Origin of the sequence: Aureisphaera galaxeae, assembly GCF_028561275.1 — a bacterium.
Taxonomy (GTDB): Bacteria; Bacteroidota; Bacteroidia; order Flavobacteriales; family Flavobacteriaceae; genus Aureisphaera; species Aureisphaera galaxeae.
Genome location: NZ_JAQQTF010000006.1, coordinates 173,014 through 288,356, shown reverse-complemented (window position 1 = coordinate 288,356; position 115,343 = coordinate 173,014). Strand labels below are relative to the sequence as shown.

Genomic DNA, 115,343 nt, shown 5'->3' with positions numbered 1-115,343 from the left:
GTAAAGATTCATAAAGAGTTTGATGTTTCATTATCGATCAACGAGCTATTTACTTCGAGTCGTTTGGAAGATCAAGCACGTCTAATTTCAGGCGCTAACATTTCCGACTTTGAGAGCATTCCAAAAGTGGATTTGGCTAGTAATTATCCTCTGTCGTCTGCCCAATACCGCTTGTGGGTATTGAGTCAATTAGAAAAAGGCTCTATCGCCTATAATATTCCATTTTCTACCCGTTTGGAAATTACCGATATGGATAGTTTCGAAAGCGCCGTAATTCATGTCATCGAAAGACATGAAGTACTAAGAACCGTTTTCAAGAAAAACAAAGAAGGGGAAGTAAGACAATGGGTGTATAATATGGAAGACTTGGCTTTTTCCATCGACTATCAGGATTATCAAGGTTTGGAAAATGCCAATGAATTAGCCAAACAACACATTGCTGCAGATGTTCAGATTCCATTCGATTTGGAAACAGGTCCATTGCTTCGCATGGGATTGATACAACTGTCTGAAAACGAATATATATTCCATTACAATATGCATCACATTATTAGTGATGGAAAATCCAAAGAACTACTTTCTAGGGATGTCATGACGGCTTACGAGGCCTATCGAACAGGACAGGAACCGAAATTACCCGCTCTAAAGATTCAGTATAAGGACTATGCAGCTTGGCAGTTACAACAACTGGAAAGTGAATCTTTCAAGGAGCACCAGTCCTTCTGGAAACAACATTTGGCAGGAGAATTACCATTTCTAGATCTGCCAAGTAGTAAAGTGCGTCCCTTGGCGTTCGATTTTGGTGGACATTGTTTGGCCACTTCACTAACGCCAGATGCGACAACGAAACTTAAAGATTATTGCTCGGAGCGTGGAGGTACCCTGTTCATGGGAATACTATCGCTTTGGAAACTATTGTTCCACAAGTATACCCAGCAAACCGATATTATTATTGGTTCCCCAGTGGAAGGGCGGGATCATATCGATCTTAAGGATCAGATAGGATTTTATGTCAATACACTGATCCATAGAAATACAGTGAATCCTTCCGAAAGTTTTAATGACTTTTTTGAGAGACTTAAAGAAAATACCATTGCATCGTTCAATCACCAGATGTATCCTTACGATCGACTGGCAGAGGATTTGAACATTATAAGAGATGCCAGTAGAAGCGCCATTTTCGATGTGCTTATCGTTCTTCAAAATGATGTGGCTTCAGAAAATCGTCGCTTCACAAAAGGGGAGTCATATGGCACCATAGTAGATCGAGGCGTAGCCACGTCCAAATTCGACTTGGAGATAGAACTTCAGGAAGTAGGTGGATCGTTGAACTTCCAAATCGTTTACAACACGGCCATTTATGAGAAGGAGCGTATTATAGGACTATTGGATCACTTCCAACAATTGGTAAACGCAGTTCTTGAAGCACCCGAAGCGAAGATTGGTGAAATTGACTATTTATCGCAAGAAGAGACCAACCTTCTACTCACGGAGTTTAACGATACTCAAGTAGATTTTGGAGAAGACCAGATATTGGATTTATTCGAAACACAGGTACGCCGAAATCCCGATGCCATTGCATTGACATATAATGGAGAGGAAGTGAGCTACGGAACGTTGGATCGTAAATCGAATCAACTGGCACACTACCTTGCACAAGAAGGCTTGGAAGAAATGCTCATTCCGATTTGTATTGACAGATCCCCAGAGTTGATCGTAGCCATTCTAGGAATCCTAAAATCGGGGAACGCTTTTGTGCCCATTGCGGCTAACTTCCCACAGGATCGGGTAAATTATATATTGGATGATACCAAGGCCTCATTGGTCATTTGCAGTGAATCGAATGCAGCGAAGTTCGAATCGATAACCACGGTAGATCTGTCGCATTTCCCATTCGATCAATATCCTTGGGATGCACCAGAAGTACCTTATGTAAATGAGCAGCCCGCTTATTGTATTTATACGTCGGGGACAACAGGTAGGCCCAAAGGAGTGCTTATATCGCGTGACGCGCTTACTAACTATATTCAGTACGCCAGCGAAACCTACACTGACCGAGAATCCTTACGATTCATTTTGGTGACCTCTGTTTCTTTCGATTTAACGATAACCAGCATTTTTACGCCCTTGGTTACGGGTGGAAGCATAGAGATCATCCCGGAATTTAAAAGTGATGTGGAAGCGTTGGAGCTTGTGGCAAGAAAAGAATTCGATGTCATTAAGCTCACGCCATCTCACCTGGATGTACTCGTAGACTTCCGAACTAAAGAATCTGGAATGGACACCCAGAAGAAACGTGTATTCATTCTTGGAGGCGAGCAGTTATCCAAAAATTCCGTAGCTAAGTTGTTTACTTGTTTTGGAAACAACAGTGTGATTTGGAATGAATACGGACCGACAGAGTCTACTGTAGGTTGTATCGCCAAGCGAATTACTTCAGAAGATGAAGGTGAGATTTTAATTGGGAAACCCACAAGCAATACCCAGGCGTACATTATGAAAGAAGATGCCTTATTGCCTGTTGGCGTTACCGGTGAAATTTACATCGGCGGATCGCAATTGGCGATGGAATACCTGAATAACAAAGAGCTTACAGATTCCAAATTTGTACCCAGTCCTTTTGCAGCAGGAGAGAAACTCTATAGAACAGGAGATTTGGGAAGATGGTTGCCGTGTGGAAATATGGAGTATCTGGGTAGATTGGATGAACAAGTAAAGATTCGCGGATACCGTATAGAGTTGGCCGAAATAGAATTTTACCTAAAGAAAAGGCAAGAAATTAAATCGGCCGTGGTGACTACAGTGGAGAACAAGGAGAGTGAGTTGGAACTGGCTGTTTATTTCGTTGCCGATCAGGAATTGGATCTAGGAAAACTACGACTGTATTTATCGTATTACCTACCGGCCTATATGCTTCCCGATTACTTTATAGCAGTGGATGAAATTCCGCTAACCAGCAACGGTAAAGTAGATTATGCCGCACTTCCAGAGCCTTCAGATACGGAGGTCTCCAGTGGAGTTGAATATGTGGCTCCGGAAAATGAATTGGAAGAGAAGCTCGTAGAGATTGTAGCCAGTGTTTTGGATAGAAATGCCCATGTCATTGGAACGCACGACAATTTCTTCGATTTGGGAATGAACTCCATCAAGCTTCTTAAAGTACTGAACAGCATCAACAGCATATTCAATCTTACGCTAAATATTTCGATGTTATTCGATAGTCCGAATGTTCACTTCATAGCCAATGAGATTGATTTAATCCTAAAGGCGAGTCAACTTCAAAACCAAGAAAAGAGAGCCAAAACCCTCAAAATATAAGGTTTCGAGCAGATCGAAAATGCAGTGATACTGTGTTTCAGCATAAGCGGAACTACCAATTCTGCAATACCATCATGTTTATGTCTAACACATTCTTTTTCAGAAAGAATCAAAAAAATATTGAGATGAATCTAACACCAGAAACAAATATCGAATCCAACGTAAGTGGTTATTCAAAATCATTTCCCACAACCTTCAGAAAAGCAAAAAACGACATTCTTGTCGATAACAATGAGAAGGAGTATTTGGACTTTTTCAGTGGTGCGGGTGCCCTTAACTATGGGCATAACAACGATTATTTGAAGAAGGAAATAGTTGCCTTTTTAGGATCCGATGCACCCATACATTGCTTGGATATGGACAGTGAGATGAAATTGAACTTCCTCAACGCGTTCCAGGATACGGTGCTAAAACCACGCGGATTGGACTATAAATTACAATTTCCAAGCCCATCGGGAACGAATGCCGTAGAGGCAGCTATTAAGTTGGCGAGAAAGGTGACCAAAAGAAGTAAGATTCTTTCGTTTACCAATTCCTTCCACGGGATGACGGCCTCTTCTTTGGCTTTATCTGGGAGTCAGGAACATCGCCATAACGATATTCCTGCCCAAGACGTGCTGTTTTTCCCATTCGATGGATACTTTGGTGAAGATGTAGATACATTGGAGTATATAAAGCAAATGGTAGCCTCTCAGGGATCTGGGAATACGCTACCTGCAGCTATCATTTTAGAAACTATTCAAGCCGAAGGAGGTATAAAAGTTGCTTCAGTAGACTGGTTAGTGGGACTTCAGCAATTTGCCAATGAGAATGGGATTCTACTTATTGTAGATGACATTCAAGTAGGATGCGGGAGAACAGGTAATTTCTTCAGCTTTGAGAGAGCAGGAATTTATCCCGATATCGTATTGCTATCCAAGTCCATTAGTGGTTTCGGATTACCTCTTTCCTTGGTACTCATGAAGCCGGAATTGGATATTTGGACCCCAGGAGAACACAATGGAACCTTTAGGGCCAACAATTTGGCATTATGTGGTGCCACTACAGCTTTAGATTACTGGAAGGACCGAAATTTTCAAAATGAAATTGAGAAAAAAGCACAGGTCGTAGAAGAGAAACTGAATCAATTACGTACCGATTCGGAAGCTGTGAAAGCGGTACGCGGTATGGGATTGATCTGGGGCATTGAATTTGAATCTGGCGAATTTGCCAAGAAAGTATCCCAACAGCTTTTTGAAAAAGGCCTCATTATAGAAACCTGCGGAAACAAAGGACAGGTGGTGAAATTATTACCCCCACTTACCATTACCGAAAGGAATCTATCCAACGGTTTGGACTTGATCCAAGAAACCATCCACCAATTGCACGGACAACCGATACTCACGTACTAAGCAACGAAAACTGCTACTCATCACAATCAAAAAAATATAGTTATGATACTCCTATTAGAAGAATTGAAAGAGCAAGGCGTTACGGTTGCGCTTCAGGGAAATGATCTGGAATTGAGCTTCGATGAAGATATATCTGAAGGACTCATACACAAGATCAAGGAAAACAAGGAAGGGATTATCTCATTCCTTCAGAAGTATGGAGCCAATGGCCAAAATGGGGAACAAGGAATCCCGAATGTTGGGGAACAACGGGATTACGAACTCTCCAATGCCCAAATGCGATTGTGGATATTGAGTCAGGATCCCGAAAGCTCTAAAGCCTATAACCTCTACAATACCGTAGATCTTAAGGGGAATTATTCAAAAGACCATCTTGAGGAAGCCATTCAAAAAGTGATTGAAAGGCATGAAATCCTGAGAACGGTGTTCATCCAGAATCCACAAGGGGAGGTACGGCAACGCATTTTACCTGCAGATTCAGATTTGTTTGCAATGAACTATCTGGATTACAGAAATACCGAAGATGCTAAGAAAAAGGCACAGACCTTTGTGAAAAATGACCGAACGACTCCTTTTGATTTGGAAAATGGGCCTCTTGTAAAGACGACACTCATTCAATTGGCAGAAGATCATTTTGCCTTCTATTTTAATATGCATCACATCATCAGTGATGGATGGTCCATGGGCGTTATGGAGAAAGACTTGATGAACTATTACAAAGCCATAGCTTCTAGGACTGAAGTGTCCTTACCGAGTTTAAGGGTACAGTATAAGGACTATGCTGCTTGGCAAAAAGAGTTGCAAAATGATAATCGTTTAAGCGATTCAAAAACCTATTGGAACGAACGATTTAAGGATAACATCCCTTCTTTGGATGTACCCTCTTCCAAAACCCGACCCGCTCGTATGACGTATAATGGACAGGGCTTGTCCACCTATATAGATAAGGATACCACAACACAACTCAATGCCTTTGCCCAAGAGAAAAGAGGAAGTCTTTTTATGGGACTTTTGGCAGCTTGGAAGGTATTGTTGTACCGATATACGGGACAGACGGATATGGTCATCGGAACACCGGTTTCCGGTAGGGAACACAAAGAATTAGAAGACCAAATTGGTTTCTATGTGAATACATTGGCCGTTAGGAATACGTTAGATCCTTCTTGGAGCTTCGAGCGTTTCTTCGAAGCGGTGAAGACCAATGTCTTGAATGATTTCGGACATCAAAATTATCCTTATGATCAGCTTATAGAGGATCTACAATTACAAAAGGATCCTAGCAGGAACACCCTTTTCGATATCATGTTTGCCCTTCAAAATGCTTCGGCAACCGAGGGAGTAACCTCTAGTAAAAGTGACTACGGAATTTCGGATATGGGACAGACACAGGCCAAATTCGATCTTACGCTTTATTTCATTGAAATTGATGGCGGGATCAACTTCCAAATTATTTACAATCGTGATGTGTACGAAAAGGAGTTGATTGCCCAAATGATGACACACTTCAAGCAATTGCTGAAAGAGGTACTCGTAGCACCCCAACAAAAAATAGAAGCGGTTAATTATTTGTCCTATGCGGAGATTGCGGAGCTTACCGAAATCTTCAATGCTTCGGATACGGAGTACCCAAGGGATTCCAATATCGTTCGTGTTTTTCAGGAGCAAGTAGCGGCAACACCCAATAACAAAGCTTTGGTATCTGGAGATACCGCATTTACCTATAAAGAATTGGACGAAGTTTCGAATCAACTTTCGCGTTTCCTTACTCAGGAATATGCAATTTCTGAAGAAGACTTTGTAGGGATTAAACTGGAAAGAAACCCTTGGCATGTGGTAAGTATCCTTGCCATTTTAAAAGCAGGGAGTGCCTTTGTTCCTATCGACATTAATTACCCTCAGGAACGAATCGATTATATGGAGCGTGATAGTAATTGCAAGGTAACCATAGATACTACTGTCTTACAACGCTTTTTCGATGAAGGGGACGAACTGCCAAGCACGGCATTCGAAACTGAGGTTTCGCCAGAAGCACTGGCTTATGTCATGTATACTTCCGGATCAACGGGAACGCCCAAAGGCGCCATGATAGAGCAGCGCAGTGTGGTTCGCTTGGTAAAATCAACCAACTTTTACCAGTTCAATGATTCGGACGTACTGTTATCCAGTGGATCCTTTTCCTTCGATGCGACGACATTCGAGTTCTTTGGACCGCTTTTAAACGGAGGAACCCTAGTGGTAACTCCTATGGATTCCTTACTGGATGTGAAACAACTGGGAGAAGAAATTCGAAATAATAACGTAGACGTTATGTGGTTCACATCAGGTTGGCTGAATCAGATTGTAGATGCAGATATCACGGTTTTCCGAACCTTGAAGACTTTATTGGTAGGAGGCGACAAGCTTTCGCCTACGCATATTCAAAAACTAAAAACACAATATCCAGGGCTTGTTATTATTAATGGTTATGGACCTACGGAGAACACTACGTTTTCCCTCACTTATGAAGTGGATGAAGTGAATGGTGAGATTCCCATCGGCTTTCCCATAAGCAATAGTACAGCCTTTGTACTGGATACAAATATGAAATTGGTTCCCAAAGGAGTCATTGGGGAATTGTATTTGGGTGGCGACGGGCTTTCCCGTGGGTACCTGAACAATCCCGATTTAACCCAGGAGAGGTTCATTCTACATCCTTTTAAAGAAGGAGAACGATTGTACAGAACAGGAGATTTGGCCAAGTGGCTTTCGGATGGAAGTATCGCTTTCGAAGGTCGAGCAGATAATCAGGTAAAAGTAAGTGGGCACCGTATTGAATTGGGTGAAATAGAAAGAGCACTCGAAGAAATTCCGGAAGTCGCACAAGTTTGTGTCTTGGCCATAGCCGACGAAGACGGACAGAAGCAATTGGCTGCCTACATTGTTGCCGATCGTGAAATGAACAGTGGCGACATGCGGGACTATCTTTCTGGCGTCCTTCCCTCATACATGCTGCCCAGCTACTTTGTTCAATTGGATAAAATGCCATTGAATTCTAATGGGAAAACCGATAGAAAGGCATTGCCCAAGCCAGAAAATACGGATGTGCTCACAGGAGCCGCGTATGTAGCACCCAATACGGAGACCGAAGAACGTATGATCGATATTTGGGAAACCATTTTGAATAGAACACAAATAGGAATTAAAGACGATTACTTCGAATTGGGCGGAAATAGTCTAAATGCTTTGAAGATTATTTCCCGAATGAATGAAGAATTTGAAGTGAAATTGAGCATAAAGAACCTGTTTTCGCATACCAATGTGGAGAGCTTGAGTGCATTCATCGATTTCGTGATTCAACAAAACAAAATGAAGGCAGCAAAGGCCTCCATGGTTCAGATAGAAATTTAGCCAACACCCATCCAAAATCATTCATCATGTCCAAAAAAACACTTGGAATCATCTCTGGTATGGGGACAAAAGCGGGTTTGCTGTTTGTCAATAAGTTGGTAGATAGGATAGAGGCTCCAACGGATCAGGACTTTCCAGAGTTTGTGATTCATAACAATAGCAAGATTCCCGATAGAACACTCTCTATTGTTTATGGGGAAGAATCGCCGTATTTAGAGTTGTTTCGTTCCATCAAAATGTTGCAAGCCTGTAATGTATCCTTCATTGTTTCTACCTGCGTGACTTCGTATCACGAAATAAGTCGTCTGGAGAAGCAATTCGATGTAGAAATATTAAATCCGGTAGATCTGGTACTTAACCTTTTAAAGACAAAGTACAAGCACTACAGACGTATTGGTCTTTTGGCCACCTCGGGAACCCTAAAGTCGGGTTTGTTTCATAGAAAGTTTAAGCATTCTGGATTGGAACTCATCACTTTGAATGAAAGGGACCAAGAAGAGGAATTCATGAAAGCGGTTTATATGGAGGGGGGATTTAAGTCTTCCCATGTAGTGCCAGAGGCCTACGACCATTTCAAGGAAGCCGTTTCCTCCCTAAACGAAAAAGGAGTTGATGTCATTATTGGTGGCTGTACCGAAGTACAGATAGGATTCGATAAGCTACAGCCCAAAATTCCATACATCGATGTGATCGACGTCCTTATCGATGAGGTCATAAAAAGAATGAATTTAAAGCGCAAAGTAGAGCATATGGAAAGCCTTTACTTCTAGTTGGTAAACCACTTTTCAAAACTCCATTGGAACATAAAACACTAGCAAAACAAGTACCATGAGACTTAAAACATTATTTAAAAAAAGCAAAGCTTTTACCCATATAAAGAACTCTGAAGTGACCAAAAGGCAGATAGCCTTTACGGATTTCAACACTTTGGAAGTCGCTAATGACATAAATGTATTCGTAACCTTTTCTGAAAGTAAGCAGCAAATAGTCATTGAAGCCAATGAAAATCTACAGGAATTAATTCGGGTAGAAAATTTGGATAATAAATTGATCATTTATAAGAAAAAGAATTTGGTAGTAAAAGGAGATGAGACAACCAATGTATATGTTCATTGCAAGCCTTTCTCCAAGTTCTCAGCAGCCAATGATTGCACCCTTACATTAGAAACCGAGCTTCACTCCCAAAAGGCTAAAGTAAAGCTCTCTCAAGATTCCGCTTTCAAAGGGATCGTAAACGTACAGGAGTTCGAAATGCAATTTGCGGATGACTCAAAAGGAGAGATATCTGGGTATATAGAGTACCTCAACCTGAAGCTTGCGGACGATAGCAAGTTGAAGAACTACGAGTTGACGGTAGGAAGCTTGGATGCCCATTTATCTGAAGATAGTACAGCCCATCTTACGGTGAACAAAACCATTAACGTAAAAGCGAGCAGCGATAGCAAACTAAAATACAAAGGAAATGCAAAGTTGAATGCCAAATTCACTTCTGGAGATTCTTCGGTAAAGCAAGTAAAGTAAACCCCACATTCATTCAAGAAATTTAATAACCCCTAAGTGGATTGTCTGCGCATTCCAGCGGGACAATTCATGCCTTTCTTCACATAAGTCGAAACGCAAGTAGATATACTAACCCATTAGAAATTAAGGATATGGAAAATAACATTTTAATTCAGACAGGAGTAGCCGTCGACACGGAAATCGCAGTCGAGTACGGTATTACAAGAGAGAAATTCTATGAAGAATATGTGAGCAAGAATAGGCCCGTAATTCTGAAAGGATTAATGGACGATTGGCCTGCTAAACACATCTGGGGTAACCAGTATTTTAGCAATCTCGATCATGACCAGAAGATTCTAGCCAAGAAAGGAAACATTAAAAAAGGGGACATGCGAAGCATGAAACTCTCTGAGTATGTGGCCCTGATGCAGGAATATGAATATTCCGATAAAACGGAAGATCCTACACACTATCTGCATGATTTCCCAATGTTTCAAGTAATGCCAGATCTGGCAGATGATGTGGCTCCATTTCCATTGCAGCTATTCCCGAAATGGTATGCGGACAAATGGTGGAACTATTGCTGTTTCTTTATCGGAACCTCAAGAAATAAAACCCCAATGCATATCGATACTTTACTTACCAACAACCTGTTCTTTCAAGTAGCGGGGGTAAAAGAGTTTACCTTGATATTGGCCGAAGACATGGACAAATGCTATCGCTATGATTGGAAATGGTCACGTGTAAACCCAGACAAGCCGGACTATGTGAAATATCCTAAATTCAAGGATGCCAAGGTGTACCGATTCCAAGTAACGGGAGGGGACATTCTGTATATGCCAGCTGGAGCATTTCACCAGGTAAAGAGCATCACCAATTCGATTTCATTCAATATCGACTGGCATACCAAGAAGACGGTACTTAAAGGGCTGTGGGCATCCATTAAAGGAGGTGCATCTTTCCCGAACATCTATTACAACAGCATTTTAGCACTAGGATTGTGCCTAAACATTCCATCCAAATACCTATTCAAGTTCTATAAGAGCTATTTCGCCTTTATCGCCTAAGGAGACTTAGGACGAGCGCAGCCATCAAAAAATTAACGAATCCAAACATTTCATCGAATGCTTAGCTTAATTAACAAAATAGCAGAGAATAACATACTTCTGGAAGTAGACGAAGGCAACCTTAAACTGTTATCCGATTCTGCCGAGATCAGTGCGGATCTATTGGAAGAGATCAAGGTACACAAGCAAGAAATCATGTCCTACCTGTTACAGGCGGATCTAATTTCGAGCCGAGGGCAAAACAAGCTTACGCCTTGTACGCCTGCGGAAAATTACCCCCTGTCTTCATCACAGTATCGAGTATGGGTGCTTAGTCAATTCGAAGGAGGATCGGAAGCGTATAACATGCCGTTCTCTACTCCCATGGAAATTAGGGATATGGATAGTTTCGAAAAAGCCATTCATTCGGTAATCGATCGTCATGAGATTTTACGGACGGTCTTTAAAATGGATGGAAATGATGAAATAAGACAGTGGGTAAAGGCCCCAGAAGACTTTAATTTCAGCATTCAGCATGAAGATTTCCGTAACCTTCCAGAAGGCCGTAAAAAAGCCAAGGCACTTATAGCAGAGGATTCGTATAAGCCATTCGATTTGGAAAATGGCCCCTTGTTACGCATTTTCTTAATGCGCATTACCGATGTGTCTTATGTGCTGTATTACAATATGCATCACATCATAAGTGATGGTTGGTCTATGGATATTCTTACCAAGGATATTTTAAGCTATTACAGAGCGTATGCAGAAGGGGAGAAGCTGACCTTGTCTCCGTTAGAAGTACAGTACAAGGATTATGCCCATTGGCAGTTGGAAGAACTGCAAACGCCCACCTATAAAGCGCACGAAGAGTTTTGGATGAATCAATTATCTGGAGAATTGCCACTATTGGATCTTCCAAGTGACAAGGTACGGCCTAAGGTATTTTCGTATGAAGGCCACAAACTATCTACCTACATTGCTCCTGAAATCACAAAAAGGCTTCAGGATTTCTGTCAGGATAAAAAAGCCAGTCTTTTCATGGGGCTTTTGGCCGCATGGAACACCTTGCTATACAGATATACAGGGCAAAAAGATATTATTATTGGTTCCCCAGTGTCTGGTAGGGACCATGCCGATCTTAACGATCAGATAGGTTTTTATGTAAATACATTGGCGTTTCGTAATGAAATCGACGCCGACCAGAGTTTTAATGCATTCTTCGATGAGGTAAAGCAAAGAACGTTGGCCTCTTACGATCACCAGATGTACCCATTCGATCAATTGGTAGAATCACTGTCCTTGGATGGTGATACCAGTAGAAATGCGGTGTTCGATGTGTTGCTTTCCTTGCAGAATACGGGAGATGTTTCTTCTAGGTTCCTAGGTAAGAAAGAGGAATCGGGTGTCGTTCAGGATAAAGGAACCTGTGCTACGAATTTCGATTTGGATATCGATTTTGAGGAAGTAGGGGATCGATTGTACTTCCAATTGATTTATAACACCTCTATTTATGACCGTGAGATGATAGAACGTCTTATGGGACATTTTGAGGAATTACTTATTTCCATTGTTGAAAATCCTAACGAAAAACTGGGATACCTCAATTATCTCACTCACGGTGAGCGCGAAGAGCTTTTATTCGATTTTAACGATACTACCATCGATTTTGATGTAAACGAGAACTTTATTCAAGTTTTTCAAAAGCAAGTACAGGAAAATCCAAATACTAGAGCCGTTCGGTATAAGGAAAATGAACTTTCCTATTCGGAATTGGATCAAGTATCCAACCGTTTGGCAAATTATCTGACATCTGTATATGATGCGAAGAAGGGCGATTTAATTGTCATTAACCTTGACCGTACAGAGTGGTTATTGGCCAGTATCCTTGCCATTTTCAAAATGGGCTGCGCTTATGTACCTGTGGATCCTGTATATCCAGAAGACCGTAAAAAATACATCATAGACGATTGCGATACGCCTTATGTGATCGACAATGCATTTCTTGAAAAATTCAAACAAGAATTGCCTAATCAGTCAGACGAATTTAGTCCTATACAAGTAACAGGAGACGACCTAGCTTATATCATTTACACTTCCGGATCCACTGGAAAACCCAAAGGGGTAATGATTGAGCATCAGGGGATGATGAATCACCTGTATTCTATGATCGATGAATTGGAATTGGATGCTAAAAGTGTCATCGTTCAGAACGCACCCTATACCTTCGATATATCCGTATGGCAATTGTTAAACGGACTGTTGGTAGGAGGTGCCACGAGCATCGTAGATCAAGAAACCCTATTGGATATCGACCGATTCTTGCAACGTCTTGTCGAGGATAATGTAACGACCCTTCAAGTAGTGCCAAGTTATTTGAAAGCGCTTATGGAAGCTCAAGCGTATTCGGAAGCTTTGGAGCAGCTATCCTATATTTTGGTGACAGGAGAGGCTGTGAATAAAGAACTAATAGACACGTGGTTTTCATCTTATCCCAATGTATTGATGGTGAATGCCTACGGACCTGCTGAAGCTTCGGATGACGTTACCCTTCACATTATGAATGCCACTCCCCAAGGAGTAAATGTACCCATTGGAGCACCGATACAGAACATCCAAATGTTCGTTTTGGACGAAAATTTACAACTATGTGCCAAGGGAATTGTGGGAGAACTGTGTGTTTCTGGAATTGGTTTGGCCAAAGGCTACCTCAACAAACCCGAATTGACCGATGAGAAATTCATTCCGCATCCTTTTGTTCCCGGAGAACGCCTGTACAAAACGGGTGATTTAGGGAAATGGTTGCCCGATGGTACCATGGAATTTGTAGGTCGAAAAGACAATCAGGTAAAAATCCGTGGACATCGCATTGAACTGGGAGAGATTGAATACTACCTTCAGGAACGCGATGATTTGGAAGCAGTAGCCGTGGTGGCCGTTCGAGGAACGGGTGGCCAAAACGAATTGGCGGCGTACGTTACCTCCAATAATGAAGTATCGGCGAAATCCCTTCGAAGCTATCTTTTGGATCTTATTCCAGCCTTCATGGTACCCAGCTACTTCGTGCAGTTGGAAGAACTTCCACTTACCTCAAATGGTAAGGTGGACCGAAAAAAATTAAGCCAGAATACCGATTTTGAAACTTCTACGACCACAGAATTCCTTGCTCCTACCAATGAAACAGAAGAGAAGTTATTGGAGATATGGCAAGAGCTGTTAGGTATAGAACACATAGGAATACAAGACGATATTTTACTGATTGGTGGTAACAGTATCACGTTCATCAAATTAAAAATTAAAATCCACCAAACTTTCGATGTAGCCTTAAAGTTGGAGGAATTCTTCAGCCATAATACCATCGAGAAACAAGCGAAACTCATTGCTCAATCCACGAAAAGTGAATACAAAGAGATTGAGAACATTGCAACCGCACCTAACTATGCCTTATCCTCTGCACAGTATCGTGTGTGGGTATTGAGTCAGTTCGAAGGAGGGTCGGAGGCCTATAATATGCCAACGACCACGCCTATTGAGATCTCCGATATGGCGAGCTTTGAAAAAGCGATTCATGCCGTGATCGACCGTCATGAGATATTAAGAACGGTATTCAAGGAAGATGAAGAAGGTATAATAAAGCAGTGGGTACTGAATAGGGAAGACCTTGGCTTTGCCATAGATCACAAAGATTATCGCGAGGAGGAAGACAAGTTAGATCGTGCCAATGCGTACGTAAAAAGTGATTTGTACAAAACATTCGATTTAGCGGAAGGTCCCTTACTCAGAATGAGCTTGTTGCGATTTAGTGATACCCAGTATATTTTCTACTACAATATGCATCATATCATTAGCGATGGTTGGTCTATGGATATCCTAGCGAGGGATGTCATGACCTATTACAATGCATACTTGGAAGATCAAGCGGTAACCCTTCCTCAATTAAATATTCAGTATAAGGATTATGCGAATTGGCAGATAGAATCTTTGGAAAGTGAAGCTTATGAAAACCACAAAGAATTCTGGTTGGAGAGTCTATCAGGAGAGCTACCTTTATTGGATCTTCCCACCAACAAAACGCGTCCCAGTGTTTTCAGTCATGCAGGACGTTGTTTGGGGACTTTCATTAACCCTGAAATCACCCAAGGTCTTAAGCGCTATTGCCAAGATCGTCAGGGAAGCTTGTTCATGGGATTGCTTTCGGTACTTAACGTACTCTTTTATCGCTATACCAACCAAAAAGACATGATTATTGGAGCGCCCGTTTCCGGAAGGGATCATGGGGATCTAAAAGATCAGATAGGGTTTTATGTAAATACACTGGCCTTACGCAATGAAGTAAACCCAGGAGATTCTTTCGATGCATTTTTCGAAAATGTAAAGGAAAAAACCTTGGCTTCTTTGAGCCACCAGATGTATCCCTTCGACAAGCTGGTAGAATCCCTTTCCTTGGAAAGAGATACTAGTAGAAGTGCCGTTTTCGATATTCTATTAACCCTTCAGAATATTGGGGAACGTCCAGAAAATAACATCAAGGATGAAAACGCCTATCAACGCATAAAAGACAAGGGAACCTGTCTTTCTAAGTTCGATTTGGAGATCGATTTTGAAGAAGTAGGCGATAGCTTAGACTTTCAAATCATCTATAATACAGATATCTACGAACAAGAGACCATCGAAGGGTTTATGGCCCATTTCAAGGAATTGCTTACGGCAATTTTGGAAAATCCGGGAACTCGGGTAAATCAGTTAAATTATTTATCCGAAGCCGAAAAAACGGAACTCATTACGACCTTCAACGATACTACGGTCGAATATTCTAATGACAAGACCATTATCAATTTGTTCCAAGAACAAGTGCAATTGCATGGCGACCGCCCTGCATTGGTTTTCGAGGAAAATGAGTACACCTTTGCCGAATTGGATCGACTTTCCGATCAGTTTTCCTACTACCTGAACGAGGTATGTCTGGTGAAGAAGGGAGAAGTAGTGGGTATCAAAATTGAACGCAGTGAATGGATGTTGATTGCTGTTTTGGGAGTGCTAAAATCGGGTTGTGCTTATGTGCCGATCGATATGGCCTATCCGGAAGAGAAGATTTCATATTTGGAAAGCGATAGTCAGTGTAAGCTTGTTATTCAGAAAGAGCATATTAACCAATTCAATGACTATCTGCCCAATCTAGCGTGCGACGTTCCGTTACCATCAGTGGAGGCGGACGACGTAGCATATATTATTTATACTTCGGGATCCACTGGAAAGCCCAAGGGAGTTGTGGTGCCACACCGTTCATTGGTAAATATCACACAAGCTTGGTCCCGTTCGTATCCCATTCAGGATTTGGAGATTTCTTATCTGCAGATCGCCAGTTTTTCTTTCGATGTATTCTTCGGAGACTTCTGCCGAAGTATCCTCAACGGAGGGAAAATGGTGATTGTAAAAGACATAAAAGCCTTGGATTTCAATGAGCTCTACGAGGAATTCACCAAGCATAAAATCAATATGTTGGAGGGAACCCCAGGTTTATTGGTTCCCTTCCTAAAGTATGCAAAAGAAGAGGGGCTTTCTTTAGAGTACCTAAAATTGCTCATCCTAGGATCCGACATTCTAACATTGAACGACTTTAAATATCTCCTCAAGGAATATGAAGGTGTAGCTATAATTAATAGTTACGGACTTACCGAAGCGGCTATTGATAGTTGCTACTTCCAGTATACCAAAGGGTTCGACCTGAATTCATGTAAAAATACACCCATAGGAATTCCCTTCCCGAACATTCAAATTTTCATTTTGGATGAGGTCTTGCAGCCTGTAGGGAAAGGAATAGTTGGCGAATTGTATATAGGAGGACAAAGCCTAGCGAAAGGATACTTCAATCGTCCAGAAATGACTGCAGAGCGTTTTGTGCCCAGTCCATTTTCGGAAGGAGAAACACTATATAAGAGTGGCGATTTGGGAAAATGGCTTCCCGATGGAACCATCGAGCTTATCGGTCGGGCCGATTATCAAGTAAAAATCAGGGGACACCGTGTGGAATTGGGTGAAATCGAATCTTGTCTTCAAGAAAAGGAAGGAGTGCAAGAAGCGGTGGTATCTACGGTAGTGAATGATGAAGGGGATAGCGAATTAGTGGCTTATGTAGTGTGTAAATTGGAATACACCCCGGTAGATTTACAGAATTACCTTTCTGGTCGTTTATCGACGCACATGATCCCTAGGTATTTTGTGATGTTGGAAAGCATGCCACTTACCCCCAATGGGAAAGTAGATCGCAAAGCGCTTCCTCATCCGAAGTCACTGGGAATGGATTCGGGCGTAGCCTATGTCCCTGGATCTACCCAAAATGAAAAAGTATTATTGGAAGTCTGTGAGACCGTTCTCAATAAAGAGCGTGTGAGTCTTTTGGACAACTTCTTCAATCTTGGAGGAGACTCCATTAAATCTATACAAGTAGCTTCCCGATTGACCCAACAGGGCTTCAAGCTTCGGGTAGATGAAATTCTACGAGTACCACTTTTAAAGTCTTTGGCCAAACTCATCACCTTGAAAACAAGACAAATTGATCAAGGCCCAGTAGAAGGTCCAGTGGTACTAACGCCTATTCAGAGTTGGTTGTTCGAAGCGAATGAAATTAGAAATCCGAAGCACTACAATCAATCCATTGCCTTGAGAAGTACGACACCTATCGATAGTGACTTACTAGATCGTTGTATTTCGAAATTGGTAGAGCATCATGATGTCCTAAGGATGGTTTATACCGAAGGTACCAATGGATGGGAACAGTTCAATAAAGGATTGGGTGATAAGAATTATGCCATTCATTTTTACGACCTAAGTGCAGAAGAAGACGGAAAAGCGAAAATGAGTGCTTTGGGTACCGAATTACAGGCGAGTTTCGATCTGGAGGAAGGTCCTTTGTTCAAAGTTGGGCATTTCAGATTGGCCGATGGAGATTACCTAGCTTTGATCATTCATCATCTTGTGATCGACGGAATCTCATGGCGTATACTCTACGAAGATCTTTCGCAATTATATGGACAAGGTCAAAAAGGAGCATTACTACGATTGCCACAAAAGACGGATTCCTTCCAGAATTGGGCATCGCAATTAAAGGAATATGCGAACAGTTCTAAATTTCAGAAAGAACAATCGTACTGGGAAGAGGTATGTAAAACAGAAATTCCTTCCTTGCCAGTCGATCTCAATAACACTGAGGAACGCAGCTTAGATACAAAGGTTTCTTTCAAAATAGACAAGGAGACTACTCAAAAATTGCAGACGCAGGTGCATCAAGCCTATAATACAGAGATTAATGATATCTTGTTAACCGGACTCGGCTTGGCCATTAAGGAAGCTCTAGGAGTTGATAAGAGTGTATTGACCATGGAAGGTCACGGAAGGGAAGAAATCCTAGACGATATAGACATTACAAGAACCGTAGGTTGGTTTACTTCCGAGTTTCCTTTTGTACTGAATGCAGGGAAAGCGGACAATATCGAGAACTTAATCCAGGTCAAGGAATCACTTAGAAAGATACCGAATAAGGGAATTGGTTATGGATTGTTTAAATACTTTACCGATTCGTTCTCGTCCGATATTCATCCAACGGTAGAGTTCAACTATCTTGGGGATTTCGGGGATGGAGTAACTGCTGAAAAGGAACAAACCCTGTTGTTTGAATATACTTCTGAAGATATCGGTTTGGATTCCGATCCGAGCAATACCAGTGAAGTGTTGCTATACATTTCGGGGATGACCATAAACGGACAGTTAACCCTTACCGTTTCCTATTCTGAAAAGGATTTCCAGCCAGAAACCATGGAAAGGCTATCTGCATCTTACGAAGCGAAGCTTTGTGATTTGGCCGAAGCTCTTTCTAATACTGAAGAAAGACATCTAACACCGTCCGATCTTACCTATGATGAATTGGAAATTGCCGATCTATTCGAAATAAACAAGGATGGTACGGTACGGGACGTGTACCCGTTGTCACCTTTACAAAGCGGAATCTATTTCCACTGGTTATCGGACACATCGCATGCACTGTATTTAGAGCAGATGTCGTATAGTCTTAGCGGGTTGGAATTGAATATGAATCATGTGCGTAATGCCTATCAAGCCTTGGTAGATCGACACGGGATTTTAAGAACCAGTTTCACCAATGCTTATGGAGATACTACCTTGCAAGTTGTGCATAGTGATGTGAAGGCGAAGGTGAGTTATGTAGAGCTTTCTCAAGAACTGTCACAAGAAGAGAAGGCAGCACAGGTAGCACAAATAAAGGAATTGGATCGCACCGAAGGCTTCGATCTTTCGGAACCGTGCCAGATGCGCTTGAAAGTAGTGGACTTAGGCAACGGACAGGTGGAGTTCATTTGGAGCCATCACCATATCCTTATGGATGGTTGGTGTATGGGAATCATCATTAACGAGTTTTCCAAACTGTTTGCGGAACAGGCCTATGGTATACCTGCCAATTTACCAGAAGTAACGCCCTATGCGCGCTACATTAAGTGGTTGAATGGGGTAGATCAAACTGTTTCATTGGATTACTGGAAGACGTATCTAGAGAATTATTCGGAGGCCTCTCAGATTCCTTTTGAAAATCTAGGAAGCGACTTGAAGCCTTCTTACGATAAATCCATAGAATTACTAAAAGTAAGCGGGGACTTGTATGAAAAAATGGACACCGTTTGTAAAGACTCCGGTGTTACCAAGAACACCTTTGTACAAGCCGCTTGGGGATATTTACTATCCCGATATAACAATAAAAAGGACAATGTATTCGGAGCTATTGTTTCCGGTCGTCCTGCACACTTAGAGGGTATTGAAGAAATGGTGGGACTCTTCATCAACACCATCCCGGTACGGGTATGTTATGAAGATGGAGATACCCCATTGGAAATTTTGAAGGCCTTGCAAGCGACTACCTTAGACAGTGCGCCACATCATTACATAGAGCTATCTGAAGTTCAAGCACAATCCGATTTGGGCATGGATCTTCTCAATCATACGCTCACCTTCGAGAATTATCCATTGGAGGATGCGGTTAAAAATGGGGGCGAGGGACAAAATGAAGGAGGAAGCCTTCAGATTGATTCCATAGAAACCCATGACCAAATGAGTTATGATTTCGGAATTTTGATCCACTATTCGGAAGCGGCCTTGACCTTTACTTTCGAATATAATGCGAACCGATTCAATACCCGACTCATACAAAACATGAAGTCGCATTTTGAAAAGGTAATCGAGATCTTCTGTGAAGCGCCCGAAGTGGCCTTGCAGCAAAATCCTATCCTTGATAGTGCTGAAAAAGAGCAATTACTGCAAAGTTTTAATGAGACAGAGGTTGCTTTTCCAGAAGAGCAGACATTATTGGATGTTTTTTACGAAAGGATTGAAACCCATAGCGATGAAGCATTGTTGGTAAATGACGGAAAGGAATACACGTACGAAGCGATACACCAGTTGTCCAATGAGATGGCTAATTTCTTAGCGGAGACCTATCAGGTAACCCCAGGGGAATTGGTTGGGGTGCAATTTGAAAGAAATGAATACACCCTAATTTCCTTGTTGGCCATTCTAAAACTGGGAGCGGCTTACATTCCGATTGACCCGCAATACCCTGAAGAGCGTATTGCCTATATCCAGGAGAATAGCAATTGCAAGTTGATCATTAATGAAGAGGTGCTCGAGACCTTTAAAGCGGGCGATTTCAATTCGCAACGAGAGCGATATATTTCAAGTCCAAACGATCTGGCCTATGTGCTCTACACCTCAGGTTCAACAGGAAAACCGAAAGGAGTGCTTATTGAGCATGCCTCATTGACCAATTATTTAAACTGGTGTAAAGGCTATTACTTTACAGAGGGTGTTGATCGAGCGGATTTCGGACTTTTCACTTCCTTGTCTTTCGACCTTACCGTTACCAGTTTGTTCCTACCTATCATGGGAGGCGGTAAATTGAAGGTTTGGAATCCAGACATGGAGATCACCGAAATCCTGAAAGCGTATTTTGAAAGCGACCTGAATTGCATAAAACTAACGCCAGCTCACATCACACTTTTAGATAAAATTGAAGTGAGTACTACAGATATTCAATTAGCGATTGTGGGTGGAGATCAGCTAGAACAAAAGCAAATCGATACCCTGAAAAGGCTCAACCCTTCTATGAGAATATACAATGAATACGGTCCTACCGAAGCTACGGTGGGATGTATTACCTATGAAGTCTCTAACTGTGATGACGGGAATATTCTTATAGGAAAGCCAATTGCGAATACCAAGATTTACATATTAGACGATTCTTTGGAGATTCAGCCTATTGGAGTAAAAGGAGAAATATACATCGAAGGAAATGGCTTGGCACGCGGGTATCTAAACCGACCAGAACTAACGGAAGACCGTTTTATTCAGAATCCATATAACGAGCATAGTCGTTTGTACAAAACAGGCGATATCGGAAAATGGTTGGATGACGGAAACATTAAGTGCTATGGTCGTATCGATAACCAGGTAAAACTTCGAGGATATCGTATTGAATTGGGCGAAATAGAAAGTCGCCTAATGAGTCACGATAAAGTTAAGGACGCGGCAGTGGTGGTGATAAAGAATGATGAAGGGGACGGATCCCTAACCGCTTATCTCGTGGGCGATGAGAGCTTAAGCAGCGCAGACCTTCGGGAGTTCTTAACGGATAAAATACCGACCTATATGCTTCCCGATCATTATGTGAAGCTGGAACAACTGCCACTTACAGTGAACGGTAAAGTAGACCGCAAGCAATTGCTTGCCATGGATGGAGATACCTTAGGGGCCGGCACGGAAGTCGTTGGACCTAGAAATGAGGTAGACGAAAAACTTATCGCCATTTGGGCGGAAGTATTGAGCATAGAAACTTCAGAAATTGGAGTGCATTCCAACTTCATGGATTTGGGAGGACACAGTCTTAAAGTGATTCGTGTTATTGCCAAAATCCAAAAGGAATTTGGCGTGAAAATCAACCTTCAGAGCTTTTTCGATAATCCTATTTTAGAAGTGGTTTCAGACCATATTTCCAACATCGTTTGGAGTAATTCTGAAGAAGACCAAGAACTGGAGTCGTTCAAAATTTAGACAGATATTGTTATGACGATTACCGAACTATTAGCATTCTTAAAGCAGAAAGAGATACGGATTAAACTATCTGGTACTTCCGAGTTGGATATTAAAGCTCCCAAGGGGGTAGTTACTCGGGAAATCGTGGATTTAATTCGATCGCGTAAAGCCGAATTGATCGCTTACTTCCAAGATTTTCAATTACAAAATGTGGAAATAAAAAGGGTAGAGGAGTCAAGACAGTTTTATCCACTTTCCTACGCACAAAAGAAGCTTTGGATTTTGAGTCAAGTGCCTGAACGATCCATAGCATATACGGTAGCAGACCTATTAAGGATAGAGCAACCTATTAATTTGGAGCTATTGGAAGATGCCATAATAAGTACACTGTTGCGACATGAAATGTTACGTACCTTATTCACTACCAATGATAAGGGAGAACCACAACAGTATGTGATTCCAGCCGAGGAATTCGAATATAAGCTAGATATGAAAGATTTGAGCGATCATCCCGATCCTAATTCTGTGATACAAACCTATACGGAAAAGGATGTCGCTATTCCCTTCGATTTGTCTAAAGGACCCCTATTACGGACCTGTGCCTTTAAAATAAGTGAAGAACAATACGCATTGTATTATGCCAAACATCACATCATTACCGATGGTGTTTCCATGGACCTCATGATGCGTGATGTCATGGAGTTTTATCGTGCCAGTATGATGCAACAAGAGCCCAGTCTTCCGGAATTGAATATTCAGTATAAGGATTATGTGCTCTGGCAAATGGATCATTTAGAAAAACCAGAATCCAAGGCAGACCGTGCCTTTTGGATGGAAAAACTCTCGGGGGATTTAACGCCTTTGGATTTGCCCAATCAAAAACCGAGACCGCAAGTGCTTACCTATAATGGGTGTACACTGTCCAGTTATATTGCTGAAGAAGATACCCAAAAGCTAAAAGCATTTTGCAATGAACAGGGAGGGACCCTATTTATGGGGATCCTAGCAGTTTGGAATGTTTTGTTCCACAAGCTCACCCAGTCTAATGATATCATTATTGGATCTCCCATTGCGGGAAGAGAACAGGCAGTTTTGGAAAACCAGATCGGGGTATATATGAATATGCTCATTCTTAGGAATCGCATAGACCCCAATAAAAGTTTCAAGGAAATATTCGGGGAAATTAAAAATAATACATTAGAAAGCACCAAGCATCAGGCCTATCCAGTGGATCGATTAATGGATGATTTACAACTGGTCTTCGATCCAAGCCGAAATCCTATTTACGATGTTATGCTGTCCTATCACAATACAGGTGAGAATACCTTGAACGGAGTACGATTGACCCAAGAGACGATAGATACCATTAAGTTTGAGGATAATGAAAGATCGAAGTTGGATATGCTCATTAATGTAAAGGAACATGGTACGTATATGTTCTTCAATATCAACTTCAATACAGATGTATATGAAGAGTCTACCATCCGCACCTTGATGAAGGATTTTAAAAATGCCTTAAAGGGGCTCATGAAGGATTGGGACACCCCAATAACCCACTTGGATTTCGCAACCCAAGTGAAAAATGACCTACGACAGCGCAACAAAACAAGATTTAAAATGAAAGTAAAATAAATCTGTATAATTATATGGTTATCAGTATAATAAATCAAATTTAGACAGCCGCTTGATCGAAAATTTATTGAAAATAAAACACTATAAAATTGTATTTGGTAAGATTTATTGCTTATATTAGCATTGTTGTTAGTGAAAAAGTCTTCAACAACATTTTTCCGAAAATCAATATATGTTTTATGTGATAAGCAGTAGCGTAGCTGTATGCTTGCACAGTTTTTTTACACCTTAATTTCCTAATTTTTAGTAAAAAGCACAGAAGTATATTTCATACTTGCAAGGATTTCTTTGCCCATGTTTTACACCAGAACATTAGGTATTTCTATTAGGATAACACACGTTCATTAATTTCTTTCACAGCGCGTCATTAACCCATTAAAAAGAAACAAGATGATAGCAGCATTAATTCATTCGATGGTGGTCTGTCCCGATATGGAGAAGACCTATCCCAAGATTAGTCATGGTGAAGGAAGTTATTTGTACGATGAATCGGGAAAACGGTATTTGGATGCCAGTTCGGGATCCGCGGCCGTTTCCAATATAGGCCATGGAAATGCAGCTATAGCAGATATCTTAAAGGATCAGGCGTTAAAAGCAAGCGTATTGCCAACCCATGCATTTAGTGCTTCTGTAGTAGAAAACTATCTCGAAAAACTGGTGAGGTTCGCGCCCAAAGGTTTTAAAAGGGCTTGGACGGTAACCAGTGGCACAGAAGCTGTTGAGAACGCCATAAAGATTGCCCTGCAATACCAACAGATGACTGGGCGCGACAAGAAACACAAGGTTGTTTCAAGATGGTTCAGCTATCACGGGAATTCAATATTTACCCTGGATGTTGGGGGCATGCGTTTCAGAAGGAAAATGTATGAGCAATGGATGCACAATTTCCCTCATATTTCACCCGCTTACCAATATAGGAATGGAGATGGAATGAGCGAAGAGGACTATTGCGACCAATGCATCAACGAGTTTTTGGAAGTCATTCAGAAGAACGATCCCGATACCATTGCAGCCTATATTGCAGAACCTGTAGTAGGGGCGGCACTGGGAGCGGTTCCACCTCCAAAGGACTATTTCAAAAGAATAAAAGAAATATGCGAAGCCTACGACATCCTGTTTATTTCGGATGAAGTGATGACAGGATTTGGCCGATTAGGAACTCCCTTCGGAATTGAAAAATTCGATGTGATACCCGATATCATTGCCGCTGGAAAAGGAATTAGCGGTGGATATTTCCCACTGTCTGCAGTGCTCATACACAATCGTATTGCCTCTGTTTTCGAGTCGCAAATGACTACGTTCAAAGCAGGTCACACCTTTGCGTGTAATCCTATGGGAGCCGCCGTAGGGAATTATGTTTTAGACTTTATTGAAGCACGAAACATTCTAGCCAACGTAAATGAGCAGGGAGCATTACTAAGAGAACGCCTTAATGAACTAAAAACCTTGGATATCGTGGGTGATATTCGGGGAGAAGGATTACTCTTGGGGATAGAACTGGTAAGCGATAAACTTACAAAAGAACCCTTCCCAGCGAATAAGGACGTTAGTAAACGCATCTTTTTGAATGCCTTGGAAAGAGGAGTCATTTTGTATCCGGGAAAAGGATCTGCCGACGGTATTAATGGGGACCATATTCTTGTTTGTCCTCCACTGTCCATCAATAAGGAAGAAGTCGAATTCTTGGCGAATACCATTCGTGAATCCATTGTTTTGGTTCAGGAAGAACTTCACCAACTAATACTATAAGACCATGAAATCTGTAAAGAATGATAAAGTGAAGGTGTTTACCACCATTCGAAGAGTTGAGGATGATGCCAACTATGCTTCCCGACTGCAGGACATGATCAATAAAAACGAAGCCCTAAAATTCGATGGGATCCTGTTCTTTCAGAATAATTCCAACGACATAGAACCTTGGGTTTTGGGTCAGGAAATTTTCGGTCAAAGTTTGAGTCAATCGCCTATTATAGCTGTAAACCCTGTATATATTCACCCATATACAGTGGCTCAAAAAATTGCCACGCTTTCCAAGTTTTATAAAAGAAAGACCTATTTAAATTTTATCACGGGGACATCCAACTCTGATAGGGAAGCCATTGGGGATCAATTATCCCATGCAGAACGCTACGATCGTTTAGATGAATACATAGAGATCATATATAAACTGTTATCGAGCAAAAGCCCGGTAAACTTTCAGGGAACCTACTATACCATCAATAATTTGAAGCTTACTTCGGTATTGGATGAGTCTCTTTTCCCGGTAGGCTACTTAGCCGGGAGTTCCCCAGAAGCACAAAAGATTAGAAAGAAAAGAAATTTGGCCAATCTAAGGATGGGAAAACCACTTGCGAAATGTACACAGGGGATGTTTCAATCTACTGGAATGTATTTCGGGATTATCGCCCGAGAAACACGATTGGAAGCCATTTCGGTGATGAAGAACAAATTTCAACCCGAATATGAAGAATACGACGAACTATTGGAACTATCCATGCTAAATACGGACGCCGTTTGGAAGAAATTGTTGAAAGAAGAAACCGAAGATGATGTGTTTAGAATGGAGCCCTTCCAACATTTTAACGCCGACTGTCCATATTTGGTAGGATCTTTTGAAGATGTTGCCACGTACATTGGCCAATACATAGACCTCGGTGTGGATAGTTTTGTAATCGATGCCGATTTGGAAGAATTGGATCGCATAGCCGCCGTCTTCCGTCTGTTTCAACCCGCCATTAGTATTGTTTCCTAACTACGATCGTTGTGAATTTGCTTACTACAAAATACGAATCTAACAATGCTGCAACCACAGCACTCCAAGAAAGCAAGGACCCATTGTCCATGTCGATCGTGGAATTGGTTTTAGCACAAGTGGAGCGTACTCCAGATGCCATTGCCCTTAGTTTCGGAAATACACATATCACCTATGCCGAGCTGAATAGAAAGAGCAATCAGTTGGCACGCTATATCAATGAAGTCTATGAGGTTCAACCAGAGGACATTTTTGGGATTCAATTGGACCGCTCCGAATGGTACGCCATAGTACTATTGGCTATTCTAAAGGTTGGAGGATGTCCTTCACCCTTAGATACCAAGACACCAAAGGAACGATTCGAGGCCATTCGGGAGAACTTCAAATTCGTATTGAGCCAAGAAGATATAGATACTTTCTTTCGCACGATGGATCAATATGCTGAAGATGATGTTGACCTGGTTCCTTCAAAATTGGCCTATATCGTGTACACCTCGGGGTCCACTGGAACGCCCAAGGGCTGTATGCTGGAAAATAAAGGGATTGTAAATCACCTGTACAGCAAGATTGCCTTATTGGATTTGAAAGAAGGCGTTTCCATTTGCCACACTTCGAAATTCTACTTCGTAGGAAGCATTTGGCAGCTGTGGGCTCCTTTAATCGTGGGAGGGACTGTTATTATTACCACTTTGGAAGAATTGCAGGATATTTCACTACTGTTGGATAAAACCATTGCCAATGAAGTAAGCCTATTAGAGGTGATCCCTTCGCAACTGAATAACGTTTTTGCGATTGGACATGAATCCAAACTGAAGCATTTAAGAAAACTGATCCTAACTGGCGAGCGACTTACACCGAGTTATGTGAATGTATTTTTTGACTTAAACCCTGAAATTGAAATCATCAACACTTATGGTCAGACCGAATGTTCGGATGTAACTACCTGTTACCGAATGAACGAAAAAATTGAGGACAGTAAGGTGCTCATTGGTCGGCCCATTCAACATACGCACATCTATATTGTCGATGAAAATGAAACCCTATGTCCCGAAGGTACTGTGGGAGAGATCTACACAGCTGGAGTTCCAGTCTGTCGCGGTTATCTATATGCACCGCAATTGACAGCGGAAAAGTTCATGGAGAATCCATGGAATAAGGGAGAAAGACTCTATAAAACGGGCGATTTGGGACGACGCTTGGCCAACGGGAATATCGAAATTCTCGGAAGGAAAGACAATCAGATTAAAATACGCGGTTACCGAATAGACCTTGGCGAAATTGAAAACGCCCTATTACAAAACGAGGCTATTTCAAAAGTGGAAATCGTAGCGAGGGAAAACAATGCCAATGAAATGGTCATTGTCGCTTATCTTATGTCACAAGAAACGCAGAATGATTTGGGACTACGAACGTTTCTTGAGGAATTCCTTCCAGATTATATGATTCCACAGCATTTCGTTCAATTGGATCGCTTTCCACTCACCGAAAACGGAAAAACGGATAAAAAACAATTGCCCGACCCATGGGATCAGACCATGGATAGTGGAGTGACCTATGTAGCACCGCAAAATGAGTTGGAGCAAAAACTGGTCACCATTTGGGAAAGTGTACTAAAGAAAGAAAATATCGGGGTAACGGACGATTTCATTCACTTGGGTGGTCATAGCCTGAAGATGAACATCCTCATTATTCGCTATAAGAAGCTGTTCGATGTTCAAGTAAGTTTAAAACAACTCTTTGAGCATACTTCCATTGCAGCTCATGCCGAATTGATTGCATCACTGGATAAAAGTTCGGATACAGGGATTGTGCTTTTGGAGCCTTCAGAGAATTACGAACCTTCCGATGCCCAAAACAAGTTGTACCTGCTTACGGAAATGGACAAAGCTTCCATTGAGTACGATATGGAATTCATGGAAGAATTGGACGACGAAATTTGTCCGATAACTTTCAACAAGGCTTTGCAAGCTGTGGTGGCCCGTCATGAAATTTTGAGAACGCGGTTTAAAAAAGATGCCGCAGGTAAATTAAAGCAGTGGATTCTAGGCGAGGACGAGCACTCGATAAAGTTAGTCACTATAGACATAAGCCAAAGTGCAGGACCGTATCGGGAAGCCAATTTGCATATAAGCAAAGACGCAGAAACCCCTTTTGATTTTGCCGAAGGCCCATTGTTGCGAGTGTTTTTGTTTCAGTTACCCAACGGGAAAACACTGTTGTATATAAGGACGCATCAAATGATTAGCGATGCACATTCCCTAAAGATATTGCACCGTGACCTCATGGCATATTATGAAGCCTTTAGCCAAGATAAAACGCCGAATATTCCTGAGTTGTCCATTCAATACAAGGATTACGCCTTATGGCATAAACAGCAACGAACGGATAAAGGCATAACGAAGAGCAAATCATTTTGGTTGAATCAATTGTCTGGAGAGCTTCCTGTATTCGAGTTGCCTGAAGGGAAACAACGTCCCAGCATTAAAACCCACAATGGTTTGCTGTTGGAAATGAACCTGAATACTGAGATCACCCAAAGAATCACGGATTTCAGTTTAGCAGAAAACGGAACCGTTTTCATGACCGTAATGACGTTATGGAACATCCTTTTTTACAAATACACGGGAATAAAGGATTTACCTATTGCAACTAGATCCTTGGGGAGATACCGAACTGAATTCATCAATCAGATAGGAAATTATTTAAATACGGTTGTACTAAGAAGCGCCTTGCAGGAAAGTGATAGCCTAAAGGGGGTATTCCAACAGGTGAAGGCCAATATGTTGGAGAGTTTTGAAAATCAGAACTATTATTTCGATTGGTTGATCGATGATTTGGAGATCAATACGAGCTCTAATAGAAATCCCATCTACGACATCATGATCACCTATGAAGACAAAACCGCAGATGCAACAAAAGCGGCTTTAAGCACTGGGGTTGTTTATGATGAAGTGATAAACAAAGGGACCTCGCGACCCAAATTGGATATGCTGCTTACTGTAGAATTGCATCAAGGATACCTTAGAACCGATTTACAATTTAATACCGACATCTATCGCACTGAGACCATGAAGCGTATGCTGAAAGATTTCAAAAATCTGACTATGGCCTTATCGGATGCACCGGAAGCGAGCATAAAAGATGTCGACTTAAAAAATGAAATCAAACAAAACCTAAAATCGAAGAACCTTTCTCGATTACGATCATTTAAGAGTTAGGCTTTTAATCCTTAAAGAATTTATAGAACCTATGAAGCACAAGGTTGTACATACAATCTTCGAAAATATCGTGCGCAAAAGCCCTAACGCTGTGGCGTTGGCGACAGCTACGAATACCTTCACTTATTCAGCAATTAATGCCAATGCCAATGTATTGGCAAGGGTATTGAGACAGCTAGGTGTAGGCGATGGGGAAGTGGTTGGTTGCTTCTGTAAGGAGGCCGAAATCCAAATTCAAGCATTGCTGGGGATCTTCAAGGCAAAGCAGGTGTATTTGCCCTTGGATGAAAAATACAAAGCCAATCATTGGAGTGTGCTTTACGAAAAGATCCACCCCAAGGTATTGGTTACTTCACAAGAGAATTTAGACATTGTATATGGATGGAATCAAGAATTTGAATATACCATTCCTTTTCTGATCGTAACATCCTTGGATGAGAACAAAGAGTTGATGTGGTCTATCTTGAAGAATGAAAATGAGGGATATGTAAGTGTCGAGACTACTACAGCAGTAAGCAATGAAAACTTACATCTTTCCATTGACGGAAAAGATGCTAACTATATATTCTTTACTTCCGGCTCTACCGGGAAACCCAAAGCTGTATTGGGGTGCCATGAAAGTTTAGCTCATTTTATTGAATGGGAAGCGAGAGAATTGAATGTCACTTCAGAAGATAGAATAGGACAGTTTACGTCTCTTTCTTTCGATGCTTCCCTACGGGATATTTTTTTGGCGTTGACGCAGGGTGCATGTATTTGTATTCCAAAGAAAGAAACAAAGGAACACGCAACATTGGCTAAGAAGTGGTTGATGGCAGAAGGAATTACCATTCTGCATTCCATTCCCACCATGATTCGATTTTTACTGAACAAGAAGGAAACAATGGTGATGGAGTTCCCCAAATTACGCTATCTATTATTGGCTGGGGAAAAGCTATATGCACGGGATGTAATGAATTGGCGAGACCGATTTGGCAATAACACGCAAATCATTAACCTATATGGTGCCACAGAGTCGACCTTGGTGAAGACCTTTCATAGGGTGGAAGAAAAGTTGAATGGTGATCTCACCGATGTTATCAGTGTGGGGAAACCTATTTCGGAAACTGAGATTCTAATTCTAAATGAAAAGAACGAGCGCTGCGGCATTAACGAAGAAGGCACCATTTATATCAAGACGCCGTATTTATCCAAGGGATATTATCGCGATTCGGAATTGACCCAACAGAAGTTCATTCAGAATCCTTTGAACGAGGAATTGGACATTATTTACGATACGGGCGACTACGGAGCCTTTAATCCCGATGGAACCGTTCGGATTTTAGGCAGAAAAGATGGATTGCTGAAGATAAATGGAGTACGATGCGATTTGAATGCCATAGAATCGACACTATTAGAACTTGAAGCAGTAACCGCAGTAAAATGCGTAGTAGCGTATCGCGAAGATATAGCATCTGTAATCATTTGCTTTTACGCATCGGTTAACACGACAATTTCGGAAGTACGAAATCAATGCTTAGCAAAATTATCGGCCTATGAGATGGTTGGATTGCATTTCGAACACATGGAAGCGCTTCCCACCAATTCTAACGGGAAGATCGATACAGCGAGATTGAACCAATATGCTCAATCACTCATTACTGATGAGCATTCAAAAAAAGCAGCTACAACCCCTTTGGAAGGAGCTATTTTGGAAATCTGGAAAGAGGTGTTGGATCAATCAAATATAGGAACCGACGAAAACATATTTTTATTGGGAGGGCATAGTTTGATCATGAATCAGTTGGTACTGAAGTATCAGGAACAATTTAACGTCCAGGTAAACTTAACACACATGTTCGAGCATACCACAATTGCACAACATGCAGAATTGATCGCTTCCTTGGACAGCAATTTGAACGAAACGATTCCAACATTACCTTCAGCTACCAATTATGAATTATCGGAAGCTCAAAACAAGGTATATCTATTGTCGGAATTGGATAAAGATGCCATTGCCTATGATATGACCTTCACGGTGGAGTTGGAAGGAACGTATGATTCTGAATTATTGAATAAAGCATTACAAGCAACAGTAGATCGTCATGAAATTACCAGAACGGTTTTTGGTAAGGACGAATCTGGAGTATTGAAACAATGGATCCTACCCAAAGGAAAACATAGAGTATCTCTTGTGAAACACAACCTAAGTGAAAGTGTGAGTCCGTATTCAGAAATGCAACTGCATATAGACAAGGAGAGCGAGGGTCCGTTTAATTTTGAAGAAGGCCCTTTGTTGAAAGTCATCTATTTTCAACTATCAAAGGATACAAGTTTACTGTATATGAGAGCGCATCAATTGATATGCGATGCCCATTCGCTCAATATACTACACAACAATATCATGCATTTCTATGAGGCATATGAACAGGGAAAAGCACCCAATATGCCAGCATTGCAGATACAATACAAAGATTTTGCCGTTTGGCATAAAACCCAGCGTTTTGGAAAGGCATTTGAAGAAAGCAGAGCATTCTGGATGGAAAGACTATCTGGAGACCTTCCCTTATTCGAATTGCCTGAAGTAAAAACAAGACCGGTGAGCAAAACATATAATGGGCAGTTGGTGGAACTAAACCTTTCACCACGTATTTCGAAAGCACTGGTAGATTTCTCTAAAGAAAGGAGAAGTACAGCATTCATTGGGATTCTAACTGTGTGGAACATTTTGTTTCAGAAATACTGCCAATCTAACGACCTACTTTTAGGCACTCGATCCTTAGGAAGGTACCGAAGTGAGTTCGAAAATCAGGTAGGGAACTACTTCAATACTGTGGTAGTACGAAACCAGGTCAATGAAAACGATTCGTTCCAAGAGATATTTGAACAAGTACGTAGGACAACGCTAGAAAGTTTTGAACACCAAAAATACTATTTCGATTGGCTGATAGATGACTTAGAATTAAGCACACCCTCAAATAGGAATCCGATTTATGACGTAATGATTACATATGAGGACAAAGTAGGAAAGTCTTTTGAACTGGATACGGCATTGATTCCTTTCGATGAGATCCTTTACAAGGGACATTCGGCTCCAAAATTAGACATCTTGATCACTGCCAAGTTGTACGAGGGTTTTATACAGTTAACAATGCAGTTTAATACGGATATCTATACTAGAAATACCATAGCACTTTTGCTGAAAGACTTTGGGAATATAGCCTCAGAGCTTTTGCAGAAGCCCAACCTTCCTATAAGGGATATCGACCTAAAAAAGCAGACCAAATCGAACTTGAAGTCGAAAAATTTACAACGACTTAAGGCCTTTACAGCCTAGACATTTAAGAACCAAATTTTCCGTACATCATTATAAACCAACGCCGCGAAACGCATGGGATAGGAGAGAACACGGGAAAACTACATGAAACATATTCACAGCGAAGAAAAAATTAACAAGATTAAATTAAAAGTTATGTCAAGTAGAGTTAATAGATTACTAAGTACAAAAGCGCCTACGGCCGCGAACGGAAAATCCGTGGATTTTTCTATCATGTCACCAGAAATGGGATTCCCGGTACTAGGTTTGTCTACCGGTTCGGGAAAGAACTTAAAAGCTTGGATCGATGAGAACAGGGAAGAGTTCAAGACCAAACTTAGATCTCAAGGAGGAATTTTATTCAGGGGTTTTGGGATAGATACTGTTGCTAAGTTTCAGGATCTTATCAAATTGTTTGTAGACAAGCCTTTAGAATATAAGATGCGATCTTCACCACGCTATGCCGTTGGGGATAATGTGTATCACACCACAACCTATCCGAGTGAGTACAGCATCAATATGCACAGTGAGAGCTCCTACGATCCCAATCACCCGAGCAACATTGTTTTTTGTTGTATCGTGCCTGCAGAAGAGCAAGGAGAAACACCAATTGCCGATAACAGAAAGGTATTACAGTACCTAAGCGATGCTACCCGTCAAAAATTTGTGGATTTAGGAGTGAAGTACGTACGAAACTTGACCAAATCCTTAGGATTGCCATGGCAGGAGGTTTTTCAAACCACAGATAAGAATCAAGTAGAAGAGATCTGTGCGGAAAAAGGAATTACCTGCAATTGGGCCGATGAAGACAAATTGGTACTTACCTGGACCAAAAAGGCTGTTTGGGATCACCCACATACGGGAGATACCGTTTGGTTCAACCACGGATACTTCTTCAATAAGTATACCTATGACGAAGATTTTCTTTCCATTATTGAATCGGATGATGATCTTCCCAACAACACCTATTTCGGCGATGGAAGTCCCATTTCGAAAGAAGAGATTGAAGAAATCCGCCAGGCATATAAGAAAGCCACTTTCGAATTCCCATGGCAAACCGGAGATGTATTGTTCTTGGATAATATGTTAATGGCCCATGGTCGTAATCCATACAAAGGAGACAGAAAAATCATCGCTTCCATTTTTTAATGGAAGTACACACCACCATCTAATTTCTAATTCTCACGTCATTTTTTAAAGAAACTAATCATGCAGGATGCTATTTTAAATAATGTTGATACTTATGAGTTGTCTGTAAACCAGAGAAATCTTTGGTTATTGAATCCTGAGAATACGTCTCAGTTTTTCAATCAGTTAACCATAGCTTTAGATGCCTCTATAACAAGCGAAGTTGTGCAATCTGCACTTCAAGCAGTCTTGAAGAAAAATGAGACCTTGTTGTTCAAGACCATGAAGGAAGCGGGTTATGCATTTCCAAGACAGTTTATGGATATTGCTGCTGGTTTGGATTTCCATGAAGTTTCAACATTCGCGGGAAAACATGCGAATGATGTTGCAGATCAGTACTTGTCGTATCCATACGATAGTGCAAAGGATGCTGCCGTTCGATTCTGCTATGTGAATGAGGATTCCCAAAAGCTTCTCATCGTTAGGATCTTTTCCTTTTGGGCGGATAGCTTCAGTAGTCTGTTGTTCTATAACGATTTGAAACAAGCACTGGTAGATGTAAGCGCTTATGTGAGTTTAGAGCGTGAGGTGGTGGAATATCAGAACTTTTCAGCTTGGCAAAATGAATTACAAGCAGAACCCGAGATTGAAGGGGTTAATTTTTGGAAAAACTACGAATACAATCTAGGAAAGACAGTTATTCCGTTTACCGATACACCCAAAGGTGATTTTTTGCCAAAACGCACAGTGTTGAAAACGTTTGTGGGCAGTGAATACGAACAGTTAAGTGCCGAAGCAAACAAAGTCGGCAGTAACCTAGAGCATTATGTGTTCGCTAGGTTGTTCGATTACCTACATCAATTCGAAGGAGACAAAGTAACTGTAGGTTATTTACCTTATCAAAGATCCTACGAGGAGCTGAATAATACATTTGGTCTGGTTTCAAAACCGTTGCCCATTACCTTGGCACCTGTAAAGGAATCTGGAACGAATAATGAAAATGAAATTGCACAATGCCTTCAAAGTATAGATGTTTGGTCCGATTACTTCTACTTGGGAAGAAACGGAGATCAAGGTGATCCTTTCTTCAATTATGTATTTGAATATATCGATGGTAGAAATTCCCGAAACTCGGCGATACGTTTGGAAGATTTTCATTCCATTGTAGATGCTTTCGATGTGAAGTTGACCTGCATAGATCGGGGAGATGCACTCTCTTTGGAAGTATATGTTGATACCTCCAAGTTCTCTGGAATTAAGGAACCATTGGTGGTAGCACAATTAAAGCAAGTTTTCGGTATTGAAACGGAAGCTTCTCAAACTATATCGAGTTTAGAAGCTGATATTATCGCCATGGCGAATGCTACCGAAAAGACTTTCGAAGCCTATGCTTCTGTTTTGGAGATGTTTCAAAAACAAGTATCGGAACAACCTGAAGCCACTGCGATTCTGATAGGAAATGAGGAGATAAGCTATTCAGAACTGGATCAACGATCCAATCAGCTGGCCCAAGAGCTTATCAGTTCCTATGGAGTAAGCAAGGGAGATGCAGTTTGCATTTTATTGGGTAGATCTGAATGGTTTATCGTTAGTGTATTGGCCATCATAAAGTCTGGGGGTTATTATGTTCCTATCGATACCGAATATCCCAAAGACCGCATACAGTATATCGCTCAGGATTGTGGCGCTAAGCTTATTATTACTAATGAAGCGTTGAAATCGGAACTGGGATTGGAAGAAGCAACTACCTTAATCGCGTCCGATACCGAAATTTATGCCAATCAGTTCGCCGAAAGTCCAGGTGTTGAAGTAAATAGCGAAGACACTATTTACTGTATTTATACTTCTGGCTCTACAGGGAATCCAAAAGGATGTTTGATAAACAATAGCAACCTCCTCAATTACATTCAGTGGGCAAATAACTACTATTTCAAGGATCCGAATATGGGGAATTGGGGGTTAATTACCTCTTTATCCTTCGATTTAACCATGACTTCCATCTTTACCAGTCTTACAAGGGGTAAGAAGTTATGGATTGGTGGAGCCGACAAGGACGTAATACAATTACTTACCGAAAGCCTACAACATCCCGAAGTGGATACGCTAAAGCTAACGCCCACCCACTTATCCCTTTTGAAGGATATAGACGTAGACGAGACCAAATTAAGGCTTATCGTTTGCGGCGGGGAGCAATTAAAACACGATCAAGTGAGAATCGTAAAGGACATTCATGAGGATATTCAACTATTCAACGAATACGGTCCTACAGAAACAACGATTGGATGTATAGTTCAGGAGGTATTTCCAGAAGATGAGAGTATTCTCATAGGAAGCCCTATTGCCAATACCGATATTCAGATTTTGGACACTGATGGTAAGGAAGCACCCATAGGAAGTGCGGGAGAGTTGTTCATTGGGGGTGCAGGGGTTTCGCAAGGATATCTCAACAGGAAAGAAATTACGCAGGAACGTTTTATAGAAAATCCGAACACCACTGGGGAAATCATATATAAAACAGGCGATTTAGGTCGCTGGACTCCCGAAGGAACTATAGAGTATTTGGGAAGAATAGACGACCAAATTAAAATACGTGGCTACCGAATTGAATTGGGAGAGATCGAACAGACTTTAGTAGGTAGTGGGATGCTAAAACAAGCAGTCGTATTACCCATAGAAGTACAAGATGCCTTACAACTGGTAGCATTTGTAGTGGATCGGAATGAAGAATCCGACGAAGTACTTAAAGGACACCTTAAAAAAGTATTGCCCGAGTATATGATTCCGGCGCAATTCGTAACTATAGAAAACATACCACTTACCGTAAATGGAAAGGTAGATAAAAGACAACTGAATACCTTATTCGAGGAAGCTGCTTCCAAACAAATAGAATATGTGGCACCTCGGGATGAGGTCGAAGAACAATGCGTAGCCATTTGGAGTGAAGTGTTTGGTCGTGAAGGTCTGGGAGTGAAGGAAGACTTCTTCCACTTAGGCGGACACAGTATTAAATTGATCAAGTTGATCAATACGTATCAGTCTACTTTTGGAGTGAAGTTGGAACTCAACCTCTTCTTTGTAAATACCACCTTAGAGTCGCATGCAGCGCTTATTAAGTCATCAAAGAATGATGTTTTGGACGACATTGAAAAGGCCCCGGAAATGGAAAGCTATCCCATTTCATTAATGCAAAGAAGACTATGGTTGTTAAGCCAGAACAAAAACAGATCGATCGCCTATAATATGTTCGCCTATGACGAGGTGAAGGGAGTGGATGAAGCATGCTTCGACAAGGCAATTCTATCCATTATAGAGCGTCATGAATCCCTTAGGACCATCTTTAAAAAGAATGCTGAGGGAGAAATACATCAATACATTTTAGAACCTTCGGAAGTGAAGGTAGATATTCAGAAAATAGACCTTAGGGGAGCCTCCGATTTCGGTGCCGAACTGGCTACTTTCGTAAAGTTCGATTCGGAAGTTCCCTTTCATCTAGAACAAGGTCCACTTATCAGGATTGCCTTGATTCGCAAATCGGAAGACGAATATGTGTTCTACCGAAATATGCACCATATCATCGCGGACAACTGGTCTTTGGAGCAGTTGACCAAAGAATATGAGGCTTTCTATATTTATCACAAATATGGCATAGCACCTAATCTAGAGCCTTTGGAGATTCAATATAAGGACTATTCTGTATGGCAATTGGACAAGATTTCTTCAGAAAAATTCAATAGTAGTCAGCAGTACTGGTCCGAGAAGTTCAAAGGGGAAGTTCCCAAGTTGAGCTTTGTGTTCTCCAAGGAGCGTCCGACTATAAAAACCTATAACGGGTATTCGGTAAACAATACGATTAAGAGTGAAACGATTCGTGAATTTTTCAACCATTCTGGGGTAGAAGGGATCACTCCTTTTATGAAAGTATTGGCAGTACTCAATATGGTGCTATATCACAATTCCTTTCAAACCGATATCGTGGTGGGAAGTCCAGTTTCGGGTAGAAACAATCCTAAGTTAAAAGATCAGATAGGGGTATATATCAATACCATTCCGTTTAGGACCCAACTGGAAGTAGATAAAGATTTCAATCAGTTGTTAACGGAAGTGAAAACCAATGTGATTGAAGGTTACAAACACAATGAATATCCCTTCGATCTCATTGTTGAAAATCTAAATCTGGAAGCCGATTTCTCCAGAAACCCTGTTTTCGATGTGATGTTGGTAGTAACTCATGATGCCAATAGCGAGGTAGAATTAAAAACTTCGGTAGGCGAGGAGGTAGACTACGACACCACGGCAAAATTCGATGTCACTTTCTATGTAGAAATAAAAGACGATACAATGCAATATTCGTTAAGCGTGAACTCAGATCTGTTCGATCCCGAGGACATGAAGTTGTTGAGCAATCAATTCCTGCAACTCATTGAACTTATTACCTCCGATGATTCCCGAAGCCTTGTTTCCTATTGTCAGGAAATTAAGGGAGAGGATACGAAGATAGAGCACGACGAGTTCATGAATGCCTTATCTCAAAATTTGGACGAAGATTTCTAAAACGGCCTTTCGTCTTTGCCATTAAATGGACGAACCCTATTCCCAAGATACAAAGATTTCCTACAAGATACAGGCAGTACTAAGCTGGGCTCAGATCCTGGCAGGAAAGGAATTGCCTACTGCCAGTTTAAAAATTTTAATGATAGATCATGAATAAAAAAGTATTACATACAGTTTTTGAACGTACGGTCTCAGAAAGACCCAATGCGATCGCTATAGAATCGGATTCCCGTTCGATCACGTATACGGAATTAAACCGAAATGCCAATCAAATTGCCGGAGTTCTGGATCAGTTGGGAGTTAGTAGGGAAGATGTGGTATGCTCTTTTTTCAATGATCGATCCCTTCAGATTTCTGCACTTCTTGGAACTTTTAAAGCAGGAAAAATCTACTTGCCATTGGACGAGAAGTACAAAATGAACCATTGGAGCGTTTTGTACGATACCATTCGCCCGCAAATGGTGCTTACCACACGGGAATATTTGGAACGTATTAAAGCTTCCAATATGGATTTCGAATTTGCCATCCCGAAAGTGGTATTGCTATCCCTTAACAGCAAAGAGGAGCTACAGTTCGAAGTGATGAATTGGCAAAATGGCAACTTCATTACCGAAGGAAACATTGTGATTAACAATGGTGAAAATTTGGATATTCCAGTAGACGGAAATGATAACAACTATATCTTCTTTACTTCGGGTTCTACGGGCAGGCCCAAAGCGGTGTTTGGAAATCACAAAAGCTTAAGTCACTTTATCCATTGGGAATCTAAAGAACTAGAGATTACAGCATCTGATAGAATAGGGCAACTCACTTCCCTTTCTTTCGATGCTTCCTTACGGGATATTTTCCTTCCCTTTATTGAAGGAGCAAGGATTTGCATTCCTTCCACGGAAGTGAAAAATGATATTGGAAAATTAAAAAACTGGATCAAGGAAAAGGACATTACAATCCTACATACCATCCCAACCATGATGCGTATGTTGAGTGCCAATGATGGTTCACAGCATTCAGGAAATTACTTCCCATCGCTGCGATACATGCTATTGGCGGGAGAGAAGCTTTACAAAAAGGATATCAGCGACTGGCGGGCTCTTTATGGGACAAATACAACCATCATTAACCTTTACGGAACCACAGAGGCGACCTTGGTGAAGACCTTTTACCGCGTTCCGGAAACGATGACTGGAGATGCTTCTGCAGTACTTTGTGTTGGAAAGCCTATCTCTAACACCAACATTCTCATTCTGAATGCAAATAATGATATATGCGATATCGGGGAAGTAGGTGATGTGTATATACAAACACCCTTCCTTACCAGCGGGTATTACAAGGATCCCGAAATGACATCACAGAAATTTGTGACCAATCCCATTGGAAACAGAGGGGATATCATTTACAAAACGGGCGATTTCGGAAAGTACGACAACGAACGAAACCTAGTGGTTTTAGGAAGAAAAGACGGGGTTGTTAAGTTGAATGGAGTACGCTGCGATATCAATTCCATTGAAGAAAACATTCTTGAGCTGGAAGATGTGAATATGGTAAAATGCCTTCCACATACCGTAAACGGATCGGTGCAATCCATCATCTGTTTTTACACAGCATCCGAAGATAGTAATGAAGCTATAAGAACCCATTGTCTAAAGTTCTTGTCCGACTATGAATTATTGAGTCTGCATTTTATCCATTTGGAAGAATTCCCGGTGAATTCCAACGGAAAAATCGATACCATAGATCTCAATGAGCGAATTAAGACCTATTTCCAACACAGTGCGAACATAGAACTTCCCGTAAATGAAACGGAGAAGGACTTATTGGACATTTGGAAGAAGGTACTGAACATGGATAAGATAAGTGTGACCGACAATATCTTTATGTTGGGCGGTAACAGTATTCACCTTATTCAGTTGGCCACCCATATCCATTCCACCTTCGGGGTAGAATTGGACATTTTCGATCTATTCAATCTTCCGGTATTAAGGGACCAAGCCAATAAGATTGCAAAGACAGATCAGTCTTCTTTCAAGGAGATTCCTTTGGCGCCAGAACAGGACAGCTATCCGTTGTCTTCTTCCCAATACAGAATTTGGGTGGTATGCCAATCCAACGACTCTTCGGCAGCCTATAACACAGCTCAGTCCATTGAAATTAATGAGGCCTTGGATGTGCCTATGTTGAACCAAGCCGTAAACGATGTTATCGAAAGACATGAAATATTGAGAACGGTTTTCAGACTGAACGATCAAGGAGAACCGAGACAACACATCCTTTCTACAGAGGAGGTGAACTTTGAATTGGATCTTTTCGATTATCGCGGTGTGGACCAAGCAATGGAAAAGATTGAGGACCGAATAGATATAAATTCCAAAGAAGCCTTTAATTTGGAAGAAGGACCGCTGTTAAAACTATCTTTGTTTCAGCTTTCTGAGGCACATTTTGTGCTGTCTTACAACATTCATCATATTCTTTGCGATGGCTGGTCCATGGGTATCTTTTCCCGAGACCTACTTTCCTTCTACAATGCCTATAAAGAAAGTGGAAGGGCAGCGCTTCCAGAACTGAGGATTCAGTTTAAGGACTATGCCTGTTGGGACGATCAACGACTTAAGGAAGATGCTTTCGATACGGACTTCGACTATTGGAATGAAAAGCTTTCTGGTGAATTGCCTTTGCTCAATTTGCCTACCGAAAAGAAACGACCTTCTGTAAAGACACATGAAGGAAGACACTTAAAGACGTATTTGCCGAAAGAATTAACACGTGCATTCAAGCAATTCTGTAACGAACAGGAAACCAGTTTGTACATAGGCCTTTATGCAAGTTTTAATCTGTTGCTGCATAAATATACAGGGGATAAGGACTTTATTTTGGGAACGCCGGTTGCCGGAAGAAGCCACATCGATTTGGAAAACCAAATTGGGGTGTATGTAAATTCCATTGCCTTGCGCAGTCAGATCGATCCAAAAGAAACCATTGCTGCGTTTTTTGAGCGTACCAAAGGAAACATATTAAAAGATTACAAGCATCAGGACTATCCGTTCGATCATTTGGTGAACAAACTGAAGATTGGTTCGGACATTTCAAGAAGTCCCGTTTTCGATGCTACTTTCCGTCTGCATAACGTAGGGATTACAAAATCTGTAGATGAAATTCCACAAGAAGTGGTAGACCGCGTTACCGACCACGGAATTGCGAAGACCAAATTCGATTTGGACTTTTCTCTAGAAGAAATAGGGGAGTACCTAGACTTCAATGTTGTTTTCAACAGCGATGTATACGAAAAGGAAATCATTGCTGGTTTAATGAGTCATTTCAAGCAATTGATTGCTTCTTTGATTTCTCAACCAGAAGCTACCATAGAAGCATTGGAGTTCTTGAACTTTGCTGAAAAGGAAGAGTTATTGGTGACCTTCAATAATACCCGTGTTGCTTATCCGAAGGAAAGGACCTTGGTGGATTTATTCGAAGAGCAAACCAAAAAGACACCTAACCAAATTGCTTTAGTGTTTGAAAAGAACACACTAACCTATGAAGAATTATCTACGGTTTCTACCCAATTGGCGTCCTATTTGATCCAAGAACATAAGGTTGCCACAGGCGATTTTGTGGGGATTACCTTAGATAGAAATGAATGGCATATCATAACACTTTTGGCCATTTTGAAGGCTGGAGGAACTTTTGTGCCCATAGATTCGAGTTATCCACAGGATAGAATTGAATTTATGACTCAAGATAGTAACTGCGCGGTTACAGTAGATCAAGAGATCATTAATGACTTTAGAAACAATAAAACCAACTATACGAATATCCTTCCCGAGATAACAACGACTTGCGATAGTGCAGCCTATGTTATGTATACATCAGGATCTACGGGAAGACCTAAGGGAGTAGTGATTTCGCATAAAAACATTGTGCGATTGGTAAAAGCAGCCAATTTCTATCAATGCGATGAGAAAAATGTATTGCTTTGTACAGGAGCGCTTTCCTTTGATGCTACGACTTTCGAGTTCTTTGGACCCTTGTTAAATGGCGGACAATTGGTGATGACACCCAAGAATACACTCTTGGATGTAAGCACCTTAAAAGAGACCATTCGAGAGGCTTCCGTAAACGTAATGTGGTTTACAGCAGGTTGGTTAAACCAGATTGTAGATACCGACATAGACGTTTTCCAGACGCTATCTACCGTATTGGTGGGTGGGGATAAGTTATCTCCAACGCACATCGGAAAATTAAGAACTACCTATCCAGACTTAACCATAATAAATGGATATGGGCCAACAGAGAACACTACCTTCTCCTTAACCTATTCTATTGGAGAGGTGGATGGGGATATTCCTATAGGATTCCCAATAAGCAATAGTACTGTATATATTCTAGATCCGAATAAGAAATTGGTTCCCAAAGGAGTGATGGGAGAATTGTACTTAGGTGGTGATGGACTTGCCAAAGAATATTTGAATCAACCCGAACTTACAAGCGAGAAGTTCGTATCCAATCCATTTATAGAAGGGGAATTGCTTTACAAAACAGGTGACCTAGGAAAATGGATGCCCAATGGAAGTGTTGTTTTTGGAGGACGTGCCGATAACCAAGTTAAGATTAATGGCCACCGAATTGAGTTGGGCGAAATAGAAAATTGCTTACAGAAAAAGACAGGTATCAATGAGGCGGTAGTTAAGATTTCTAATAAGGAAATGGTGGCTTATTACGTGGCCAACGAGGCTACCGATAGCGAAGCTATAAGAAACTACTTATTCAAGGAACTCCCAGCTTATATGGTACCGAGTTACTATATCCAATTGGATGCCATGCCATTAAATACCAATGGGAAGGTAGATCGAGCAAGTTTACCCGATGTGACCCAAGAGGATAAAATTGTGTCCAACTATCTGGAGCCTTCTACGGAAGAAGAGATTGCCTTAGTAACACTATGTCAACGCATTTTGGGAGTGGGGCAAGTAGGTTTGAATGACAATTTTTACCATTTGGGTGGAGACTCCATCAAGTTGATCTCCCTCATTTCTGGGTTGAAAAAACAAGGCTATGTATTACGAGCCAAAGATGCACTGCATACCCTGAACTTTCAGGAAATGGCCAGTAAAATAGGAAACAACTTGGTAGCTGTAGACCAGTCTGAAGTGGTTGGGGAAATAGACTTGTCTCCGATTCAGGAATACTTCTTTACACAGTTACAGGTAACGAAATATCATCATTTCAATATGTCGGTAGTGCTAAAATCGAATCAGCGTATCGATAAAGAAATCTTATTGCAATGTGCTCAAAAGTTGACGGAGCACCATGATGCCCTTCGTATGTCTTATACGTTGGACGAAAATGGTACTTGGAATCAGTACAATATGGGATATGAACTTACCAAAGTATCGGTTCCTACCTTCGATTTAAGAACGTCGCCCGCACCCTTAAAGGAAATGGCGGCTATAGGAGAGAATGTTCAATCCGGCTTGGAATTAGAGGCTGGTAATATTTTCAAAATAGTGCATTTCCAATTGGAAACTTCCGATAGAATTGCATTGGTATGTCATCACTTGGTGGTGGACGGTATTTCTTGGAGAATTCTAGTAGAAGACTTGGAGCAATTGTACAATCAATATGCGAATAACCAAAAAGCCACCTTACCACAGAAATCCAATTCCTTTAAGGATTGGGTGAGTGCTTCTAAGGAATATGCAGCGCAACTTGCCAAAGGACCCGAAAAGAACTATTGGGATACGGTTGTAGGACAAAACATCGACCAGCTTACGAAAAACGATAATGGATCGGGTTATGTGATCGATAAGGAAGTAGGATTCCATTTAGAAACTGCCTACACCCAAGCGCTTAGCACGAAGGTGAACCAAGTGTATGATACCAAAATAAATCATCTATTGATGACAGCTCTGGGTCAAAGTATAAGAACTGTATTTGGTTCGGATAAGACTATGCTTCGTATGGAAGGTCACGGTCGTGAGGATATTTTCGATGAAATAGACATTTCCCGAACCGTGGGATGGTTTACAAGCATATTCCCATTCGTGTTGGATGTTTCCCAAACAGAAAATTCCATTGAAAACTTAATTCAGGTGAAACAGGATTTAGAGCGTATTCCCAATAAGGGGATAGGCTATGGAATCCTGAAGTATCACGGAGAAGGATTTGCTTCGGAAGCCATTCCAGATGTAACCTTCAATTATCTGGGAGAGTTCAGCGATGCCAGTGGAAGCGATGATTCTACCGAATCTACCTTCAGTTACGCTTCGGACTTCGTAGGGAATGAAGTAGGGGATGACATCCCCAGTGATGTATGCCTAAAAGTATCGGGTAAGATCTTTGCCGATCAGCTACGAATGACAGTTCAATACCCCAGTAGTGATTTCGACCGTGAAACCATGGAAACCTTCATTGTAACGTACAAGCGCACCTTGGAGGCACTCATAGATGATCTTTTGGAAGTAACGAATAATGCTGCCGATACGGCATCAAATGAAGCACAAGTTTCGAAATACAATATAGGAACTACCTATGACGTATCGTACAACCAGAATTATTACCTCAAACTAAAGGAAACCATTGGGGTTAACGACTTCTACATTGCAGAATACGATGAACGGAACTTTGAGAAGCAATTCAGAAACTTCATGGCTCATTACCCAATCCTTTGCGTATCTCTAGGCAAGGAAAATGGAAAAATAAAGCAGACTTACATTTCGAATGAAGATGTAAAGCTGAAAATTGTTAGCCAGGATTTATCCGAAAATACCCGAGAAGCTATCGATGAGAACATGAAAACCTTCTTCATGAAACCTTTCGAGTTGTTCGAAGAAGAGTTCATCCGAGTTTTCGTCATTACCGATGTGGCCAACCGAAAAGGAGCCCTTGTCAATGTGGGGATTCACCACGGTATTACCGATGCGTATACCAATAACATTTTAATGACCAATGCCCAAAGATATTTCGCGGGCGAGACAATTGTTAATAATGCGCTGTCCAGTTTTGAATTTGCTGGTATGCAAGAGAAATTCTTGAATTCTCCACAGGGACTTTCCGATAGGAATTTCTGGAAGGAACAGTTTTCAATCGAGGCCATGCGCAATGCAAATACCGAAAAGGATCGCATTACCGATCGTTTCATCAAACTGTCGCTCACCTTACAAGGAAGTGATTTCGAGCAATTGCAGAACGTGGCGAAGGACTTTAATGTGCCTTTAAACGGACTCATCATGGCACTGCATCAATTTATGATGGTTCGCTTTACACCGGATTCTAATTTCATTCAGAATATCATTGTAAACGGTCGTGAGCAAATGAGTACCCAGGATAAAGATATTTTGGGAGCCATTAACAATATACTGCCATTATCACTGGCTTCCATTCAAGGAACTAAGTTGAATGTACCCTTCGTAAAAGAAGTGTATTCCATGTATATCGATGCACGTATGCGTCAGGAAATCCCCTTCGAGATTATTCAGGAGGATATGGACAAGGCATATGGAGTGGACATCAATGCATATGTGGGTGGGGACTTCAATTATCAGAAATACAATGAGTCTTTAGATAGGCACCATTCCGAAAAGGTGACAGTAAAAAAAGTACGCCGAAAAGGAGTGGCAGGAATACACATGCAGTGTGCCGAATACAAAAATGCTCTTGAAATAAACCTAAGCTGTAGCAGGGCTATCTATGCCAAAAGCAAGAACCTCCTTTCTCTGGACAGTCTTATTTCACAAAATCTATTATCGAAAACTGAAATTAATTAACAGACAACCTGAACAAACCTTAGACATTATGAAGCGTATATTCTTATTTATTTTATTGGCCTTTCCCAATCTTGTTTTATCCCAAGTTGAAATTCGGGGTGAAATTACCGATGTCGTTGGCCCCATTGCTTTTGCCAATGTTTATTTGTCGGATGCAGGTAATAATTTGGTTCAAGGAGCCATAAGTGACGAAAACGGGAAGTTTGTAATAGAAGCAACCCCAGGATCTTATGTGCTAACCATTGGTTATTTGGGATACAAAGATTGGAAGAAGGAAATCGAACTAAGCGAACCCCTTAATTTGGGAGTCGTACAACTTTCCGAAGACAGCGAATTGCTGGGAGAGGTAGTGGTTACTGCCAAAAAGAAAGTATTCGAACGAAAAGTAGACCGTTTGGTATTTAATGTAGAGAACAGTCTCGCCGCCACTGGAGGGGACGCTATGGATGCCCTTAAGGTATCCCCCGGGGTTTTTATCAAAAACAACGAGATTACCATGATCGGGAAAAGCGGTATGCGCTTAATGATCAATGGTAGGATCTCTCCGCTAACGGGGCAAGACATGGTTAACTTTTTGCAAACCATATCGGCAGACGATATTAAATCGATCGAGGTGATTACCAATCCGCCAGCCAAATACGATGCTGCCGGAAATAGTGGACTCATCAACATTGTATTTAAGAAAGGAATCGCGAATTCTTGGAACAATGCCATTTCCTATTCGTATTTACAATCCACTTATGCTGCGCATTCCTTAAGAAACAACTATTCCTTGAAGGAGGATAAGTACCAAATGCTTTTGAGCGTGAATGGTGGTCTTGGTGATGAGTTGAATCAATTGAGATCGGAAACCTTTTTCGCAGAGGGCCCTTGGGTGGCATTTACCGATAGAAAACACAGTAGGGATTTCCTTTCTACCAAGTTTAATTTCGATTACGATATATCCGACAAGACCACGGTGGGAGTGCAGTATTTGTTCAATTATAACCTTCCCGATTATACGGATAGAACCAATACCCTCATTTTAGATACTAACCGTGTATTGGATTCTTTGCGCTCTAACAATGGAATCAACGAGAGGGAGGTAGTTTATCACAACCTTAACGGACACATCATTCATAAAATCGATACGATGGGACGAGAGATTTCTGTCGATGTGGATTACTTGAACTACGGTTCGGATACAGATAGAACATTCCAAACCAATAGTTTTGATGCAAACAATGTTTTTGTGAATACGATTGCGCAGGCGAACAACTTTGCGAATCAGGACATCACTAACTTCAGTGCACGTGTAGACGTAGAACACCCGTTTTCAAAAATACGGTTCTCCTACGGTGGAAAGTTGAGTTTTATTGAAAACGATAGTAAAACAGAGTTTTTCAATACCATTACCGGGGAGCCTGTTCTGGATCCCAATCAGACGGACGATTTTAGATACAAAGAGAGCATACAGGCGTTGTATGTAAGTGCTAGTAAGAACCTTACCGAAAAATGGCGATTAAAGCTCGGTTTGCGATTTGAGCGTATTATGACCGAGACTTTTACGGCTACGCTCAATCAGACAAACGAGATCGACTATGACGAGTTTTTCCCTACGGCCTATTTACAGTATACCTTAAACGACAACCATGCCTTTTACGCGAGTTACGGTAGAAGAATTGATAGACCGAGCTATTCAGCTTTAAATCCATTCCGTTTCTTCTACGATAGTAACAAATTCAGTGAAGGAAACCCTTTCCTACGACCTTCGTTCACCAATAACTTTGAATTGGGTTGGGGAGGCGAATACATTAATGCGAATGTATTCTACTCTAAGCAAGTAGATGGTTCTGGTCCTGTTACCTTCTCTTTCGAAGAGAGCAACCTTACCATTATTAGACAGGAAAATTATTTTGAAAAGGATTCTTATGGAGTAGTGGTTTCTGGAGGAAAAGAAATCACAAGTTGGTGGGAAAACTACAACACCTTGTATTTTGTGAACTACGAACCTTCCTTGACCAATAATGATATAGACGCAGTCTTACGAGGTACTGCACTTTTCTTAGGAGCGACGAATAACCGTTTCAACCTCAATAAAGAGAAAACCTTTACCAGTAATTTAGGGTTCCAGTACGTATCGCCTTTTAGTGATGATCTTTTCGATTACGGAAGTAGTTACAACCTTAGTGTTTCCTTCCGCTATAGAATGCTGGACAAGAAATTGAATTTCACGGTGGCCTTTAACGATATATTCAATACCGATCCTAGTGATCTGGAATGGGTTACCAACGGAATTAGACAGAATTACTACCAGAACAACAGTTCTAGAAACGTAAAGTTCACCCTGTCTTACAACTTCGGAAATAAAACGAAACGTGTTCGTGCCCGTGATTCCGGAAACGAAGATGAAAGGGATCGACTATAGACTAGTTTTCACACACTCATATTACAAAGTTCTTTTACGGAAAAATACTTCCGCAGGGACACTATTTCTAAAATTTTGAACCATTAAAATTCTAAAGCCATGAAAAGCCAGGATGATTTTCTCCAGCATATCCATTTCGATGGAGTGGATATCGCGGAGTTTACGGATTATTATAAGAGTAATGAGTCCATGTTGGAGGAATTGTTGTCTCAATATGGAGCCATTAAGTTTCACGGGGTACAAATTGACACACCCTCTCATTTTCAGACGGTGGTCAACTCAATTTCCAAAGAATTTCTACGATATGTAGACGGAAATTCCCCGCGGACCAAGGTGGTGAATAATGTTTACACCTCTACAGAGTATGCCAGTAGCCAGAAGATTACCATGCACAACGAATTGTCATATTCTAACAGCTGGCCCAATAAACTCATTTTCTGCTGTTTGGTTCCTCCATCGATAGATGGGGAAACCTTATTGGTAGACGGACGTAAGATCGTAAAAGAGATGAACCCAGATATTGTGGACGAAATAGACAACAAAGGAGTTACCTATATCCGTAACCTCCATGGAGGGATGGGAATGGGGCCTTCTTGGCAGGATACCTTCGAGACACAGGATAAAGGGGAATTGGAAGCGCATTGCGAGCGATTGGGCATCGATTTCGAATGGAGGGAAAATAACTATGTGAGGCTTGTTCATAAGCGAAAAGGGATCATTAGGCATCGCCAGACGCAAGAGAAAGTGTGGTTCAACCAAATAGACCAGTTTCACCCGTTGCATTTAGGAAAACAAGTATATGAGGGACTAAAGCGGATGTACCGTAACCCATACAACTTCCCGATGTTCGTGGAATTCGGAGATGGTAGCCAGATTTCGGAAGCGATGATAGAGGAGATCTTAGCGACCATAGACTCCATCACCATTGCGCCTACTTGGAATAAAAACGAAATCCTGATTGTAGATAACGAGCTTGCCTGTCATGGTAGGAACTCGTACGAAGGGGACCGTAGGATTCTGGTTTCCATGACCAATTAATATTCAAAAAAGAAGTACACATGTATCCACAAGCCAAAAAACAGTGCTTTCTGTTGCATTTTGCGGGAGGGAATAGTTATTCCTACAATTTCCTGAAGGAAAGCATAGACGAAGATATTGAGTTTATCTCACTGGAACTACCCGGTCGCGGAAAGCGATTCCAGGAGGACTTAATCCCAAACAAGGAAGAAGCCATAGACGATTATGTTGCCCAGATAAAAGCCTTGCGCAACCAACAACCGTATATTATTTATGGTCATAGCATGGGAGCGACATTGGGACTTACCGTTACCAAAAAAATGGAAGAAGCGCTTGATGCACCCCAACTGTTTTTGGTTTCTGGAAATGCAGGGCCTGGGGTAAAAGAAAACGGTGCCGTAAAACGATATTTACTCAACGATACCGACTTTAAGAAAACCCTTAGGGAATTAGGAGGTATTCCTACCGAAGTGCTGGAAAACGATGAACTATATGAATTTTTCAGTCCTATTATCCGGGCCGATTTTGAAGTCCTTGAGAAGGATGATTTTTCCGAAAGGGGGTTGCAGATAAAGGTTCCCATCCACGCCATTATGGGCGATCGTGAGGAAACCGTAGACAGCATAGATAACTGGGCACAATTCACTTTGGCCGATTTTAAAAGTAAAGTAATTCCAGGCAATCATTTTTTCATCCACCAACACAAAAATCAAATAGCAAGCGCCATTAATGGTTTCGCCAATGTCCCATTGTCATTCTAAGGTGCATTAAATAGCTACTTGTATAAATCCACATCTTAAAATTTAGAACATGTTAAAACTAAGCTTAAAAAATATCATCTATTTGGTGTTGTATGCCGTGCCCAATACGTTTTTGAGTTTCGGTATCATTTATATCATCAATAACGTGCTTTCGGGTAACGAAGCCTTTCTGGGAAGCTATATGATCATCGTGTTTTTATCGGCGATTTGCTACGCTTATTTGCTGAATATCGTATTTCAGAAGCGACTCAACAAGTTCACATTTAAGATGTTGTACGACAACGAGAAGAACTTGTTCAATCAAATACTAAAGGCACCGCTGCAAACCCTAGAAAAGTTCGGAACGGAACGTTTTTACACCGCTATGGAAGACTTGCGAACCTTTGCCAGTCTACCATATACCATTACACATACAGTAAGTTCCTTGCTCATGCTCATTCTGGGGATCATCTATATGTTTACCCTCTCGGCTGTCTCAGCAACGATCGTTCTGGCTCTCATCGTAATGGTAGCTGTGTGTTACTTCATCGTAATGAACTCTATGTCGCATCAAATAGCGACGTTGCGAAAGTACAATGAGTACTACTATGGATACGTAAAGGATCTCATTAACGGGTTTAAAGAACTGAAGCTAAGCTCAAGCCGTAGAAGAAATTTGATGGACAATTATTTAAGTCCTAACCGAGACAAATCGGAGCAGTTGGATTTTAAAGTGAATTATATCTTTTTGTCCATCAATATGATTAGCCAATACGGTTTGTACTTCGTGATCGCCGCCATTATATTCGGGCTTCCGGCTCTGAATATCTTGGATCGGGCCGATGTTATTGCTTATGTAGTGGTTATCCTGTTCATTTCTGGACCTATTAACAACCTTATCAACCTTCAACAGAGCTATACACGATTTATCGTAGCCAATAGACGTATCAACAAATTTATGGGAGACTTCCAGATCGATATGAATGCAGAAGAAACCCTTCAGCCTTCCACCGAAGAATTCAACTCATTGAGTTTTGAAGATGTATGCTTCAACTACACTAGTGAAGATGATGAACCCACCTTTGCTTTAGGACCTATAGATTTGGAAATAAACAAAGGGGAAGTGATGTTCATTGTAGGAGGAAATGGTTCTGGTAAGAGTACGTTTATTAATGTGCTTACAGGATTGTATCAACCCAGTAAAGGAGAAATCTATCTTAATGGAAGACCTTGTGCAAGCATCAATGGCGAAATGGAAGACTCTATAGCGGCCATTTTCACCAACAATCATTTGTTTTCTAATAACTATGATGAATACACTTTAGAAGGGAACACCGAATACAAGTCCCTATTAGAACTTATGCGATTGGAGGGTGTTGTTACCGATGATAAAGATGCTTCTGCGCGAAGAAGTTTCTCCAAAGGACAGAGCAAACGAATGTCGATGATCTTTGCCCTTTTGGAGAACAAACCTATTTTGATTTTAGATGAATGGGCGGCCGATCAGGATCCGGTATTTAGAAAGTTCTTCTACGAAGAATTAGTGCCCAAACTAAAGGCACAAGGAAAAACAATCATTGCGGTAACTCATGATGATGCCTATTTCGATAGTGCAGATAGAATTATAAAATTCGATTATGGTCGTATTGTACACGACGTAAAAGTACAGTCTAAGGAGAGCCTTAAAGAGGTAACCTGGGCCTAATATTTCCAACAATATCTTATTGAAAATGACCGATCCCATGCATCATGGGAAGGAACCCCGTGCCTATATAGGCCTGCTACAAACACGAAATTCTCATTTCAAAAAAATTAGATCTTATGAAATTGACATTGCCACAACAGGATATCTATTTTGAACAATTATTACATCCCGAAGATCCCATCTATAACATCGGGGCTAAGATTGTTTTGAAAGGGAATATCATATATGAAATTTTGAACGAAGCTTACATTGCCTTGATCGATCAGCACGATGCATATCGAAGTGTATTGGTTAGTAAAGGTGATGGGGTAGAGATGGAAATTCTTCCTAAGCACAATTCGGTGTTGGGATATTTGGATTTTTCTGAAAAGGAGAACCCCGATGTCCACGCTAATGCTTATATGCAGGAAACCTTTGTGACGCCGTTCGATATTGCTTCTGGTGAGATGCTGCATAAGTTCGTACTCATCAAGGTTGCCGAACAGTTTTACTACCTGTTTTCCATGTACCACCACATCATTACCGATGGTTGGGGAACTTCCTTAATGTTCCAACGATTGGTAAAAAACTACAATGAACTGGTCGCAGTAGGCAAGATTGAAACCGAATATCCATTTTCTTATAAGGAGTTCGTCACGAACGATTTGGAATATGCCACTTCCGAAGGTTTTGAGAGCGACAAGGAATACTGGAAGGATCGTTTTGAGCGCTTGCCAGAACCCTTGTTCAAAAGAAAAGATGAGTCACAGACCATCAATAAAAGTCAGCGTAAGGAATTAGTGATACGTAGGGAAACCTACAACAAGCTGGAAACTCTGGCTAAGGAATATCGTAGTTCTACCTTTCATATCATCCTGAGCATACTCTTTATGTATTTCGGACGGAAGCATCAGAATAAAGACTTTGCCATAGGTCTTCCAGTGTTGAACCGAGGGAAATCGATATTCAAGAAAACCGTAGGATTGTTTATGGGCGTGGCAGCACTTCGTATTTCATTGGATTTTGAAAGCACGTTCGCAGATCTTGTGGGCCAAATACGTCAACAATTACGACAGGATTATCGCCATCAGCGTTTTCCCATCGGAAAACTGATTAACGAATTGGGGCTTTTTCAAAAAAAGGAAGGTCTATTCAACATCACTTTGTCCTATGAAAAGCAAAACTATGCCGATCATTTCAAAAACACCCGAACCTCTGTAGTTCCGTTATCACACGAGGCAGAACGTGTTGCATTGGCATTATACATTCGCGAGTTCGATGCAGAAGAAGACGTTAAAATAGATTTCGACTACAACATCAACTACTTCGATGCCTCCGAAATGGAGCAAGTGGTGGCACACTTTGAACAATTAGCATATGAAGTTATTGAACAGCCACAACAAAAGCTGAGTAGCTATAAATACCTAACAGAAAAGGAAGAAGTACAGTTGTTGGAAACATTCAATGACACGACATTCTATTACCCAAAATCGCAAACCTTGTTGGCGTTCTTCAATGATCAGTTAAAGGCTGATCCTAATAAGAGAGCCATATGGGACGGCACACGGAGTTACTCGTATACGGAATTGGATGCAACTTCGAATAAGTTGGCTAATGCCCTTCAGAAACAATTTGGGACCGAAAACAAATCGCCAGTAGCGGTTCTTATGAATCGCTCCGCTAATATGGTGGCTACATTTTTGGGAATACTTAAAACGGGGCGGGCTTTTATCCCATTGGACCCCAATTTTCCACAAGAGCGGATTGCACACATTCTGTCGCACAGTGATGTGAAAGGAGTTGTAGGCACACAGGAATTAGGTATAAGGTTAGATCATTCGGTAACCTTCATGGATATTGATGAGATGCTAATTGGGGAGGATTCGAACTTCGAACCAATCCCCGTGGCTCCATCGGAAACCGCTTATATCATTTATACCTCTGGATCTACAGGATTGCCAAAAGGAGTAGCCATAGGTCATGAGGCACTACTTAATTTTCTAGTGAGCATGAAAATAAAGCCGGGGCTTACCAAGGAAGATGTTTTGTTTTCGGTAACCACACAGTCTTTCGATATTTCAATATTGGAGTTCTTCCTCCCTCTGGTTGCGGGAGCCTCGGTTTATATTGCCTCTAACGAAGAGCTAACGGATCCTTTGGCATTGTTACAACGACTGGATGAAGTGAAACCTTCGGTAATTCAAGGGACTCCGAGTTTTTATCAAATGCTATACAATGCAGGTTGGAAAGGGGATAAGGGTCTTAGCGTGCTTTGCGGTGGGGATCTGTTAAGTGAATCACTAGCAGCTAAACTGTTGAATACCTGTAGTTCCCTTTGGAATATGTATGGTCCAACAGAAACCACAATTTGGTCCAGTTGCAAGAGAATTAGTGATCCAAGTCATGCAGGTGTTATTGGCAAACCCATACTCAATACCCAGCTTTACATTTTAGACGATAAGCTGGATCTCCAGCCAACTGGAGTTCCTGGGATGTTGTACATCGCAGGGGAAGGTCTAGCTCAAGGATATTATAAAAACAAGGAGCTTACCGACGATAAGTTCATTGCCGATCCATTCAAAACAGGTAAGCGAATGTATTGTACAGGCGATTTGGCCCGATGGAATAAAAATGGGGAAGTGGTGTTTATGGGAAGAGTCGATCAACAAGTGAAGATTCGAGGCTATCGAATTGAGTTGGGTGAAGTGGAAACAGCACTCAATGCATTGCCTGAAATTAAGGATTCTGTGGTAGTAGCCAAGAAAGACTCAGAAGGCAATGCCCGCCTTATCGCTTATGTGATGAAAAATAGCGAGTCCCTTGATGAAAGAGATTGTTTAAAAACACTTCGGGAGAAGTTACCCGAGTATATGATTCCTGGTGCCATAATGACCTTGGAATCTTTTCCGAAAACCCCGAACAATAAAATTGATAGAAAGGAACTGGCCCAAAGGGAAGTAGTCCCTATGGTAGATGAGGTAACGGAATTACCGGAATCAGTATTAGAGCATCAAATTTTACAAATGTATCGAGAAGTGCTAGGGCTGGAGGATGATTTTAGTACTACCGATAGCTTTTTTGCGCTTGGCGGACATTCCCTCAATGCTGTAAAGCTAATAAGTAGAATTGCTAACGAATTCCAAATTCAGCTTTCGTTAAGAACGATTTTTTATCATGACTCTGTAAGAGCATTGGCTGCCCAGATAGCCTCGAAGCTCAAGGAAGGATATGCTCCTATTGCCAAGGTAACAGAAGGAACATCGTTTCCTGTTACCACCAGCCAGTATCCTATGTGGTTGGCATCTCAAAAGAAGGAGCGATCCATAGGCTACAATATGTTTTCAGTCTATCAAGTAACGGGTGAATTAGATACGGAGCTATTGGAAAGCGCTTTCAAAAATATTATTGATAAGTACGAGATATTAAGAACACAATTTGTCGAGAACCAAGGAGAGTTAAAGCAGAAGATAAGCACTACGGATACGAATTTTAAGGTCGATACCTTTACTATAGAGCAAAGTTTACTCGAAGAGTGTATACAGTCTTATGTTCACGAAGCCTTCGACTTATCCAATGACCTATTGGTACGATTGGGTGTTTTTAAAGATGAAAAAGGAAATATCTACGTAGCATTTGCAACACACCACATTATCATGGACGCTTGGTCCTTGGATGTGCTTATTGGTGAATTGATGCGCCGTTACAAAAACGGAATATCGAATTCCCTTACGCCCATACCTTCGCTCAATTTTCAGTTTAAGGATTACGCCGTTTGGCAGGAGGGAAGAGAGGCCCTTTCAACATCAAATAATGAAAGGTATTGGAAACAATATTTACGAAATTATACGTGGTCTCCTGTCATTCCTGTTGACCACTCGTATGCCGAAGAAAATAATCAAGCCGCTGTCACCGACTTTGCCATTAACAAGGAGCTGAAGCAAAGCTTGGAGCAATTGGCGACTAAGTACAACTGTTCGCTGCATTCGTTGCTCTTAACAGCATTTACGTGTACCCTTCACACATGGAAGGGAAAGGAGGACCTATGTATAGGGACGGTTAATTCGGGACGTAACTTTCCCGAATCGGAATCGCAGATAGGCATGTTCGTGAAGACTTTGCCTTTACGTACACGAATTGAATCATCGCAGATCTTTTCGGAAGTATTGCAAAGGGTTCATGACGATTTGTTAACCATAGATGAATATCAGGATATCCCTGAATCGATCTACAAATCCCTTCGAGTAGATGTACTGTTTGTATTGCAGAACACCTTCTTTCAAAGTGATGACATTCGGCTAACGGATGACTTGAAATTGCGCCCGTACACCCTTCACAACAGTTATAGCAGACTCCCTATACTCTTTGATCTTTCAGAAGTAGGGGATGCCCTTTCGGGGACTATTCATTATGATACCGACAAGTATGAAAAAGCTACGCTAGACCTGCTCGTTCTTAAATACCAAAAAATGCTGGAACAAATCGTTGAACAGCCTGAGGTAAGTGTCGGATCCCTAGATATAGATCTGGCTTTCGAGAAAGAGGAAGCCATCGATATAAGTTTCAATTTTTAAATAGAAAGAAATGAAAAATAGCATGAAAAGTTTCACACGGTGGAACCTACGACCATTGGTTTTATTCCTTTTATTTCAATTGGGGGGAACCTTAGGTTGGGCGCAGTCTCCCACATTTGAAAAGGCCGAACCTTTTTATCCTAATTCGGACGCATTGGCAGAAGAAGAAGTGATATGGGGATTCTTAAACGTGCCCGAAAATTGGGAAGATAAGGAAGCCAATACCATTAAGGTTGCCGTTTGTGTGTTAAAGAGCTGGTCCAAAAGCGACGATCCCGATGCAGTAGTATTCGTTCAGGGAGGTCCGGGTGCCAGCGGTATTCAAAACATCCGCACCTGGTTATACCATCCTGTAAGGGAAACCAAGGATGTCGTATTGATGGATGTTCGGGGAACAGGCTTTTCTGAACCTCGGTTATGTCCGGATTTGGGCGAAGAGTTTCTGCAGATTTTGGCAAAGGACCAATCGGTAGAAGAAGACGAAAGACAGAAAGTAGCGGCTTCGCTACTATGTAAGCAGGACCTTTTAAATCGTGATATCGATATACGCGGGTATCACAGTCAGGCAGTAGCTAAGGATTTAAACACATTGAAAACAGAGCTCGGGTACGACACTTGGAATATCTATGGCGTATCCTATGGAACGCATATGTCTCAAGTATATGCCGATCAATATCCTGAGGATATAAGGTCACTCGTTTTAGACTCCGCCATAGATGACATAACCACTTACTATAGCAAGAACACCAGTAATTATATGGGGAGCTTGCGGAAGGTATTCGAGAAATGTGAAAATGACCCAGAGTGCAGCGATCAATATCCAGATCTTGAAAAGGTGTATTACGAGACCATTGCGCAGTTAAAGGACGAACCGCTTACTGTGAAAGCCAAGAAGAAAATGATTCCCTCGGGTGAGTTTACCTACAATGCGGAGGATTTTAAAATTGCGATTCAGCAGGCCTTATATCGTAAGAGCCTCATTGAAATAATACCCTTGTTGGTGTATCAGTTTCACGACCGTAATGAAGAGGCCTTGGGGAATTTGGTAGAAGCATTTTCCAGTCTTTTGGGCATGGATTACGGGGTATATTATTGTGTAAGTTGCAATGAAGCTTTGCCAGAAAATTCTAATGATGCATATGCACTCAATGCCCAACAATATGCTGGTTTGCAAGGAGGGGTTTCCTTTTATGGTTCCGACTTCAAAGTATGCGATCAATGGAACTCGAATACCACTTTGCCTTCTTTTACATCCGCGGATAGTACAGCCGTGCTAAAGGCGCCCGTATTGGTGTTTTCGGGAGAATTCGATCCTATAACACCATGGGAAAATGGGCAACGCGTTACCGAAAAGTATGCAAACAGCACGAATATAACAGGCTTTACCTATGGACACACTCCCAGTTTTACAAGAATTGGTAAGAACATAGCAACGACATTTTTGGAGGATCCCAATGCAACGCTCGATGAAGATACTTTTCTAGAAGCAGATGCCATTGATTTTGCCAAAGGAATAAGCCTAAACAACGGGGTTGCCAGTATGGGTAATAGTTTAACTCAAGTAAACCCATTGTTTCTAGGGCCGCTAGCCATTGCTCTGTTACTCATGATTGGCTTTAGTGCAACATATCTAGTTAAAATTATAAGAAAAAGGTACACCAACTTATCCGATGCGCTCGTGCGAGGATCCAGTCTGTTGGTGGCCCTATTGGGGATTACCACTTTGGTAGGATTGATTCTGGCCTTACTGAAAACATCCGAGCAGAACTTTTATGTTCTCGCCTTCGGTCTTCCAGAGCAATTCAACTATTTGTTTACCCTATCATTGTTATTTGTGGTATTGGTAGCCCTATTATTCATTTATTTCATTATTAGCTTGAAGAAAATCCAAGAACGAAGTGTCGTTTTCTCATTTATTTTTTCAAACATGTTAATCGCGACCTATCTCCTTTATTGGGGGATAGTATAACAAACCCCCGACCTAAAATAAACGACATTTCCCCACGATGTCTTTTAATTACATAATACCGGCCCAAAATTGCTTTGGGCAAGCTTACTCCATATTTCATGAATCTCTAATTAAAAGATGACCAAAACAAAGACTATTCTATTAAACAAATTTGATGACTTTATAGAAAACACGAAAACAGACATACTTCCAAGGTTAACGATAGATCAAAGCAAATTGCCAGGTGTATTGCAGGGATTTAAATATCCCATAAGTGCATGGCCCGTTTTGATAGACCAGGCATATGCATCCAAACTAAAGACGCTTAGCATTAAGCTTCCGAAGCTTTTAAAGGAAATTCCATCCAAATACTTTAAGAATGACAATTCGAGCATGGCCGATTTTTATTTCAACGGGAATGAAATGCTGGCACAACTCGCTATGATTTGCCATACTAAGAATATTGAAACCAGCTGTCGTTTGGATTTAACTGCGACCACTGGTGGATTTAAAGTATTGGAAATTAACATGGGTTCTGCCATTGGCGGAAAGGAAATGCAATATTTCGAACCCTTTGTGAGGAATACACATTCCCAAATGAACAATCTAGCGTCTGCTCCCGATTTTGTTTCAAGAAACACTCAGGAACTCTATATGCAGTTCATTGTGGACAATATTTGTGAAACCATTGGAGGTGAAATTACCGAGATCAATGTATTTCTGGGAATGGACAAGGTACCTCATGCGGCCTTTAAGAAAAGTGCTGTCGATTATTTTTCTGGGATCCTTAGTGCCGAACTGGACAAACGAGGACTCAAAGGAGGGGTTTATACCGATGCTATTGCCTCTTTACATCAGAAGAATGGAAGGCTTTTTTTGAAAGAAACCACTATAGACGCTGTGCTCATAGTAGATGCGGCTTCTGGAGAAATATCGCAAGAAGTATTCAGATCCTTTATATCGGATAACATCTATTTCCCGGACCATTTGGCCAATCGTTTCCTAAAGGACAAAAGAAACCTGGCTTTACTTACACAATTGGCAGAGCAAGGAGCTTTTGAGGAGGAAGAGAATGCACTTATTAAGGCACATATTCCTTGGACCACCGTCGTAGAAAACAAACATGTGATGTATAAAGAAAGTGAACATAATCTTGCTAACCTCTTAAAGGAAAGAAAAGATGAGTTCGTAGTTAAGATCGCAAACGGATCTCAAGGGAACCATGTTTATATAGGTAAATTTTTAGCAGAAGATGACTGGGACGATGTCTTGGTGCTTGCTTTTGGCAAGACTGCTTTTATAGCTCAGGAATACAGTGAATCGCTGGATTTTCTGGCTCCTAATGAACAAAATCAATGGACGCCTCACAAACTTATTTGGGGAGCTTTTGGTTTTGGAGAGGTATACGGTGGTGTTTGGGTAAGAATGTTACCGTCCAGCAATGATAAGGGAGTAATTAATTCCAATACAGGAGCTACAGAAGCTATCGTGTACGAAATAAGAAACTAAAATCCATTTTAATCACTTTAAGAACTGCTTATTCAACTGTTATGATAGATAAACCGACCATTATGGAAAAAAGACCTACCATTCTATCCGATAAATACGAGGCACTTATTAAAAATGAGGGGAACGTACCTGCTTGGATAGATACCGATACTCCCGAAGTGCCAGCTATTTTCAAGCATTTCGAATATCCCGTGAGTGCGTGGCCCGTGGTCATAGATCGTAAAACGGCCGCTAGCTTTAGGGAAATTAGCGCCAAGCTTCCTCAATACTTGGCGCAAATCCCGGCATTGTATTTTGACGATTCTGTAAAGGACATGGCCGATTTCTATTTCAATGGAAATGAAACGGTGACGGAATTTGCCCTTATGTGCCATAAGAAGCGGGTTGAGGTGAGTTGCCGTTTGGATGTCGTGCTCACATCAGAAGGTCTAAAGGTCTTAGAAGCCAATATCGGTTCGGGAATAGGAGGATGGCAAATCTGCAGTTTCTTGCCCATTTTGCGCAAACTACATCCGAAGATTGCCGAATTGGAGTCGGGTCATGAAATTGTGTTTAGGAATACACAGTACAAATACCTAGAATTCCTTATTGATAAAATCCGCCAGTACGTGGATGATGTACGGCAGGAGGTGAACATCTATATTTCTATAGATGACGAAGAAAAAACATCCAATGCATACATGATCGCATTTTTGGATGAACTCATGAAGGAAGTGCTGGAAAAGAAGGGACTAACCGGCGGGGTATACTCCGGAGATCTTTCATCGCTTCAACTTATAGGAAGTGAACTTTTCATTGATGGTAAACGCATTCATGGTTTTCTAAAAATGGACGAAAAGGAACTTCCACCCGAAGTGTTTAGGGCATTTATCTTAGACAAAGTATACTGGCCCGATCATTTGGGGGAATTATTAAACAAAGACAAGAGAAACCTAGCATTACTAAGGGAGTTGGCCGAAAAGAGAATGTTCTCTACGGCCGATAATCAGATCATACTCAATAGCATTCCGTGGACTGCGATTATGGAAGACAAAAAAGTAATGTTTAGGGAACAGGAATACGACTTAGTGGAATTGCTTCGCTCGAAACAAAACCAGTTTGTGATCAAGGTCGCCAATGGTTTTCAGGGAATCAATGTCCATGTCGGAAAATTTTTAAGTGCCGAAGCTTGGGAAAATGCCATACAGGAATCCTTGGGGAATACCTCCTATATCGCACAGGAGTTTAGCGACTCTATAGATTTTTGGGCCCCCAATTCGGATAACGAATGGGCTCCCCACAAGTTAATTTGGGGAACCTTCGGTTTCGGAAACACCTACGGAGGTGCCTTTGTGCGCATGTCTGCCGTTAAAACCGACGTAGGGGTTATTAATGCTGCTGCTGGGGCCGTGGAGGCCTTGGTGTATGAATCAATTTCTTAAAGGGAAACCTTACATCCAAATTATATAAATAGTCTAGTGATGACGAACCTATATTACACATATATCTCTAAAGAAGTTCATGATGATCTTCTCAAGCGGTTTCTGCCTAGTTTTCCTAGGGAGTACCAAGAGCGTGTTCTTAAGTATCGCAGGTGGCAAGATGCACAGTTATCCATTTTAGGGAGATTGTTGCTGCGCTATGGGCTACAACAACACAATTATGCTGGGGAAGGAGAGATTTTCTATAACGAGTACAACAAACCCTTCCTGAAGGACAAAGACATTAAATTCAATATTTCGCATTCCGGGGATATCGTAGTATGTGCGATTACCGATGTATGCGATATTGGGGTGGACATTGAAATTATGGGTGAAATAAATGTGCAGGACTTTCAAAAGCAGATGACACCCAGTGAATGGACAAAAATATGTTCGGCTTCCGATAAGCAAACTGCATTTTATGACTATTGGACACAGAAGGAAGCTACCTTAAAGGCCAATGGAATGGGGCTCTCTATACCCTTGAACTCTTTCGAAATCATCGATAATGCTTCGGTAGTAGACAATGAAACTTTCTTTTTGGAAGAGTTGGATGTTCAGGAGAATTACAAATGCCATATTGCTTTTAAAGGGCAAAATACAGACATCTGTATCGCCCATCTTAAAGAAGCCTTTGCCTAAGTGATATGCGATTTTGAACGGAATTTAAAGTTCCTCTTCAATAAGAAAACCAAGACCTATAATCTCATTGAAATACTATGATAAAAGTGCTAAAATTTGGGGGTTCCTCTGTGGGATCGATTAAAAATTTACACACCATACGTGGACTGCTGAAACAAACCCAAGGCAAGAAAATTGTGGTTTGCTCCGCCATTAAAGGGGTCACCGATCGCCTAGTGGTGCTTGCAGGGCATGTAAAAGAAAACCAAACGGTTGCCGCAGAAAACAGTTTGGATTTGCTTCAAAAACAGCACCATGCGTTTATTGAAGATCTTATCGATAGTCCAGCAACAAGGAAGGAAACCAAGGCGCATATAGATCGTTTGATTTCAGAAGTAAGAAAATTTGTACTAAGGGATTCCTCTCAAATAAACACTTCCCAAATTCTTACATTGGGGGAAGAGCTACTAACTGTCATTTTTTCTAAGTTTCTTACCGCATCTGGTGTTCACAATGTACTGCTTAAGGCAAAGGATTTTATGTATATAGATTCTTTGGAAACACCCAATATTGAAAAGGTTACTTCGAAACTTAGAGCAGAATTACAACATGAGGAACCTACGGATATCTACATTACCCAAGGGTTTGTTTGTCGGGATAAAAAAGGGACTTTGAGTAATCTTCAAAGAGGTGGGAGTGATTATACGGCTACCATTATTGGCGCCGCTGTAAATGCAGACGAAGTTCAGATTTGGACAGATATTAATGGGCTCCACAACAATGATCCCAGATATGTTGCTGAAACCTTTTCCATACCTCAAATCTCGTATGGAGAGGCGGCCGACCTAGCTTTTTTTGGAGCGAAGATTTTACATCCTAAGACGATGATTCCGATCAAGGACAGACATATACCGCTTATTTTGAAAAACACTTTCGATCCTACTGCCGAAGGAACCGTCATTTCGAATAAGGCATTAAAAAAAGGCATTAAGGCGATTGCTGCAAAAGATGGAATTACCTTACTTAAAGTAAGGATAAATCGAAACATTTCCCTTTCCCAGTATGTATCTTCCGCCTCAGAGATCCTTAGTAAACACAAGGCTACCGTAGATATGTTTACGATTTCAGGAGATTCGGTATCACTGGCTATCCAGAATACAAGTCGTCTTAATGAAATCATAGCCGATCTAAGAAAGGAATCTTCGGTAACAGCCTACTTCGATCATAGTATTATCTGTATTGTGGGAGAAGCGCTGAGCCAGGATAAAAATGCAGAGAAAATAACCGATATAATCAACGAATTACCCGTAAAGATGGTGTCTTATGAGAATAGTGACAATATTCCGTTTCTGGTAGATACTACTCATAAAATTACCGTTTTACGGTACTTAAACGACCAACTATTTTCATCCAACCTTGCCATTGCGTAAACTGTGGAAGGATTTTTAGGATGAGGAATGCGATCAATATGAAATTCAATAATTAAAACAGGATAAAATGAAAAAGCAATTCGTACCCACAGTAATTCTTATGCTTATGGCATTCGGAATCATGACGGCCCAAGAAACCGTTGCGGTAGATTCTTTTGAAAAAGTAATCATTAGCCCACATGTGGCCGTAACCTTTGAGGAAGGGAAGAGCGAAGCAGTTGTAATAGAGAGTTGCAATGTAGACAAGGACAAGGTAAACATCGAAGTAAAGGGTAAAACGCTACGCATTTATTTAGATGGCGCCAAGGAAGTGACCAAAAGTGAAGAGGTAGTTATCAATGGAGAAAGAATCCGTAAACCTCTTTATAAGGGAACGGTCCTTACGGTCTCCGTAAGTTACAAGAACCTGCAGGATATTTCGATTCGAGGGGAAGAAGAGATCAATTTTACCAGTGCTTTCAACCAAAATGATTTGGATTTGAAAATCTTCGGGGAATCGTGGGTTTATTTCGATAGCCTGAAGCTGAATAAAATAAATATTTCCATTCATGGAGAGAGTTATTTGGAGTTTAAATCCGGAAGTATTGATGAGCAAAAAATAACTGCCTATGGTGAGAGTCGAGTGAATGCAGTAGGTATAGATAATGATAAGACCAAGCTAACGGCCTATGGCGAGAGTGATATTCAATTAAACGTTTCCGAGCTTCTTAAGGTAACTGCTTATGGCGATGCCAACGTTAGATATAGTGGTAATGCCAAGCTTAAGAAAGGACTTACCATTGGAGATGTGTCCATTCAAGCCATGGATTAACGATACCCCAAAAATACTATCAAGACTAAAGCTTCATAATTGTTTTGTTTGTACTTAGGTTAAAAGCCATCCCATTTGTTTGGGATGGCTTTTTTGTTTTATGCTAGTCTTGTGGTTGTATTGACGATTTGAATGAACTATTTATTGGATTTAGGACTGCTCAAGTTGTAGGTTACCCCAAAGTAATGTCCAAATTTGAACTTCTCATTTGTAGGAACATTGCCTTGTCCATCCAAGACATATTCGGTTTCTCCATCGGCCTCGAAGCCGTTCTTCAAAACATCCACTCGTCCCATGGATACTCCAGCATGAAATACCCAACGTTCATTTTTTCCGAGGATAAGTCCACCGCCTGCTAACAGTTGAAAACTCTGTCTGTCGGTCACCAAGGTTCCAAAATTTAGGGAAGGTTTTACCCATCCATTGCTTCGATAGGTGATATTTACCAACATCCCAAGCCCAAAGTCATAATCCCCAAGGTCATCTTGTCTAATGGTGCTTCGATCTGTGTTTACGTTGTTTCCATTGCCATCATCTTCGGTGACCACTGCGGTTGAAAATGTCTGATCGAATAAGGAAGTAATGAATGCCCCTCCGCTAAAGTCAATTTTAAATCCTCCGCGAATCCACACCTTATAGGTATAGGTTTGAGGAACGGTGGCATCCAGTTCATATACATCCAACTGAACTTCCACATAGTCTATATTATCTCCATTTACATCTATGGGTAATAGATAGGCGTCGTTCTTTGCAGAAAGCAATTTTTTAATTTTCTCCTCTACTAGCTTTAGTTTGCTCTCGATCTCCTTTTGCTTATTCTTCACAGCATCGGTTGCACTTGCATCGCCGTCAATTTTTGCTTGAATTTCCTCTTTTCCAGCTTCTTGAGAAGCTAGGGTTTCAACGTATGTTTTACGTTTAAGCCTTAGGTCATCAAAATCGATGACTTCCGAAGCGATCAATTGTGCTATATAGATGGATATTTCTTCATCCAACTTCACGATTTCTTCTTCCAGGTCTTTTTGAAGCTCCTCTATGGTCTTTGCAGTCCCGTCTGCTTTCATCTCTTCGAGCATACTTTGACCTGTATCGGTTGTTCTTTCAAAATTGAAATCGATATCCGAGAATAGATTCACTTTCTTAAAGTCCAGTACATAGGTATATCTAAAGGGGTTTCCGTTTGAGAGTCTAAAAGCGATAGGGCTTTTGGCATCTGCGACAAGACTTTTCTCGTTGCCCGAATGCTCTACACTGTTGTATTCCGGTCTGGATAAATCTAGATCAATAACAGTAGTGGTTATATTATTGTGCGTACTATCGATTTCATTAGTTCTTCTTTGGGCAGTAAGAAATTGCGTACTCACAAATAGGATACATAGAAGGGTTAGCTTTCTCATTTTAATAGATTAAATATTAGTTATGAGTCAAAAGTAGCTGTCCCTGTCCTTGAGTTAAATACCCATTAGTGGGTATAATAGGGGTTGGTAATGATGGGATGATACGATACTGGTGGTAGGATTCCATTGGAACTAGTGTTGCATTTCTTTTTGCACTGAGGTATTACGCCATTAATTCTTTCCATAAGCTTACACTTCAGTGAAGGAGTTTGTTTTTCTATATTTGATCCTCTTTTCAATGAACTGAATAGGAAAATGACCGAAAAACAAACAAAACATATAAGCAAGTTCCTAAGTTTGGTGCTAAGGCATGCCCCGGAGAAAATAGGACTTACCCTAGACGAAGCCGGATGGGCCAACGTGGATGAGTTGCTGGAAAAAATGAACGGAAAGGGACCTGACGTCGATTTCGAGGTGCTACAATATGTCGTGGACACCAATAATAAAAAACGATTCGCTTTCAATGACGACAAGACTAAGATACGCGCCAATCAAGGCCATTCCATTACCATAGAACATGGGTTTACACCCGTAGATCCCCCCGAAATTCTTTATCATGGCACAGGAGCAAAGTCCGTGGATAGTATTCTCCAAAACGGAATTGAAAAAAGGAATCGGCATCACGTACATTTAAGTCAGGATCGAGAAACAGCCCTCAAAGTCGGACAACGCCATGGGAAACCAGTAGTCCTCGAAATTATGGCCACCCGCATGCAAGCCGATGGCCATTTGTTTTATCTATCTGAAAACGATGTCTGGCTTACCGATTTCGTCCCAACCCAATATATTAAGAAGGACCCGTAGTAAAATACTACATAGATCATGCTGCTGTCATTGTCGAATTTAGGTTCGATATGGATTACCCTAGCTTCAATATAGGGGTAATCCCTTGATTTATTGGTGGTATGTCTCAAGACAGATTCAGGGTATTCCGGCTATTTTCAACTTTCCTAATGCTACAAATTTGTAGTACAACAATCCCAGATGTTTTGTAGGGGTTTGGCTTATATTGAAAATAACTCTTACCGAATAACAGGATACTCAAAGTAGTTATAGATCCTCTTAAAACCCTACAGACTATTGAAAGGATTGTGGAATACATAATCGTGTATTCCATATTGAATTTGCAACTAACACTCTTCTATAAAAATTATTATTAACCATTAAATATTTTAATTATGTCACAAGAACAAGAATTAGTGTCGATGGCACAGGCCTTTACGGGCTTGCCGATGGAAGACCTCATAGGCGCTCCGTTAAATGCCGCAGCCAAAGCCAATGCTGCAATGGCATTAACACAGACAAAGTTTATGCTGGATACCTGCTTTTCTATTTCTGAAGATGGACAGTATACTCCCATCATGATTGAGATGAATCTTACCAGAGGGGTAATTATTCCCGCTACGGATACCGATCCGGCTACGATTGATACGATCACGACCAAGTTCGAATTACCTATTTTAACGATTATACCGCTGAATTCGCTGGCAGTAGACAATGTTGATATCACGTTCGAAATGGAGGTGAAATCCAGTTATGGCGAAGAAACGAGCGAACAACAGGAGGTAGCTATGGCAGCAGCGGCCGAATGGGAAGTCAAGGCTTCTTACGGACCGGTTTCTGCGTCCATAACGGGAAGTGCGAGTTATGATAGTAAAGAAAGTTCGAGTTTCGATTCGCACTATGAAAAAAGTAATTCGGCTAAGTACACGGTTAATGTACATGCTGGACAGCTCCCCTTACCCAAGGGGGTCAATACCATTATAGAGGCATATACTTTGGCTATTGAGCCTTATGAAATGCCCGAATATACAAATGAAGCAAACTAAATAATTTTAAGTAGGTTACCGGTAATGTATTGATTATGGATTATCGGTAACTGTTTAACTCCGTTTTTATCATGGCTATAAGACCCAAGATTGATTCGACCTATAATTTTTCGGGTATACTCATAGACGATTTAGTTTCCCTGCCTCTATTATCGGTGGTAAGGTCGGAATCTAAAATGAGTGAAGAACAAATTGCATTGCTGCTAAACAATTGTTTCAACTATAACCCTGAAGATAACTATTTCACACCAAAAGTGATCGAAATGTCGGTCACCAGATCTGTATTGCAGCCAAGTACGATTCCCGATGGAGAGCCCAATTTAGAACAAATTGTCACTTACTTCAATGTACCATTAATATCACTTTTTCCTATTAATGCATTGGCTATTCAGTCTGTCAAGATAGATTTCGATATAGATATCCTGTGGCAATACAACGAGAATGTAGGCGCAATAGAAGAACGAAATGATTCCTTAGGCGCGCGCTCCCTAATTGAGCAAACGGCTGAAAACTCTAAGGTTGAAATGTTTGGGAAAGTAGCCAAAAGAAAAAATTCCGTAGCAAATAATGTAAGTGAAATGGAAGGAATCGATGGGATGAACTCATCTTATTCCATAGATGTTCTCGCAGGCCCATTACCCCTTTCAAAAGGTATTCTATCTATTATAGATCTATATACAAGTGCCATAGATCCTGTTGAAATGCCAGAAGAAGTATAAACTAAATAGAATTAAAAATGATCAACGAGCAAAAAATTCCGTGTCCTGTGTGTAAAACTCAAATACCTTTTGATGTTTCCTTATTGCTGCAGGGAGCCAAGTTTTCCTGTCCGAAATGTCAGTCGGTAGTTGCTATATCCAACAATAGTATGACACAGGCGGAGGAAGCTGTTAAGCAATACGAAAAATTGAAGCAATCCTCAAAAAAACAAAAAGACACAAGACGATGATACATTTTGACAATTTTGTAAAAGCAATACACCATTCGGCCATTGCAGCCAACAAAACCATAATGGATGAAAACCTGAAACTATTGGATACATATTTTGAGCGTTCAGGGGATATGGAAAGCGGCAAGTCCATTGAGGATATTATGCAAGCGGCAGAGAAAGTAGCTTCTAAAACACATCCTACAAAGGCAGAATTGGAAGAGGTGGTTCAAGGTTTGGTAGATTCTAAAAGAGCAGTTATAGGGGATGAAAACGATCTAAATACAAATACCTGGGATACATTAACTCCCAAGACTATCGTTGTAGAAATCCCAGAACAAACACCGAAAGGAGTGGTAATGAAAAAGGTGAATGTTCCATTAATCGCATTAATTCCAATTTCGGTTTCCAAAATTTCAGAGATTAGGTTTAAAACGGATTTAGAAATTTTGGTGGAAAACGATGACCTAAAGGTTGGTTTTCCAAAAAAAGAAAAAGAGCATGAGGGACTTTCCCAACTCCCAACCAGCACTTTGGAGATTACGATTAATCCAGATGAGACCGCCGCTGGATTAAAAGAACTGATCCTTGGATACGAAAAAGTACTACGAGCTCAGATTCCCAATTAGTAGTGCTAAAAATTGAAGCATATCCCTATTTGAAAACGAGGTATGGCTTACCTATTTCGTTCCGAAACAAAACATTAGGAAGGAGTAAGCTTAGTAGTAAAACACAACATGGGTGACCCTTCGGTTCTTGTCGAATCGGGTCTCAATGGTGAATTTGTTATGTCCCTCTGAAGCCTGCTCCATAACCATGGGGGTTTCAATATCCACAGGCATAAAGGTGTTCTCGTTGGTAACGTATAATCGGAATGTGCCAATGTTGTTTTTCAGATAATACCCTCCCTTTTCTTTTTGAATGGTCATGTTTCCTAAAAACTTGTGTCGGTAGGTTCCTAGGTATTGATCCATACTGCCGTGATAAACATCTTCAAACACTTTCTTCTTGGGTTTATAGGGCTTCAATGTAGCCGATGAAGGGGATACTTCTTTCTTTTTAGCGACTAATAATGTTTCTATGATCTGATTCACTTCAGCATCTGACACATTCCTGTTTTCATAGGTGTTAGCTCTATGCACAATGATCATATCGTCCTCTGGCAATACGAGAATACGCTGTCCGCCACTTCCACTGGCGTAGTAAGCATTCTTATTGTTAATCGTCGCTGTCCACCACAACATCCCATAACCCTCCCTAGTGTCGAACCCCGGTAAATTATCGGTTACGGCACTGGTGCTTTGTTGTATCCATTCGGAGGATAGTAACTGCTGATTGGCCCAAGCTCCTTCATTCAAGTATAGCAATCCAAACCGCGCCATATCCCGACTGGACATGCGCATTAAGTAAGCTGGATGTATGGATTTTTCGGGCTCATGTCGATAATAATTATCTTCCAGCTCAAAATCTTCCATACCAATTGCTTGGGCGATTTCCGTAGTAAAAGCTTCAAAAAATCGTTTTCCCGATTGCCGCTCGTAAATTGTTAGAAGCGTATTAAAATCCCAATTGTTGTAATACCAAAAGGTGCCCGGTGTATGACTTCCCCGTTCCGGTAAATTTTTAGCCATGCCTCTAGGTGAATAAGCAGCTGGGTGAAAGATTCCAGATCGGGAACTCAGTAAATCCTTTAAGGTGGCTTTCTTTTCTTCAGTCGTTAATTTTCCAATATCATCTATTTGTAAATCGGCCAAGGTGGCGTCCAAACGTAGTGTTCCACTCGCAACTTCACGTCCAATTAGTGCATTCATCATACTTTTTCTAATGGAGTGCAGCATAAACTTTCGGGTGTTATCCCCGTAGGAAAACAATACATGTCCCTTGTAAATGACCAATAGAGCTGCCGTCTTTGTTGAACCTAGTTGATTTTTCAGTTGAGACAATTCCTCTTGAGCAAATCCGACTTCCTCCACATTCTCGTAGGCTTGCCATTGGAAGGTTTGGTTCTTTTGAGCAAACGAAACATAAGGAACCGTTGCAATTAGCAAAAAGGATAGTAGTATGAATCTTGAATACATCTTTTTCATGGCCTTATAGTTTTTTCTTGCTATAGATTCTGTAAAATAGGATCTGACTTATTCCCCCGAAAATGAGAATGGAACCAGGATAAATGGCAGGGTTCTCATTGGTGGTTACGATGAACTCATCGAACGAAAAAGCAAACAGGAATCCTAGTCCAACCCCCAAAAGGAACATTCCGGTTCGAAGGGTATTTGGCAAAAACCTGTCGAACATATATTCTTTGGGATCCAATCCCTTTTCTAGAAGTGCCATTTTTTCCTTGTGTCTTGTTTTTATGATGATAAAGGATAGTGATATAATGAGAAGGACCGAAGTGAGTACCAAAAGCGCAATTGCAAATAATTCCATAGTTTGAAATGTTTTATTCAACGTGTTCATAGATAATGACGGGTTTGGAAGAAGGATTGGTTACATGAAGACAAAGTTTTGTGGATATGTAACCAAACCATGAGGTATCCTCGTCAGTATAAATATACCATGCCAGAAGACCGACATTATATAGATGATGTTATTAAAAATGGGTCATTGCGATCTTATAAGGCATTGGTGGATAAGTACGAGAAACGTGTTTTTACCTTGTGTTTTAAGATCATTAAGAATAGGGAAGAGGCGGAGGAAGTAGCACAGGACATATTTGTTTCCTGTTTTAAGAAAATTGGTGATCTTCAAAATAAAAACAAGTTTCCCAATTGGTTGATGAAAATTGCCTATTCCCGGGCTATCGACCATGTTAGGAAAAAGAAGATCATAAAAGTGGACATTGATGAAATAACCGAGCGAGTCGAATCAAAGGAACATACTCCAGTTCAAAGTGCAGAGTTGAATGATCGTACGGAAATTTTACAAGCGGCAATTCGTCGACTGGAAACGGTTTCGGCAACAGTGATCACCTTGTATTATATAGAGGATTTACCAGTAAAGGAAATTTCGGAGATAACGAACCTGTCTATAAGTAATGTGAAAATTAGGCTGTTTAGGGCTCGAACAGAACTCAAAGGAATTATTGCATCGCTGGTGAAAAAGGACTTGGATGATTTTATTGATGAGTGAATTTGAAAAGATATGGAACATATAGATGACCTTACATTATGCGATTATTTGAGCGGAGAGTGCGACAATGCCATTGCCGAACAAGTGAAAGCGCATATAGAAGCATGTTCGTTTTGCAAGGAAAAAGTGGAACACCACCAAGCATTGAATGCAGAGCTTTCTAAATTGCCGAGCGATGGTCCTTCTTTGTCATTTTCCAATAATGTGATCGACAGGATTGAAAAAGATAGGGCTATGGAAGAATCCAGTCAATTTTGGTTCAATTTCACACGAAACACCATCTATTTTTCCATTCTACTGGCTATAGGTTGTGCGTTTTTACTCATGGGAGAGATGAGTATTTCTATAGATGCTAAATGGATTTATAAAGTGGCTATTGGCTTATTGGTAGGTGCCATCATTTCTTGGGCATTCTACGGTTTGGACCGACTCATGGCCAAGAAACGGAGCTATCCATAAACAAGGATTACGTTTTTATTTTCTTATAAGGACCGTCTTTCCTTCCATCCTTATACACTAACGTTATTGAAACAATTTGTTCTGCCGAATTTCTATTGAATTGAACTCTTGGAATCTCTTGTGGTGCCCTTACACCGTCGGGAATTTTCATTTCGAACAGATCTACCCCAACGCGAACCATTTCCAAAGGTATGGGTGCTGGGGTGCGTTTGTAGACTAACTTTCCTGCATCGTCAATCCAGATCTTTCTATCTCCTTCATAAGTCCCTGTGTATGGTGATGTCGGAACACCCGAATCCTTTTTAGCAACCTTATTTACACCTTGGGTTTGAGTCATTTTTTCAAACTTAATCAGACTATTTTTTCTGTCTATGGTCGTACGCAACTGGTTAATAACACCATAACCTATATTAACGTATTTATACCCTTCGGCCAGTCGTACATGAGGGTTTTTAATAACGGCATTACCAATGGTGACATCACCCAATAATTGAGCTTCCCAAGTATCGAATGAGGCTACGGGCGTTCGCATGGGTTCCCCTTTCCTTGGAGCCTCTTTAAAGGTCAATTTATCCATTAAGGAGTGGGGCAGTGTCATGGTAAGCGGATTACCTGAATCTAGATGGGCTTCAGCATTGTGGCCTGCCACATCTATGGTTAGATTTAGCGTTCTGGCATCCTGTATAAAGGGCACCACATCGGGATCGTTTTTATCCAGTTGCCCTTTTGCAAGTATAAGTTTTGAACTGGGATAATCCATTGTTACCAAATACTCTTCAAAAAAGAACCCACCAATGATACCATCTACGGGTAGCATTTTTCGTAGTGCAATAACATTCATCTCTGCTGTTTGTGTTATCGATGTTTCAGGGAAATTGACCTTTGGGACAGTCACTCTTTTCGAAAACAATTGGTTTTTTGAACCGGGGGTTGTCAAGGGATCCTCTCCAACCACCTTAAATTCAAAGGTCTCTTGTAAATTTTCGTCAATCACGTTGGTAGTAGAGCCCGTATCGAATATAAAATTATAAGGCCCTTTTCCATCGATCATAACATCCATCACAGGTCGATGGGAAGACATATCTATAGGAATTACGATGTTGGCCTTTTCCTGACCACAACTGAGGAATAAAACATGGAAGGCAATAAGTGTTAAAAGTGCTTTTTTCATTTTATTGTTTTTCGGTTATACATTATTGGGAGTTGTTTCCTTACGAATGTTAACGAGCGTTAACGAGTGTTAAGTCCCTTTATTACTGGAGCTAAAGTCAATATATTTACTTGGACCAACCTGAAATTAACATGAAACTTTACTCCAATTAGTATGAAATCGGAAGTGCTGGAATATACCTCTAGGGAAGTTGAAGTAGGCAAGTGGAAAATCTCCAAGGACTATGGGATAGTACATAGTGCAGAAGGTAAAACAGTGATTCTGGAGCCTCGACTGTCCAAACTAATGTATTTCCTGTGTGCTAATGATAGTACCGTGGTATCGCGTGAGTATTTAATCGAAAACATTTGGAAAGAGACCATTGTTAATGAAGAATCCTTAACTCGGGCGATAGCGGATTTAAGAAAGCAACTTTCAGATAATTTTATAAAAGCACCAAAGATTGAAACTATTAGAAAGCGGGGATATAAGATTACCATACTTCCACCGCCCAAAGTGTATGCTTTAAAATTAAGGCTTAATAAATCGTCCTTCTATGGGATAGCAGGTTTCGTTTTATTGGTTTCCTTAGCGATGTTGGTATTTACGATATTCAAAAGGATGAATGCTTGGAAACTCATTCAATAAATAAATTCCCTCATTAAATTGTATATTTGAGGTAAACGATGTGAACATGAGAATTAGAGCTGAGATATCGAGCAAATACATTAACGAAACCGACCATAAGATGGCCAGTATTGCCAATGCGATGGCACATCCATTACGGGTGGCTTTGGTGCGGTATCTTCGGGAAAAGAACTGTGGAAGCGGGGTAGATAATGTAACCTGTAATAAGGATTTGGTAGAGATGTTCGATTATTCCCAATCCACCATATCACAGCATGTGAAGATTCTTAAAGAGTGCGGACTGTTCATTACCGAAAGCAAAGATAAATTTACCTTGTATTATCTAAACAAGGAACTTCTGGACGAGTTCGCGGCCTTCTGCGCTAAGTAATCCCTATTTTAAATTTCAATAAAAACATTTGGTAGAGTAAAACAGTTCTATTAAATTCGTATATCGTTAATAGGCGATATATGAATAAAAAGAACCTTCCCATCGCGATTATTGGAGCCGGTCCTATTGGACTGGCAACTGCTGCTCATCTTAGTAGGGAAGGGAAATCCTTTATCATTTTGGAAATGGGAAACAACGTAGCTCACAGTGTTAAAAACTGGGCACATGTCTCTATGTTTTCCCCGTGGAAACAAAATTTGGATTCGGTTTCAACAGTGCTTTTGAAGCAATATGGATGGAAATCACCCAATCCGAATCATTTTCCAACAGGACAGGAATTGATACATCACTATTTGCTCCCCTTGGCCGAAACCCCTGAGATTAAACCTCATTTACGATTGAATTCCGAAGTTACAGCCATAAGCCGTATGGGAGTTGACAAAATGAAGGATTTGAACAGAGCCAATGCTCCTTTTGTCCTTCACATTGTTGAAGGAGGAGAACAAAAGGAGCTTTTTGCCAAAGCCGTGATCGATGCCTCGGGCACATGGAGCGTACCAAACCCTATGGGAGCCAACGGACTGCCTGTATTGGGAGAGCAGGTGAACAGTGCTCATATCTACTATGGCATTCCGGATATTTTAGGAAGTATATCCAAACGATATCAAAACAAAACGGTAACTGTGGTGGGTAGCGGACATTCGGCTATGAATGCCCTTTTGGAACTCGCCGAACTGAAACAAGCCTACCCCAAAACCCAACTAAAATGGATACTTCGAAAACAGCATATAGAACAGGCGTATGGTAGATTGCCTGAAGATCCATTAACCCGAAGAAGTCGTATAGGTAAGAAAATAGCCGTTTTGGTACAATCGGAAATCATCGAAACACATACTCCATTTTTAATTGAAAAAATTGAAACCCGTGATGAACAATTGGGAATTATGGGACAATCCACCCTTGGGCGGGAAACCATCCTTACCGATGAGATTATCGTCGCGACAGGACTCAGGCCCAATCTTGATTTCCTGCGCGAACTTAGGATATCCTTGGACCCAGCGGTGGAGAGTCCCATAAAAATGGCTCCACTCATAGATCCCAATGAACACGATTGCAATTCGGTGCCTCCTCACGGCACAGAGGAATTAAAGCATCCTGAGACCGATTTTTACATCGTTGGCATGAAGAGCTATGGAAGGGCTCCTACCTTTTTATTGGCAACAGGTTATGAACAGGTACGTTCTGTAGTGGCCACGCTCCTAAAGGACCAAGTTGTGGGGAGAGTTCATCCTAAGCAATCTAAGGGAACACAAAGCGAAACAAAAGAAACCACATGCAAATAGCGTATGAAAGATAGAAAGGAACTGATACAAGGCCTACAGAATTCCCCAGTTATTCTGAGGATTTTTTGTGAAAATGTAGATGCTCAAAGGCGTATCGAAATTCGCATAACAGGGAAGTGGACCCTTCATGAGCACGTTTGTCATCTAGCGGAAGCCGAGAAAATGATTTACGATCGATTTCAAACATTCAAAAATGATCCAAATCCCAATTTCACACCCTACTTACCAGGGGAAACGGTAACGGAAGAGGACTTAATTCATAGGGATTTGGAAGTGGCGCTTTCTGATTTCGAAATGCTAAGAGCGCAAACAGTGCAATTAGTTGGCAGTTTTGGGGCGGACGTTTGGTCCAAAAAGGCCGTTCATCCTGAATACGAAAGGTATGATGCCCATATTCTTTTACGACATGTGCTTATGCATGATTTTTTTCACATGTACCGTATGGAAGAATTGTGGTTAACCAAAGAAGAATATCTCATAAAATAACGAACAGAATTACATGGAGAAAACACCTTCATACATTAAGTCCGGGCCTTTGCATCGTTTACAGGGACAATGGATGGGAAAGGGAGCAGGTAGCTTTCCAACCATAGCATCATTTCAATTCGAAGAAAGGACAAGTTTTATGCATTTTGGCAACGAACCTTTTTTACGATTCGAACAGCGAACTTGGTCTAGAAGTCCTAAGGAGATAAAAGTATTGCACTGGGAATTGGGCTTTATTGTAGCACTTTCCGAAGCTGAAACAAGGCTTTATACTACGCACATGAATGGACGCATGGAAGTATGCCATGGCATCTGTAAAGAAGAAGGGGATGCCGTGCAATTCATTTTCGAAAGCGAATCCCTTCGCAACGAAGAAGGCTTGGCCCAAGCACTAAAATCTAAACGGATTTTTACCGTAACCGGGAATTCACTCAACTGTCGCATGGAAATGTCGACGAGCCAAGTGGAAGAAATGACCCATCATTTCCAATCGAACCTATACAAAGTATAAACACCAATCCATTAAACCGAATGCCATGATCAAAGAAATCCATACCCTCTCATTAGTATTCTTACTAGCTGGCTGTGCCGTTGAAGCCCAAAAGTTGCATCCTTTGGAAGAAGCCAAGAACCACTATGCTTCGCTTCTGCAATTAAGCGCAGAACCCAATGCCGAGCGAGCTGCCCTGGACGATATTGTATTTCCTCCTTCCGACTATAGCAGTGGAACCCTCATTTATACCATGATCACACCTGCTTATTTAACCCCCGCTCAAGTGGAAGAATTGAAAAGGAGCATTCAATTTCCAGCCAATAGTTCGGATCAAACTAAGGCGGAATTGGACTATTTGCTTGAATGGCAGGAAAAAAGAACAAAAGAACAGGAAGATAGATCGTTGAATGTGCTGGCGCCCATTGGTTATTGGCCCCATGCCAATGTGTTGAAATCACATAGGCGGTACGAACAAAACTTGGAGTACCTATTTTATGAAGGAGCTACGGTCATGGGACCGAATACCACGGCCGAAAATTACCCGGCCACGGCAGTATTACTTAAAGGGATTACTCGTGATATGCGATTGATGGAATTTGCCGTGAAATACCATTTGCTTCGCGCTAGACCCTACCATTTGGAGCCTAAACTGGATCCTTTAGCACGAATCTCGTCTCCCTCTTTTGCCAGTGGACATACCCTGTGGGCCTATATTCAGGCGTTTGCCTGGAGTGAATTGATTCCTGAAAAACGACAAGAATTTCTTAATGTGGCTTACGAAGTGGGCGAATCGCGTGAAATCATGGGAATACATTATCCCAGCGATGAAGAAGCGGCAAGAATATTGGCACATCGTATGCTTTCTGCCATGTGGTCCAATCCCGTATTTCAGGAAGATTTGGCCGCGGCTAAAAAAGAATGGGAATAATATGGGGAACCGCACGGGGAATATACGCAGGGTAGCGATGGGAGACACTAAAACGCTTTGTAAAATCTTCAATTACTACGTGAAAAACTCTATTGCTACCTTCGAAATGAAGCCTCATTCGTTTGGACAAATGGAGGGGAAGATTTCTAGTCATCCGGAGGCTTTGCCATGGTTGGTATATGAAGAAGACAAGGTTGTGATGGGCTATGCAAGGGCCACGCATTGGAAAGGAAACGCCTATAACAAAAGTGCCTATGAAGGCACGTTCGAGTTGTCCGTTTATGTGAACAATAAGTATAGGGGCCGTGGTATTGGAAAGCTTTTGTACGCAGAAGTACTGCGGCTAATGAGGAGGAAGGGGTATAGGTCGCTTTTGGGAGGTATTGCCCTTCCCAATGATGCCTGTGTAGCACTTCACGAACACTTCAATTTTGTAAAAACGGCTCATTTTAAGGCAATGGGGATTAAATTGGGGAAAAGAATCGATGTAGGTTATTGGCAACTGAATGCATTCTAGGATGGATTATTTAGTTAATTCGATCACGGAAATAAAATAATCGTTGGTCGCATGATTCCCTCTAGGAATGAAAATCCGAAGTTGATCGCGTATAAAAGTGAGATCGCCAAGATATACCTCTTTATCCGTTTTAAGCTCTATGGTATTTCCCAAGATGTCTATATGGAGCAATTGCCCGCCTTCAACCGTGGTGGCAATATATCCGCCCTGTCTGTCGGGAATAAGGCCATCGAAATCTGAAAATTCCGGGACAAGTGTAATTTTATTAATGGCTTTAGATTCAATGTCAATAGCGCAGAGATGAAGTCCACCTACCATAATTTTGTTTCGATGTGATGTAATTCCGTTGGCCCATTTCAAAAGATCTTCATCCTGAAGCCAAGGGACCAATGTGTCATTTTCCAATTTAAAAACAGAATGAACAAAAGAAGCCGTTACGAACACTTCTCCTTTTGAAGAAATGGTAACATCATTCAATCCCGAGTTGGGAATGGGTTCCTTGAAGGTTTTGATAAGTTCACCAGTTTGAGTATCAATAACACGAAGCGCATTTACATCGGCAACGTAGAGTTTTCCATCTCGAAGGGCCATACCCGTAGGGCGGCTTAAACTATCAATCCAACGGAGCGATAGTAACTCACCGGCCGAAGATACCTTGGATAGGAAGCCCGAAGTTCCCGGTTGGTAGGCTTCTCCGTTGGAAATGTAAAACACATCCAAATCGGAGTCGTAAAGCATACTTTCTGGCTTTGTTAATCCTTTGTCAATAAGCCAATTGTTTTCATTTTGAATACTTATATGGGATTGGGCGTTTCTGCAGCTAACGCCTATCGAGAGAAGTGAGATCAAAACAAAAACTCTTGTGAGGGTAATCATGCCTAATCGGTAATGTGACTTTTTTCCTAAGATACAATATGTTGTTGTTAATCTCCACATAAAGTTGCGCACGTCGATAGACGCGCGCAACAGATTTCCTTAGGCGCCTTTTCCGAACATAATAAGCACGGCTTCGGCTGCTTCATCAGTTTCATTCCACCATTTGTGCATGACATTGGCAGGAATGAAGATGGTATTACCTTCTGAAATGGATACTCTTTGTCCATCGACTTCCCCTTCAGTAGTGCCTTTAATGGCTACCACTATCATGGGAAAGGGAGCTGCTTGTTCACGAGCATCGTCCCGCACACGTTCCTCGGGCATAATACGATACCATGCTGTTCGTATTCCGGTTTCATAGTAGAATACGGTGAAATTGGAACCGTGGGCTCTTCGTGTGGTTCCTTCCCCAAATGGAATGATTTCTGGAAAGCCTCGGGTCCAGAAATGAAAGGAAAAAGGATTGATCTTGGCATCCGCTTCCGCCGTTGGCTCAAAACCATCCATATTCTGTACACTCATGGGAGTGTAGTCTCCTGCAAAGGCTTTCCCTTGTGCCGTAAGGGCATTGATAATGCCTTGGTCTATGGCTTGTAAGGTTTCAAACTCGATGTTGTACACAAAGGTGGGTTTTTGGGGAAGTCCGTCTGTAAGCAGCACTTCCCAAGTGTCTCCTTTTTTCTTTCCCGTCACCTGTACCGTCCACTTTCCTTGATCGGGGACTTCAATCCCAAACAAAATAGGTTCGGCAGCAAAACGGTCGTTTCGATAATCCTCTACATAGGAAAGGATAATGTCCGAAGCTTTTCTGTTCTCGTCCAACACTTCCGTAAGTTCTTGTAGGGATGCCAAGGTTTCCGAATAGGATGCCTGTGCTATAGTTACCTGAAGTGTAATTATGCTCAGTAAAGCGATTAAAATAGATTTCATTGTTTTCATTTGATCGATGATTTAAGGGTTATTGAAACAATTTTTTTCATTCCCAACGGGGAATTTCTTCATCGCAAATGAATTATAAATACCCCTTAAAAATCAATATTTACGGGGCTTTGTGGGGAATATGCAGGTTTTAGGGACGAATTTGCAACCGCTGTTGTATCTGCTCGGCGTATTGTTTGGAAACGGGGACTTCATCTTCGTAGCCAGTGAGACCAATGGTCATACTTCTACTGGTCATTTTTTTAATAGAAAAGTATTCTGCATTGATAAGATAACTTCTATGGCAACGCAGGATAGGAGAGAGCGGATTTACGATTTGGGATTCTACATTTTTAAGGCTGGAACGCAACACCATTTTTTTTCTGGCGCCCTTTTCTTCGTAGTGTATGTCTACATAATTATCATCACTGCTTATGTACAGGATATCCTTCGGATTAAACCGTACCGATTTCCCATCTTGGGAAGTCACCAAATAGTTTTCATTCAAAGAAATAAGAGAGAATTTTCGGCGATTTACATAGCGCCAAATGCCCAATACAAAGAAGGTTACCGTAATCCCGATGCCCAACGTTCTGGCGAGCACCATCAAAAATTCGCTCCAAGTAAATTCTTTAAAGCCCGCCCAGTAATTTTTATAGAGAAAGTTATTCATTCCCAAGAAAAGAATGAGTAGGGAATACCAGATTAGAGCTTTTCCCAAGGTCCATTTTCTGAATGGCTTCGGAAATACCCATGGAAGAAACCATTCCGCAAAAAGAACCGATACAATGAATAATAATCCAATGCCAAAGATGATAAGGTTTATGAACCATTCACCTGTCTCATTCTGAATACCAAAGGGTTTGTACAGCAGGATAAATATGCTGGCACTTATTCCTACCAGAACCACCCAAAAAATGCTCTTTTTGTTTCTTTCGGGACGAGGGAAAGGCGTTTTAAAATAATCGAAAAATGGCATATATAGTGTACTGCGGAATCGACTTTCTTTGGATATCTATTTTAAGCATTTATTTCTTCATACACAAACAAACGCTTCATTCGAACAATCAAAAATGTGATGGGTATTGCTCTTTTTCATAAACTTGGTATCTTCGTGACACTTCCCCAGCCTTTAATTAATAGTTAGATAGTCCAATGAAATTTGATTTTCAGAGAAATCAATCATTCCCTTATTTTGCAGAAGGAACCGAAGACGTTTTCTACGATATTTCTGAAATCAATAAAAGGGAAGCCAAACAAGAAACCGTGGTTCAGGTTGAAACGGCCAAGGTTGTCTTCGCGAACTATCCCCTCCTAATGCACGATTTCCCACAATTGAGCGAGACTGAATTGTTGAAACGAAATCCTTCCCTTGCCACTATGCATGGCAAAAAGAGAACACAGAGAATTCATAATCTTATCGATAAATGGTTGTTACGTCATGGCGGGTACGTTTCTACCCAACAAGCCAAGGGAACTACCGTAAATAGCAAAATTGAGACAGGTTCGAATCAAACAAATGCATACCGTCCACCACATTATGGAAGAGCATTGGTGTTCTCCATTCAGGACACCATTACTTGTCTTGGTCCTTTTACTGAAATCGGAGAGCAAATGCATGATAAGGGCCTTCTGGATATTAAAGGGGTTGGGGTGGCTCCCGATAAAACTCCAAGCAATAAAACACATTCCAGCGGCCTAATGCCGCTTCGCGGATGCTACAAGGAACTGTTTATAGAACAACTGATCCATCAGATTTTTAGGCATGAAAAATCCAATCATAGGACGACTCCTATCTATGCCATTGTGGATTTAGGATTCGATAGAACGGTGCTTAAAACCCGAATAGAAGAGGCTAAGGGCAAATTAGTAGAAGAGATTGAAACGCTACATCAACCCTCGGGATTGCTCTTTAGGCGGGCACACAATCGCGTGGTGGGCAACGTAGATTTGCCTAAATATGGTTCGCAGCACTATGAATTGACCAAGGAGATAGAATTGATGTTGCGCAAGTATGGTATGACCTCGGCCAGTACGCCTTCACGGCTTATGCTATGCCCGAAAGAAGACGGATTCGATCTATGGCACGGACGTTTTAAACAGAACGAATTAAAGGATGGCGCTGTAAAGAATTACCTGTCTGTGGTGTCTAAAAAGATTCCCGAACCCGTTACCTTCGATGGGATAAATGTTCAGCTTACGGGCGAATTACGATCCGATCCATTGGGCGGAATATTGGTAGATTTCGACCATTACCATATTCATGAATCCTTTGAGAATCCCATATTGTTTATGTCGGCAAAATACATGTGTTGGGGAGATCTTTGCTGGCCTCACCATAAAGGTTTTGTACAACCCAACAAGCATGTATCCATCCCATACCATCTTTTGGAAGGCGAAGGTGAGGTAATGGGCTTTCCCGAATACGAACTGATTAAAAGGAAAATCATCACCCTGTGCGAAGGCTTGGTAAAGGCATTGCGCGATACGACATTGAGCGATAGGGATGTAATTCAAATTCTGGAAGGTCTTTTCAAAAGGTGTATCAAGAAGTGGTAGGAGTCCGAATCTTTAAAAACCTATCTCAACTTGCCGTATATTGATATCCTAAATCGTATATTATGAATTGTATTTCTTACCGTACGTTAATTCTTGTTCTCATAGGCTTCCTTACGATAACTTCTTGCAATCAACCCCTAGATTCTTCATTGGAAGAAGAGCGTAATAAAATCCTTGAGCTTCATAATCTCCAGCGCGACTATCATTTCAAAAAAGACTCTATCGCCTTTGCCAATCAGCTTGCAGATGACTTCATATCGGTGAATAAGGGCGTGGTTTCCACACCGCAACGGGATGCTACCATTTCCCGATATCATGGTTACTTTTCTTCGGTTGAATTTGAAAAATGGGACGATGTGACCCTACCTATTATTAAGTTCTCGGACGATCTCACCATGGCCTATACCGTGGTAGATAAGATTGTAGAAATAACTCGAAAGGACTCACTTGGAAATGATGTCCGAGGACAAACTCATTTTGCTTGGACCGCCATCTATAGAAAGTATGGAGACGAGTGGAAGATTGAATGCGTAACCTCTACCAACAAACCTTAACTAGGTTTGTTTTCCAATTTATGAGTCGAAGGTGAAGGCTATTTTTTGATTACTTTCGTGTTTCATGACAATCCTACCTTCCATAATCCAAACCAATACTTCCGTGTTGCAATTTGACGTAATTACCATGGTGGTGGTATTTGGAATGGTTCAGGCGGGTTTTATCCTTTACTTTTTCTCGTTGAAGAAACGCTATAGTCCTCATCGATATTTGGTGGCGACGGTGGTTGTGCTGCTTATTATGATGATCGAATCCTTTTTTCTAAGGTCTGGCTACCTGTTTTCGTTCCCTCATATTTTCATGGTTTCGGCCCCCTTTGTATTTCTTTTGGGACCTCTTTGCTATGAATATGTTGTATCTATTTTGGGTTCCCAAAAACAATCTAAGTGGAGGATTTTACATGCTGTCCCTTTTTTGTTTTTCTTTCTGTATTCGTTCAATTTCTTTTTGCAGCCAGATCATTTAAAGAAGGCACTGTACGTTCAGGATTTTAGACCGGGAGTTGAAGTTTCGACCACAGGCCCTATTTTTTCTACCGATCCTTGGGGCATTCAAGGTTGGGTTGTAGTGGAGTTGTTGTCCCTTCATATATTCCTGTATGCCTTAGTCAGCGGTTTGTATATACTTCGCCAAAGAAAACGTAATGGGGACACTGATAAGAACAAAAGGAACTGGTCCATTTATGTTACAGGAATTTTGGCCTTGGGCGGTTTCATCCTGTTCTTTTCACAAGGAGGCGTTATTAATGGGGAGGTCTTTTTCGAAAGTCCGTTTCCTCATTTTTCCCCAGATCTCTATAGTGCTATTGCCATGTATTTAATTACCCTATTCATTTTGGGCAAAACGGAGTTCTTCAAATCAGGAATGAAGAAATACGGAAAGTCGTCTTTATCGGCCACCTTCAAAACCCAAAAACTACAGCACATTCGTACGGTAATCGAAAAAGATCAATTATATCTGAATCCAGAATTTTCATTAAATACCCTGTCTGAAGCTAGTGGATTGAGCAAACACCATATCTCCCAGATTTTGAATGAAGAATTGCAATGCACTTTCTTTCAGCTTACGAATGACTACCGAATTCAAGAGGCAAAAAACAGACTCCAAGTAGCAGGAGACTATACCAAAATGGAACAATTGGCCTACGAATTGGGGTATAAATCGAAGTCCACCTTCTTCACCGCCTTTAAAAAAGCCACGGATCTAACCCCTTCAAAATATAGGGATAAGCATTCGAATTAGTTTTTTCCGATGGGATCGAACCACAATTTCTTTTCTTTTAACTGAGGCTGAAATCTGTCGAAATAGTTTTGTGAGAAACAACAACAATCATGAAACGAAAATTTATCTTTAGTACTGTATCTCTTATTTTACTTATTCTGTTAGCGCAATCCTGTTTTTACAGCCCTCGGTATATTTACCGGGTTATTGCTTGGCAGGATTCGGACTATGACGATTATAAAAAATTTAAATCGGCTCCTATCTCCCCATCAGAGGCCCCTTATCATTTTACTAAGGGAACCCTAACCCAAGAACAGCAAACCCAACAGAGTTTTGAGAAGTCTGAAACGATTAAAGACCTTGATTCGTTTTTAGAAACCAACAATACGTATTCCTTTCTAGTAATTAGAAAAGACACCTTACTGTATGAGAAGTATTTTAATGGAGCTACCCGTGAGTCCTTTCAAACGTCCTTTTCGGTATCCAAATCGGTACTTTCTTTATTAATAGGGAAGGCATTAGAGGAAGGTCATATTACATCCATAGACGATCTTATTACACAGTACATTCCCGAATTGGAAGAAGAAGATGAACGGTTCAGAACCATTACCCTAAAACATTTGTTATCCATGCAATCGGGAATCGCTTATTCCGGAAAGGTATCCTTTCCCTTCGTTACCGCAGACGATCCCAAGACCTACTATCATCCAAATCTTAGAAAAGTAGCCATAAAGCATTCTAAAATTGACACCATTCCCGGCGTAAAGTTCAAATACAATAATTACAATGCATTATTGATAGGTCTGGTTTTGGAAAGGGCTACCAAACAATCGGTCTCTTCCTATCTCCAAGATCGTATTTGGAAACCTATGGGAACGGAGTTTGAGGCTTCTTGGAGTACCGATGAAAACGGATTTGAGAAAATGGAAAGCGGACTCAATGCACGCCCTATCGATTTTGCCAAGATCGGTCGATTGGCCTTACAGCAGGGGGCATGGAATGGTCAACAATTAATTAACTCGGAATGGTTTTCCCTTTCTACCCAACCCAAAATGAATGCCGATTTCGATGGTTATGGTAACCCGAAGCTTTGGGTGTATAACTATTTTTGGTGGGGAATCCCAGAAAGGGAAAACCATTCCGATTTTATGGCCATTGGCAATATGGGCCAGTTTATTTATGTCTCGCCGAGATCACAAACCATTATCGTTCGGAATGGGGAAGAGGCCAATGGTTTTGGAGATGGTACTTGGATCAAAATATTTCACGAGTTTATGGAAAACCAGTCGAAATAAACTACTGGAGTGTTTTCAGTAATTCGTTAGCCTCCTTGTGTTTGTAATTGTTGGAATCTTCAAGAAGATGTTCCAATGTACTAATGGTATTCGCTTCATCCTTGGCTTTAAGATACGTCATGGCTTTGTACCAAAGTGCTTTATTACGATCCAGGGAGGTTCCATTTTGCAAAAGATCGAAGGTTTTAATGGCCTCATCATAGTTTTGCATCTCCAGATGCGAAAGTCCTAAATAAGAAAGGGCCAAAGGGTTTTCCGGATCTTTTTCTAGATGGGTTTGCAACGCCGAAATAGCTTCAGCATAGGATTTTTCAGAGAAGTAGTCGGCGGCTTTTTGAAGCGTATTGACTTCCGTCCCTCTTTCAGTAAGGGAGGGCAGGGAGTCCCAATCGGAATATTCGGCATAGAGTGAATCCATAGACGATGAGGAGCCAAAGAACATGAAATAACCGACGAGTAATACGATGGAAGCGGCTACAGGAATAAAGTAACGTAGCTTTTTCCTTCTTCCGTGGAGTCCATGATAGGCTTTTCCCGCATCCTCAATGGATTTCATAACTCCTTGTAAGCGTTCCTCCTCTTCAGAATGTACTTCAAAATGCTCATACAGCTTTTTCTGAATTTCCAATTCTTCACGAAGCTCCGAATCACTTTGCAAACGCTGCTCAAAATTATTTCGGGTGTCCTCATCCAAGGTTCCTTTAAGGTACCCGTCTATGTGTTCGTATGTTTTTTCGTCTATCATCGTTGCGCCATTATATGTTTGTAACGAGGATCTTTTTGAATGAGCGAACTGAGTTTTTTCCTGCATTTAAACACCCGTTGTCGTGCTACCACTTCACTGGAATACCCCAGGATTTCACAAATTTTTGCGTAGGGCAGCTTTTTGTACAACAAACGCAGGACTTCCTTACAATTGTCGGAAAGCAGTTCGAACATTTCTCGATACAGTATCCATTTTTCTTCCTCGTCTTCTTTTTCTTCTGTTTGACTTATTGATATTTCTTGGTATTCATGAAGAGATTCCAAATCCTGTTGTTTCGTAACCCATTTTTTTTCAGAATTTAGAATTCTTCGCCATTGATTAAGGCAAGCAGTGTATAGATAAGCCTCGAAAGAGCCCGTAAATGGGGTATTTCTTTGTCGGAACCGAACGGCCAATTGCATTAAGGTTTTTTGAAAGACATCTTCTGCATCCTCTGCGGCGCCACTATTCCTTATAACGAAGGATTGCACCTTGGGATATACTAATTTGTAAATGGCCAAAATGCCTTTACGATCGCCTTGAATTAGGCTATTATATAGGTAATTAGTATTTTCAGCGGACATTTGCTATGAATATGGGTTACATAATTAGAAAAAAAAAATAACATTGGGTAACGGTTTCGTTTTTTTTGAATTACGTATTAGATGAATCTAATAATTAAACCAAAAATCATGAAGAATTTATTGTACTCCCTCGCATTGCTCTTTGCGACGAGCTGTAGTGTCGAATCGCCTGAGCTTAGCATAGTAGAATCCTCTAATCTCACCCTCCAAACCAACCAGAAAGCTCCCAATGTTAATCCACCGACCTTCGCCCCCAATAAATTGGTGGTGAAGTTTTGGGACAATACGCCTATCATTAAAAAGATCGAGGCCCGCGATCGATTCGAGATTCTTTCCTTCAGAACATGCGATTGCGCCGAAGAAAGCATTGAACTTTGGACATTGGACATGAGCAATGGTTCCTTGGAAGGACAATTGGGAGAAATTGTTTCCGATCCCGATCTGGAGGGGGCAGAATTCCTCTATTACGTGAATACGACTTCCATGCTTTTCAACAACCAGAATAGTAATCTAGATGCCCAATTGCAATTAATTAAGCCCAATAACAGTGGGGTAACTATCGCCATCATAGATAGCGGTCTTGATTATACTTACAAGAGCTTTGCCCGTCCTTTCCTCTATAATAAGCGCATGGAGAAGCCTTGTCCCAAGAATCCGATGCGGGACTATTCTGGATGGGATTTTGTAAATAATGATAACAATATTTACGATGATAATGGCCATGGTACCGTGATTACCGATATCATTTATAAAAGTCTAACGCAGGCAGGCACGAACTTCCAGGTGTTGCCCATCAAGGCGTTCGATTCCAATGGAGAAGCCAACTATTTCGATATACTTTGTGCTTTTCAATATGCGGCTACCAATCCAGATGTGGATATTATTAATATGAGTTTTGGTTGGTATCTGCAACCTTTTACCATATTGAGCGATTTTATGTTGGAGGCATCAGATAAGAACATTATAAGTTCTGCTGGTAACGCAGGGATAGACACAGAAGATGTTCCTCATTTCCCATCCTCTTATGAATTCGGAAATATGACTACAGTAGCAGCTATGAATGAAGAAATAACAGATCTCTATCAATGGTCCAATTACGGACTCCTAAGCATAGACTTGGCGGCACCTGGGGAGAATATTCTATTCTATATGGGAGCAGGGGATTACCTTTCGGTAGATGGAACCTCCTTCTCCAATGGTTATGTAACCGCCAGAGCGGCCCAATTATATACAGATGGAATTACCCCACAAGCTTTGAAACAGGCAGTTGTTTCCAGTGGGGATGGTCATCCAAGTTTGATAAATAAAGTTGTACATCCCGTCGTTATCGATTTTCCATGAAATTAGTAGTTAGCATATTCAGCATCTTCATTTGCTTTATCATTCCCCCTTCGTTTGGTATGACCAACGATAGTATCGATGTTAGGGTAAATAGGGTGCTGGAAGATGCTAACGCCAGTAATCATGAAAAGCTAGAACAGGTCATACATCTATTATCAAAGGTTGAAGGTCCTAGTGAACTGGAACAATCCCAATACTATCATGATATCGCGAAGGTATTTTACAGGAAAAGGGATGTGGAAACAGCGATACAGAGTCTCCTTCTAGCAGTCGATATTAGAAGACGACATAAAGAAGAAACACCAGAACTATTAAAGAAGAGCCTCTATAATTTGGGGCTCTTCTACAGAAAAAAAGGTTCGATCATTGAGAGTATTGCAACCTATAAGGAAATATTGTGGGATGGTGCCGAAGATCGGTATGCTTCAAAAAGTTATCTCGAATTGGGAGTGATTTATGCCGAAATGGGCGACTTTAATAAGGCTTTAGAGCATTTTGAAACGGCCGAAAGGTACTTCAGTAAAAATCAAGATGCGCGTAACCTGTTCACTACTCACTTGCGTACTTCCTATTGCTATACACAAATGGATAGGCAGTTGTATGCCAAAGAATTATTACTTCATTTAAATAAGTGCGACTCAATTAATGCTGCAAACGATGGCAAGGTTATGCGGGATACAGAAGCCTTGAGTCTGCACCTGAGAAGAGGGAATCTTTTTGTGGAATTATTGGAATCGACCCCTGCAGAAAGTGCATTGCAGAATGCCTTGGAAGTGGCCAATGAACTGGATCATACCTTAAGCAAAGCCTATATACATAACAGTCTAGGGAAACTCCATTTGGACGCCCAAAAATACGACGAAGGGAAAGCGGCATTAGACAGGAGTCTTTCTTTTGCTGAAGACAAGAGAACCCTTGCCATGATCACCAATAATTTGGGTGATTATCACGATGGAAAAGGGAACACTTCTAAAGCTGAAGAAGCGTACATTAAATCCATTGCATTGCTCACGGGTGAAGATTCTGATCAACTCCCCACGGCTGCCCAGTTGAGTTTGGTTCCCAATAAGCTGGATGCCCTAGCGTATTTGAAGGATATTTCCAATTTCTACTTGGATCATGGCGTAAAAAATGGTCGTAACCTACCGTATGTAAAGAAGGCCCTGGAAAGTTTAAAACTTGCGGATAAGGTGATCGATATGATTCGTCAGGAAAGCACAGAATACCTTTCCAAGTTGTTCTGGCGCTCGCAAAGTAGCGAGATTTATATGAAAGGGGTGGAAGTGTCCTATTTGCTAGATGAAAAAGAAGAGGCCCTTTACTTTATGGAAAAGGACAAAGTGCTGTTGCTACTGGAAGATCTTACCAAGGAGCAAGCCATGAATGTTTCCAATATTCCTGATAGTCTTCGTTTTCAGGCATTGGATATAAGGAGGAGTATTTCTTCTACCCAAGAGGCCCTGACATCTGCTTCCCAAAAAAATATAAAGGATTCGCTACAGGATACCATTTTTACTTTCAAGAAGGAACTAGAGGCAGTAGAGGAGCGTTTAGAATCTAACTTTTCGGGCTATGCTTCTTTAAAACGGGAAATTGACATATCGGGAGCCGATGAGTTACGAAATTCATTTGCCGACAATGGTACAGCCATCATTGCTTTTATTTTGAATTCGGAAAAAGGATTTGTGTATTTTCAGACGCCTACGGAAACCCGATTGGAAAAGCTGGAAGACATCCCACAGATACACATAGAGGTAAATGCTACACTTTCTATGATGTCGAAACCCTTCAGTAATGAAACCGATTTCAATGAGTTCAATCGATTGACGAGTTCCATTTACAACCGTCTTTTTGGAGGCATTAAGGAATCGATTGAAAGCACTACTTCCCTGTTAGTTATTCCTGATGGCATATTGACAAAACTTCCTTTTGAAGTGTTGCAGTCCAGTATCCCCGAAACCATACAAACCCCTAATTATCTATTGTTTTCTAAGGATGTCCATTATGGATTATCGTTAAGTCACTTAGATCAGAATCAAAACATTAGGAGAGAAGCGAAAGAAGGATTTATGGGCGTAGCGCCTATCCAGTATAAAAAAGAAGGCTTACCGACCCTTACAAACACTCAAGAAGAACTACATAGCATTCAGGATATCTTAGGGGGCAAGGTACTATTGCGGGAAGAGGCCGATAAGGAAAGTGTCCTTACCGAGATTTCGACCCGGAATATCGTGCATTTGGCTACGCATGCCGATTTTGATAACCAACAGAACACCTGGCTTTGGTTTTTTGATGAACGAATGAATCACACCGAGCTCTACCTTACCAAAACACAAGCCGATTTGGTGGTGTTGAGCGCGTGTAAAACCATGCAGGGCGAATGGATAGAAGGGGAGGGACTTATGAGCCTTACTCGTGGTTTTTTAAAGGCCGGTGCCAATACAGTACTTTCTTCGCTATGGAATGCTAATGACAAGAGTAATCGGGATATTATGATCTCTTTTTACAGGAATTTGGAAGCGGATCAGACCAAGGCTTCAGCCCTGCGAAATGCGAAGATCGAATACCTGAATGTGCATAGCGGTGTTGCAAGTTCACCTTACTATTGGGCCTCGAATGTGATCACGGGAAATGGAGAATCCCTTCAAAATATGCCCCATAAATTTTCTCTGCAAACCCTTATCATTATTGGGATTGCTGTACTTCTTATTTTCTTTTTGCTCTTCCGAAGCAAAAAAGTTTCATTTTTTGGGTAACGTATTCCCATCTTTTGGAATCTTAGTTTGAAAGGGAGCTTCAAAAGCAACTTTCAGTAAAGAAAAACTAAGAATGTCCAACCCAAAAATCGAAAAGAAAAAAACGGAAAGTATACTTTAGAAAAAAAGAGAAGCCGCTACAAGGTAGCAGCTCTCCTAGTTTGCGATTAAAATAAGCCGTAGCCTATTTCTTCAAAGATACAAATTTCAAAGGAATACGCTGCGCATGTTACAGATAGCCTTCTCTGGCTATTCACTTTAAAACATAGTATTAACTAAAAACGACAATTATGAAAAAAATCATATTTGCAGTCATTCTTTTGTTCTCAGTGTTCCAAACATTTGCACAGACGCAAAGAATTTACGGCGGGGTAGCTACCGATATTTCGGAGGCTCCTTACCAAGTATCGTTAGAAGTAAATGGTAATCATGTATGTGGGGGAACCATTATTGATTGCGATTGGATTGTTACCGCCGGGCATTGTGTAGATTGGACTACCGCTACTAATATCGTGGTGCATGCGGGATCTACAGATCAGACAGACAATTCGGTGGGGCAGCGAATCGATGTGGCCCAAATCATTATTCATCCTAACTACACTCCATTCTCGGGCGGGGCCGTTGCCAATAGCGACATTGCCCTATTGCGTTTGGAAGAGGCTTTGGAGTTTAACGATAACGTTCAGCCCATTGCTTACGCTACACCAACAAATACCACCCTGGCAGATATTGCACCGGGAGAACTAGCATTTATAACCGGATGGGGAGACTCTGGAGGCGGTTGTTGCAATGGTAATCTATTAGGGGCGTCTTTGCCTATTATATCCAATGCCGATGCGAATGCCATCATCAACGTTCCTACCAATGCATGCCCACCCGCTGGGACCAATCCGTTCAATAATTCCATGATTTCCTTTTTTGAAGAAGGTATTGCTGCTGGACCCGGAGATAGTGGAGGACCTGCCGTTTTGGGACAAGGAGCCACAGCTATTTTAATTGGTGTTTCCAGTTGGGGTGGTTGTCCTAGGGACGATTACCCAACCATTTATGCGAACGTTAGGGAATTATCTGGCTTTATCGATGACAATGTTTTACCATCTAATTGCTGTAATCCAGAGGCTTCTCCTGATGTAATATTAGCAAGCAACTGTGATAACGGAAACTTTAGTGTCTCAGGAATCGCCGTAGAACAGGGCAATGAAGGTCACTATTGGGGACTTTTCGAAACCGCTGTTGAAGGTTCCACCACAGATGCGAATACCATAGATGCAGATACGGGCACTCCAGAATTGGATCCAGTAGCTCCAGTACAGTGGGGTTTTACTGCGTTCTTTGAGAATTTGGACCTGAGTAAACACTATTACATAAAGCATGGTATTTGGCAAGATGGGTGTTATACCTGGAGAGAAACCAGAACACCAGTAGAAGAATTTACTGGCACGGCTGCCTTTCATTTCGAAAATGAAAATGGAGCTGCTCAAAATCTGTTCTGCTTAGGGGAAGAAATCTATATGGATGGACAAGCCTCGCAAGGTGAAAATAGATATTATATCGATGCTTGGAGACGTCCTGCAGGAAGTACCAACAATTTCGGTTTCTATGCGGGTCTAGGTTGGACATTGAATCAACAGGTGGGTGTCATCAATTTATCTCAAGAATTTGCGAGTCTGGGAACTCCGGTTTATTTCGAACCTGGATACGAATACCAGATAAAGCTGGCCATTGCCAATCTAGAAGATTGTATTGGTTGGACTCCCGTAACCCATAATTTTACGGTTGAGTGCTGCGACGAAGGACTGGATGCGAGTTTCGATATTGGGTTGACCACAACGGGAGTACTTCAAGGAGATCCTATCCAGGATTTCCCCTATACTCCAATAGCACATGAATGGTATTTATTCTCCAGTCCTATGCCTTCTGGAGGGCCTTATTCTTTTGTAGACTATGGCGATCAGGAAAATTACGTACACGCTCCAATTCAGGACGGACTGTACTATTTCCTTATTCACAAGATCATAACCGATTGCGGTGAATATTGTTTTGGTCAAAGCCTTTGCAAAAACTGTTTTGCACCCTGTGAATTATGTGGACCCATCGACTGTAGTATTATGGACGATTTGGTAACGACTTGTGATAATATGCCAGCACCTACAGGATTAGAACAAAATGGATTTACACTTAGCTGGGATCCGATGCCTGGAGCCGTGGGATATGTATTGCAATCGCCTGGTTCTGGAGATCCTAATATTCAATGCCCAAAATGCAAATACAGCATTAGCATAGCACCTGTTCAGGTAGCTACCAATAGCTATGTGGTACCTGAGAGTATCAGAAAGTATTGCTTTAAATGGAAGGTAAGGGCTAGATGTAGTGATAATTCCCTGTCCGATTGGTCGTATCCCGCCTGTTATACACCTAAAAAGAAAGCTACCAAAGAGTTTTCGGGTGAAGGAGCAGAAGCTGAGGCCCAAGAAATTGGTTCTATAGTACTTTCTCCTAACCCAAGTGACGGTAGGGTGAACCTACAAATCCAATCTAACAGAACTGGAGAAATGCTTATCGATATCCATGACTTTTATGGAACAAGTGTGAAGCAACTTCAAACTTCGGTAGAAGAGGGAAGTACCCGTTCAATTTCTTGGGATGGAAGAGGAGTCTTAAAAACAGGGGTGTATTTCATTAAATGCACTATCGCCAATGAGACTATTATCAAGAAAATGATCATTAAGTAATTATTGAAGTAAAGGGGATGTCAAAAGGCATCCCCAATTAGGCCATGATTTAGAAACTCATGTAGGATTCGTCATGTCCAGAATGAAACGATTGGGGAAGCCGAAAACCATACAGAGTAGGCCTTTTAAAGAAACTAACAATGAAAAATATATATTATAAAATTCCTTCGATTCGTTGGAATGTATTCATACTATTAATGCTATTTTCAATAAGTAGCATCCACGCACAGTGGGACTACGTAAACTTTACGGATGATCCAGATAAGACCCTTAGATCTGGAACCATAGATGACAATGACAATGTGTATGCATTTGGGGATGGTCCTAGCTTTACACGTGTACTTAGAAAATTTGACCCCGCTGGGAACTTGGTTTGGACCAAGGACATTTCTTCTTTGCTTACCACGGGAACTTCTGCGCAAAATGCTACGGGAGGTACCGAATTCGGAAACAATAATACGTATACGGTCGGTGCACTTTCCAATCAAGGCGTGATTGTTGAATCTGGTCTTAATGCTGGCGATACTCCCGTGAATTGGGAAACAGTGACTGGAGGATCCAACATTATTCTCGATGTCAAGATTATTGGTAATGACATGTATGTAGTAGGAACCTTTGGAACTACTACTTCATCCTCAACTACGATCACTTTAGATGGCGGCACCAATCTTACAGGAAGCTATGTAAGTACTTACATAGCCAAATACAACATAGCTCCTAAGAGCTTGGTATGGGCTACGAAGATAGATGCTTCCAATATTACGCGCGGGGTAAATCTAGATGTGGATGATACCGGAAATGTGTACGTAACGGGAGAGTTCCGTGGAACAGCGATTTTCTATAATGGGGGGAGTAATCTATTCAACTCAACCAGCTCCACCTATCCAGATACGTTTATGGCAAAATTTGATGCCAACGGAGATTTCGATAACACCTTTGGGTTGAAAGTACAATCCTTAGGAGGTAACAAAAGAAGCTATGACGTAGAGGTTAGTAATGAAAATAATGCGGTGTATTGGGCAGAAGCGCAATATATCCACGCTTACGATAAAAACGGATCCGGAAGTTTTCAATGGACACACGCCCTTCCCAATTCTTCTTGGGCATTTAGTTTGGAAACCAATGGATGCGGAGATCTTTATGCTACAGGCCAGGCCGATGTTTCTGTAACTCTAACTCGCGCCCCTTGTGGGGGAGACTTTTTTGGGTTATCATTGGATTCATCATCTGGAAGCACGGTTTGGCCTTCTAATAGCGAATCCTGTTCCTCTTTCGGAGGCGAAGTATTAATCGATTCCAACAATAGAGAAGTTTTTGTAGGTACCTATTACTCAAGTGGAGGTTCTCAACCTTTGGTGATCGATGGAACCTACTCTTCGGGAGCTTCTAAAGGTTATTTTATTGGGAGGTACGATGATTCCACACAAAACAGTTGTTGTGATCCGGTGATCGATTTGGGTGCCGACGTAACCGTTTGTGCCGATGGACAATTCCCAACCTTGGATATTTCAGGGCAAGTTTCGGGATCTCCTACCATTACTTGGTTCCAGGATGGAACTCCTGTACAGAGTGGAGGACTTACTTTTACTACGACTTCCTACGGAGTATATAGTGTAACTGTTGTGTACGATGCCGATTGTACAGCTACAGGTAGTATGGAGGTAAATAACAACGGTTGCTGTGATTTCTCTGTAGACCTTGGACCGAATATTGAAATTTGTGAAGGAGACCCATGGCCTGTATTGGATATTACTGGGCAAATCCCTGGATTTACCAGTATAGTTTGGGAGCTGGATGGCAATGCGTTCCCCCAGCCCGTCAATTCGGAAACAGTAACTACGCAAGGACCGGGAACCTATACCGTTATGGTGACCTATGGAGATGGTTGTACGACTAGCGACGCTGTTGTTCTTTCAGTAATCGATTGTGGCCCAGATTGCCAGTTGCTACCAAAAATGAAGATGAAGATGAAGGATTGTACCATTTCCGTAGGGGACATCTCTACCGCAGGAAGTGGAACCACTATTGTAGGTTATTTATGGGATTTTGGAGACGGAAATACAGCTGTTGGCCCCAATGCTATCCATTCCTATACTGCACCGGGAACCTATATTTTAACCCTAACGGTATATGGCTTGGATGCCAATGGAAACTGTTGTTTGGTGAGTATTCAAAAACAGGTAATCATAACGAAGCAATGTCCGGATGAGTGTGGTATGAAACCTCAATTTACTTTAGAAAATGCAGGAAATGGAGTAGGCTTGTTCTCTTCTACTTCCTTCGGAAATGCCTTCACTACCATCGTTGGGTATGAATGGACGGTTAACGGAACGGTGGTATCCACAGACCCTTATTTTGCAATGCCATTTAGTGGTGGTCAAGTTTGCCTTACGGTGTATGGTCTTACCGATAAGGGAGAATGCTGTCAAGCACAAGCATGCGAGGAATACCTAACTGCGCCTACGGAAAAAGCAGTAGGGAAGGAGTTGAATTTTGAGGTGTATCCCAATCCATCGAAAGGACAAGTAACCCTGAATTTCGAAGGAATGAATGTTGAAGGGCCCATAGAATACGTTATCTACGATGTATATGGTCGAAAGGTACACTCGGGGACTACAGATAACGCTACCGAAGTAATCGATAACTCCACCTGGAGCAATGGCGTGTACATGTGCATGGCCAAAGGGGGAGACGCTGGAGTTGTAAAACGGATCATTAAAGAATAACCAAACTTCCCCAGATACGAAGAGCCCGTCGAAAGACGGGCTTTTCTTTTTCAAGATATTTTCTGAATGCTGTTTAAAGGTTTAAAATGGATCGAATTCCTCAATGATTAAGGGGGAAATGCTCTTTTCTTGTTTGTAGTAAACACATACCTTTGAAGGAGTAAAGTATCGGTTGAAAACCTTTAATTCTGTGAAAGCCTATAGGGTTTTCGTCTTCCCCACAGAACTTTTAATATGTACGTTATGAAAGGCATTTGCATTCCTTGTTACCTTTTTGTTTTCCTGTTTTTTTGCCAGACATCGGAACTTCTTTGCCAAGATCGACTCTATATAGATCCTGTACGGAAAGATTCCACGATTCGCGAGCACAAAAAAACGATTTACCATCTTGTCCAGACCTCTTGGGATGCGAATCAGGCGCCATCCTACGCTTCCTTGGCTCCTTATGTTTCGTCTATCGATACCCGTAGGATTCCCTTGGTGCAAGGAGAAGGAGCAAATTCTAACTTCGATGTGTTGGAGGCAAACCTAAACTTGAACTTCCCTTTGTTTTTCGGAAGAGAAAGCGGCACGGGTTTGGCCAAACGACATCGACTCGACTTCGATTATAATGGTAATTTTAGAATGTCTTTAGATGATTCTAAACCCATACTCCCCGGAAGTCATAAAGTAGGTTTTAGCTGGTACATCAATCTCTATAATAATTATACCGGTTCCTTCTTTGCCGATGATGAAACCAAAGCTAAAATCAATGCTACCGCAGAAAACCTGAAGTTTTATAATGCCACTATTCGGGTACATCATTATAGCAATGGGCAAGCGCCGGGTTTCTTTTATCCGTCGGACTCCTTACCGCCTATCCAAAGGCGTAATGCGTATTCCAATGGGGACTTTTCGACCAACTATATTTATGTGGCGTGCACTAAGGGGTGGTACAATAAAGTATCCCTGTCGTTACATCAATTGAGTTTGGGCTATCGCACGGATTTGGGAACTGAGACTTCAATTTTCGCCTATTCCCAACAACAGGAGAATTCGTACGGGAGGCACCGTTTGTTGGCATCTTACGATTACCGAACCAACCGTTTCGGAATGAAAAAGGATTGGCATGTACGAACCGAGGTAGGATATATACTAGGAAACCTCGACAATTTTATTCCCAATTTGGCAAACGACACGAATAAGTATCGGTTGAGTGCTCGAGGCTTGATAGAGTTTTCCCCAAAGGCGCACCGGGCGATCGGATATATGTTTTTCCTGTATTATGGACGCGATTATCTCAATATTCGGTATGATGATATAGTTGTGTCGGCCCAATTTGGGGTTACCCTGCGTATCGATAAGTTCTTTATGCCGAAGCTAAGGGATTAACTCTCAACATAATTTTTGTTGTAAAAATGTTAATCTTAGGATTTTGGCTTGGAGGATGGTGATCCCGGCACTATATTTAGAGTATGAAGGCAAAATCTGTATTACTACTCCTATCGTTTTTATCGGTGTCCTATATGTCGGCACAGAAATCCGAATCCAATGAAGACAAATTCCGCATTACTGTAGAAGGAATTCCTGAGCAAAATATCCAAATTCCTAAAGGGCTTCAATTTTCTAAGGAGAACAAGTTGAAATCTACATTGACTTCCATGTATGTAGAAGTGCCTGCTAAAGAGGCAATAGATGGTGGTTTACCGATTTATGAGCCCGATTGCCATTGCGAGATAAAAACACATACCCCGGATAAAAGTATCCATTACTACCTGAGGGTGAACGAGTAAGGTGTTTACGTTCTTCATTCTGCTCCTGAGAATGAATAAATATTTTTCAAAATAATTTAAAAATGAAAATAATTTATTCAAAAAAATTATATCTTCGTACTACATAAGTAAAGTGCACTGCTATGTTTTGTTTGCTGAATCCATGATCTACATTGGATTTACCAGACGTCTATAAACTATGCTTACGACCTGAGCCAATTCTTCATTTGTGATGGATGGGCTTGCATAGGAAAACACAAACCTTTTTTAACCTTTTAAACCGATTTTAATCATGGGGAGATTAAAAATCCAATACCTTTTCCTATACGCTTTTGTAGTTATTTGTTGTTTTACCAGTTGTCGGAATGACGACGAAACCGCTTTAGAACACGCCTTAGAACACGAACATGTTACCACTCAAAAAGTGGACCTCCAGGACTTTCCTGAAATTTTAGATCACGTACAATCCTTGCAAACCAAGGACCGCCGTTTACAGATAGACCCTTCTTCCAATCCCTATTCCACAGCCACTAGGGATGAAGCAGTGGTGCTACTGAATATCGATTTGGATAATGTAGTCCAAAGTCAGGATGAGAACGATAGATCCAATTTTGCCATTTCGGCCGTTGCGGAAACCTCCCAAACAACGGACGAATTTCGCTTCCTTACCTACAATTTGGTTGTGGCTGAATACGCCGAAGAGGAATATAGTTTTATCGTGGAATATGAGTATGATCGGGATTGGGTGGCAGCCCAAGTCATTGACGCATATGACTATGCTACCTTTACAGGATTTATACGTTTCTATTCCATTTATGGACAATTTGTTCAAGAACATGCATATACAAACGGGCAGGTGCAATCGACGCGCGGAAGCGATCCATGTTCCGATGATGGCGACGACGATCCAGATCCAGATCCCACAGGAGGCGATGGTCCTACTGTGGTGATCACCTGTGGCTGCGAGCCTTCTCACAATGGTGGAAGTTCCAACTCCCTGTGCAGTTGTTCCCTGCCCGATATTATTATCATTTACAATTTTGCACCCGATGGGGATCCTAATAAGGATCCTTTACGGTCGCCCGATCCCTGTGGTCCTGGTCCTGGTGGAGGAGACGATCCTCAAGGAGATGGTGATGGTTCCAATACCCTTCCGGACGAATGTTTCTTGCCCAACGGCGATCCCATTGACTGTGAAAACCCAGACATTCCTCTGACGCCAGAAGAGTTGCAGATGCATTACTTCTCACTTCTAACGGTGTTAAATGGCCATATAGGACCCACATTTTGGGAAGAACATATGGAAGAGGTTACTTGGCTTGGGAATAACAAAAAGATTGCCTCAGATATTCTTTATTTGATTTATGAAAACAATCATTCCTCCGAAATTTTTAACTTAGTAATGAATACCCTAGCAAATTTCATTACATATTCTCCTTCTAATTATCCAGGAATGAATGATGGATTTCCTTTTGAATGGTGGAACGACGACTTTTTTATCAAGTTTTCGGGAAATTTGGATATTCCTGCAGACGATCCAAATAATCCAAATGAAATTCCAAATGCTAAGGAAGCTATTTTGTTTAGAATTTTTCCACAATATGCGGCTTTGCATATTCAAAACTCCTTTACAGCCCTTAGTCGAGCGCAGGAATTAGCTCCTACATTTTCAGATGGCCTTAGTGGTTTAGATGATGGTAAAGGAGATGCGTTTCGTCATGCCTTTTGGAATGCACTTGGGACAGCTGAGTTTGGTGGGAATATGATGAAACTCTTTGCAGATGCGCACGAGTGGATGCAATCAGGTTTAGATGTCGATATGGATAATTTTAATAATGAAAAGGGACGCTTGATAGCGGAAGCTTACGGTTACACATTCTCAACCAGTGATATCACAATCTCTAACGGTATTGAGGCGGCAGTTTATTCCGGTATTCTAAATTACATTTATGGCGGTGTACTAACTAATACAAACTTGCCATGAGACTTTTAAAGGTTCTTATTTTGGTATTAATTTCAATCTGTAGTTCGTGCCAGACCAACTTCAATAAAGAGGTTTGGCAAGAACCTAAGAACAATGAATTGTTGACAAGACCAAACCCACGTTTTATTATGGCCAATGATGTTATTGAAAACTACTTGGAAATTGGGCAAACCAAAGCTGAAGTATTAGAGATTCTAGGGGTAGCATCAAAGGATACAGTTAAGCTTAAAATAATTGAAGGCAGAATCGTCCCTGATTCCCTTAAAATGGATAATATTCTCCAACAAAAAACTCGAGATCAAGATAGGTTAGTTTCCCATCTTAATAATTGGTATGAATTAAACAGGGAAGAAGTAAAAATGATCTCCTATTATGTGGGTTGGACCCTAGCAGATCCAGTAAGCTTGGAAATTTATTTTGATAATGACGATAAGATTATCGGGTTTGAATTGGTACAACATTAATGATGTTAGGGAAATAATGAGATATGGGTTTCTGTTTACAATAATCCTGATTACATCACTCCTTACATCCTGTTCGGAAAAGAAAGTTGATAAAGTCGATGTGAAATCCGAAGTGAACATTGTTCAAAAGGACACAGTTACGGACTATATCAGTTTTCTGAGAAAGGATACTACTAAAATTCCTATGGATAGCATTTTCAGCACTCGTGTAGGCAATGGCCAGCAGCAAGAGGCGATTGCTTCTCTCTGTGGGTGTGGAAAGAATACTAAAGATAATAGTGTTGTTATTCAAATTATATCGACGATACCTACCCAAGGGGAATTGAACGATGGCGTAAAGGATAGAAGCAGAATTTTAATGGACCTCGGGAATCCGGGGTCCTTCAAAGGACAAAAGAAATATCTAAGGTTGAGTTTAAAGGATAGTACGGTTGAAAGCATTCAAATGCTATCTAAATCGACCGATCTGGATTATAATAATACAGATTTCGATTTTATGGAGTCGGATCGTTATAAAATTAAAATTTCAACTTTTGATTATTCTGTTGTATCCAATATTTCTGGCCATTATGAAATTATTCTTCCAAGGGAATACGGCTTTATTAAAAATGATACCGTAGTAAAAGGGTTTTTTCAGTGCACCAATACTGGTGTTATTGATTTTGAAACCATTAAAAACATGGATTTAAATGAGCGAAACAGAAGAGTAAGGGAGAATTGGGGAATAAGAGTCAAAAACTAAGAAGTTGTTGATATGAAGGTACTGCCATTAATTATTTTGGTTTTTGCTCTGGTCAGTTGTAAAAATAAATTGGTCAACGAGGAGGAATTAGATGTGATTCAAACTGTTTTGTTATCAATGCGTGCAGAGTTGCCGCCTCCACCTAAAAGTGATTCTTTGACGAATAAAGAGGGAAAAGAAAAAAGTGAGTCAATCTATTTTAGTTATTCAATTGATAGTACTTTTTCGAATCATCGCTTTGGCAATCAAAAAATAAATAATCTGTTTTCACCATATGGGTCTGATCGTTTTTCACCGAAAGATACCATGGGTGTAGAAATGATTCAATTGATTAAATCCATTGACAAAATTGGGAGTGATTTCCCTTTGGATGACAAATGGCTTTCTGAGGTTGCTAACCGCATGAATCACATGACTACAAATATTGAAACTTCAAGGATAGTAGAAACCCAAGTGTCATTTTCTCGGGTCGCGTTTTCAGAAAATGAGAAAATAGCAGCATTGGTAGTTACCATACGAAGGGGAAAATTGAATGGGGCCACGATCATCTATTTATTGGAATCAGTTTCAGATGAATGGTTAATCACACACACAAAGACCATTTCTAAGGCTTGACCTATGATAGGAGTGATGAGCAATGAGTGATGAGTGAAGAGTGAGAAGTGAACAATGGGAAGTGAAAAGTGAAAAGTGAAAAGTGAAGAGTGAGTATTGAGCGGTATATCAGTTAAACCGTTAAACAATTCAACCCATCAACCCATCAACCCATCAACCCATCAACCCATCAACCCATCAACCCAGAACTCGCCAACCCACAACCCACCAACTAGTTCAGGTCTTTTCCCTAAAAAATACTAGGGATTTCCCTCTTGTTCCATTTTGCGATTTCGATTAATTTTAATGGCAACATATCTTCGGTGATCTGTATCCTTTCCCCACGTTTCAGTCAGATTGTCGAAACAGCTAACATCGACAACAATGGAAACAAAATTCGGATTTACCCTCATGAACGTTTCGGAATTCGAAACATGGATTACCCAACAGAACATTGCCCGTACTGTATTATTCCTTCAGGAACATCATACCTTTTCGCCAAGCTATCAGCACTTTAATGGAGATAATCACTTCAAACTTCAAAAAGGAATGCGAAACCACCATGTAAATAACAATGGGTGGAGCGATATTGGGCAGCATTTTACCATTTTTCCAGATGGAAAAGTGGCTACTGGAAGAAGCTTGGAGCGATCGCCTGCTTGTATTTTCGGTAATAACAACCATGCGGTTTGTATCGAGAATGTTGGCTTTTTCGATACGGGCAAGGATCAGATGAATCAATCACAGAAGAATGCCATTGTTCGTATTTCAGCAGCCATTTGTAAACGTTTCAACATTCCGATTACAACTGATAGAATTGTGTATCATCATTGGTTCGACCTCAGCAATGGAAACCGAACCAATGGTAGTGGTACGACCAAATCCTGTCCGGGAACCAATTTCTTTGGGGGAAACAAAGTCTCCGACTGTGAAACCAACTTTTTGCCCATGTTAAAAAGTGCCTTGGACGAACCCATAACAGGCGATTTGCCATCACCACCCTTAAAGTATGGGTATGTAACTGCCCATGCTCTCAACATTAGGAAGGGACCCAGTTCTTCTTTTTCCGTTTTGGGACAAACCACCTTGGGATCTGTGCTTAGGGTTCATAAGGTAAAAGGGCGTTGGTATAAGATTTCTAAATCTAAAGAAGAGTGGGTGTATGGTAATTATGTGAAAGATGTAAAACGCGCCGTGGTCAATGCCGATGTGCTCAACGTACGCAGCGGTCCTTCTGTGTCCTTTAATCGAGTGGGGTCTGTGGTGAAGAATCAGGAAGTCTTCGTGTATAAGGAGAAAGGCAATTGGTCCAAGATCAGTTTGGACGAGCTGTGGGTCTCCAGCAAGTTTATCGATTTCTCCTAATTCTTTCGTATAAGTAGCATATACTAACCCATTCGTATCAGTTTATTGCTGCTTTGCTACCATTTTTATTCATCGGGAGCTCCTATTCCCGAACTTTAAGTTATTCAATGGGGGTTGCAACCAAAACCATTTTAATCAATTGTTTAATTTTTTAAAAAATGAGTAGTATGAAAAAGTTATTTAAGTTATCACTGTTATTCGTTTTTCTCCTTTCCCTTTCGGCATTTACGGATGTGCCTACTGCCGAAACGCATGGAAAATTGAAGAACGCCGTGAGTTCCAGTTATGATTCTATTGGAAATTTCATTCTTGATATGGAAAATGGCAATGTCAATCCATGTATTGCTAATTGTTATGCGGACTTTAATTTCTGTAAACTGAATAGTGATCCGCCATTTTTGACGTGCCGTTTGGCATTGGTCGAATGCCTTTGCAAATGTCCGTCATAGGATTTTAAAACAAATTATCATGATAATGCCCCTTTACAGGGGCTTTTTTATGTTTTGCTTGTACATTGATTAATATATGTTCAAATAGCAGAAAGTGCGCTTTTATAAAAGAAGACACCTTCGCCATTAATCGATGGTCCCCTTTGGCCCTAAAGCCGCTTAAATTAACACCATTTTAAGTATTTGGAATATGTAGGGATTGTATCTTTAAAAAATTCATAAAACAATCAAAAACCATGTATTCCAAAAACCGTTTTAATGCTACTATGGGCTTTGCAATAGCCCTTTCTTTATTCCTCGTTTCTTGCGGGACGAAAGATTCATCCCCAGAGGAATCGTCCAAATTATCCATTGAGTTCGAAAAGTACGAACTGGAAAATGGACTGGACGTGGTTTTGCACCAGGATAAAAGTGATCCCATTGTGTCCTTGGCCATTCAGTATGGTGTAGGGTCCAACAGGGAGAAGACTGGGCGTACAGGTTTTGCCCACTTGTTTGAGCATATGCTTTTTCAGGAGTCTGAAAATGTAGGGCAGGACCAGTTCTTTAAAAAGATTCAAGATGCCGGGGGAACCCTAAATGGGGGAACTTGGAAAGACGGAACCATCTATTACGAAGTTGTACCCAAAAACGCTTTAGAAATGATCATGTGGTTAGAAAGTGACCGTATGGGGTATCTTATCAATACCGTAACCGAATCTGCTTTCTACAATCAGCAGGAGGTAGTTCAGAATGAGAAGCGTCAGCGTGTGGACAACAATCCTTATGGACATACAAATTGGGTATTGGACAAGAACATCTACCCCGAAGGTCACCCATACAATTGGCAGGTGATCGGTGAATTGGTAGACTTACAGAATGCTACTGTAGACGATGTTCGTGAGTTCTACGATAAATACTATGGCCCTAACAATGCTACTCTAGTATTGGCGGGTGATTTTGAAACGGAAGAGGCCAAAACACTTATCGAAAAGTACTTTGGTGAAATAAAAAGAAGACAGGAAGTGCCAAAACTAGAGCCTATGCCTGTGACTATTTCCGAAACCAAACGTTTATACCATGAGGACAATTTTGCTACAGCACCTCAACTTAACATGGTGTGGCCTACCTTGCAACAGTATACAGACGACGCCTATGCATTGGACTTCTTAGCGGAGATTATCTCTAGCGGAAAGAAGGCCCCTATGTACAAGGTATTGGAAAAGGATAAGCAACTTACTTCCCGCTTCTTTGCTTACAATAGCTCTCAGGAAATTGCTGGAGAATTCCATTTACAAGTGACCGGTAACAATGGAGTGAATTTGAATGATGTGGAGCAAGGTGTTTTCGAAGCATTCAAATTATTTGAAGAAGAAGGTGTTACCGACCGCGATATAGAACGTATCAAAGCTGGGTTGGAAACGCAGTTCTACAACGGAATTAGTAGTGTGCTAGGTAAATCCTTCCAATTGTGTCAGTACAATGTGTTTGCTGGTGATCCTGGATTTATCGAGCAGGATATCGCGAACATTAAGAAAGTGACCAAGGAAGACGTAATGCGCGTTTACGAAAAGTACATTAAAGACATGCCATATGTAATTACCAGTTTCGTTCCTAAGGGACAATTGGAATTGATCGCTGAAAACTCTGTAATCGCTCCGGTAGTAGAAGAGGAGATTATGGAAAATGTTGAAAAGATTATCGAAGATGCCGAAGAGGAAGTGGCCAAAACCCCTTCCGCTTTCGATCGTTCTGTAGAGCCTGCACAAGGGCCAGCACCAGCGCTTAACATTCCTGCTAGTTGGAATGCCGAGTTATCTAATGGGATGAAAGTATATGGAATAGAGCAAGGTGAAATCCCTACCGTCAACTTCAGCCTTATCCTAGAAGGAGGACATTTGTTGGATGATATGAGCAAAAATGGAGTGGCGAACCTTATGACCGATATCATGATGGAAGGTACTGCCAATAAGTCTCCGGAGGAGTTGGAAGAAGAAATCGAAATGCTTGGAGCGAACATCAATATGTATACGACGCGCGAATCGATTGTAATACAGGGAAATACTTTGGTTCGTAATTTCGATGCGACTTTGAAATTGGTAGAAGAAATCCTATTACAACCACGTTGGGATGAGGAAGAGTTTGAATTGATTAAGACAGCAACTATTAATCAGATTAAGCGCTCTGCGGCCAACCCTAACTCGGTAGCGAATCGTGTGTTCAATAAGTTACTGTATGGAGAAGACCATATTTTCAGTTACCCTACCATGGGTACGGAGGAGTCTGTAGCTTCTCTTACAATTGACGATCTAAAGATCTATTACGACAATAATTTCTCACCTTCTGTGACTCGTTTCCATATTGTTGGGAAGATTGATGAAGCCAATACTTTAGAAAGCCTAAAGCGTCTTGAAGCCAATTGGGCGGCTAAGGATGTATCTATCCCAGAATACCCTGCAGCGAATAACAGGGACAAGTCTTCCCTGTATTTTGTAGACATTCCAAATGCGAAGCAGTCGGTTATCAATATTGGGTACATTGCCTTGCCAAGAACGGATAAGGATTTCTATCCAGCCGAGGTAATGAACTATAAGTTGGGAGGATCTTTCAGTGGTAACGTAAACCTTATTCTAAGAGAGGAAAAAGGATACACATATGGAGCACGTACTCGATTTAATGGAAGCAAGATTCCTGGAACCTTCATAGCTTCGTCCAGCGTACGTACCAATACGACGGGAGAGTCCGTTTCTATCTTCAAGGATGAAATCATGAAGTACAAGGAGGGAATCAGCCAAGAAGATTTGGATTTCACTAAAAATGCATTGATAAAGTCGAATGCAAGACGTTTCGAAACCCAATTCTCCTTATTAGGAATGCTGCAGGAAATGAGTGGTTATGGACTAAGTCCTAACTATATTGAAGACGAAGAGGACATTATTAGGAATATGACCTTGGAGCAGCACAAGACCTTAGCCAATAAGTATTTGGACGAATCGAAAATGGCATATTTAGTGGTTGGAGATGCGACGACACAATTCCCCCAGTTTCAAGAGATGGGCTTTGATGAAGTACTTCTTGTGGACAGGGAAGGAGAAGTAGTGGAAATGGAAGACGTTAAACAGTAATTGCTACATCACTATAGATACAAAAAGAGAGGCCTTGGCCTCTCTTTTTTTATTAAGAACCGAAACGTAAAAAGCATAATTAATTCTTGACAAAGTTTTCTGGTGGTGCGGGTATGTTTTCAAAATACACAAAGGCAAAATACATATCGGGTATTAAGGTGTGTACATCCATATGGATTTCATGGATTCCAGTAGAATAAGGCCCAAACTGCTGTTCCTGCACTACCGTTCCGTTTGCGTCCCTTATTTCTATTGAAATTGGCACGGGTTGGGGGTTTACTTCTATTTGGAACGTTAGGATGTCGAATACGGGATTCGGAAATACCGCCTGTACGTTTCCACCTGTAACCGGATTGCAGGGGCCACAGGTTATTTTGACCTTAAAGTAGTCGTTCTTCTGTTTTACATTATAACCGGAATTGTCTCCGGCTACGGCCCTTAGGGTTCCAGATACATATTTAACAGTAACTGTTTCGCAACCCACTTCGTTGGGATTGGGACAAACTCCTGGGCAGCTTATCGCTTGTCCATCGGTAGATTCGAGATACCCGGCAGAACCGTTTTTAATGTCTTCTTCAACTCCATCCTTGAATTTGCTACGAGCATCCGAAGCACTCGAAGCATCGGAGATGTGTTTCCAGCCCCGGAAATCGGCATCCCCATCTCCCGTGGGGTCATTATAGCCAGGTTTTACCCTAACTTTTACTGTATTGTCGTCATCGCAGTCCAAGGCATCTTGAGACCAAGAAACCTGAAAGAAAAGGGTTAGGATCGCAAGCAGCAATAATCCCTTATTAAACTTGAAAGTGGTAAATGGATCTTGCCACTTAAAACATAAGCATAAAGATTTTTTCATAATAGAGAATTTTGGGGTGAATATTCAGTATGAGATGTGAGGCGAGTAGAAAATACCGTTGGTAAATCCTATGTATCATAAAATTAAGTAGTTACGTGTGTTTTTTCACCTAGTATCCCCTCATAAATTGTACTGATAAACCATAAAATTTAGTATGAAGTAAGAATGACTTTATGCAAATCAAGATGTTGCATTCCTCTAGGGAAAGCTATAAGTTTAAAAAATCTACTCCTCGGTCAGTCGTTTTATTTCCTTGAACTGATCCTGTAACATTCGATGTTCTAGGATATGATGCACGTAGTTGATACTACTTCCACTTAAGTGCCTGGAGAGAGTAGGCTCATAGAACTTCCAGGCCTCGTTAAAGGAATTTCCGTCTTCCCCTTCGGTCACGGCGAGAATATGGTCATTTTCTTCGGTCAGGAAGTTTTTAAGTTTACTTTTCACCTCAGCGTCATTTATAGAGCCCCCTAAGAATGCTTCGACATCATCCAATGTCACTTTGTGCGGCATGAAAAGTTGGAAATATCGAACATCCCTTAGATTGGATGCTTCCCAATTGGACAGATAATCACTCAGATATCCCGGTATTTTGTCCAGATTGAGTCCCGTTTGGAGATCGGCTACGATATTATCGGTTTCCACTTCGTTCTTATTGATGTGCGGAAGATATTCTTTCTTTTTAAACTTCTCTACCAGATAGTTAGTGTAGAGGGATTTGCTATTTATAATTTCGATATAAGCAACCTTGGTGCTATCCATAAGGGCTGTGTTGCGCATTAAATAGTTATGGAGATCCAAACATCCTAAAAGTCCGCTGTTATCTATGGCACCCGCATCTATATAATGTCCGTAGCCCGAAATCTTTGCTGCTGGGCTAAAGACCGGGAAACGGTTGGTAGTAGAAACCGCTTGATAAAAAGGCAGTGTTTTGTTGCCATTAAGGTCGGCCAGGTTTTCGGCAAATGGAAAAATGGAGTTGAAATCCTTTTGCTTTACCGACCAAAGTATACCTCTACTTCCTTTGGTGCCCGCTGTATTCATGATTAAGCTTGGAAAGTAGCCTGTTTTTTGAAACGTCTCGTTCCAATATTGTCGGAAGGGTTTTTCAGAAAGTACGCTTTCATCAATACCCTCTATATTATTCTGGTACTTGCGCATCTTGTAATAAGGGCGATCCCTAACTCCGATACGCTGGTTGAGTGGCCATAGTTTTCGGTAGGTGTCCAAACCGAAGGTAAGGGAGATATCGATGGAGGTAAAGTTTTGATGGGACAACGAATCTATTTTTTTCTGAATGGCGGTGGTATCCTTTCCATGTTTACGATAGAGGCCCGTATACAGAGCCAATCCAAGCGATCCTCCGGATGCACCCGAAAGGGCGACGGTGTTATCCAATAGCCTTCCTTCGGTCTCTTGCTGAAGGGTATTCAATACATTAAGTGTCCAAACATTCGCTTTTAATCCACCCCCATGGGATGCAATGAAGAAAAAGGTCTCCCCATCTTTATTGGCTAGAGAGGTTAGGAACTCCTCTTCCGAAAGGGTATCCTCAGAAGTTTCGACAATGTCCAATTCATGAGTGGTTACCTCAGCATTTAATAATTTGCCTGTTACAAAGAGCAATACAAAAAGGAGAATGCCGGTAAAAATGATTTTAAATTTTCGCGTTCCAAATAGTTTTAATTTTCGGGACACAAAAAAATATTTGCTTAAACTGGCAATGATAAAGTAGTAGAAATAGAAAAACGCTAAGAGAATGGGAATTCCGTTGTGAAGGCCCCAATCGAAGATACTTCCCAGGGTCGTATACAATAGCAGGACTACAGCTGCCAAAAAGTTAATATTGAAAAGCCCTAAGTAATTTTCCGATTTCTCCAAAAATTGAATCCCTTTAATAAATAGATATACCGGTAGCATAAAAGCACTCTGTAAGGTGTCTTTTACCTTGGAAAGTCGTGTTCGTAACAATCGGAAGAATACATAATTGAAAACAAAGGCATAGCTCGTAAGGAGTAGGATAATAAGCCCTAGTGGACTAAATGTGGCAGCAAATAGTGTAATGATGAGCAGAAGCATACTAAGCAGGGCCACAATGAAATAATAAATGCCCAATCGCTTGTGGAGTCCATCCAACTTTTGGGAATTTGCAAGTAGCTGGGACGGGGTTAACGGATTTCCTTGAGCGTCTGTCGTCTTTTTATACCGCGAGAACTTCTCCTTCAAAATGATATAAAGGACAAAAGGAACAATAAGCAGTACATATACAATTCCTTTGAGTAGGCCCAACGGGAAATTTTCGAATATGATATTGGGCTCAAAACTGGTAATAATATAATGAATCCAAACAAAGTGTATCAGTAATCCGATGAGGTATCTTAAATAATTAGCCCAGTTATCAGGAATATATCCCACTCCTTGCCTTGTAGTAAATACGTACACCTCGAAATACTTTAGCGGCCATATTTTAAAAGGTTGAACGGCCCGCCACGTGGTATAATTTTGAGAGTTGTTGAGGTTGGACGCATAGTAATTATAAATAGGGTAGTGGGAAAGCACGATGGCCAACCCATTTATGAATACAAAGGCCAGAAAAAGCGAAAATCGCGAACCGTTGTTCTCGATAAGATCTACCATCATGGTCAATGCCTGATCCATTTGGGTAAGCAAAAGGAGAATGATGACAATAATTAAAAGACTAAGAAAAGAGGATTTCAAGAAGTTCTTGATCGACTTTTTTGCCTTATTTATGAACGAAATGGTGTTTAAGAATAGGGACATAGACGTATAAATCAGTTAGTTTGGGTCTAAATTACGTAGATCGATCCTGTAAAACAACGGGGTTTTCCCTGTATTCATTTTATCGGAGTTTTCTAAAACGCTCATTTACAAAAATTTATTCAATTCTACTTGCGGTAAAACCCTTTGGGGGTACAGGATTTTTCCTGTTTTTTGATTTGTAAAGTGTTAAAACCACATTGTTTTTCCTATTTTGGAAGCACTTATTAACCTAAAACTTTTTAATTATGTCTAAACCAGAAAATTGTATTTCGGTTCAGGATGCAAAGGACATGCAATCTAACTGGATGTCTACCAGAGCAGTAGATATCGCAAAGGCAGAAGGTCATCAAGATACTTGTGCCGTTACTTTTAATATTGCAGATTTGCAAGAGTATTTGGACTATGTGCTCCAAGAGTCTAAAAAACAGAAAATTGAAGAACCAGGGATTCGGATTTACTTTGCCGCCTACGACAATGATGATTCCGATAGGTCCACGGTATTTTTGTGTCCGTCGATGAGCGATGAAGGTGATTCTGATAATAATTACAATATTGATCCATTAAACAGAGGACAAGGTGGCTGGCCACCAAATGCGTACTAGATTTGGATATAAAAGCTTATTTCATCTACGCATTTCCAATTCTCATATTGGAAATTGCAGCGGTAACAGCAGGAGTTTATTATTTAAAAAAAGCTCCTGCTGTATCTTATTCTTCTAAGTTACTTGTTAAGTTTCTGATACTTACTTTGGTAATCGAACTATTAGGGACCTATGCGGTGATAGGGTATTTTTCAGATTACAAATACTTTTCTTTTATAAAAGATACAGGTTTCGAAAGGAACAATTGGTTGTATAATATTTATACCCCAATAAGCGTATTGTTTCTTCCCTATTATTTTGTGAGTAAAACCCGAAAGGAGAAGTTGGTAAAATATACTTTTATTGCCTCCATAATTTATATTTTGGGAACCGTAGTATATCACCTCATGTATGGTTCTTTTTTTGAAGCATATTCTATCTATTCTGAGTTGGCCGGTTGTCTGCTTATATTGTTTTCTATTACCCTGTACTTTTTCAACATCCTTAGGAGCGATCTCATACTGAATATGAAGAAGATGTTATCGTTTTATGTAGCGGTTGGCGTCTTTTTCTTTCAATTGTGTACCACCCCCATCTTCATGCTGTCAAGTTATTTTAGGACAAGCACGGGGAATCACCTTTTTGTTGAATTACAAGTCAATGTTGTGTTATTTGCCAACATTTTTATGTATTCTTGTTTTATCCTAGGATTTCTAATATGCTCCAGAAAGAAGAAATACTCCTAATTATATACCTCATCGCCGTAGTCTTTTTCTTGGCGGTTTTTGTAGTTGTGTTTTTCGTGGCCTTCCAACGAAGAAAGAATAAGTTATTGTTGGAGAAGTACGAAGCGCAACAGCGATTCCAGCAGGAATTGGCCAGTTCGCGATTGGAGATTCAAGAACAAACCTTCAAGAACATTGCTTGGGAATTGCATGACAACGTAGGCCAACTGCTCTCAGTAGCCAATCTGCAGCTGAACATGCTTATGACGGCTCCGGTCGATACCTTGCGCGATCAGGTGTCCGAAACCAAGGACGTGATTGTAGCCACAGTAGAAGAGGTTAGATCGCTGTCCAAAACATTGAATACCGAAGTGGTTCTTAACAACGGACTAGTAGAATCTGTAAAAACCGAATTGGAACGTTTTAACCGACTTAACTTCCTGCATGCCGACCTAAAACTGGACGGCGAAGAAACGGTGATTCGGAAGGAAGACGAAATCATTATTTTTAGAATTCTTCAGGAGTTTTTCTCCAACGTGATTAAGCACGCCAAGGCAAATAAATTATTTGTACATTTATATTACCATAAAAACCAACTACAGATCATCGCTGAGGACGATGGGGAAGGGTTCGATACCGAACAAAAAAGCGGAAATTCCGGACTTCAGAATATGAAGAGCCGGGCTTCTTTATTAGGGGCAGATTTTAACCTTTCTTCGCAACCTGGCGACGGCACTCAATTACAACTTACCTATCCATACCCGATTTATGAGTAATTCTAAAAAACACACCTTGGCTATTGTAGATGATCACTTGCTTTTTGCAAGTTCGCTAGAAAAGCTAATCAATACCTTTCCCGAGTTTCAGGTGCTTTTTAAAGCACGGCATGGATTGGAAATGCAAAACGAGTTGAAGGGTAATGACACCATTCCCGATCTCATCCTTCTCGATATCAATATGCCTGTTATGAACGGTTTCGAAACCGTGGCTTGGCTTACCGAGAATCATCCAAAAGTGAAAGTATTGGCGCTGTCGGTAGAGGATAATGAAGGAATTATTCTGAAAATGATTCGAGGTGGTGCCAAGGGGTACTTTTTAAAAGACATTCATCCAGACGACCTGAAATTTGCGCTTCTGGAAGTAATGGAAAAGGGCTATTATTATTCAGAAAGGGTAACTTCTACCATGGTGAATGCATTGCAACCTGGAGCCAAGGAACCTACGGTTAAGCTTCGTGAAAATGAACTTACCTTCCTTCAGTTGGCCTGTAGTGAAATGACTTATAAGGAAATTGCCGATGTCATGCACCTAAGCCCAAAGACGATCGATGGCTATCGCCAAGAACTGTTCAATAAATTGGGTATCAAGAATAGGGTAGGACTGGTGATTTATGCCTTAAAAAACCACTTGATCGAGCTTTAGAGGCAGGCATTCCAAATAACTTCCTTTGGTGGCGGTGCTGTAATAGTCAATGGTTCTTTCTTTACCGGATGAATGAACTCTAATTTTCTGGCGTGTAGATGGATACTTCCATCTGGATTGCTTCTTGAGTATCCATATTTGAGGTCACCCCTAATAGGCATACCCACCTTCGATAATTGAGATCTTATCTGATGATGTCTTCCGGTTTCCAAATCGATTTCCAAAAGATAATAGCGGTCCAATGTTTTCAGTACTTTATAATTCAGTACGGCACGCTTACTATCGGCAACCTCCTTGTCATGTGCATAAGACTTATTCTGTTTCGGATTCCGTTTCAGAAAATGAATAAGGCGATCTTCTTGCTTTGCCGGTGTATCTTTAACCACCGCCCAATAGGTCTTTTGGGCTTGTCGTTCAGAAAAAATCTTGTTCAGTCGGGAGAGGGCTTTACTGGTACGAGCAAATACTACAATACCGCTGGTAGGGCGGTCCAAACGATGAACAACCCCTAGAAATACAGCTCCCGGTTTTTGATACTTTTCGGCTATGTATTGCTTGGCAACTTCAGATAAGGGAACATCACCGGTTTTATCCCCTTGAACGATATCACCCGGGCGCTTATTCACCACCAAAAGGTGATTGTCCTCATAAAGTACTTGGAGTGTATCTTTTGTGCTGTGCAATGGGGAGGGTATTAGCTGGACTGTCTAGTATTGCTCCTTTTCGTTCGGGAAATCTCCACGCTTTACGTCGTCAATATATTGCGAAAACGCATGGGTCATTTCAGAATATAAATCCAAATACCTACGTAAGAATCTAGGATTGAACTCATGTGTCATTCCTAACATATCATGGGTTACCAATACTTGCCCATCGACACCACCACCGGCACCAATTCCAATGATAGGGATGGTTAAGCTCTTAGCTACTTCCTCGGCCAATTTGGCGGGTACTTTTTCCAACACAATGGCGAAACATCCACATTTCTCCAAGAGTAGGGCATCCTGTCGTAATTTCTCTGCTTCCTCCTCCTCTTTGGCACGTACGGTATAGGTTCCGAACTTGTAGATGGATTGGGGGGTAAGCCCAAGGTGTCCCATGACGGGGATTCCCGCATTCAGAATTCGTTTTACACTTTCCTTAATTTCCTTTCCACCTTCCACTTTTACAGCGTGGGCACCACTTTCCTTCATGATACGGATAGCAGATCGCAAGGCCTCTTTAGGATCACTTTGGTAACTTCCGAAAGGAATATCTACCACTACCAAACTACGCTCTATACCCCTTATAACCGAAGAAGCGTGATAAATCATTTGGTCTAGTGTTATGGGTAGGGTGGTCTCGTGTCCTGCCATGACATTGGAGGCAGAATCACCTACAAGGATCACATCAATTCCGGCACCATCCACAATTTTGGCCATGGTATAATCGTAGGCCGTTAACATGGAGATTTTCTCCCCATTTTGTTTCATATCGACTAGGGTCTTGGTAGTAATTCGCTTGTATTCTTTTTTAGCTATAGACATAGTGTAACAAATTGTGGTGTAAAAGTACTAATTTTGGAAGCAATCATTACAATACAACCTATGAAGCGGATACTCTTTATTTTATGTCTTAGTTTTTCATTTTTCGGTACAGCGCAGAATGATTTCTCCGAGGCCGAAGCAAAACAATTGATCGATACCTTTTTCGAAGGTTTTCATAAAGGGGATACCCTTATGATGAGAGGAACCTTAGCAAAGGATGTAAAGCTGCAAACAGCCTTTACGGATAAGGAAGGAACTCCGCATCTTTCCACCGGACCTTTGGATCGACTTTTAACCTCTATCGCCAATAGACCAGCCGAACAAAAATGGGACGAGCGTCTTTTGGATTATAAAGTATCCATAGACGGAAACTTGGCCCATGTATGGACCCCTTACGAGTTTTGGGTTAATGATACCTTTAGTCATTGCGGAGCCAATGCATTTACCTTGGCCAAAATGGAGGACGGATGGAAGATTATCCATCTTATCGATTCAAGACGCCGATCTTCCTGTAATAAGGGTTAAGGTTGGTGCGTACCATCAAAGGAAAAGGCCTTCCCGAAACGTCGGGCATAGGCGGGTGAACCTTCGAATAACACTTTGAGGTGCTGTTCCCATTCCCGGGCAATATCAAAATAACTGGAATTTACTTTGGACATGATGTGTCCGCAATCGTCGCATACATGCTCACTGTACTCAAGAAAGTAATGGGCGAATTCATGAAAAGCAACGATTTTTAAAATCTCCGGA

At 41.1% G+C, this 115,343-nt stretch carries 74 protein-coding genes (2 of these 74 only partly in view); 60 read left to right on the top strand and 14 right to left on the bottom strand.

Annotated elements, in window-relative coordinates; all coding sequences use genetic code 11:
• From POV27_RS11770 to POV27_RS11645, 26 genes are all read left to right on the top strand, one after another.
• On the top strand, positions 1-3,318 hold the 3' portion of the coding sequence (locus POV27_RS11770; RefSeq protein ID WP_272862971.1) for a non-ribosomal peptide synthetase. It extends 1,764 nt beyond the left edge of the window; the window shows 3,318 of its 5,082 coding nt (coding positions 1,765-5,082); its start codon lies beyond the left edge, outside the window; it ends in the stop codon at positions 3,316-3,318.
• 125 nt (positions 3,319-3,443) lie between these two features.
• Entirely contained in the window at positions 3,444-4,709 is a 1,266-nt protein-coding gene (gene ectB / locus POV27_RS11765) for a diaminobutyrate--2-oxoglutarate transaminase (RefSeq protein ID WP_272862970.1), read from the top strand.
• A gap of 42 nt (positions 4,710-4,751) precedes the next feature.
• Positions 4,752-8,096 carry a non-ribosomal peptide synthetase gene (locus POV27_RS11760; RefSeq protein ID WP_272862969.1) on the top strand — a complete coding sequence of 1,115 codons (3,345 nt, stop codon included), beginning with the start codon at positions 4,752-4,754 and terminating at the stop codon, positions 8,094-8,096.
• A gap of 26 nt (positions 8,097-8,122) precedes the next feature.
• A complete protein-coding gene (locus POV27_RS11755; RefSeq protein ID WP_272862968.1) occupies positions 8,123-8,866 on the top strand; it encodes an aspartate/glutamate racemase family protein in 744 nt (247 codons plus the stop codon).
• 58 nt (positions 8,867-8,924) lie between these two features.
• Positions 8,925-9,617, top strand: coding sequence for a head GIN domain-containing protein (locus tag POV27_RS11750; protein WP_272862967.1), 693 nt, complete (start codon positions 8,925-8,927; stop codon positions 9,615-9,617).
• Positions 9,618-9,748: 131 nt separating this feature from the next.
• Entirely contained in the window at positions 9,749-10,663 is a 915-nt protein-coding gene (locus POV27_RS11745) for a cupin-like domain-containing protein (protein ID WP_272862966.1), read from the top strand.
• Positions 10,664-10,720: 57 nt separating this feature from the next.
• Positions 10,721-21,748, top strand: coding sequence for a non-ribosomal peptide synthetase (locus POV27_RS11740; protein ID WP_272862965.1), 11,028 nt, complete (start codon positions 10,721-10,723; stop codon positions 21,746-21,748).
• A 12-nt stretch (positions 21,749-21,760) separates the two neighbouring features.
• Complete coding sequence (locus POV27_RS11735; RefSeq protein WP_272862964.1) at positions 21,761-23,362, top strand: condensation domain-containing protein; 1,602 nt, start codon at positions 21,761-21,763, stop codon at positions 23,360-23,362.
• A gap of 390 nt (positions 23,363-23,752) precedes the next feature.
• A complete protein-coding gene (locus tag POV27_RS11730) occupies positions 23,753-25,111 on the top strand; it encodes an aminotransferase family protein (protein WP_272862963.1) in 1,359 nt (452 codons plus the stop codon).
• 4 nt (positions 25,112-25,115) lie between these two features.
• Positions 25,116-26,114: an LLM class flavin-dependent oxidoreductase gene (locus POV27_RS11725; protein WP_272862962.1), complete on the top strand. Its 999-nt coding sequence runs from the start codon at positions 25,116-25,118 to the stop codon at positions 26,112-26,114.
• Positions 26,115-26,125: 11 nt separating this feature from the next.
• Entirely contained in the window at positions 26,126-29,332 is a 3,207-nt protein-coding gene (locus POV27_RS11720) for an amino acid adenylation domain-containing protein (protein WP_272862961.1), read from the top strand.
• Positions 29,333-29,363: 31 nt separating this feature from the next.
• A complete protein-coding gene (locus POV27_RS11715) occupies positions 29,364-32,648 on the top strand; it encodes a condensation domain-containing protein (RefSeq protein ID WP_272862960.1) in 3,285 nt (1,094 codons plus the stop codon).
• 135 nt (positions 32,649-32,783) lie between these two features.
• Positions 32,784-33,776, top strand: coding sequence for a TauD/TfdA family dioxygenase (locus POV27_RS11710; RefSeq protein ID WP_272862959.1), 993 nt, complete (start codon positions 32,784-32,786; stop codon positions 33,774-33,776).
• A gap of 60 nt (positions 33,777-33,836) precedes the next feature.
• Positions 33,837-38,306, top strand: a complete 4,470-nt coding sequence (locus POV27_RS11705) for an amino acid adenylation domain-containing protein (protein WP_272862958.1) — start codon at positions 33,837-33,839, stop codon at positions 38,304-38,306.
• 149 nt (positions 38,307-38,455) lie between these two features.
• Positions 38,456-46,063: a non-ribosomal peptide synthetase gene (locus POV27_RS11700; protein WP_272862957.1), complete on the top strand. Its 7,608-nt coding sequence runs from the start codon at positions 38,456-38,458 to the stop codon at positions 46,061-46,063.
• A gap of 28 nt (positions 46,064-46,091) precedes the next feature.
• Positions 46,092-48,470, top strand: a complete 2,379-nt coding sequence (locus POV27_RS11695; RefSeq protein ID WP_272862956.1) for a TonB-dependent receptor — start codon at positions 46,092-46,094, stop codon at positions 48,468-48,470.
• A gap of 99 nt (positions 48,471-48,569) precedes the next feature.
• On the top strand, positions 48,570-49,508 hold the full coding sequence (locus POV27_RS11690; RefSeq protein ID WP_272862955.1) for a TauD/TfdA family dioxygenase: 939 nt from the start codon (positions 48,570-48,572) through the stop codon (positions 49,506-49,508).
• A gap of 20 nt (positions 49,509-49,528) precedes the next feature.
• Entirely contained in the window at positions 49,529-50,248 is a 720-nt protein-coding gene (locus tag POV27_RS11685) for a thioesterase II family protein (RefSeq protein WP_272862954.1), read from the top strand.
• A gap of 49 nt (positions 50,249-50,297) precedes the next feature.
• Positions 50,298-51,932 (top strand): cyclic peptide export ABC transporter, encoded by a 1,635-nt coding sequence (locus POV27_RS11680; protein ID WP_272862953.1) that lies wholly within the window; start codon positions 50,298-50,300, stop codon positions 51,930-51,932.
• A gap of 116 nt (positions 51,933-52,048) precedes the next feature.
• Entirely contained in the window at positions 52,049-56,482 is a 4,434-nt protein-coding gene (locus tag POV27_RS11675; protein WP_272862952.1) for an amino acid adenylation domain-containing protein, read from the top strand.
• A 22-nt stretch (positions 56,483-56,504) separates the two neighbouring features.
• Positions 56,505-58,451, top strand: a complete 1,947-nt coding sequence (locus POV27_RS11670; RefSeq protein WP_272862951.1) for an alpha/beta fold hydrolase — start codon at positions 56,505-56,507, stop codon at positions 58,449-58,451.
• Positions 58,452-58,568: 117 nt separating this feature from the next.
• Positions 58,569-59,939 carry a hypothetical protein gene (locus tag POV27_RS11665; protein ID WP_272862950.1) on the top strand — a complete coding sequence of 457 codons (1,371 nt, stop codon included), beginning with the start codon at positions 58,569-58,571 and terminating at the stop codon, positions 59,937-59,939.
• Positions 59,940-60,001: 62 nt separating this feature from the next.
• Entirely contained in the window at positions 60,002-61,360 is a 1,359-nt protein-coding gene (locus POV27_RS11660; protein ID WP_272862949.1) for a hypothetical protein, read from the top strand.
• Positions 61,361-61,399: 39 nt separating this feature from the next.
• Positions 61,400-62,041: a 4'-phosphopantetheinyl transferase family protein gene (locus tag POV27_RS11655; protein ID WP_272862948.1), complete on the top strand. Its 642-nt coding sequence runs from the start codon at positions 61,400-61,402 to the stop codon at positions 62,039-62,041.
• 77 nt (positions 62,042-62,118) lie between these two features.
• A complete protein-coding gene (locus tag POV27_RS11650; RefSeq protein ID WP_272862947.1) occupies positions 62,119-63,450 on the top strand; it encodes an aspartate kinase in 1,332 nt (443 codons plus the stop codon).
• A gap of 67 nt (positions 63,451-63,517) precedes the next feature.
• Positions 63,518-64,261: a head GIN domain-containing protein gene (locus POV27_RS11645; RefSeq protein WP_272862946.1), complete on the top strand. Its 744-nt coding sequence runs from the start codon at positions 63,518-63,520 to the stop codon at positions 64,259-64,261.
• Between the two features lie 137 nt (positions 64,262-64,398).
• On the opposite strand, the gene POV27_RS11640 is transcribed toward POV27_RS11645, so the two are convergent.
• Positions 64,399-65,658, bottom strand: a complete 1,260-nt coding sequence (locus POV27_RS11640) for a coiled-coil domain-containing protein (protein WP_272862945.1) — start codon at positions 65,656-65,658, stop codon at positions 64,399-64,401.
• Positions 65,659-65,913: 255 nt separating this feature from the next.
• Between POV27_RS11640 and POV27_RS11635 the strand changes: the two genes are divergently transcribed.
• The 4 genes from POV27_RS11635 (at position 65,914) to POV27_RS11620 (ending at position 69,044) form a co-directional block, all read left to right on the top strand.
• On the top strand, positions 65,914-66,462 hold the full coding sequence (locus tag POV27_RS11635) for an RNA 2'-phosphotransferase (RefSeq protein WP_272862944.1): 549 nt from the start codon (positions 65,914-65,916) through the stop codon (positions 66,460-66,462).
• A 374-nt stretch (positions 66,463-66,836) separates the two neighbouring features.
• Positions 66,837-67,487, top strand: coding sequence for a DUF2589 domain-containing protein (locus POV27_RS11630; RefSeq protein WP_272862943.1), 651 nt, complete (start codon positions 66,837-66,839; stop codon positions 67,485-67,487).
• A 71-nt stretch (positions 67,488-67,558) separates the two neighbouring features.
• On the top strand, positions 67,559-68,206 hold the full coding sequence (locus POV27_RS11625; protein ID WP_272862942.1) for a DUF2589 domain-containing protein: 648 nt from the start codon (positions 67,559-67,561) through the stop codon (positions 68,204-68,206).
• Positions 68,207-68,432: 226 nt separating this feature from the next.
• Entirely contained in the window at positions 68,433-69,044 is a 612-nt protein-coding gene (locus POV27_RS11620) for a DUF2589 domain-containing protein (RefSeq protein ID WP_272862941.1), read from the top strand.
• 90 nt (positions 69,045-69,134) lie between these two features.
• Here the strand turns inward: POV27_RS11620 and POV27_RS11615 are convergent, their stop codons facing one another.
• Positions 69,135-70,502, bottom strand: a complete 1,368-nt coding sequence (locus POV27_RS11615) for a serine hydrolase domain-containing protein (RefSeq protein ID WP_272862940.1) — start codon at positions 70,500-70,502, stop codon at positions 69,135-69,137.
• A gap of 4 nt (positions 70,503-70,506) precedes the next feature.
• Complete coding sequence (locus POV27_RS11610; RefSeq protein WP_272862939.1) at positions 70,507-70,845, bottom strand: DUF6249 domain-containing protein; 339 nt, start codon at positions 70,843-70,845, stop codon at positions 70,507-70,509.
• Between the two features lie 99 nt (positions 70,846-70,944).
• On the opposite strand from POV27_RS11610, the gene POV27_RS11605 reads away from it, so the two are divergent.
• Together POV27_RS11605 and POV27_RS11600 are read left to right on the top strand one after the other, a co-directional pair.
• Entirely contained in the window at positions 70,945-71,547 is a 603-nt protein-coding gene (locus POV27_RS11605) for an RNA polymerase sigma factor (RefSeq protein ID WP_272862938.1), read from the top strand.
• A 12-nt stretch (positions 71,548-71,559) separates the two neighbouring features.
• Entirely contained in the window at positions 71,560-72,006 is a 447-nt protein-coding gene (locus POV27_RS11600; protein WP_272862937.1) for an anti-sigma factor family protein, read from the top strand.
• A 7-nt stretch (positions 72,007-72,013) separates the two neighbouring features.
• Here the strand turns inward: POV27_RS11600 and POV27_RS11595 are convergent, their stop codons facing one another.
• A complete protein-coding gene (locus POV27_RS11595; RefSeq protein WP_272862936.1) occupies positions 72,014-73,177 on the bottom strand; it encodes a retropepsin-like aspartic protease in 1,164 nt (387 codons plus the stop codon).
• A 153-nt stretch (positions 73,178-73,330) separates the two neighbouring features.
• Here POV27_RS11595 and POV27_RS11590 point away from each other — a divergent pair, with 153 nt between their 5' ends.
• The 7 genes from POV27_RS11590 (at position 73,331) to POV27_RS11560 (ending at position 77,941) form a co-directional block, all read left to right on the top strand.
• Positions 73,331-73,804 carry a winged helix-turn-helix domain-containing protein gene (locus tag POV27_RS11590; protein ID WP_272862935.1) on the top strand — a complete coding sequence of 158 codons (474 nt, stop codon included), beginning with the start codon at positions 73,331-73,333 and terminating at the stop codon, positions 73,802-73,804.
• Positions 73,805-73,850: 46 nt separating this feature from the next.
• Positions 73,851-74,174: an ArsR/SmtB family transcription factor gene (locus POV27_RS11585; protein ID WP_272862934.1), complete on the top strand. Its 324-nt coding sequence runs from the start codon at positions 73,851-73,853 to the stop codon at positions 74,172-74,174.
• A gap of 80 nt (positions 74,175-74,254) precedes the next feature.
• The gene (locus POV27_RS11580) at positions 74,255-75,517 is read left to right on the top strand and encodes an NAD(P)-binding domain-containing protein (RefSeq protein ID WP_272862933.1); all 1,263 of its coding nucleotides are present in this window, start codon (positions 74,255-74,257) and stop codon (positions 75,515-75,517) included.
• 3 nt (positions 75,518-75,520) lie between these two features.
• A complete protein-coding gene (locus tag POV27_RS11575) occupies positions 75,521-76,003 on the top strand; it encodes a DinB family protein (protein WP_272862932.1) in 483 nt (160 codons plus the stop codon).
• 13 nt (positions 76,004-76,016) lie between these two features.
• Positions 76,017-76,514, top strand: coding sequence for a heme-binding beta-barrel domain-containing protein (locus POV27_RS11570; RefSeq protein ID WP_272862931.1), 498 nt, complete (start codon positions 76,017-76,019; stop codon positions 76,512-76,514).
• 25 nt (positions 76,515-76,539) lie between these two features.
• A complete protein-coding gene (locus POV27_RS11565) occupies positions 76,540-77,424 on the top strand; it encodes a phosphatase PAP2 family protein (RefSeq protein ID WP_272862930.1) in 885 nt (294 codons plus the stop codon).
• Between the two features lies 1 nt (position 77,425).
• Positions 77,426-77,941 carry a GNAT family N-acetyltransferase gene (locus POV27_RS11560; RefSeq protein ID WP_272862929.1) on the top strand — a complete coding sequence of 172 codons (516 nt, stop codon included), beginning with the start codon at positions 77,426-77,428 and terminating at the stop codon, positions 77,939-77,941.
• Between the two features lie 6 nt (positions 77,942-77,947).
• Here POV27_RS11560 and POV27_RS11555 read toward each other — a convergent pair whose 3' ends face one another.
• From POV27_RS11555 to POV27_RS11545, 3 genes are all read right to left on the bottom strand, one after another.
• Positions 77,948-78,790, bottom strand: a complete 843-nt coding sequence (locus tag POV27_RS11555; protein WP_272862928.1) for an SMP-30/gluconolactonase/LRE family protein — start codon at positions 78,788-78,790, stop codon at positions 77,948-77,950.
• 126 nt (positions 78,791-78,916) lie between these two features.
• Positions 78,917-79,756 (bottom strand): cupin domain-containing protein, encoded by an 840-nt coding sequence (locus POV27_RS11550; RefSeq protein ID WP_272862927.1) that lies wholly within the window; start codon positions 79,754-79,756, stop codon positions 78,917-78,919.
• A 130-nt stretch (positions 79,757-79,886) separates the two neighbouring features.
• Positions 79,887-80,714: a LytTR family DNA-binding domain-containing protein gene (locus POV27_RS11545; protein ID WP_272862926.1), complete on the bottom strand. Its 828-nt coding sequence runs from the start codon at positions 80,712-80,714 to the stop codon at positions 79,887-79,889.
• 176 nt (positions 80,715-80,890) lie between these two features.
• Between POV27_RS11545 and POV27_RS11540 the strand changes: the two genes are divergently transcribed.
• From POV27_RS11540 to POV27_RS11525, 4 genes are all read left to right on the top strand, one after another.
• Positions 80,891-82,294, top strand: coding sequence for a hypothetical protein (locus tag POV27_RS11540; protein ID WP_272862925.1), 1,404 nt, complete (start codon positions 80,891-80,893; stop codon positions 82,292-82,294).
• A gap of 62 nt (positions 82,295-82,356) precedes the next feature.
• Positions 82,357-82,848 (top strand): nuclear transport factor 2 family protein, encoded by a 492-nt coding sequence (locus POV27_RS11535; protein WP_272862924.1) that lies wholly within the window; start codon positions 82,357-82,359, stop codon positions 82,846-82,848.
• 103 nt (positions 82,849-82,951) lie between these two features.
• Positions 82,952-84,091: a helix-turn-helix domain-containing protein gene (locus tag POV27_RS11530; RefSeq protein WP_272862923.1), complete on the top strand. Its 1,140-nt coding sequence runs from the start codon at positions 82,952-82,954 to the stop codon at positions 84,089-84,091.
• A gap of 89 nt (positions 84,092-84,180) precedes the next feature.
• Positions 84,181-85,365, top strand: a complete 1,185-nt coding sequence (locus POV27_RS11525) for a serine hydrolase domain-containing protein (RefSeq protein WP_272862922.1) — start codon at positions 84,181-84,183, stop codon at positions 85,363-85,365.
• Between the two features lies 1 nt (position 85,366).
• Here the strand turns inward: POV27_RS11525 and POV27_RS11520 are convergent, their stop codons facing one another.
• Positions 85,367-86,110, bottom strand: coding sequence for a tetratricopeptide repeat protein (locus tag POV27_RS11520; RefSeq protein WP_272862921.1), 744 nt, complete (start codon positions 86,108-86,110; stop codon positions 85,367-85,369).
• The gene (locus POV27_RS11515; RefSeq protein WP_272862920.1) at positions 86,107-86,694 is read right to left on the bottom strand and encodes an RNA polymerase sigma factor; all 588 of its coding nucleotides are present in this window, start codon (positions 86,692-86,694) and stop codon (positions 86,107-86,109) included. The genes POV27_RS11520 and POV27_RS11515 overlap by 4 nt, the downstream gene beginning before the upstream one ends.
• A 108-nt stretch (positions 86,695-86,802) precedes the next feature.
• Here POV27_RS11515 and POV27_RS11510 point away from each other — a divergent pair, with 108 nt between their 5' ends.
• The 13 genes from POV27_RS11510 to POV27_RS11450 all read left to right on the top strand — a co-directional run bounded on the left by POV27_RS11510 (position 86,803) and on the right by POV27_RS11450 (position 106,702).
• The gene (locus tag POV27_RS11510; RefSeq protein WP_272862919.1) at positions 86,803-88,035 is read left to right on the top strand and encodes a S8 family serine peptidase; all 1,233 of its coding nucleotides are present in this window, start codon (positions 86,803-86,805) and stop codon (positions 88,033-88,035) included.
• A complete protein-coding gene (locus POV27_RS11505) occupies positions 88,032-90,791 on the top strand; it encodes a CHAT domain-containing protein (protein ID WP_272862918.1) in 2,760 nt (919 codons plus the stop codon). The genes POV27_RS11510 and POV27_RS11505 overlap by 4 nt, the downstream gene beginning before the upstream one ends.
• A gap of 290 nt (positions 90,792-91,081) precedes the next feature.
• The gene (locus POV27_RS11500) at positions 91,082-93,523 is read left to right on the top strand and encodes a DUF1986 domain-containing protein (RefSeq protein WP_272862917.1); all 2,442 of its coding nucleotides are present in this window, start codon (positions 91,082-91,084) and stop codon (positions 93,521-93,523) included.
• A 140-nt stretch (positions 93,524-93,663) separates the two neighbouring features.
• The gene (locus tag POV27_RS11495; protein WP_272862916.1) at positions 93,664-96,249 is read left to right on the top strand and encodes a T9SS type A sorting domain-containing protein; all 2,586 of its coding nucleotides are present in this window, start codon (positions 93,664-93,666) and stop codon (positions 96,247-96,249) included.
• Between the two features lie 243 nt (positions 96,250-96,492).
• The gene (locus POV27_RS11490) at positions 96,493-97,620 is read left to right on the top strand and encodes a hypothetical protein (protein WP_272862915.1); all 1,128 of its coding nucleotides are present in this window, start codon (positions 96,493-96,495) and stop codon (positions 97,618-97,620) included.
• An 83-nt stretch (positions 97,621-97,703) separates the two neighbouring features.
• A complete protein-coding gene (locus tag POV27_RS11485) occupies positions 97,704-98,021 on the top strand; it encodes a hypothetical protein (RefSeq protein WP_272862914.1) in 318 nt (105 codons plus the stop codon).
• A gap of 271 nt (positions 98,022-98,292) precedes the next feature.
• A complete protein-coding gene (locus POV27_RS11480) occupies positions 98,293-99,984 on the top strand; it encodes a DUF6973 domain-containing protein (RefSeq protein ID WP_272862913.1) in 1,692 nt (563 codons plus the stop codon).
• Positions 99,981-100,448, top strand: coding sequence for a hypothetical protein (locus POV27_RS11475; RefSeq protein WP_272862912.1), 468 nt, complete (start codon positions 99,981-99,983; stop codon positions 100,446-100,448). The genes POV27_RS11480 and POV27_RS11475 overlap by 4 nt, the downstream gene beginning before the upstream one ends.
• Positions 100,449-100,548: 100 nt before the next feature.
• Entirely contained in the window at positions 100,549-101,190 is a 642-nt protein-coding gene (locus tag POV27_RS11470; protein ID WP_272862911.1) for a hypothetical protein, read from the top strand.
• Between the two features lie 12 nt (positions 101,191-101,202).
• Positions 101,203-101,805, top strand: coding sequence for a hypothetical protein (locus POV27_RS11465; RefSeq protein WP_272862910.1), 603 nt, complete (start codon positions 101,203-101,205; stop codon positions 101,803-101,805).
• A gap of 363 nt (positions 101,806-102,168) precedes the next feature.
• Positions 102,169-103,149, top strand: coding sequence for an SH3 domain-containing protein (locus tag POV27_RS11460; RefSeq protein ID WP_272862909.1), 981 nt, complete (start codon positions 102,169-102,171; stop codon positions 103,147-103,149).
• 167 nt (positions 103,150-103,316) lie between these two features.
• The gene (locus POV27_RS11455) at positions 103,317-103,598 is read left to right on the top strand and encodes a hypothetical protein (protein WP_272862908.1); all 282 of its coding nucleotides are present in this window, start codon (positions 103,317-103,319) and stop codon (positions 103,596-103,598) included.
• 236 nt (positions 103,599-103,834) lie between these two features.
• Positions 103,835-106,702 carry a M16 family metallopeptidase gene (locus POV27_RS11450; RefSeq protein ID WP_272862907.1) on the top strand — a complete coding sequence of 956 codons (2,868 nt, stop codon included), beginning with the start codon at positions 103,835-103,837 and terminating at the stop codon, positions 106,700-106,702.
• A gap of 79 nt (positions 106,703-106,781) precedes the next feature.
• On the opposite strand, the gene POV27_RS11445 is transcribed toward POV27_RS11450, so the two are convergent.
• Positions 106,782-107,558 (bottom strand): T9SS type A sorting domain-containing protein, encoded by a 777-nt coding sequence (locus POV27_RS11445; RefSeq protein ID WP_272862906.1) that lies wholly within the window; start codon positions 107,556-107,558, stop codon positions 106,782-106,784.
• A 225-nt stretch (positions 107,559-107,783) separates the two neighbouring features.
• Positions 107,784-110,339, bottom strand: a complete 2,556-nt coding sequence (locus tag POV27_RS11440; protein WP_272862905.1) for a patatin-like phospholipase family protein — start codon at positions 110,337-110,339, stop codon at positions 107,784-107,786.
• Positions 110,340-110,584: 245 nt separating this feature from the next.
• Here POV27_RS11440 and POV27_RS11435 point away from each other — a divergent pair, with 245 nt between their 5' ends.
• The 3 genes from POV27_RS11435 to POV27_RS11425 all read left to right on the top strand — a co-directional run bounded on the left by POV27_RS11435 (position 110,585) and on the right by POV27_RS11425 (position 113,067).
• Positions 110,585-110,941: a hypothetical protein gene (locus POV27_RS11435; RefSeq protein WP_272862904.1), complete on the top strand. Its 357-nt coding sequence runs from the start codon at positions 110,585-110,587 to the stop codon at positions 110,939-110,941.
• Positions 110,942-111,638: 697 nt separating this feature from the next.
• On the top strand, positions 111,639-112,421 hold the full coding sequence (locus POV27_RS11430; RefSeq protein ID WP_272862903.1) for a sensor histidine kinase: 783 nt from the start codon (positions 111,639-111,641) through the stop codon (positions 112,419-112,421).
• Positions 112,414-113,067, top strand: a complete 654-nt coding sequence (locus POV27_RS11425) for a response regulator (protein WP_272862902.1) — start codon at positions 112,414-112,416, stop codon at positions 113,065-113,067. The genes POV27_RS11430 and POV27_RS11425 overlap by 8 nt, the downstream gene beginning before the upstream one ends.
• On the opposite strand, the gene POV27_RS11420 is transcribed toward POV27_RS11425, so the two are convergent.
• Both POV27_RS11420 and panB read right to left on the bottom strand, forming a co-directional pair.
• On the bottom strand, positions 113,064-113,750 hold the full coding sequence (locus tag POV27_RS11420; RefSeq protein WP_272862901.1) for an RluA family pseudouridine synthase: 687 nt from the start codon (positions 113,748-113,750) through the stop codon (positions 113,064-113,066). The two genes, POV27_RS11425 and POV27_RS11420, sit on opposite strands and share 4 nt — an antisense overlap.
• A 24-nt stretch (positions 113,751-113,774) precedes the next feature.
• A complete protein-coding gene (gene panB / locus POV27_RS11415; protein ID WP_272862900.1) occupies positions 113,775-114,593 on the bottom strand; it encodes a 3-methyl-2-oxobutanoate hydroxymethyltransferase in 819 nt (272 codons plus the stop codon).
• A gap of 60 nt (positions 114,594-114,653) precedes the next feature.
• Between panB and POV27_RS11410 the strand changes: the two genes are divergently transcribed.
• The gene (locus POV27_RS11410) at positions 114,654-115,118 is read left to right on the top strand and encodes a nuclear transport factor 2 family protein (RefSeq protein WP_272862899.1); all 465 of its coding nucleotides are present in this window, start codon (positions 114,654-114,656) and stop codon (positions 115,116-115,118) included.
• Here the strand turns inward: POV27_RS11410 and POV27_RS11405 are convergent.
• A protein-coding gene (locus tag POV27_RS11405) for a hypothetical protein (protein ID WP_272862898.1) crosses the window boundary here: on the bottom strand, positions 115,115-115,343 show its end. 281 nt of this gene lie beyond the right edge of the window; 229 of the gene's 510 nt are visible here — the last part of the coding sequence; its start codon lies off the right edge, out of view — the gene reads right to left on this strand; it ends in the stop codon at positions 115,115-115,117. The genes POV27_RS11410 and POV27_RS11405 overlap by 4 nt on opposite strands.

Excerpts from the sequence above, each read along its gene's own strand:
- POV27_RS11755 (WP_272862968.1), top strand. The coding sequence starts at position 8,123 with ATGTCCAAAAAAACACTTGGAATCATCTCTGGTATGGGGACAAAAGCG.
- POV27_RS11735 (WP_272862964.1), top strand. The coding sequence starts at position 21,761 with ATGACGATTACCGAACTATTAGCATTCTTAAAGCAGAAAGAGATACGG.
- POV27_RS11655 (WP_272862948.1), top strand. The coding sequence starts at position 61,400 with ATGACGAACCTATATTACACATATATCTCTAAAGAAGTTCATGATGAT.
- POV27_RS11500 (WP_272862917.1), top strand. The coding sequence starts at position 91,082 with ATGAAAAAAATCATATTTGCAGTCATTCTTTTGTTCTCAGTGTTCCAA.
- POV27_RS11540 (WP_272862925.1), top strand. The coding sequence starts at position 80,891 with ATGAAATTTGATTTTCAGAGAAATCAATCATTCCCTTATTTTGCAGAA.
- POV27_RS11515 (WP_272862920.1), bottom strand. The coding sequence starts at position 86,694 with ATGTCCGCTGAAAATACTAATTACCTATATAATAGCCTAATTCAAGGC.
- POV27_RS11670 (WP_272862951.1), top strand. The coding sequence starts at position 56,505 with ATGAAAAGTTTCACACGGTGGAACCTACGACCATTGGTTTTATTCCTT.
- POV27_RS11465 (WP_272862910.1), top strand. The coding sequence starts at position 101,203 with ATGAAGGTACTGCCATTAATTATTTTGGTTTTTGCTCTGGTCAGTTGT.
- POV27_RS11610 (WP_272862939.1), bottom strand. The coding sequence starts at position 70,845 with ATGGAATTATTTGCAATTGCGCTTTTGGTACTCACTTCGGTCCTTCTC.
- POV27_RS11410 (WP_272862899.1), top strand. The coding sequence starts at position 114,654 with ATGAAGCGGATACTCTTTATTTTATGTCTTAGTTTTTCATTTTTCGGT.
- POV27_RS11450 (WP_272862907.1), top strand. The coding sequence starts at position 103,835 with ATGTATTCCAAAAACCGTTTTAATGCTACTATGGGCTTTGCAATAGCC.
- POV27_RS11570 (WP_272862931.1), top strand. The coding sequence starts at position 76,017 with ATGGAGAAAACACCTTCATACATTAAGTCCGGGCCTTTGCATCGTTTA.
- POV27_RS11675 (WP_272862952.1), top strand. The coding sequence starts at position 52,049 with ATGAAATTGACATTGCCACAACAGGATATCTATTTTGAACAATTATTA.
- POV27_RS11730 (WP_272862963.1), top strand. The coding sequence starts at position 23,753 with ATGATAGCAGCATTAATTCATTCGATGGTGGTCTGTCCCGATATGGAG.
- POV27_RS11745 (WP_272862966.1), top strand. The coding sequence starts at position 9,749 with ATGGAAAATAACATTTTAATTCAGACAGGAGTAGCCGTCGACACGGAA.
- POV27_RS11585 (WP_272862934.1), top strand. The coding sequence starts at position 73,851 with ATGAGAATTAGAGCTGAGATATCGAGCAAATACATTAACGAAACCGAC.
- POV27_RS11715 (WP_272862960.1), top strand. The coding sequence starts at position 29,364 with ATGAAGCACAAGGTTGTACATACAATCTTCGAAAATATCGTGCGCAAA.
- POV27_RS11575 (WP_272862932.1), top strand. The coding sequence starts at position 75,521 with ATGAAAGATAGAAAGGAACTGATACAAGGCCTACAGAATTCCCCAGTT.
- POV27_RS11680 (WP_272862953.1), top strand. The coding sequence starts at position 50,298 with ATGTTAAAACTAAGCTTAAAAAATATCATCTATTTGGTGTTGTATGCC.
- POV27_RS11525 (WP_272862922.1), top strand. The coding sequence starts at position 84,181 with ATGAAACGAAAATTTATCTTTAGTACTGTATCTCTTATTTTACTTATT.
- POV27_RS11725 (WP_272862962.1), top strand. The coding sequence starts at position 25,116 with ATGAAATCTGTAAAGAATGATAAAGTGAAGGTGTTTACCACCATTCGA.
- POV27_RS11565 (WP_272862930.1), top strand. The coding sequence starts at position 76,540 with ATGATCAAAGAAATCCATACCCTCTCATTAGTATTCTTACTAGCTGGC.
- POV27_RS11510 (WP_272862919.1), top strand. The coding sequence starts at position 86,803 with ATGAAGAATTTATTGTACTCCCTCGCATTGCTCTTTGCGACGAGCTGT.
- POV27_RS11640 (WP_272862945.1), bottom strand. The coding sequence starts at position 65,658 with ATGAGAAAGCTAACCCTTCTATGTATCCTATTTGTGAGTACGCAATTT.
- POV27_RS11485 (WP_272862914.1), top strand. The coding sequence starts at position 97,704 with ATGAAGGCAAAATCTGTATTACTACTCCTATCGTTTTTATCGGTGTCC.
- POV27_RS11435 (WP_272862904.1), top strand. The coding sequence starts at position 110,585 with ATGTCTAAACCAGAAAATTGTATTTCGGTTCAGGATGCAAAGGACATG.
- POV27_RS11760 (WP_272862969.1), top strand. The coding sequence starts at position 4,752 with ATGATACTCCTATTAGAAGAATTGAAAGAGCAAGGCGTTACGGTTGCG.
- POV27_RS11440 (WP_272862905.1), bottom strand. The coding sequence starts at position 110,339 with ATGTCCCTATTCTTAAACACCATTTCGTTCATAAATAAGGCAAAAAAG.
- ectB (WP_272862970.1), top strand. The coding sequence starts at position 3,444 with ATGAATCTAACACCAGAAACAAATATCGAATCCAACGTAAGTGGTTAT.
- POV27_RS11520 (WP_272862921.1), bottom strand. The coding sequence starts at position 86,110 with ATGATAGACGAAAAAACATACGAACACATAGACGGGTACCTTAAAGGA.
- POV27_RS11700 (WP_272862957.1), top strand. The coding sequence starts at position 38,456 with ATGAATAAAAAAGTATTACATACAGTTTTTGAACGTACGGTCTCAGAA.
- POV27_RS11430 (WP_272862903.1), top strand. The coding sequence starts at position 111,639 with ATGCTCCAGAAAGAAGAAATACTCCTAATTATATACCTCATCGCCGTA.
- POV27_RS11625 (WP_272862942.1), top strand. The coding sequence starts at position 67,559 with ATGGCTATAAGACCCAAGATTGATTCGACCTATAATTTTTCGGGTATA.
- POV27_RS11600 (WP_272862937.1), top strand. The coding sequence starts at position 71,560 with ATGGAACATATAGATGACCTTACATTATGCGATTATTTGAGCGGAGAG.
- POV27_RS11665 (WP_272862950.1), top strand. The coding sequence starts at position 58,569 with ATGACCAAAACAAAGACTATTCTATTAAACAAATTTGATGACTTTATA.
- POV27_RS11750 (WP_272862967.1), top strand. The coding sequence starts at position 8,925 with ATGAGACTTAAAACATTATTTAAAAAAAGCAAAGCTTTTACCCATATA.
- POV27_RS11710 (WP_272862959.1), top strand. The coding sequence starts at position 32,784 with ATGTCAAGTAGAGTTAATAGATTACTAAGTACAAAAGCGCCTACGGCC.
- POV27_RS11560 (WP_272862929.1), top strand. The coding sequence starts at position 77,426 with ATGGGGAACCGCACGGGGAATATACGCAGGGTAGCGATGGGAGACACT.
- POV27_RS11635 (WP_272862944.1), top strand. The coding sequence starts at position 65,914 with ATGACCGAAAAACAAACAAAACATATAAGCAAGTTCCTAAGTTTGGTG.
- POV27_RS11425 (WP_272862902.1), top strand. The coding sequence starts at position 112,414 with ATGAGTAATTCTAAAAAACACACCTTGGCTATTGTAGATGATCACTTG.
- POV27_RS11705 (WP_272862958.1), top strand. The coding sequence starts at position 33,837 with ATGCAGGATGCTATTTTAAATAATGTTGATACTTATGAGTTGTCTGTA.
- POV27_RS11550 (WP_272862927.1), bottom strand. The coding sequence starts at position 79,756 with ATGAAAACAATGAAATCTATTTTAATCGCTTTACTGAGCATAATTACA.
- POV27_RS11545 (WP_272862926.1), bottom strand. The coding sequence starts at position 80,714 with ATGCCATTTTTCGATTATTTTAAAACGCCTTTCCCTCGTCCCGAAAGA.
- POV27_RS11650 (WP_272862947.1), top strand. The coding sequence starts at position 62,119 with ATGATAAAAGTGCTAAAATTTGGGGGTTCCTCTGTGGGATCGATTAAA.
- POV27_RS11740 (WP_272862965.1), top strand. The coding sequence starts at position 10,721 with ATGCTTAGCTTAATTAACAAAATAGCAGAGAATAACATACTTCTGGAA.
- POV27_RS11475 (WP_272862912.1), top strand. The coding sequence starts at position 99,981 with ATGAGACTTTTAAAGGTTCTTATTTTGGTATTAATTTCAATCTGTAGT.
- POV27_RS11445 (WP_272862906.1), bottom strand. The coding sequence starts at position 107,558 with ATGAAAAAATCTTTATGCTTATGTTTTAAGTGGCAAGATCCATTTACC.
- POV27_RS11595 (WP_272862936.1), bottom strand. The coding sequence starts at position 73,177 with ATGAAAAAAGCACTTTTAACACTTATTGCCTTCCATGTTTTATTCCTC.
- panB (WP_272862900.1), bottom strand. The coding sequence starts at position 114,593 with ATGTCTATAGCTAAAAAAGAATACAAGCGAATTACTACCAAGACCCTA.
- POV27_RS11690 (WP_272862955.1), top strand. The coding sequence starts at position 48,570 with ATGAAAAGCCAGGATGATTTTCTCCAGCATATCCATTTCGATGGAGTG.
- POV27_RS11480 (WP_272862913.1), top strand. The coding sequence starts at position 98,293 with ATGGGGAGATTAAAAATCCAATACCTTTTCCTATACGCTTTTGTAGTT.
- POV27_RS11615 (WP_272862940.1), bottom strand. The coding sequence starts at position 70,502 with ATGAAAAAGATGTATTCAAGATTCATACTACTATCCTTTTTGCTAATT.
- POV27_RS11660 (WP_272862949.1), top strand. The coding sequence starts at position 60,002 with ATGGAAAAAAGACCTACCATTCTATCCGATAAATACGAGGCACTTATT.
- POV27_RS11630 (WP_272862943.1), top strand. The coding sequence starts at position 66,837 with ATGTCACAAGAACAAGAATTAGTGTCGATGGCACAGGCCTTTACGGGC.
- POV27_RS11455 (WP_272862908.1), top strand. The coding sequence starts at position 103,317 with ATGAAAAAGTTATTTAAGTTATCACTGTTATTCGTTTTTCTCCTTTCC.
- POV27_RS11460 (WP_272862909.1), top strand. The coding sequence starts at position 102,169 with ATGGAAACAAAATTCGGATTTACCCTCATGAACGTTTCGGAATTCGAA.
- POV27_RS11605 (WP_272862938.1), top strand. The coding sequence starts at position 70,945 with ATGAGGTATCCTCGTCAGTATAAATATACCATGCCAGAAGACCGACAT.
- POV27_RS11645 (WP_272862946.1), top strand. The coding sequence starts at position 63,518 with ATGAAAAAGCAATTCGTACCCACAGTAATTCTTATGCTTATGGCATTC.
- POV27_RS11535 (WP_272862924.1), top strand. The coding sequence starts at position 82,357 with ATGAATTGTATTTCTTACCGTACGTTAATTCTTGTTCTCATAGGCTTC.
- POV27_RS11695 (WP_272862956.1), top strand. The coding sequence starts at position 46,092 with ATGAAGCGTATATTCTTATTTATTTTATTGGCCTTTCCCAATCTTGTT.
- POV27_RS11620 (WP_272862941.1), top strand. The coding sequence starts at position 68,433 with ATGATACATTTTGACAATTTTGTAAAAGCAATACACCATTCGGCCATT.
- POV27_RS11580 (WP_272862933.1), top strand. The coding sequence starts at position 74,255 with ATGAATAAAAAGAACCTTCCCATCGCGATTATTGGAGCCGGTCCTATT.
- POV27_RS11505 (WP_272862918.1), top strand. The coding sequence starts at position 88,032 with ATGAAATTAGTAGTTAGCATATTCAGCATCTTCATTTGCTTTATCATT.
- POV27_RS11495 (WP_272862916.1), top strand. The coding sequence starts at position 93,664 with ATGAAAAATATATATTATAAAATTCCTTCGATTCGTTGGAATGTATTC.
- POV27_RS11590 (WP_272862935.1), top strand. The coding sequence starts at position 73,331 with ATGAAATCGGAAGTGCTGGAATATACCTCTAGGGAAGTTGAAGTAGGC.
- POV27_RS11490 (WP_272862915.1), top strand. The coding sequence starts at position 96,493 with ATGAAAGGCATTTGCATTCCTTGTTACCTTTTTGTTTTCCTGTTTTTT.
- POV27_RS11685 (WP_272862954.1), top strand. The coding sequence starts at position 49,529 with ATGTATCCACAAGCCAAAAAACAGTGCTTTCTGTTGCATTTTGCGGGA.